The sequence below is a fragment of the Cyanobium usitatum str. Tous genome, assembly GCF_963920485.1.
In the GTDB taxonomy this organism is placed as follows: Bacteria; Cyanobacteriota; Cyanobacteriia; order PCC-6307; family Cyanobiaceae; genus Cyanobium_A; species Cyanobium_A usitatum_A.
On the sequence record NZ_OY986431.1, the window covers coordinates 1,723,527 to 1,830,404 of the forward strand.

The following is a 106,878-nucleotide window of genomic DNA, read 5'->3' on the forward strand; positions in this document are numbered from 1 at the left end:
AACACCCCAGACCTGCAGCCCGCCTTCGTGGGCTCCTTCCTGGCGGACAACCTGGCGATTGCCTTCCGAGCCGTGGTGGCGGCCTCCACATTGATTTCACTGCTGCTCAGCTGGCGCTACGTGGAGCAGAGCGGCACGCCGGTGGGGGAATTCGCCGGCATCCTGCTGGCTGCCACCCTCGGCGCCATGTTCCTATGTGGAGCCACCGATCTAGTGACAATTTTCGTGTCGCTGGAAACCCTCTCTGTATCTAGCTACTTGCTGGCCGGCTACATGAAGAGGGATGCCCGCAGCTCCGAGGCGGCACTGAAATATTTGCTGGTGGGTTCGGCCGCCGCGGCTGTATTTCTCTACGGCGCCTCCCTGCTTTACGGCCTCACCGGTGGTGCCACCGGCCTCGACGCAGTAGCCCTGGCCCTGCGCACCAGCGCCTCGCCCGTTACAGCCCTGGCCCTGGTTTTCGTGCTGGCCACGGTGGCCTTCAAGATCGCAGCGGTGCCCTTCCACCAGTGGACCCCCGACGTCTACGAGGGCTCGCCAACGCCGGTGGTGGCCTTCCTTTCGGTGGGCTCCAAGGCCGCCGGCTTTGCCCTGGCCCTGCGAATCCTGGTGGGCTGCTTCGAGAGCTTTGATGCCCAGTGGAAGCTGCTTTTCACCGTGCTTGCGGTGCTCAGCATGGTGCTGGGCAACGTGGTGGCCCTAGCCCAAACCTCAATGAAGCGGATGCTGGCCTACAGCTCCATCGGCCAGGCCGGCTTCGTGATGATCGGCCTGGTGTGCGGCACCGAAGACGGCTTCGCCGCGATGGTGCTCTACATGGCGGCCTACCTGTTCATGAATCTGGGCGCCTTCGCCTGCATCATCCTGTTCTCGCTGCGCACCGGCTCCGACCGCATCGCTGATTACGCCGGCCTTTATCAGAAGGATCCGCTGATCACACTGGGCTTAAGTCTCTGCCTGCTTTCCCTAGGTGGGATACCGCCGATGCTGGGCTTCTTCGGCAAGATTTATTTATTTTTTGCCGGCTGGGCCGATCACCAATACCTGCTGGTGGTGGTGGGTCTGGTCACCTCGGTGGTATCGATCTACTACTACATCTCAGTGATCAAGATGATGGTGGTAAAAGAACCCCAGGAAGCCTCAGATGTGGTGAAGGCCTACCCTGCCATCAATTGGTCTGTGGCTGGCCTGCCCGCCCTGCGCACCGCCCTGGTGGGCTGCGTGATTGTCACCGCCGTGGGTGGCATTCTCTCCAACCCCCTGTTCACCTGGGCCAGCCAGGCTGTTACCGGCACGCCGATGCTTGTTCAGGCCATTGGTTGAACACGGGTCATTTGTTAAGAACAGGGCAGCGATTTGATGGGGGATCCCGTTGCCCAACTTCAGGGCGTAGATAAGGTTTATGGCAGCGGCGAGATGGCCGTTAAGGCCCTCGATGGTGTGGATCTCACCGTCAATAGAGGGGATTACTTAGCAGTAATGGGAGCGTCCGGCTCCGGCAAAAGCACGGCCATGAATATTCTCGGCTGCCTCGACCGCCCGTCCAGTGGCAGCTACCGGCTCAACAACACCCCGGTGGAAGACCTCAGCGATGACCAGCTCGCTGATTTGCGCAACCGCGACCTGGGCTTTGTGTTTCAGCAGTTCCATCTGCTGCCCCAGTTGAGCGCCCTCGACAATGTGATCCTGCCGATGGTTTACGCGGGGGTGCCTGCGGCTGAGCGGCGCCAACGGGCCCAAGCGGCCCTCGAGCGGGTGGGGCTGGGTCAGCGGCTAAATAACAAGCCCAATCAGCTCTCGGGCGGCCAGCAGCAACGGGTAGCCATAGCCAGGGCGATCATCAACCAGCCCGCCCTGCTGCTGGCCGACGAGCCGACCGGGGCCCTGGATTCCCAAACCACCGCCGAAGTACTCGACATCTTCGATGCCCTGCATCGCGGCGGCATGACCGTGGTGATGGTTACCCACGAAGACGACGTGGCTGCCAGGGCCGAGAAAATCGTGCACTTCCGCGACGGCCGGATCATCAGCTGATAGTGCGTGGCCGCTCCAATCTCTCCAATAGCTGCCCCATCAACAGGGCGATGGCATCGCTGCCGGCGGCCCCCTTGCCCGGGTCTAGATCACCAGGATCAACCGCCATCCAGCCGCCGTCGCCGGGCAGGCGCAACTCGAAGTGCAGATGGGGTCCGCTGCTCAAGCCCGTGCTGCCGACCCGGCCGATTACCTCACCCTGGCGCACCCGATCACCCTCCTTGACGTAGAGCTCGCTGAGATGGCCGTAGAGGGTGCGGCGCCGCGGCCGGTCGTGTTCGACCTCAACCGCCAGGCCATAGCCACCCGCCAGGCCACTGCTCACCACCAGGCCGCCCAGGGCTGAAACCACTGGCGTGCCCTCTGGAGCAGCCAGATCGCGGCCCGCGTGCATCAGCCAGTTGCCCAGGATCGGGTGCAGCCGGTAGCCGAAGTTGCTGCTGGTGACCGCCGAACCGATAAGAGGAAACAGCAACTTGCGGTTGCCGTTGCCACCGATCGGAGCCGGGCGGGGCGTGACCCCAAAGACATCGGCAAGGCGGAAGCTACCGCCAGCGCCGGCCAGCAGGGCCGAAACCGGCACCGTGAGCGGCGGCAGCAAGCGACCTTTGCCGTCATAGCGGCCAAAAGATTCAGCGCCCGCTACTCCGCCACTTACGCCGTTGTTGGTACGGCCGCGCCAGCGCACCACCAAGCCCCTGCTGCACTCCTGCTGGGAAAGGGCGCCGCTGCGACAGGCCCGCTGGTGGGCAGGCACGTTGAAGGGGGTTATGCCGGAGCCCGAACGAATCCGGGCCCGCTCCACCGGACTAACCACGCCATCACGCACCAGCTCATCGAGGGAGGCATCAAAACGGGCCGGCGGCCGGCTCGGCAGGGCAGCCGGATCGGGACGCAGCGGCTGGGCCAGGCCCGCGGGCTGTGGCGAAGGGGCAAGGCCAGGACCGAGCTGGTCTTGCCCCCAGGCGAGGCCCACTCCCAGCAGGGGGGCTGCCATAAGGGGCAGCATCCCCACCAGGGCCCTGCCCCGGCGCCGGCGGCTTGGGGCAGCAGGATTTAGGGGGGGGGTCCCCGGTGGCTGGCGATCGCGCATAGGAGCCATTGTAAAAATCCTGCCTAACCGCGCCCTTGCCTAAGGAACGGCCTCAGAAGTAGCGCTGGAGAGCCAGTTCCCGCCCCTGCCGGCCGAGGCGCAGGCGGCCATCGGCATGCAGACCCAGCACCTGCCAAAGCTCGCCGTCGTGCAACCAGCCCGCCCCAGGGCGCCACAGCCGGGCCTCGGCGGCAGCGCGCACCTGGCAAGGCTGCTGGGCATGGGCCGCAGCCCATTCCAGGCCGGCAAGCACCCTGGGCAACAAGCGCTCTGGCCGCGCCAGGGGGTGGCCCTGGCGGCACCCGAGGGCCTCTGCCACCGACAGGGCTCCAGGCGGCACCCGGTTGCAACCATTGAGACCAACCCCAACCTGGGCAGCGCGGATCCGCTGGCCCCGCAAGCGCATCCGGGGCAGCAACCCCGCAATTTTGCGATCCCCCACCAGCAGATCGTTGGGCCACTTGAGTTGCACCGCAAGCCCCAGGGCTTCGAGCTGCTGGGCCAGCCCCACCGCCACCGCAAGACCCAGGGAGGCCGTTCCAGGCAAAGCCCCAGCCCAAGGGATGGCCGCACTGAGCCAGATCCCGCCCGCCGGCGATAACCAGGGCCGCCCCTGCTGACCGTGGCCAAAGCGCTGGCGCCGAGCTGTTACCGCCAGCCCCTGCAGCGGCAAGCCAGCGACCTGGCGCTGCTCCAGCCAGCGAGCAAGTTCGATCTCGGTGCTGGCACACACCGGCAGGCGGCGCAGCTGCCAGCTCAAAGGGTGGCCAGCCAGGCGCCGATGCGGGCCGCACCTGCCTCGAGCTCAGCCACCGGATGCACCAGGGCAAGGCGTAGCCAGCCCTCGCCTCCGGGGCCAAAGCCATTGCCGGGGGTCAGGGCCACACCGGTGGCCTCGAGCAGGGCTGCACAAAAATCCTCGCTGCTCCAGCTGCGCTCAAGCGCCTGGGGCGGCAACTCCAACCACAAATAAAGCGCCATTGAGGGCCGCCGCACCGGCCAGCCCACCGCCTCCAGGGCATCAGCCATGCGATCGCGTCTCTGCCGGTATTCCTGCCGCAACTGCTCAGGCCAATGCGGAGCCTGCTCAAGCGCCGCAATCGCCCCGGCCTGCAAGGCAAGGGACTGATTGAAATCCACCACCCCCTTGAGCTGGCGCAAGGCGCTGATCAACCACTCGGCGCCTATGGCGAAAGCCAGCCGGTAGCCCCCCAAACACCAGCCCTTGGAAAAGGAGAAAAACTCAATGCCGCAGTCGCGCCAATGGGGGGAGAGCAACAGGGCCGGTGCCTCCCCATCGAGGGCCAGATCCACGTAAGGGTTGTCGTGGGCCAGCACCAGGCCATGGCGCACCGCCCGCGCGGCGGCTTCATCGAGCCAGGCCTGCTGGCCCGTAGTGGCGGTGGGGTTGTGGGGGTAGCCGAGCACCATCAACTTCAAGTCGTCCCACTGGTCAGGGCTGAGGGCATCAAAATCCGGTCGCCAGCCCGCATCAGGATCGAGCGGCAACAACACCGGCTCAGCGGAAGCCAGGTGCAAACCACCCAGGTGGGAGGGGTAGCAGGGGTCGAGCAGCAGGGCCCGATCACCCGGGTTGAGCACCGCCAGGGGCAGGTGGGCCGTGCCCTCCTGGGAACCCACCAGCAACAGCACCTCCGTCTCCGCATCCACCTTCACCCCAAAGCGACGCTGGGCCCAGTCGGCCACTGCCGAGCGAAAGGGCAGGGTCGCTGCGTGAAGGCAGTAGGAGGCGCTGGCGGGCTGACCAAGCTGGGCAGCGATCGCCTCGATGGCCGCCTCGGGCGGTTGCAGATCCGTGGAGCCGAGTGAAAGATCGAGCAGTGGGGACAGACCCCGGCTGGCGGCACGAGATGCGTAGGCCGATTTGCGCTGGTCGTTGCGGGCGAAAACGCCACTGCCAAGACGGGACAGGCGCTCAGATATGGGCATCCACAAAAGCCTGTAGCTGCGGTTTTGCCATGGCACCCTCGTGGCGAGCCAGTTCCTTGCCATCTCGGAACAAGATCAGGGCGGGAAGGCCCTGGATCTGCAAGCCATCGCGAATGGCTGGGTTGGCGTCTGCCTCAAGCTTGCCCACCACCAGACGACCTGCATATTCAGCAGCCAGCCACTCCATCATTGGTGCCATCAGCCGGCAGGGACCGCACCATTCGGCCCACACATCCACCAGCACGGGCGTAGAACAATCGGTCACCTCAGCTTGGAAATTGGCATCGGTGAGATGAGCGACAGACACGACAGCAGCCTTTAAAAACGTATGCGTACGGCGATTGTATTAAGCGGGGCAGCCGGCCGGAGACGAACCGCCAAGCCGCTCAGAGCTTGTCGATCGAACGCTTGAGCTCCTCGAGCTCCGGGTCTACCTCGCTCACCTTTACCGGTTCGAGCTGGGGAGCAGCTGAGCTTCCCAGGGGCAGGGATACCGGAGTGCCACCGGCGAGGCGATTTTTCAAAGCCGCCAATTCATCGTCAACCTCGGGGGCCCCTTCAAGCGCCGCAAACTGACTCTCCAGATCTGCTCCAGCCAGTTCAGCGGCGGCCTGGCTGCGAGCCTCCAGGGTCTGCACCTTTTCCTCCATGCGCTCAAAGGCGGCCATGGAGCTGTTGGTGCCCAGGCTGCCCACGGCGCTCTGCAGCTGCTCCTGAGCCTGGGCCGCCTGGGCCCGGGCCTTGAGCATGTCCTTTTTGGTTTTGGCCTCGGCGATCCTGCTCTCAAGAGAGATCAAGCTCTTTTTGAGCTGCTCCACCTGACCCGCCTGGCTCTGCAGCTGGGTGTTGAGGGCAGTGGCGGTGTCCTGGCAGGTTTTGCGGCGCCCTAGGGCTTCGCGGGCCAGATCTTCCTCACCCTTCTTAAGGGCCAGTTCAGCGCGCTCGTACCACGTTTTAGCCTGGGAATCGGCCTGCTCGGCCTGGTTCTGGATGCGCTTTTGGCTAGCGATAGCAGTAGCCACCGCCTGGCGAAGCTTGATCAGGTCCGACTGCATGTCGGCCACCGATTGATCCAAAATCTTGGAAGGGTCCTCCATCGCGCCTACCGCCGCATTGGCGTTGGCGCGGATCAGGCGGCTGAGGCGGTCAAAGAAGCCCATCGGAGGCTGCAGGGGCAAGGCTTGAGGTTAGCCAGGGTTTGGCTTGATTCACCAGCGGGATTGCCGCACCGCCGATAGGGTCAAGCCATGGCCAAGGCCCCCCGACAGCAAACCCGCCAACTCGGCAATCTGAGCCTGCTGATGCCGCCACCCCGGCAGCCCGCCAGCGCTCTGGCCAGTTGCCTGCGGGAATTGGAGCAAAGCTGGCAGCAGGGCGGACACCTGGCAGCCCTATGGCAGGCCTGGCCCCGCATCGCCGGAGCCCAGCTGGCACCCCACTGCCGGCCCCTGCGGCTGCACAGCGGCCTGCTCACCGTGGGCGCCGCCCCTGGCCCTTGGCTGCAGGCGCTCCAATACAACCGCCACCAACTGCTGGGGGCCCTACGCGCCAACGGCTTCACCGTGCGCGACATACGCCTGGAGCAGCACCACCCCAGCGCCGCCGTAGCCCCCGGCCGCCAGCAGGAGGAAGAAGTGTGGAGCGTCCATCCCAGCCGGGTGGACGTCCACGGCATGGCTAGCTGTCCCCGCTGCACCAGCCCGGCCCCCGCCGGTGAGATGGCCCGCTGGGGCCATTGCAGTTTCTGCCGGCAAAAGCAGCTGACCCAGTCTTTAGAAGGCGCGCAGCCTCAGTAGCGCTCGGGGCGCTGCAGCTGCCAGTCGGCGGCCACCCCCTGCCGCTGCAGCTGGGCCGCCCGCTGCTCCAGGCGACTGCGCTCCACGCGCCAGAGGGCATAGATACCGCGGCGACTCAATAGCTGGGGTTTAAGTCCCTGCCAGTGGGGCTGGGCGGCGGTGCCGGAATCAATCACCACCAACACACTTGGCTGCTGCGCCGACGTGCTGGCGGGTTGACCTGGGCGGCTCTCATGCCGGAGGCGATCGGCCAGGTTCAACAGATGCTGGGGCTCATTACCCTCGAAGATCACCACCCGGCGGCTGTAGTAATGCAGCGAGGGTTTAAGCATGCCGAGCATCGCCAGCGGCTCGCTGGGCCGGCGGGCGGAGCGGGCCTCAGCCGCGAGCTCCCGCACCGGGGCGGCCCGCAGCCGATCCCCCAACTCCACCAGCGGCAGCAACACGGCCGGCACAAAAGCTGCCAGCGGCAGCTGCAGGGCCAGCAAGCCCGACAGAGCGTCCTTGCGCCAGCCTGCCCAGGCCCCCAGCAGCAGGGCTAGGGCCCAGAAGGCAGCGGCCAGGGGCACCCAGGGCGCCGCCAACAGCTCAGCCACCAGGCTGGGCATCTCGGGGGCCTCAATCAGCGGCAGCCAAAGGGGTCCTGCCGCGAAGCCCCCGGCCACCACCGCCGTGAGCAGCAGGCTCAGCCCCCAGGCCCAGCGCCGGCCCCGCTGAGCCGCCAGGGCAACAAGTAGGCCCGCCGCCGGTGTGGCTGGCAGCCAGTAGCTGGGCAGCTTGGTGGCGGCCGCAGTGAAAAACAGGAACACCGCCAGCAGCCAGCAGGCGGCGAAGCGCTGCAGGGAGAGCTCGGGCGCCAGCGGCTCGGCAGGCAGCCAGCGCCAGCGCAGGCGCCCCAGGCCCTGGGCCAGCCCCAGCAGCAGCAAGGGCGTGACCGGCAAGCTGGCGATCACCAGCACGGGCACGAACAACCACCAGGGAGCCTGGTGGTTGTTCACCACCGCGGTGAAGCGCTGAAGATTGTGATAGCCAAAAAAGCTCTGCCAGAACGGTTCTCCCTCCACCAGCAGCGCCAGGCCATACCAGGGCAACGCCACCAGGGCGGTGAGTGCCAGCCCAGGCAGGGGCCGCAGCCGCGCCCACAGCCCGCCCAGATCCGCCTGCAGCCAGCCGAATAAAAGCAGAGTGAGCCCCAGCAAAAGCACCGCCACCGGCCCCTTGGCCAGCACCGCCAGCCCCAGCACCAGCCAGGCCTGCCACCAGCGGCGCCCGCCGGCGGCATAGCAGCGCCAGCTCAGCAGCAGGCTGAACCCCAGACACCCAGCCAGCAGGGCATCACTCACGGCGATGCGGCCCCACACCAGCGCCAGGGGCGAAAGGCCATAGGCCAGGGCGGCCGCCAGCGCCGTGGCCCCTGGGGCCCGGGAGCGTTGGGGCCAGCGCAGCAGGGTATGGGCCAGACCCAGCATCAGGGCCACGCTGGCCAGGGCCGAAGGCAGCCGCGCCGCCCAGGTGCCCAGGGGGTTCCAAGCCTGCTGCCCCGGCAGGGCATAGAGGGCCCCCATCAGCCAATACACCAGCGGCGGCTTGTCGTAGCGGGGCAGGCCATTGACGCGGGGAATCAGCCAGTCGCCCGTTTCAGCCATCGCCCGCGCCGAGGCGGCAAATAGGGGAGGCGTTTCATCCACCAGCCCGGTGCTGCCGAGCTGCCAGACAAACAGCACCAGGCCGATCGCCAGGGTGCAGAGCAAGACCAGGCGATGGCGGGTCAGCTTGAGCTGCGGCAGAGGGCGTTTTGCCGAAGCATTCAACGTACTGAAGCGAGGTGCGATCGCTGGCTGGCAAGCCGGAGCTGGCTGTTCGGGCTCATTCAGCCCATCAGCCGCACCGGCCCCGGATAGGCCGCCAGTTGCTGATCGGCAGTGATCAAAAGCAGGCCATCAGAGCTGGCCTGGGCCAGCAACAGCCGATCAAAGGGATCGCGATGCAGGAGCGGCAGTGCGGCCACCGCCAAGGCGTGATGGGCCTGGACCGGCAGTTCCTGCCAACCGCCATCAAGCAGGGCTCGGCGCAGCAAGGCTAGCCACACTGAAGACAGGCGTATTGGCGGGATCCTGCAGCATCGCCGCTAGGGCCGCTGAAAGCCGCTCAGGCGAGCCCATCGCCCACACCAGCAGATGGGTGTCGAGCAACAAACGCATGGCTGGCCTCAGGCGCCTTCGAATAGATCGGCGATCTCGGCGGCACCCAGCTGATCAAAGTCATCGGGCACCTGACACTGGCCGGCCAGCAGGCCCAAACGCCGCAGCAGCGCCTGCTTCGCCGAGGGGGGTGACGCGCACCATGGGCCGGCCAGCCTTGCAGATCACAAACGGTTCCCCCGCAGCTGCCTCATCAACCAGACGCGAGAGGTGGGTCTTGGCCTCGTGCATGTTCACCTGACGCATGGCTGTGACCTAGCTGCCTGAAAATGTTTAGTCGACCAAGCATCAACACTGGGGTCCCTGGATGGGTTGAACAAACCGTTTCACAAACCCAAACCAGCCACCAACCACGCTTCCACCCGCTGCGCCAGCACCGCCCGCGAGGCATGGGCCTCCACCCAGGCCCGGCAGGCGCGCCGCTCGATCGTGCCCACCTGCGCTACCGCCGCCGCCAGGGCCGTCACGTCGTCTGGCTCCACCAGCAGGCCAGTGAGACCCGGCTGCACCAGCTCGCCGGGACCGCCGCGGCGATAGGCCACCACCGGCACACCGCAGGCCAGCGCCTCCACCACCACGTTGCCGTAGGCCTCATTCCACTTGGGGGTATTCAGCAGGGCCCGGCAGCGGCCCAGCTCCGCCTGCAGCTGATTGGTGGGCAGGAAACCCCGCCACTGCAGGGTGCCAGCCGGCACCGACGCCTCCACCGCTGCCGCATAGGCCTGGTCTTCCACCAAACCCCACACCGCTAGGGGCAAGCCCAGCTGGGCCGCCGCCGCCGCCGCGTCCTCCAGCCCCTTCTCCGGCGCCACCCGGCCGGCCCAGCCCAGCAGCGGCTCAGGCTCGGCGCAGAAGCCATAGGCGTCTAGGTCAAAGCCATTGCCCAGCACCACCGGCTCCTGGGGCAAGCCAAAATCCTCCGCCTGCACGCGGGTATGAAAAGCGAGGCGCCGCTGGTCCCAAGCCGCCAGCTCGGCAATCGCCAAATCCATCGCCTCACTCACCGAACCCATGCTCACCAGGTGAAACAGGGGCAGGGGCGCTAGGGGCGTCAACCAGAGAGGCAGCCAGTCGTAGGCCAGGTTGATCACCGCCTCAAAGCCGGCGACCGGACCCTCCAACAGGGCCCGCCGCCAGAAGGCCTGCAGCAGGCCATCGGCCGGCATCGTGATCGCAGCACTGCGCTGCTGGTGCTGGGCGCTGGTCTGGGAGCTGCCGCTACAGGTCCAAAGTTCAGCGGCGAGGCAGGAGGGGGGCAACACGGATCCCTCGGCCGCCAGCACCGTCACCCGGTGGCCCCGCCCCAATAACCCCGCCACCAGGGCACAGGCCGTGAGCTCCACACCACCGCCGCGGCCACTGCCTAGGGCTCCCACCGGAGTACTCACCACCAGGATCCGCATCAGGGCTGCTCCAGCAGGGAGGTGCCGCGCCAGAGCTGCTGGCGCCGGTTGATCAACAGCACCGACACCAGGGCCAGCAGGGCCCCAAGCCACTGCAAAGGCTGCAAATGCTCACGAAGCAACCAAACCCCGCAGAGCAGGGCGAAGACGGGAGTTAAGAAGGTGAGAGCGGTGAAACCTGTGAGGTCACCACTGTTGGCAAACCAGAAGAAGAGGCCATAGGCCAGGGCGCTGCCGAGCACGGTGGCGTAAGCCATTAATCCCCATTCTCCCAGGTTCCAGCTGGGCAGTAGAGGCCCCTCCCAGGCGACCCCACCCAGCAGGGGCAGGCCACCCAGCAGAAGGTGCCAGCCGGTAATTGCCACCGGATCGCTTTGGCGGCTGGCGTAGCGACTCAGCACCGTGCCGATGGCCATCGCCGCCGCCGCCGCCAGCATCCACAGCTCCCCATGGCTCCAGGCCTGTTCGCCGAGGGCGACGGGACCATCGAGCCACCAGTGGCGCAGCACCGCTGCCGGCAAACCCAGGCAAAGAATGCCGAGCAGCCCCAGCAGCAGGCCCACCCAGCCCACCGGATTGATCGCCTCCCCAAACAGACTGCGGGCCAGCAGGGCCACCAGCAGGGGCTGGGAATCAATAAGTACCGAACCCAGGCCCGCTCCGGTCTGGCCCAGGCCCCTGGCCAGTAGACCCTGGAAGAGACTGCCATCTACAAGGGCAAAGGCCAGCAACCAGGGCCAATCAACGGCAGCCACCCGCAGCGAGCGGCCCAGCAACAGGGCGGCCAGCAGCACCAGAACCCCCGCGGGCAGCAGCCGCAGGCTTGCCACCTGCAGGGGACTGCCGGATTCCAGCAGGGGCCGCATCGCCGCCATCGCCGTGCCCCAGAGCGCAAAAGGGAGCAACATCAAGGGCCATCGCAGGGCCTGGGGCATGGGCTTCCTGGCCGGCGAAGGCTTTGTTTTTAAGATCCAAACACTTCACCTATCCCAAATGCCCTGGCCCTGGCGCCGCAAGACCCGTCGCACCCTGGCGCGCATTGCCATCGAAGGACCAATCGCCGGCCCCACCCGCAGCCGGGTGATCAAGGCCCTGCGCCAGGTGGAGCAACGGGAGTGCCCTGCTCTGCTGCTGCGCATCGATAGCCCCGGCGGCACCGTGGGGGACAGCCAGGAGATTTACAGCGCCCTGCTGCGCCTACGCGAGAAGGGCTGCAAGGTGGTGGCCAGCTTCGGAAACATTTCCGCCTCAGGCGGGGTCTACATCGGCGTTGCCGCCGAAAAAATTGTGGCCAACCCAGGCACGATCACCGGCTCGATCGGGGTGATTCTGCGGGGCAACAACCTCTCCAAGCTGCTGGAGCGGCTGGGCGTGAGCTTTGAAACCGTCAAGAGCGGCCTCTACAAAGACATCCTTTCGCCGGATCGCGCCCTCAGCGAAGGCGAACGCAAGCTGCTGCAGAGCTTGATTGATTCGAGTTACCACCAGTTTGTGGAGGCCGTAGCAACGGGAAGGGGTCTGAACCAAGAAACGGTGCGCGGCTTCGCCGATGGCCGGGTGTTCAGCGGCGCCCAAGCCCTGGAGCTGGGTTTAGTAGATGTGCTCGGTGACGAGGAGACGGCCAGGCGCCTGGCCGCCGAGCTGGCTGGCCTCGACCCTGAGAAAACCCGCCCAACCACCTTTGGCAGCCCGCCCAAACGCTTTGGCGGTGTGTTGCCGGGCCGCAGCCAACTGCGCCAGCTGATCGAGAGCTTCAGCCTGGAACTGGCCTGGAGCGGTCAACCCCTGTGGCTATACAGGCCATGAACGCAGGTTTTGTGCTGCGGGCCCTGCGCGGGGCCACCACCGCCGAGCTGAACAGCGCCGAGGCGATTCAGGCCTGCGTCAAGGAGCTTGTGGATGCCCTGATGGAGCGCAATGGGCTCCAGGGAGAGCAGCTGGTGTCGGTGACCTTTTCCGTAACCCGGGATCTCGATGCCTGTTTCCCGGCGGCCATCGCCAGACGCCAACCGGGCTGGGAGCAGGTGGCCTTGCTCGATTGCCAGCAAATGGAAGTGGCCGGCGATCTGCCTCGCTGTATCCGCCTACTGGCCCATGCCTGGCTGCAACCGCAGCAGATACCGGTGCACCCCTACCTGCGCGAGGCAGCTGGCCTACGTCCCGATCGGGCTCAGCCCTAGGCCCGCCGCCACCTTTGGGGCCGGCCACCTCAGGCACCGGGGCAGCAGCTCCCTGCTGAGAATCAAATTACTTATTGGTGCAGCCCTGATGGTTTTCCCTCGCCTTCGCCACCAACTCGCCCTCCCGGCCCTAGCCGCCGGCGCCGCTCTCGTTACTGGAGCATTTGCGCTTAGCACCGGATCCCAGCCGAGCCTGGCCCAGGGCACGCCCAGCCTGATGGAGTTTCGCTGGGATAACACCAAGGACTACCGCAAGCTCTACTTCTTCATGACCGACACCCAGCGCCTCAAGCGCTCGGAGTACTACTTAATTCTCAGACCAAAAGATCGCAAGACGGCAATTCTCAAACTAAGCATCACCGTGCCTAGCTATTTCGACGCCAAGATTGACCCCAAGCGAGTCAAGCTCTGCAAGATGAGTGAGGGCGGCATGATGTCGCGCACCAAGTGCCAGGAGATCATCCCAGCCACGATCGAAGTGGCTGCCAACGGCAGTGCCATTGAGATTTTCCCAGACACGCCCGTACCAGACACCGGCACCATTGGGGTGTACATGAACATCTTCAATCCCTTCAACATCGGCATGTATCAGTTCAATGCCCTAGCCCAAGCGCCCGGCGACGTGCCGATAGCCGGCTACCTGGGCAGCTGGCTGATTCAGATCGATCCGCCTAACAACTGAGTAGGGGCAGTACTGGGTGGGGGCGGCGCCAACCCCGCCTGATAGGTTGGCCCTTACGCCCATTACCGACGCAATAAGCGCAGCGAAGAGCCAGCCATGACCAAGCGCACCCTGGAAGGAACGAGTCGTAAGCGCAAGCGCGTATCTGGCTTCCGAGTGCGCATGCGCAGCCACACAGGCCGCCGCGTGATCCGCACCCGCCGTCGCCGCGGCCGGGCCCGCCTCGCCGTTTAAGAGCCTTGGCCCTGCCCCAGTGCCACCGGCTCAAGGGGCAACGGGTGTTTGACCGTGTGTATCAGAAGGGCCGCAAAACGCACGGCCCTTTTTTGTTGCTTCGCGTTTTGGACGCCCTGCCCCAACTCCTGCCTGCCAAGCAGCAGGCAAGTCCGCCCAGCAGCTGGCGCTGCGGGATTGTGATCAGCAGCAAGGTGCACAAACGATCCGTGCGCCGCAATCGCCTGCGCCGCCTGCTGCACGAGCACCTACTTGCCCAGCAAATCGGCGATGACCAGCGCTGCCTTTGGCTGCTACTCAGCCTCAAACCCGGTAGCGCTGAGCAATGCCCCCAGGCCTTGCTGGGAGAATGCAGCCAACTTCTTCACCAAGCAGGCCTGACGCGATGAGCACTGCCCCCGCCGCCTCCATTCAGGAAAGCGTTTTCTACGAAGGCGGGCCCGCCAAGGGAGACCTGATCTTCAATTTGGTGCTCGGGCTCACCCTCATCGGCATTCCTTTCGCCGTTGGAGCGATCGTGCGGGCTCTTTGGCTGCGTTTCCGGATCACCAGTCGCCGCATCGAGGTGAATGGTGGCTGGCTGGGGCGCGACCGCACCCAGGTTGTATACAGCCAAATCAGGGAGGTGCGCAGTGTGCCCCGGGGCTTCGGCCTCTGGGGCGACATGGTGCTGGTGCTCAACGACGGCTCCAAGCTCGAGATGCGCGCAGTGCCAGGGTTCCGGGAGCTCGAGGCCTACATCGAGGAGCGCCGCCAAGCCAAAAGCTCCACACCCAAGGGCATGGCCGCCTAGACCATCAGTCACACTGAGCCCACGCTCCCCCCTACCCCGAGAGCCCCTCTGCCGTGATCGGCTACATCTCCGACAACCTGCTGCTCCCAATCCTCGATTTCTTCTACGGATTGGTGCCCAGCTACGGCCTGGCAATCATCGCCCTCACCGTGGTGATCCGCCTGGCCCTGTTCCCGCTCAGCGCCGGCTCGATCCGCAACGCCCGCCGCATGCGGATCGCCCAGCCCGCCATGCAGAAGCGGCAGGCCGAGATCAAGGCCAAATACGCCAGCAACCCCCAGAAGCAGCAGGAGGAGCTGGGCCAACTGATGAAGGAGTTCGGCAGCCCCCTGGCTGGCTGCCTGCCCCTGCTAGTGCAGATGCCGATCCTGTTTGCCCTGTTTGCCACCCTGCGGGGCTCACCTTTCGCGGATGTGCCCTACACCCTCAACCTCAAGGTGCTGCCTGCTGAGCAAATCGCGGCAGTCGAGCCCAAGCCTTTCAACAGCGCCAGCCATTCGATCTTCGTTACTGAAACCAACCACGTGCCTGTGATCGCCAGCCTCGAAGGCGGCACCAAGCTGGGGGTGGGTGATTCGGCCCAAGTGAAGCTGCACACCAAAGACGGCTCGAGCTTTGCTTCGGTGCTGCAGGGAATTGAGAACGGCGACGCCTACACGCCCGCTTGGAGCGTGACCAAGGGAGAAGGCGTCGTGAGCGTGGCAGTTGATGGCACGATCACGGCCCTAGGCACCGGCGACGCCACAGTCGAAGCCAAGATCCCTGGTCTGGCAGCCCGCAGCGGCTTCCTGTTCATCAAGGCTCTCGGCCAGGTGGGCTTTATGACCGATGGCGCCGTGAACTGGGACATCGCCATTTTGGTGGCAGGTTTCGGGGCCAGCCTGTTTGCCTCCCAGATCCTTTCTGGCATGGGCATGCCCGCCAATCCTCAGCAATCCACCGCCAACAAGATCACCCCGGTGATGATCACCGGCATGTTCCTGTTCTTCCCCCTGCCGGCTGGGGTGCTGCTCTACATGGTGGTGGCCAACATCTTCCAGGCCCTGCAGACCTTCCTGCTCAGCCGCGAAGCCTTGCCTGACAACCTGCAGGCGATCCTTGACCAGCAAATGGCGCAGCAACCAGTGACTGTGTCAGCCAGCGGCGGTCGCCTGCCCTTCGAACCCAAGGGCAAGAAGTGATCCGTGTCCAATTCACCCAAGCCAGAGCACTCTGAGCCGCTTGTCGGGGAGCGGCTTCGGCCTGTTCCCCTCTCGGATCTGCGCCACCTGGATGCTGGGCGCCATTGGCAAATCGATCAAACCATCGAGGGTCTAGCCAGCCTCACACCGGTGCGCGGCCAACTGCACGTCAGCCATCGGGGCAACCTGCTGGAGGTGGTGGGCAAAGCTGAAACGATCGTCACCCTCTGCTGCGATCGCTGCCTCCAGCACTTCAACCATCCCCTGCGCGCCAGCAACCAGGAACTGCTTTGGATCGGCGAACCCACCCCCATCCAATCCGACTCGATGGCCATCGAGAGCGAGGCTGACGACAGCGGCCTGATGGAGCAGCTCGATCCCAGGGGCAATTTCGATCCAGAACACTGGGTATTTGAGCAACTAAACCTGCTGCTACCGATCGTTAACCACTGCGGCAAAGACTGCCCCGGTCCGGCCACCTGGAGCAGCGACGACGCCGGCATCGATTCCCGCTGGAGTGCCCTGCAGGGCCTGAACCCCTGAGACTCCCTCCGTGACCGACAGCTGGGCCGACCAACTCGATCTACTGATCCGGGCACGCACGCCGATTCTGTGGATCCGCAGCCTCGAGGAGGAACGGGTTGATGGCCTGCTGGAGCAAGCAGCCCAGCGACTGGGCGGCCGCACCCTGCTGCGCTGGGACTTCATTGATGGCTTGAGCGGTGCCCCAAACCGGAGCGGCGAGGCCACCCGCAACCCGATGGCGGCCCTGGCCTGTCTCGACACCCTGCCGCCCGAGCAGGGGGCCCTGCTGGTGCTGCGCGATTTTCACCGCTATTGCGAAGACGCCGGCGTCTGCCGCAGGCTGCGCAACCTGGCCTCGAGCCTGCGCCAGGCACCCCGCACCCTGGTGATCACCGCCCCCGACTGGGCCATTCCTCGGGAACTGGAAGACAGCATCACCCTGCTGGACCTGCCCCTGCCTGATGCCGAAGAGATCCGGCAACTGCTCAGCACAATTGCTGGCGTCAGTGGCTATCCGCTGGCACCGGCCGTGTGCGAACAGCTCACCGCCGCCTGCCACGGCCTCAGCGAGCAGCGGGTGCGCCAGCTAGCTGCCCGGGCCCTGGCCCGGCGCGGCCAACTCGGCGAGGCGGATTTAGCCGAGGTGCTGGAGGAGAAACGTCAGGCGATCGCCAAGAGCGAGCTGCTGGAGTACTGCCCGAGCGAAGCCAGCCCCGCTGATATCGGAGGCCACGAAGCCCTCAAGCACTGGCTGGAGCAACGCCACATGGCCTTCAGCGAAGAAGCGATGCGCTACGGCCTGCCCCTACCCCGGGGCGTGCTGCTGGTGGGGCCCCAGGGCACCGGCAAATCGCTCACCGCCAAAGCGATAGCCCACAGCTGGAGCATGCCACTGCTGCGCCTGGATGTGGGCCGGCTTTTTGCCGGTTTGGTGGGGGCTTCGGAGGCCCGCACCCGCGACATGATCCAGCGGGCGGAGGCGATGGCGCCCTGCGTGCTCTGGATCGATGAGATCGACAAAGGCTTTGGGGGCGATTCCCGCAGTGATGGGGGCACCAGCCAGCGGGTGCTGGGCACGGTGCTCACCTGGATGGCGGAGAAAACCAGCGCCGTGTTTGTGGTGGCCACTGCCAATGGCGTCGACAAGTTGCCAGGCGAACTGCTGCGCAAGGGGCGCTTCGACGAGATTTTCCTGCTGGATCTGCCCAGCGCTGAGGAGCGCCACTCCATTCTTGATCTGCAGCTGCGTCGCCGCCGGCCTAAGCACAGCATCACCCTGGAAGTGCTGGTAGATCGCACTGCGGGATTCTCAGGCGCCGAACTGGAGCAGACCGTGATCGAGGCCATGCACCTGGCCTTCGCCGAGCAGCGGGAATTCGGCGAAGCCGACCTCATCGCTGCCGCTAGCCAGGTGGTGCCCCTTTCGCGCACCGCCCGGGAGCAACTGGAGGCGCTGCAGGCCTGGGCCAGCGGCGGCCGGGCCAGGCCGGCTTCCCTGCACAATGGAATACCCAACAACAGCCAGGGCTAGCCAGTTTCACAACGGGTATGCCCATCTACATGAAGGTTATGGGTCGTAGCTAGATCAGTAGCAGATTTCTTACGACACCTAGCCCACGGGGCGACAACCATGGGATTCCCATTTCTGCCGATCTCAAACAACCGGCTCGCCGCTCCTTCCTTGGCGATGGCCCTACTGATGGCGAGCACAGGATCACTACCGGTTTTGGCAGCTAACAGAGCCAGCGGAGAGGCTAACAACTCAGAATCTGGCGCACCTGGCTGGCAAATGATCGCCAACCAAGACTCAGACGCAGAGGAAAAGAAAAAGAAAAAGAAGAAAAATCAACCGGATACGCAACAGAATTCAGGCCAAGGCAATAAACAAAATCAAAACATAAACCAGAAAGAACGAGAGCGCATCTACCAAGAGGGACTGGAAAAGGGCAAGAAAAAGGGCTACGAAAAAGGCACCACAAAGGGCTACGAGGAAGGCCTTCAATATGGCAAAGAGAAAGGCAAGGAAAAGGGCTATGAGCGCGGCTACGACCAGGGCTGGGACGATCGAAAAGTTAAAGACAAAAACCAGTGGAAAGACTGGAACAGCAACAGCTGGCGCGAATACAATCGCAAAAAACGCGACATCTGGACCCGACGAGTTATTGTAAACAACAATTACTACAGCAACCCAGGCTGGGCCAGGGGTCCCGGTTGGTACAACAACAGGCCATGGGGCGGCAGTTGGTATGGAGTGTCCAGCTCGCCACCTTGGGGCTGGTGGGTTGGCCAATCCGTTGTATGGGGAGTCACCGCCCTAACAACAGCAGCCATAATTAATAGCGCCATTGATCGAGCCATTGCTCGCCAGCAGGCCTACGTTCTTGTGCCGAACACCAATTGGCAGCTGTATTACGGCAGCGTTCAGCCCATGGCGCAGTCCGGGGTGAGCTTCGCCGTCAATAATGGCTATGGCACTTACCAGATGGAAGCCGATTGCCAGCAAGGCTTGCTTAATGGCGGCGTACCTACTACCCCTGCGGAAGCTCAGCTCATCAATGCCGCTTGCCAGGTCACTTTTGGTGGCGGAGGAATTTGAAGACGTGTCGGCGAGTAACGAACTCCGACGCTAGGTAACAAGCTCAGAGCCAACCAGGGACGTAGAGGGAAATCACCTCTACGTTCTGGCCCAAGCCGCCAGAGCATCCGTGAGCCCCACCCCAAACAGCCGCCCTGAAGTGCTTAGCCAACTGGCGGTGGCCTGCCTTGGGGCAGGGATCGTGACCACCGTGGCGGTGGCTCAGGGACAGAACCCACTCACCGCCTTGGGCATCACGCTGTTTTCTGCGATCGCTGCCGTAATGGTTGGCCAGGTGCTCTAGTTAGCGCCCATCGCCAGCGGAATCCTGGGCACGGGGAAGCCGTTGGCGCCAAGCACATCGATGATCATGCGATTGGTATCGAAATAACCTGCCAATAGTTGCTGGTGTGGGTGTACGGACGCACCGCCAGCCGGGGGCCACGCTAACTGAACTCGAGCACCTCGACGACTGCTTCCATGCCAGAAAACTGATTTGGCACCTGCTTAATGCCCTCTTTAAGCAGGGCGATTGCTCGGCCTACATCAGCGGAATTATCGAGCTGGGCCACTAGCTCAACGCGACGATAACCATGGACCGAATAGTTATGGATGGTGTCGCCAAACAACTTGCCGTTGGGCACGATGATACGCACGTTGTCTGGAGCCAGCAGCGAGGTAACAAACATGCCGATTTCCTCAACTGTGCCGGTGACCCCACCAGCTGTGATGAAGTCGCCAACACTGAAGGGGCGGAACATCTGTAGAAAAACTCCGGCTGCAAAGTTGCCGAGCATGCCACTCCAGGCCGCCCCGATGGCTACGCCGGCACCTGCAAGCAGGGCAGCAAAGCTAGCTGTCTGGATACCAAAGGAGCCCAGGATCGCAACCACCAAGATCACTCGCAAAACCGCAGCGAGGATGTTGATCAGATAGCCAACAACCGTCGCGTCGAGGCTGCTACTGCGCAGACTTTTGCGCACAATTCGCATTGCCAGCTGAATCAGCCAGCCACCAGCGATCCAGAGAGCTACTGCCCCCACCAACTTCAAAACAAAGGGAACAATCGTGGATACCACGAGCACTGACAGATCTGGAATTGGCATCGCCAACAATCTATAAATTGAACCCACTAAAACTGTCATATCATTCGATCTATCGGCAATAAAATGCCAGGATCAGAGCATATAAACACTCCTAATGCCAGCTGATTTCCGCGCCCAGCTACCCGCCCTGGCCAACAAGACCTACTTCAACTACGGCGGCCAAGGCCCCCTGCCGAGCTCCTCCCTCGATGCCATCACGGCCGCCTGGCGCACCATCCAGGAGCTGGGCCCCTTTTCCGGCGCGGTATGGCCTTTTGTGGAACAGACCACCAGCCAGCTGCGCCAGCACCTGGCCGACTGGTTTGGCGTGCCGGCGCACCGGCTGGCCTTCAGCGAAAACGTGACCAGTGGCTGCGTACTGCCGCTCTGGGGCCTGCCCTGGCAGGCCGGCGACGAACTCCTAATCAGCGACTGCGAGCATCCGGGGGTGGTGGCCGCCTGCCGCGAACTAGCCCACCGCCAAGGGCTTGTGCTCACCACCTTGCCAGTAGCGGATCTGCGCGGCACTGCCGCTGACACAAACGAGCAGGTGCTGCAGCGATTGGATCGCCAGCTCAGCCCCGCCACCCGATTGGTTGTGCTTTCACACCTGCTCTGGAATACGGGCCAGGTGATGCCGATTGCAGCGGTAGCAGGCCAGCTCAGCTCACACCCCAAGCATCCCTGGCTGCTGGTGGACGGGGCCCAATCCCTTGGGGCCATTCCGATCGCAACTGCAGCCGCGGCCGCCGACATCTACGGCTGCACCGGCCACAAATGGTGCTGTGGCCCCGAGGGACTGGGAGCAGTAGCCCTATCGGAGCGGGTGGTGCGAGAGGCCAGACCAACCCTGATCGGCTGGCGCAGCCTTAGCCACGAAGCCAGCGGCCAGAGCGAATTTCACACCGACAGCCGCCGCTTTGAAGTGGCCACCTCCTGCATACCCCTTTGCGCTGGGCTGGAGCAATCCCTGCACCTGCTGGAGGCAGAAGGCACTGCCGAAGAGCGCCTGGCCCTGATTCAGCAGCGCAGCGGCTATCTCTGGCAAGGACTGCAGGCCAACCCTCGGGCCCGCACCCTGTTGGAGGTGCCGCCACCAGCGGGGCTGGTGAGCTTTGAGCTCAGGGGCGAAGATCCGCAAAGGGTGGTGAAGCGCCTGGGCGAGCAAGGCATCTGGCTGCGCAGCCTCGACGATCCCCACTGCCTGCGGGCCTGCACCCACATCACCAGCACCGAAGCCGAGATTGACCAGCTGCTTGGAGCTTTGCAAGCGCTCTGAGTTGCTCCCAACGCCAAACAAAAAAGGGGCTTACGCCCCTTCTCTTGATCTAGCTTGCCTAGATCTAATTGCGATCAGGAAGCCTGGTCACTGAACACATTGCGGTACACCCAGCCAGCCAGCAGGGCTCCCACAATCGGTGCTACCCAGAACAACCAGAGCTGACCCATCGCTTCTACTCCCGCCCAAACAGCTACTGCAGTGCTACGGGCAGGATTTACCGATGTGTTTGTCACCGGGATGCTGATCATGTGAATCAGGGCCAGGGTGAGGCCGATAGCAAGGCCCGCAAAGCCAGAGGGAGCTAAGCGATCAGTAGCACCAATAATCACCAAAAGGAAGAAGAAGGTGAGCACTAGCTCCACGATCAAGGCTGCCCAGAAGCCATAGCCACCTGGTGAATGGGTGCCCCAACCATTTGTAGCCAGCGGATTACTACCAGCCATCACCAAATCAAAAGCAGGGCCACCGGCCATCACCAACTTGATGAAGCCTCCGGCGAGCACGCCGCCGATCACCTGAGCCAGGATGTAAGGCAGAAGCTCCGATCCCTTCATGCGGCCGCTGGCCCAAAGACCGAAGCTCACCGCCGGATTGAGATGACAACCAGAGATGTGGCCAATTGCATAGGCCATCGTTACCACCGTGAGGCCAAAGGCCAGCGACACGCCAAGGAAGCCCAGACCAAAGGGGTTACCCGAAGCAATATCTGCTCCAGTGAGATACGGGAAATTAGCGGCGATTGCGGCACTACCGCACCCTCCCAACACCAGCCAAAAAGTACCGAAACCTTCAGCAAGAAGCTTCTTGCCCATCGGAACAGAGGTTGTCACAAAAGTGGTTGATACAACAAGAGATTTATACCCAGAGCACCTTGCACAAACCAGACACTGGGTATATTCGATACATTTAGACCCTAAGTGGCCCGCCGGCGGCGCAGGGCTTTCTCCGCCTCTTCCCGGTCGTCGAAGTGAACCTTGGTAGTGCCGAGGATCTGGTAGTCCTCATGGCCCTTGCCGGCGATCAGCACCAGATCCCCAGGTTCGGCCGCGGCGATGGCGGCGGCGATCGCTACCGCCCGGTCGGCCTCCACCTGCATGGAGGCTCCAGGGGCAATGCCGGCAGTCACATCGGCCAGGATTTGCTGGGCATCCTCGGTGCGGGGGTTGTCGGAGGTCACATAGAGCTGGTCAGCGAGCTGGGCGGCGATCGCTCCCATCTGGGGCCGCTTGCTGCGGTCGCGGTCGCCGCCGCAGCCAAACACGCAGATCAGCCGCCCCACCGTGAAGGGCCGGCAAGCAGCCAGGGCGTTGGCCAGGCCATCGGGGGTGTGGGCGTAATCCACCAGCACGGCTGGATCGCCGCCGCCGTCGCCAACCACCACCCGCTCCATGCGACCAGGCACGCCGCGGAAGTTGGCCAGCCCCTCCAGCAACTGGGGCAGGGGGACGCCCTGCTGGACCAGGGCCCCAACCGCCTGCAGCAGGTTCATCAGGTTGAAGCGCCCCACCAAAGGCGAGTGGAATGCCCCCTCCCCCGCCGGCGTCTGCAGCACCCCGCGCACGCCGCCTGCCCCCAGCTGCAAATCGCGGATGAACAGCTCGGCGCTGGGGTCTTCCAGGGAGCTGCGCCAGCAGGCTTTACCTAGACGGCTCACCAGCTGGGCGCCCCAGGGGTCGTCGCCATTCACCACCGCCCCCCCAGCCAGCAGCGGCTCCGCAAACAACCGCGCCTTGGCCTCGAAATAGGCCTGCATCGAGGGGTGATAGTCGAGGTGATCCTGGGTGAGGTTGGTAAACACGGCGCCCGAGAAGTGGCAGCCAGCCACCCGCTGCTGATCAAGGGCATGGGAGCTCACCTCCATGGCACCGATCTGGGCGCCGGCCTCAACGGCCTGGGCCAGCTGGGCCTGGAGCAGATCGGCGAAGGCCGTGGTGTGCTGGGCCGTCACGCTGTGGCCTGGCCAGCGATTCACCAAAGTGCCAAATAGGGCCGAAGGCCTGCCTGACGAAACCGCCAGATGTTCAATTAAATAGGTGGTGGTGGTTTTGCCGTTGGTGCCAGTGACGCCAATCAGGGCTAACCGGCGACTGGGCTGGGACCAGAAGGCAGCCGCCAGCTCTCCGGCCCAGCGGGCCAACGGCTCAGGCGCTACAAGCACCGCATCGCCTGGACCAGGCGGCTGCAGGGCCGCCGCGGCCTCGCTAATCACCGCAGCTACCGCACCGGCCTGCAGGGCCTGGGGCCAGAAGCAGCCCCCATCCACCTGGCTGCCAGGCAGCCCCACAAACAAAGTGCCCCGCCCAATGCGGCGGGAATCACAGCTGATGCCGCTCAGCTCTCCGTTGGCCACGCCCACCGGCAGCTCCAAACCCACCTGCTGCAGGACTGGGTGGAGCAGCTGGGTCATGGCGTCGCCAGTAAAACTGGGGCCTATCTAAGCGTCCTGGCTGGAAAAACCATGCTTCTGCAACCAAACCTGCAAGCTGGCTCCAGTTAGCCGTGGCGGCACCCTAGGCAGCTGCCGATCTCCCTGGGCGGAGCGCACCTGCAGAACCGGCACCTCCAGCCCAAAGCGGGCCTGCAGGGCGGGATCGCCATCCACATCGATCGTCTCAAGGGCTAGAGGGAGATCGAGGGCGCGCAACTTCTGCTCCAGTCCCTCGCACAAACAGCACCCCTTGCGGGTTAGCAGCAGCAAAACCGGCAGCCCGGGGGAGGGCGAAGTGGTAGTGGAGGAGAGCATCAATCGGGCACGGGATCGCAACCGCAGGGGGTGAAGGGATGGCAGCGCAGCAGCCGGCGCAGGGTGAGCCAGCTGCCCCGCCAGGGCCCATGGCGGCTGATCGCCTCGAGGCCGTAGGCGCTGCAACTGGGAATGAAACGGCAGCGGGGCCCAAGCAAGGGCGAAATCCACTGGCGATAAAAGCCGATCAAGGCGAGCAGTAGTGCCGCCAGGCCACGACTAAGCAATTGGGTCGGCAGTTGGGTTGAGCTCCCAAGCTCGGCCGCTTGCAGCGAGGCGAGGCCCGGCTCAGGCTGGAGATCGAGGCTGCGCGGCCCAACCGATAAGATCGATCGTTGGCGCGGCACAGCTCGAGTTAGCGGGATCATCCCAGCATGCTCGATACCGCAGCGCCTTGCCTCCCCAGGGAGGTACTTCGTCCTTTGAATTGGTTTTCATGTCTCGCTACCGCGGCCCTCGTCTGAGGATCACGCGGCGCTTGGGAGACCTTCCCGGTCTCACCCGTAAGTCCGCTAAGCGGTCTTATCCCCCCGGTCAGCACGGCCAAGCCCGTCGCAAGCGCTCCGAATACGCAATCCGCCTCGAAGAAAAGCAAAAGCTTCGCTTCAACTACGGCATCTCCGAACGTCAGCTGGTTCGCTACGTCAAGAAAGCCCGGGCCCAGGAGGGTTCCACGGGTACCAACCTGCTGAAACTGCTCGAGAACCGTCTCGATAATGTTTGCTTCCGTCTGGGTTTTGGCCCCACCGTCCCCGGTGCCCGCCAGCTGGTGAACCATGGCCACCTGACCGTGAACGGCCGCGTCGTGGACATCCCCAGCTACCAGTGCAAGGCCGGCGATGTGGTCGCCGTGCGCGAGCGCAAGCAGAGCAAGCAATTGGCTGAAGGCAACTTGGCCTTCCCCGGTCTGGCCAACATCCCGCCCCACCTTGAACTCGATAAGAACAAGCTCGTCGCCAAGGTGATCAGCAAGTGCGAGCGCGAATGGGTCGCCCTTGAGATCAACGAACTGCTGGTGGTTGAGTTTTACTCCCGCAAGGTGTGAGCACCTGGCTGCTGCGGCAGCTTCGTTCAGCACTGCGCTCCCCAAGCCCTCGCCCTTGCGGCGGGGGCTTTTTGTTGCATTCATCTTTGCGGCAACTGGCGTGGCATCTGGGATGGCGGCAGCGCCCAACCTGCGCGCTTCTTAGCTAAACTAAGACTTAGCTAAGCCTTGCAAACACATACATCAGCCGCTGCCGATCAAGCTCTCCAGGGCGGCGGTCACATCGGCCTGACGCATCAGCGCTTCGCCCACCAGCACCGCATCGGCGCCAGCACCCTGCACCCGGTCGAGGTCGTCGCGGGTGAACAGGCCCGACTCGCTCACCAGCAGGCAGCCCTTGGCGAGGATACGTTCGCCATAAACGGCAGTGAGCTGCTCGGTGGTGGCCAGATCGGTATGGAAGCTGGCCAAATCGCGGTTGTTGATACCGATAAGTTGCACGCCATCAAGGCCCAGCACCCGCTCTAGTTCCTCGCCGTCGTGCACCTCCACCAGCACGGCCAGGCCCAGAGCCCTGGCCACCTTGAGCAGGTAAGCCAAATCCTGGTCGCTGAGAATTGCGGCGATCAGCAGGGCCGCATCGGCCCCGGCGGCGCGGGCCTGAAAAAGCTGATACGGACTCAGGATGAAGTCCTTGCAGAGCAGGGGTAAATCAACTGCCTGGCGCACCTGCACCAGCACCTCAAAGCCACCCTGGAAAAACTGCTTATCGGTGAGCACCGAGAGGCAGCTAGCACCACCGGCGGCGTAGCCCTTGGCGATCGCTTCGGGATCGAAATCCTCGCGGATCACGCCCTTGCTGGGGCTGGCCTTTTTCACCTCGGCGATCACCGCTGGCTTGCGGCAGGAGGCCCGCAGGGCCGCCAAAAAATCCCTAGTCGCCGGTAGCTCAGCCACCTGCTGTTTAAGCTTCTCCAAGGGCACCCGCTCCCGCGCGGCCGTTATCTCCCGATCCTTTTCCCAAAGGATCTGCTCAAGAATGTGACGTGGTTCGCTGTCCTCGTGGCGGATGGCGTATTCGAGAAAGGCCACCTTCACCTTGGGGTTGGGCGGCCGGCGACGGATCTCCATGGTGCTCAGCCTGCCACCGCCATGGCTGCTTGCTTGTAGGCCACTTCCACCACTTCACTCAAGGTGGGATGGGTGTGCACCTCCGTGGCCAGTTGCACCACGCTCTGGCGGCGCGCCACGGCGTTAGCGATCTCCTGGATTAGGTCGGCCGCATGCAAGCCAAAGATGTGGGCGCCCAGCACCTCACCGCTAGCTTTGTTGAATAGCAATTTCATCAAGCCTTCCCCCTCTAGTTCAGCCAGGGCCTTGGAATTGGCCTTGAAGTAGCTGCGCACCAGGCCCAGCTCAAAGCCCTCTTGCTCAGCCAGTGCTTTGGCATCGGCCTCGCTCAGGCCCACCGAGCTGATCTCCGGATGGGTGAAGGTGGCCGCTGGGATTGAGCGGTAGTCGATCTGGCGGCTGTGGCCAAGAATGTTGTCTACGGCCACGGTGCCTTGGGCGGCGGCGGTGTGGGCCAGCATCATCTTGCCAGTCACATCGCCTACGGCCCAAAGGTGCGGCACCGGCTCACCGCCCACCAGCACCCGCATCCGCTCGTCGACTGGCACAAAGCCCCGCTCGGTTTCCACACCAACGGCAGACAGGTTGAGCTCGGCGCTAGTGGGCACCCGCCCAGTGGCCACCAGCACCGCATCAACCTCGAGGATTTCCACCAGCTCCTTGGTGGCCATGTCTGCCAGCTCGATCTTCACCGGGCAGCCGGGGGTCACCTTGCGGGCCAGCACCCCGGCGCGAGCATCAATGTCGCGGCCATTGATCAAGGTGCGCGCAGCGAGCTTGGCGATGTCGGGATCGAAGGTGGGCATAACCCGATCGAGGGCCTCAATCATCGTGACCTCACAGCCCAAGGCCGTGTAGACATCAGCAAATTCCAGGCCGATGTAACCGCTGCCGATGATCGCTAGCCAGCGGGGCAGCCACTCAAGGTTCACCGCCTCATCACTGGTGAACACGGTGCGCCCATCGGTCTCGATGCCGCGGGGAACGAAAGGCTCGGAACCGGTAGCCAGAATCACGTCGCGGGCGCTGATCGTGCGCTCAATGCCACTGCCGCTCTCGCGCACCGTGACCTGCTGATGGCCGGCCAGGCGGCCCTGGCCCCGCAGGATCGTGGCACCGGCGCGCTCCAGGGTTTTGGTGAGATTGCTGCGGATAGTTGCCACCAGCTGGTTGGCATGGTCGGCGATCTTTTGGCGCTCAAAGCGCACCGGGGCGGCGTGGATACCGAAGCCAGCCAGGTGCTCGGCGTCGGCCAGCTCCCGCACCCGGCCGCTGGCCGCCAGCAGGGCCTTGGAGGGCACACAGCCCCTGTTCACACAGGTGCCGCCCATGTCGCGCGACTCAACAATGGCGACCCGCAGACCATGGTCGGCAGCGTGCTTCGCCGCATCGAAACCGCCATAGCCGGCACCGATCACGACCACGTCGTAATCGAAGCTCGAACCATCAAGGGGGGCGTCGCTCACCGGGCAGCACTGCGGTTGTTGAAAGGCATTCTCCCCCGTCAAGCTCCAGCCTGCTGGCGCAGGCGTTCGAGCAGTAGCGGAGCTGCCGCCACGGCCACGTTGAGGGATTCCACCGCTGGGCTGTGGGGAATGGTGACGCGCTGGCTGGCCAGGGCCTGGAGCTCCGCTGATACCCCAGCCCCCTCATTGCCAAGCAGCAACACCGTGGGCCGAGTCCAATCGAGCTGCCAATAGGGCATGGGTGACGCAGTAACAGCCACCGATTCGGTCTCGGGGCGCAGCGCAACCACCAGCTGCAGGCCGGCAGCCGTTGCCGCCTGTAACCGCTCCGCCAGTTCCTGCCTGCTCTCTCGCAGCAGGGGCAGAGCCAAGGCAGCCCCAGCCGAGGCGCGCAACACCTTGGGTTGAAAGGGGTCAGCCCCATCGGCCAACCACAGGGCCCCAACCCCCGCCGCTAAGGCAGTGCGCATCAAGGTGCCGAGGTTGCCGGGATCCTGGATCCCATCGAGGGCCAGCACAAAGCTGGCCGCGCCTGGAGCCACTGCCGTCGGAGGCAGCAGGCTGGCCACCACTCCGTCGGGATGTTGGGTAGTGGCTATGGCCTCGAGCACCTCGCCACTCACCAGTCGCCAACGGCAACCTGGAGGCAGGGCTGCCACCAGCTCGCCATGGTTGGCCAGCCAAGCGGCGGTAGCCAACACGTCTTGGGGCTGAAGCCCTAAACGCAGCGCCTCCTGCAGGAGGTGGGTGCCTTCCAGCAGCAACAGACCCTGCTCGCGGCGACCGCGAGACTCGTGCAGAAGACGCAGCTGCTTTACCAGCGGGTTGCGGCGGCTAGTGAGCGGCTCCGCAGCACCCAAGCCATCGCGAGGGATCACTTCAGAAAGCCTGGTGACGGCGCACATTCAAACCGTCGTGCACTACGAGCTCCTTGCCATCTAAATCAAGACCTCGTACTGAGGCGACCTCACCCTTGAGGCCTTCAGCCTGCAGGTTTTCGACCAATTTCTTGACGACAATGTCCTCGATCGTGGATTGATCGAGACTTTCGGGAGTAAGGCTCTCAAGGAATTTGCCTAACTTCGAGGCCATCACCTCGGAAGCGTTTGAGATCTTGAGAATGATCATGAGAAAAGTGCGGATGGGGAGACTTGAACTCCCACGACATTGCTGCCACTAGTACCTGAAACTAGCGCGTCTACCAATTCCGCCACATCCGCGTGGCTGTCGCTAGAGCGGAGCTCGCTGCGACGAGGAAAACATACGCCATCGGCAACCCGCACCAGCGGTCGGAGCCACTTCCGGCGGCGGCCGGCTAGACCGCCTCACCTTTTATTGTCAATATGCTGCGACGTGAGTCGGGCAGTCGTTCCATGGGTCTGATCGCTGTCCAGCCACCAAGCAAGACCCGTTCTCTTCAAAATCCTCAGCTGGAAATCAGAGGCGGCCGGCGCCTCTCCGGCGAGCTCCATGTGAGTGGTGCCAAGAATTCAGCCTTGGTGCTGATGGCTGCCTGTCTGTTGACCAGGGACACCATCCGACTGAGAAACGTCCCTCCGCTCACCGACATCGCCGCCATGAGCGAAATGCTCAGCAGCCTCGGCGGCCAGGTCCACCGTCATGGTGACTCGCTGGAATTAAAGGGCGACTCAATCAATAGCTCTACAGCCCCATATGAGCTGGTGAACAGCCTCAGGGCCAGCTTCTTCTGCATCGGCCCCCTGCTTGCCCGCACTGGCATGGCCAAGGTGCCCCTGCCAGGCGGCTGCCAGATCGGCACCCGGCCCGTTGTTGAGCATGTCAAAGGACTCAAGGCCCTCGGCGCCCAGGTCACTATTGAGCATGGGGTCGTTACGGCCGTAGTGCCAGGCAGCGGCCATCGCCTCACGGGCGGCCGCATCCACATGGACTGCCCCAGCGTTGGCGCCACCGAGACCCTGATGATGGCGGCCTCGCTCGCCGATGGCGAGACGGTGATTGACAACGCCGCCCTTGAGCCAGAGGTGGTTGATTTGGCGGGCCTGCTGATCGCCATGGGGGCCAAGGTGCGCGGAGCTGGCACCTCCACGATCACAATCGTGGGCGTGGAGCGCCTGCATGGCGCCGACTACGCCGTGATTCCCGATCGCATCGAAGCTGGCACGTTTCTGCTGGCAGCCGCCATCACCCGCTCCCATTTGCGGGTAACCCCAGTGATCCCAGATCACCTTGGCGCCGTCCTCACCAAGCTCGAGGAGGCGGGTTGCACCTTGGAACACGACGGCGTTGGGATCACCATCAAGGCTGACCAGATCAATGCAGTCGACCTGCGCACCCAGCCATTCCCTGGCTTCCCCACCGACCTGCAAGCCCCTTTCATGAGCCTGCTGGCCACAGCCCGGGGCACCAGCGTGATCACCGAAAACATCTTTGAAAATCGCCTGCAGCACGTGGGCGAACTGCAACGCATGGGTGCCGCAATCCGCATGCAGGCCAACACCGCTTTTGTGGAAGGGGTGGCCCGCCTCAGCGGTGCTCCAGTGCAAGGCAGCGACCTGCGCGCCTCCGCCGCCATGGTGCTGGCCGGCCTAGCCGCCGACGGCATCACCAGCGTGCGCGGCCTGGAATACCTAGACCGTGGCTACGCAAATCTTGAGGGCAAGCTCAATGCCGCCGGTGCCAGCATTGAGCGTGTCTGCTCGGCGGCTTAAGCTCTCAATTGCGGGAGCGTGCCGGAATTGGTAGACGGACTCGACTCAAAATCGAGCGCCTTCGGGTTTGTGGGTTCGAGTCCCACCGCTCCCATCTCGCCCATCACCCCCTCAGGAATGGCTGCCTCAGCCGTGATGGACACCTACGCCCGCTTCCCGATCAGCCTCACCAGGGGCCGGGGAGTCTGGGTTTGGGATAGCAATGGCAAGCGCTATCTCGACTGCGTAGCCGGCATTGCCGTCTGCACCCTCGGCCACAGCGACGGGCGGCTGAAGCGGGCCTTAAGCCGCCAGCTGGGCAAGCTGCAGCACGTATCCAATCTGTATCGAATCCCCGAGCAGGAGGAACTCGCCGCTGCGATCACCGCCAGCAGCTGCCTGGATCGGGTTTTCTTCTGCAACTCCGGCGCTGAGGCCAATGAGGCCGCCATCAAGCTGGCCCGGAAGCACGGCCACACGGTGAGGGGCATCTCCACTGGCGACGGCAAGGCGCCCCTAATCCTCACCGCCCAGGCCAGCTTCCACGGCCGCACCCTGGCTGCGGTTACGGCCACGGGCCAGCCCAAGTACCACCAGGGCTTTGAGCCGATGGTGCAGGGCTTCCGCTACTTCCCTTACAACGACACTGCCGCCTTTGAAGCCCTGCTCGCCACCTGCGAAGTGCAGGGTCCGCGGGTGGCCGCCGTGCTGCTCGAACCAATTCAGGGCGAAGGCGGCGTGCATCCCGGCAACAGGGCCTTTTTTCAGCGGGTGCGCGAGCTCTGTGACGCCCACCACATCCTGCTGATCTTTGATGAAGTGCAGATCGGCGTTGGCCGTAGCGGCCAGCTCTGGGGCTACGAGCAGCTGGGTGTCGAGCCCGATGCCATCACCCTGGCCAAGGGCCTCGGCGGCGGCATCCCCATCGGTGCCCTGGCGGTGAAAGCCTCAGTGGATCACTTCCGCCCCGGCGAACACGCCAGCACCTTCGGCGGCAACCCCTTCGCCTGCCGCGCCGGCCTCACCGTGCTAGCCGAACTGGAGCGGCGCGACCTGGTCAGCCACGTGCAGCGGATGGGCGGACTGCTGCAGGAGCTGCTGGCCGAGCTAGTGAGCCGCCATCCCACCCTGCTGGAGGGGGTACGGGGCTGGGGGCTGCTGCAAGGCCTGGTGCTGCGCGAAGAGGCCCCCAGCGCTCCTGACATCGTCAAGGCGGCCATGGAGCAGGGGCTGCTGCTGGTGCCCGCCGGCCCACGGGTGGTGCGCTTCGTGCCCCCGCTGGTGATCCAGCCCCGCCACCTGCGCCTGGCTGTCGACCGCCTCGAGCGCGCCCTAGTCAGCCTTGGTCGCTAAACACGACCCCTTCGCCGACCTGATCGAGCCATTCAGCCGCCGCGGCGTCGACTTGGGCCTCGATCGCCTCCAGGCGGCCCTAGCCGAGCTTGGTAACCCCGAGCGCCGCTTTGCCGCCGTGCAGGTGGCGGGCACCAACGGCAAGGGCTCGATCTGCACCCTGGTGCACCAGGCCCTGCTGGCCAGCGGCATCCGCGCCGGCCTCTACACCTCGCCCCACCTGGTGAGCTGGACCGAGCGCATCCGGCTGGGCGACACCCCAATCGCCGCACCAGACCTGCGCCGCCACCTGGAAACCGCCACACCGATCGCCCAACGCCACCAGCTCACGCCGTTTGAGCTGGTGACCGCCGCGGCCTTCCTGGCCTTCGCGGAGGCGAACTGTGAGCTGGTGGTGCTGGAGGTGGGACTGGGGGGCCGGCTCGACGCCACCACCTGCCATCCCCACCGGCCCGTGATCGGCTTTGCCTCGGTGGGGCTCGACCACGCCGAGTTCCTCGGGCCAGATCCAGCCACGATTGCCGCCGAGAAAGCCGGCGTGCTCCAGCCGGGGGCCGTGGCAATTAGCGCTCCCCAGAGCCCGGAGGTGGCGGCGGTGCTGGTGGAGCGGGCTGCCGCAGTGGGAGCCAAACTGCGCTGGGTGGAGCCGCTGGATCTCAACCAGTGGACCCTGGGGCTTTCAGGAGCCGTGCAGGCCGCCAATGGCGCCGTCGCCCTGGGCCTGCTGCAGGCCTTAGGGGCGCGGGGCTGGCCGGTCAACGACCCAGTCATACGCCGCGGTTTCGCAGCAGCCCGCTGGCCAGGCCGCCTGCAACAACTGAGTTGGGGCGGCCAGCCCCTGCTGCTCGATGGCGCCCACAACCTGCCGGCCGCCCTCGCCCTGCGCTCTGAGCTCGACGCCCATCCCGAGCGCCACGGCCTGACCTCCGGCCCGCGCCACTGGCTGCTCGGCATGCTGGCTAATAAGCAGGGGCCGGAGATAGCCGCGGCCCTGCTAGCCCCAGGCGACCGGGCCTGGATCGTGCCGGTGCCGGGGCACGCCTGCTGGAGCCTTGAGGCCCTTACCGCCGCCTGTCCCAGACTCGCTAGCCAGCTGCACAGCGCTCCCTGCCTCGAGGCCGGACTGGCCCAAGCGGGAAGTGGCTTGCAGCGCGTGGTAGTTGCTGGCTCTCTCTACCTAATCGGCCAGATAGCCCCATCAGAGCAAGCCCCAGTTGCAAGCCCAGGGACTTCTGGTTTTGGTTAATTCGCCGGTTAATTCGCCTGCTGCTCATCGCCACCAACCCACCAACCCACTAGCCCATCAACCAAGCTCAAGCCCCCCTTGAGCATGTTTTTGCTGATTAGCTTAGCTAAGGCTAAGTCAAGTCGTAAAACACCCATCTACTCCTCCCCTTCTGCCACCGCACACCATCCAGGCCAGAGTGAGGTCCCGCGGCCGATCCCCATGGCTCCCCTCTTCGAGCTCCTATCAGCGGCCCAGTCAGGAGCTAATTCAGTGGCGAAATCAATAGCGCAATCATTAGCCCTTTCCCTAGTCCTAGGGCTGCTGCTGCTTTCTCCACTGTTTTCCCCATTGCCGGCGGCGGCCGACTTCTCCGGCGTGGACTACACGCTCACCAACCAGAACGAGCAGGATTTCAGCGGCCAGGATCTAGCCAATACCTCCTTCGCTGGAGCCACGGGACGACACGCCAACTTCAGCGGCGCAGATCTGCACGGGGCGATTCTCACCCAGGCGGCCTTCCCCTATGCCAATTTCGCCGGCGCCGATCTCAGCGGCACCCTGATGGACAAGGTGGACCTCTCCGGCGCCGATCTCAGCGGGGCAATCCTCGCCGGGGCAATCGCCTCGGGCAGCAGCTTTCGCGGCGCCAACGTCACCGATGCCGACTTCAGCGACGCCCTGATCGACCGGGTAGACCAGCGCTCCCTCTGCCGCGATGCCGAAGGCACCAACCCGATCACCGGCGCCGATACCCGCCTCAGCCTGGGCTGTTAACCCAGCCGCGCAATTTGCCGGGGTTGAGCAGGCCGGCCGGGTCGTAGGCGGCCTTTGCTGCCACCTGGTCGGCATCGATCACACCCAAGCCGCCATCTTCGACGCTGATCACGTGGGGGTTGAACAGCACGGCACCGCAGCGGCGGCAATCGTCTAGTAGCCGCTGCAGGGCCGCCTCGCCGCGCCAGCGCAGCAGTGGCAGGGCCGCCAGCCGGGCCGCACCCTGCTGCCTCACGGCCTCCAGGTGCCAAAGCAGGTCGTCGCCCCACTGCTCCCTCAATCGCTCCAGGCAGGGGGCCTCCGGCTGGGGCAGCAGCATCTGCAGGTAGGTCCAATCCGGATGCTGGGCGCGCCAATGCAGGGTGGTGTGGTTCCAGCTGAGCTCCCGCAGCGGCAGCCCCCGGCTCTGGCCCTGGGGGGCCTGCCAGCGCAGCGCTCCGCCCCGGGCCGCCAGCCAGCTCGGCAACCCCTCCAGGGCAGCGGGGGCGGCCAGCAACAACAGGCGCTGCTCACCAGGCTCGGGCGCCGGACAGCCCGCCGGCCAGGGGAGCTGGCTAGCCAGCGGCCCCTCCAGCACGGTGATTGCATTGAGCTCAAAGGCCGTGCTGGCAAGGGCCTGAGCCGCCGCCAGGGCCTGCCCCCACTGTTCGAAACCCACCACCAGCTGCTGCCAAACCACTGCCTCGCTGGTGGGCAGCCGCAGGGCCGTGATGATGCCATTGGTGCCGTAGGCGTGGTTGAGCGGGGCGCTGGCGGCGGCATCGAGCTGCAGCAGCCGCGGCTCGGGCTCGAGGGTTACCACCTCCAGGCCCAGCAAGTTGCCGGGATCGCGCAGAAAACCCCAGCGCAGGGAGCCGATGCCGCCGGAGCCACCGGCGATAAAGCCACCGATGCTGGCGCTGCGCACCGTGCTGGGCACCAGCCGCAGGGCCCGGCCCCGGGGGGCCAACTGCTGCTCGATCGCCCCCATCAAGGCGCCTGCCTCCACCTCGAGCACGCCGGTGGCTTCATCCAACTGGCGTAGCTGATTGAGGCCGCTGAGATCCAGCACCAAGCCGCCTTGCAGCGGCACGCACTGGCCGTAGTTGCCCGTGCCGGCACCCCGCACCGTCAAGGGCACGCCGTGGCGAGCACAGGCTCCTGCCACCAGCAGCACCTGCTCCACCGTGGTGGCTCTAGCCACCAGCTGGGCGCGGCAGCCTTGCAGCAAGGGCACCAGCACTGGCGAGTAGTCGTAGTAGTCGCGGGAGAGCCGCTCGAGCTCCATAGGCGACTCGGCCCCCAGCAGCAGCAGGGCCGAATCCAACCGGCCCAGCTCAGCTGCCAGGGCAGTGATCTGGGCCTCAGGGCAACGCTCAGCCATGGGGTGGCAAAAGGGGTGAAGGCAGCTCAGCTTCGGGCGGCGGCAGCCAGACGCCTTGACGCAACACCCGCCGCTGGGGCGGCCGGGCCAGCAGCTCCCCCCAGCTACCAGCCCCAAGCAGCACTAAATCGGCGGGTGCCCCAAGCCGCACCACCCCATCCCAGGCCAGCTCCAGCACGGCTGCGGCGGCGGTGCTGAAGGGGGCCAGGCCCAGCCGCTGCCAGGGCATCAATTGGCAGAGCGGCGCCGACCAGCGCAGCAGCTCAATGGGATCGAAATCACCACCTGGATACCAGGGGTCTTGCACGTTGTCGCCGCCAATGGCCAGCCGCACGCCCGCCTGCTGCAGGCTGCGGATCGGCGCCAGGGGCCGCCGCCAGGGGGTGCGCCCGGGCCGGCGCCCCAGCAGCCAGAAATTGGTGGTGGGCAGAGCTACCACGGCGATGTTGGCGGCGGCCAGCCAATCGGCCAGCCGGTCGCAGTTGCGTTGCGGCAACAGGGCCATGCTGCTGGCGTGGCTGCAGGTGATCGCCACGGCGCGGCGCTGCTCCAACACCAACTGGGCCACCATCGCCACCCCCTCGCCAGGGCAGGAATCGGCCTCATCAACGTGCAGATCCACCCCGCAACCATGGCGCTCGGCCAGGTCAAGCAGGGCCAGCAGGGCCTCGCGGTCGGCGCTGCGGCGAGCGGCACCCTGGCCATAGGGCGGCCCGATCACCCCACCCAGCAGTCCCTGGCCAGCGGCCACCCGCCGGGCCAGGGACTGCCCCTCCGCCGTGAGCCAATGGGCCATCGGTGCCAGGGCCACCAGCTGCAGCTCCAGCCGCTCGCGCCAGCGCTCACGGGCCGCCAGCAGGGCTTCCCAGCTGGGCTCGGCCCCAACCCCCACGCTATCGATGTGGCTGCGGATCGCCCGCACGCCATTGCGCCAGGCCCGCTCTAGGGCCCGCTCAGCCCGCTCAGCCACCTGCTCAACGCTGCGCTGAACGTATTCGCGTTGGTTGGCAGCTAAGGCCGCCGCCATCGTGCCGGCCCGGTTGGGAAAGGCGGCGGCGCTGAAAGCCTTATCCAGGTGGGCGTGGGGCTCAACCAGGGGGGTTAGGGCCAGGGGCAAGTTGGCCGCAGTAGCAGTCTGGGCGGGCAGGGGCGAAATGGCCGTGATCCGTCCCGCCTCGAAAGCGATGCGCAGGGACACCAAGCCATCCGCATCGGCGCGAAACCCGGCTCCGCCCAGGCGCGGATCCAGCAGCCCCCGGGGCAGACGCAGCTCCACTAGGGGCTCTCGGAACCGTCGGTGGCAGCGCTGATCAAGACAAATTGACCGGCTACTCCCACCACGGTGGAGCGAAAGCGCGGCACCTGCCAGCGCAGCAGCGATTGGCCGCCCAGCTCAGTTTCGAAAACACTCACCACCCCGTAGTTGCGGCGGCGGGTGTGGCTGAGCACCACGGCCGCCAAGGCCTCTCGCTGGGCCTCAACAAGTCCCACACAGTTGTTGATCGCCATCCGCAACAGAACCGGCACGCCGCCATCGGCGCAGAGCTCCTTGCTGATCTCTTCCACTAGGCGATCACTGGCGTAGGAGCGAAAGTCGGCAGGGGCTGGATTGGTGAGGGCAAGCCCGCCGCCAGCTAGGGCGAGCACGAGCAAGCCAGGCGCCCAGGCAAAGCGGGCCGGGGTGTCCGAACGGCAAACCAAACGGTGCAAAGTTGCAGGCAAGCAAGGTTGGCACCCTTTGCTCGCCACCGCAGGCGCCTTGCCCCAAGCCTCAACGTCCTGTCTAATGCGAGCTCAGGGGCAAGGGCATGGACCAGAAGCTCATTGGTACGGCCTTTCTGGCTGCCCTGGCAGCAGCCCTGCTCGACGCCGACTCAGCAGCATTTCTGCGCGACCTAGTCGGGCCCTGGCTGCGCTCACCGCTGCTGGTGCCCCTGGCCGGCGCGCTGCCCCAACTGCAAACAGGCGCGGGGATTCTCTGCCTGGTGGCAATTCCAATCATGTGGCTGAGGCCGCGGTAGCTGGGCTGAAGCAGGTCGCCGCAACGGGTGAGAAGCCTTGACAGGCCACGACTTGCTACATTCAAACGGCGCGGCGGGCGTCGCCAAGCGGTTAAGGCAGCGGCTTGTGGTGCCGCCATCCGGGGGTTCGAATCCCCTCGCTCGCCCTTGATTCCCTAGCCGTCCCCACCACTTTTGGGGCGGCTTTTTTGTGGCTTACTGCAGCGCCTGCAGCAAAACTTCAGCCCCATCACGCACCGGATCGGCGCAGGGCAAGCCGAGCTCAGCCGCGGTGGCGTCAACAGCAAGCTGGGCTGCGGCGGCGTCCAATTGGGCGGTGTTGAGCGCCACCGCCCGCACCCGCGGCCGCAGGCCATCGGGCCGCCCCAAGGCCGCCAGGGCCTCCAGCGCCGCGATCAACTCGCTCAGGGGCGCGATCGCCACCGGCACCTCCCCTGGTCGGGTGCGCACGTGGCTCTGGCCAGCGCGGTGCACCAGCAGCAGCTCGGTGGGCTGGCTGCCACGCAGCAGGGGCAAGGTGGCGCTGGAGCCCGGATGGCAAAGGGACCCCTGGCCCTCCACCAGCAGCAACGCCTCCGGCCCGGCCCCAGCGGCGGCGGCCAGCACGGCCGTCTCCACGGCACCGGCGGCGTAATCAATCCGCACGGCATCGAGGGCCACGCCCTGGCCGCTGATCAAGATTCCCGCCTGCCCCGTGCCCACAAAGCGAGCATCGAGGCCGCGGCGCCTGGCCTCAGCCTGCAACTCCAAGCAGGCGCTCATCTTGCCCACGGCCATATCCGAACCAACTGCCAGCACCCGGCGGCAGGGCAGGGCAGCGGCTCGCGCTGCGGCCACCTCCAAGCCAGCCGGCTCCTGGCGCAGGTCCCAGATCCACTGGCCGGCTCGGCTGCAGGCAGCAGCCAGCTCGGGATCATCGCCAAGGCGGCTGTGCAGGCCACTGGCCAGGTTCAGCCCCGCCTGCAGCGCCACCAGCAGATCGGCCCGCATCGCTTGTGGCAGGCGGCCACCGGAGGGGGCCAGCCCCACCACCGCCACCTCGGGCCCGTAGGCCAGGGCCGCCGCCATGTCAGCCACCACCGGCACAGCCCGCTCAATGCCGCTCACCTGCTGCAGGTCGGAGCCAGCGAAAGCCGGATCGATCACCGCCACGATCGGCCCACTGCGATAGCGCAACATCGCCAAACCGGTCTTGCCGCTGAGGTCGTTGAGGCCGCCGTGCTGCAGCAGCACGACCGGAGCGCTTGGGCTCAACATGACGACTGCCCCATGGCAACACCCAGATCGATGCCAAGGCCGGGGCCCGCTGGCGGAATCAGCACGTCTCCCTGCACAGGCAGCCCCTTGAAGGGGTCGTCCACCAGGTTGAGGTGGCTATCGAGGTCGGGCCAGGTCACCAGGGGCAGCAGCTGGGCTGCGGCGCCATTGAGCAGGGCGCCATCGGAGTAGCAGCCCACCATCACCCCTAAACCCAAGCGACGAGCCGTCTGGGCCAGCAGCAGGGCCTCGCTGAGGCCACCGCTCTTGAGCAACTTGATGTTGATGCCATCTACGTGGGGGGCCAGCCGCAGCAGATCGGCCAGCTGCCAGCAGCTCTCATCGGCCACCAGGGGCAGGGGGCAAAGGCCGTGCAGAGCTGCAAAGCCAGCGGTATCCAGCTGGGGATCCAGCAGGGGCGCCAGGGGCTGCTCCAGCAGCACCACGCCGGCCCGCTCCAGGGGCTCGAGCATGGCCCGGGCTGTGGCCAGATCCCAGCCGCCGTTGGCATCCACCTGCAGCTCGCAGGCGCTGCCGGTCTGCTGGCGCCGCTGCTCGAGGGCGCTAGCCACCCCCTCCAGCAGGGCCAGGTCGTGGGCGATGCCAGCGGGACTGCCCAGCTTGAGCTTGATGCGGGTGGCAGGCAGCTGCAGCCACCAGCGCTCGAGCCGCGCCAGGACAGCCTCGGGCGTACCTAAGCCAAGGGTGACGCTGGTGGCGACACAGGCGCCTGGATCCAGGCCCCAGAGCCGGTGCAGCGGCTGGTTCAACCTTTTGCCCCACCAATCGTGCAGGGCCAGATCCAAGCCACAACGGGCGGGGGGGCTCAGGGCGGCCAGCAGGGGCTCCAGGGCCTGCAGGGGCTGGGGCGCCAGAGCCGCAAGCTGGGGGGCAACCGCCTCCAGCTCCGCCGCAACGGCATCGGTGTCGTAATGGCGGTGGCCGGTCTCAAAGCCGCCGGTCTCGCCGATGCCCGTGAGTCCGTCGTGCTCAAGGCTCACCAGCAGGTGCTCCACCGCAGCCGTCGTGCCGCGGCTGATGGCCAGGGGCACGGCCTTGGTGAGCTGAAAGCGGCGCAGGCGAAGCTGCATCAGGGCTAAGGCGCTGCTCTCAAGCTGACACGGGTCTGGCACCCGTCCTGGAATCCGGACAGCGTGTACAGATTCCAGGACACCAGCCCAGGCCCCTTTGCCCGCCAGCCGCCAACCCTGATGGCCGAAACTAGTTGCATGACGGCCACCAACCTCAGCACCAACGTCGCCCGCGGCAGCTACTGGATCACCACCTTTGGCTGCCAGATGAACAAGGCGGATTCCGAGCGCATGGCCGGGATCCTGGAAGCCATGGGCTACCAGGAGGGGACAGACGAGCACAGCGCCGATCTGGTGCTCTACAACACCTGCACAATCCGCGATAGCGCCGAGCAGAAGGTTTACAGCTACCTAGGCCGCCAGGCCCAACGCAAGCGCCTCAACCCCAACCTCACCCTGGTGGTGGCGGGCTGTGTGGCCCAGCAGGAGGGCGAATCCTTGCTGCGGCGCGTGCCCGAGCTGGATCTGGTGATGGGCCCCCAGCACGCCAACCGACTGGACACCTTGCTGGCCCAGGTGGAGCAGGGTCAGCAGGTGCTGGCCACCGGTGAGCAGCACATCCTTGAAGACATCACCACCGCTCGCCGAGATAGCCAGGTATGCGGCTGGGTGAATGTGATCTACGGCTGCAATGAACGCTGCACCTACTGCGTGGTGCCCTCGGTGCGCGGCCAGGAGCAGTCGCGGCTGCCGGGCGCCATCAAGCTGGAGATGGAGGGCCTGGCGGCGCGCGGCTTTAAAGAGATCACCCTGCTGGGCCAAAACATCGATGCCTACGGCCGTGACCTGCCCGGCATCAGCCCGGAGGGCCGCCGGGCCCACACCCTCACCGACCTGCTGCATCACGTTCACGACGTGGCCGGAATTGAGCGGATTCGCTTTGCCACCAGCCACCCGCGCTACTTCACCGAGCGCCTGATCGATGCTTGCGCCGACCTACCCAAGGTGTGCGAGCACTTCCATGTGCCCTTCCAGAGCGGCGACGACGATGTGCTCAAAGCCATGGCCCGCGGTTACACGGTGGATCGCTACCGCCGCATCGTTGAGCGCATCCGCGAGCGCATGCCCGATGCCGCCATCAGCGCCGATGCGATCGTGGCCTTCCCGGGCGAAAGCGACGCCCAATACCGCCGCACCCTGGCCCTGATTGAGGAGATCGGCTTCGACCTGGTCAATACCGCCGCCTACTCGCCGCGGCCCCACACCCCAGCGGCCGACTGGCCAGACCAGCTCAGCGAGGCGGTGAAGGTGGAGCGCCTGCAGGAGCTCAACGCCCTGGTGGAGCGCACCGCCCAGCAGCGCAGCAACCGCTACGCCGGCCGCTGTGAAGAGATCCTGGTGGAAAGCAGCAATCCCAAAAACTCCAACCAGGTGATGGGCCGCACCCGCACCAACCGGCTCACCTTTTTCCCCGGCCAAAACCTCGATGGCAGCCCGATCAAACCGGGCGACCTAGTGACGGTCCAAATCGAAGAGGTGCGCGCCTTCTCCTTGAGCGGCAAACTGGCCTGAGTTTTGGGCCCCCTGGGCCGCGTACCGGCTGGCATGACTCCCACCCCCATCGCCGTTGGTCTGATCTTTGGGGGAGCCTCCGGCGAACACGCCGTGTCAATCCGTTCCGCCGCCACGGTGGCTGCCGCCGTGCGGGATGCCGAAAACGCGTCTTCATACGCGCTGCATTGCTTCTACATCGACCCCGAAGGGCGCTGGTGGGGAGCTGAGTTGGCCGATGCTGTGCTGCGCCAGGGCAGCCCGGCCCGGCCCGAGCAACTGCCCCAACCGCTGCCGCCGCCTGGATTTCGGGGCTTACCCCCAGGCGCCCTGGAGATTGATGTGTGGCTGCCGGTGCTGCACGGCCCCAACGGCGAAGACGGCACGATCCAGGGGCTATTCACCCTGATGCAGGTTCCCTATGTGGGTTCGGGGGTGCTGGGCTCGGCGGTGGGCATGGATAAGCAGGCGATGAAGGCCGCCTTCGCCGCCGCCGGCCTGCCCCAGGTGCCCTATGCCTGCGTGTCGGCCAGCGCGGTGGCGAGCGGCGGTACAGCCCTGCTCGACCAGCTGGAGAGCCAGCTCGGCTACCCCTGCTTCGTTAAACCCGCCAACCTGGGCTCTTCAGTGGGCATCAGTAAGGCCACTGATCGGCCCAGCCTGCAGGCCGGACTAAAGCTTGCGGCCGCCCTTGATCCGCGGCTGGTGGTGGAGCAGGGGGTCACGGCCCGGGAATTGGAATGCGCCGTGCGGGGCGGCGGCCACCAGCCCCTGCAGGCCTCGGTGCTGGGCGAAATCTGCTTTGAAGCTGATTGGTACGACTACGACACCAAATACAGCGAGGGCAAAAGCCACACCGTGATCCCGGCGCTGGTGCCAGAGGCGGTGGCTGAACGCTGCCGGGCCATGGCGATCGAGGCCTGTGAGGCAGTTGGTGCCATGGGGCTTTCGCGGGTTGACTTCTTCTTCTGCGAAGCCAGCGGCGAGCTGTGGCTCAACGAGATCAACACCCTGCCGGGCTTTACCAGCCAGAGCATGTACCCGATGCTCTGGGCCGCCACCGGTGTGACGCTGCCCACCTTGGTGCGCGAATTGATTGAAGGGGCCCGAGAATGGCACTTGCAAGTTTTCAGCGGAGGCCCTTCGACATGAGTCACGGCCTGCTTTGGCTGCCACTGCTTTTGGTGTTCGTGCTGCTCACCGCCTTGGGCTGGCTCGAGCGACGGCGGCAGCGCTTGTTTCGCGAATGGGCCGAGGGCTCCGAGCTCGCCAAGCTCGACAGCTGCGGCGGCGCCCGGCTGGTGGATGGCCTGCTGAGTTGGTGCTCCTTCGAAGCCGGCCAGCTCAAGCAGGACGACTTTTTTGTGATTAAGCAGCTCGAATTGGTTGAGCTGCTGTCGCTGGGTTCGGGCGAGGCGCCCCTCACCGAGGAGAGCCAGGGGGCTTGCCGCCTGCGCCTAGTGGGAGGTGGCGAACAAAAAGACCTGCCCTTCGCCGATGCGGAGCGGGCCCGCCGCTGGATCGCTGAGCTGATGTCCCGCTCGCGCTGCGAGCTGTGAGACAGGAGTGGAACCTGTTGCGGTGAGTACCACCCCTGCCCCACCTGGATCGGAGCGACGGCGCCAACTGCGCCAGCAGCGGCAGCGAGAGCGACTGCGCAATCTTTGGCGTTTTCTTGTGCTGCTAGCCCTCGCCGGCGGCCTGGGCTACGGCCTGCTGCGCCAGGGCTGGGTGCTAACCGGCCCCGACCAGGTGGAGGTGGTGGGCAGCCAGCAGGTGGGAACCGACCAGGTGGTGCAAGCCATCCGGCTGACCTTTCCCCAACCCCTGCTGGGCCTGCACCCCAAACGCATCGCCGAGTCGCTGGCCAGTGCCCTGCCGGTGGAACAGGTGCAGGTCAGTCGGCTGATGGCACCGCCGCGGCTGCGGGTTGAACTGGTCGACCGCCAGGCGGTAGCCCGGGCCCAGCGACGCACCTCCAAGGGAAGCGAGCAGGGCTATGTCGATCGACTCGGCCACTGGATGAGCATGGGCCAGGGCCAGAGGGCCGCGGCCAAAGCCAGTGCCGGCTTGCTGGTGCTGGGTTGGCAGGCCCGCTACCGCCCGGCCCTCGCCCTGGTGCTCGAACAACGGGGGCGGCTTGGTGGCGACATCAGCCAGATCCGCTTTGAACCAGACAGCAGCCTCTGGCTGCAGAGCAAGCGGCTCGGCAAGGTGCGCCTCGGGCCGGCTGATGCCCAGCTGGAGCGGCGCCTGGAGGTGCTGGAGCACCTGCAACAGGAACTGCCGGCAAAGGTGAAGGGGCGCCAGCTGCAATCCATCGATCTCAGCGATCCGGAACAACCTGAACTGGGACTGCCTTTCACCCCTAGCCGGGCGGCCGCAGTCAGTTCGCCGTGAGGAATCCAGCAGAGATGCGCCAGGAAACCCGTAAAGGTGAGAAACTCGCCTAATACAGGCATGCAAACGTTGTCATAATGCAGCCGCAGATTGATCGCACCGCCTCTCCCGATGCCGCAATGCCTGAAAGCTTTTCCCAATACAACGGTGTCCAGCCTGTGAACGAACCGTCCTTGGGGGGTGCGTCTGGCGAAATCGTACCGAGCCAGTCGGCACGCATCGAAGTGATCGGGGTCGGCGGTGGCGGCAGCAATGCGGTGAACCGGATGATTGCCTCCGACCTCCAGGGTGTGGGCTACCGGGTGCTTAATACGGACGCCCAGGCGCTGCTGCAGTCGGCATCGCAGAAGCGCATCCAGCTCGGACAAAAACTGACTCGCGGCCTGGGTGCCGGCGGTAATCCGGTAATCGGCCAAAAGGCTGCGGAAGAGTCCCGGGCCGAACTGCAGGAATCGCTTCAGGGTGCCGACCTTGTTTTCATCGCCGCTGGCATGGGTGGCGGCACCGGCACCGGCGCTGCACCAATCCTTGCCGAGGTCGCCAAAGAAGTTGGCGCCCTCACCGTAGGCATCGTCACCAAGCCCTTCGGGTTTGAAGGTCGCAAGCGGCTGCGTCAGGCTGAAGAGGGCATTGCCCGGCTGGCCGAAAGCGTGGACACCTTGATCGTGATCCCCAACGATCGCCTGCGCGATGCCATTGCCGGTGCCCCCCTGCAAGAGGCCTTCCGCGCCGCCGATGACGTGCTGCGGATGGGCGTTAAGGGCATCAGCGACATCATCACCAGGCCTGGCTTGGTGAACGTCGACTTCGCCGACGTGCGCTCGGTGATGGCTGGCGCCGGCACCGCCCTGCTCGGCATCGGTGTGGGCTCAGGCCGCTCCCGCGCCCTTGAGGCGGCTCAGGCGGCGATGAGCAGCCCCCTGCTGGAATCGGCCCGCATCGACGGTGCCAAGGGTTGTGTGATCAATATCAGCGGCGGCAAAGACATGACCCTCGAGGACATGACCACCGCCTCTGAAGTGATCTACGAGGTTGTCGATCCTGACGCCAACATCATTGTGGGTGCCGTGGTGGATGAACGCCTCGAGGGAGAAATCCATGTGACCGTGATCGCCACCGGCTTTGAGAGCGGCGCCCCTTACCGCACCGAGCGCACCGTGGTCAGCTTTGCCGGCACCCCCCTGTTCAGAAGCAACCAGGAGGAACGGGGCGCCAAAATTCCGACCTTCCTGCTCAACCGCCAGAGCCAGGACAGCTAGCTAGCGGTTTGTGATTGGGGTGACCCGGATTCCACGCCTGCCCTGAGCATCCCGTGTGGCTGCTCCCTTCCGGTCCTGACCAGATTTGGGCGTCGGAGCCGCATGGGTCCGAGTCGATTAGATGTTAGCAATGGCATCCCTCGCACCGAAGCCCGTGCCCCTGCGCCCCGCTGATCTGGCGAGCCGCAAGCGGGCTGGCCTGCCGATCACGATGCTTACGGCCTGGGATGCCCTCTCGGGCGCTCTGGTGGCCGAGGCCGGCGCTGATGCGGTGCTGGTGGGTGATTCCCTGGCGATGACCGTGCTGGGCCACGCCACCACGCTGCCGGTGACCCTCGAGGAGATGCTGCACCACACCCGGGCCACGGCCCGCGGCCTAGCCAGCAGCTGCAGCCCGGAGCAGATGCCCCTGCTTATTTGTGATCTGCCCTTCCTCAGCTACCAGTGCAGCCCAGACGACGCGGTAGCCGCCGCCGGCCGGGTGCTCAAGGAAACCCCCGCCGCCGCCGTGAAACTTGAAGGCGCCGAGCCTGAAACCCTGGCCGTGATCGACCGGTTGGTGCGCAGCGGCATCCCGGTGATGGGCCACATCGGCCTGATTCCCCAGTCGGTGCATCGGCTGGGCTACCGCCGCCAGGGCAACGATGAGGTCAGCCGCGAGCGGCTGCGGCGCCAAGGCCTGGCCCTGCAGGCAGCGGGTTGCTTCGCCCTGGTGCTTGAACACGTGCCCGCCGAGCTGGGCGCCTTGCTGCAACAGGAATTGGATCTGCCGGTGATTGGCATTGGCGCCGGCGAGGGCTGTGATGGCCAGGTTCGGGTCACGGCAGACCTGCTGGGGCTCACCAGCCGCCAGCCCCCCTTCAGCTCGCCACTGCTGCAGGGTCGGGCCCTGGGGGTGGCAGCGCTGCAGGGCTGGATCGCCAGCCAGCGGCACCCTGCCCAGGCAACTGCTGCTGCTCCTGCCACCAAGCCAGTAGCTCCCGCAGCACCCCATTGCTGAGGGCCAGGCCAGCTGGATCGCTGAGTCGCCAGCGGGGCCCCTCAATCCGCAGCAGCCCCTCACTGGTCCACAGCTCCAGGCGGCCGCGCAAGGCCGCAAGCGCCTCTGGCCCCAGCCCCACCTGGGCCAGCAGGGCGGGCATGGAAACCCCCTCGCGGCGGCGCAACCCCACCAGCAAGCGCTCATCCAGCGGCATGCCTGGGCAAGCCGGGCCAGGGCTAGCGGGCGGCGAGCCCGGCTGGGCCAACCAGTCGGCGTAGGCCTCGCGGGTGCGCGGCCGGGCCAGCCGCTCACCCCAGGGTGCCGCGGTGGCTCCCATCCCAAAGCCCCACCAGCCGGCGCCGCTCCAGTAGACGCGGTTGTGGCGAGAGGCGTGTCCGGGGAGGGCGTAGTTGGAGATCTCGTAGTGGCCGTAGCCAGCGGCGCTGAGCTCGGCCCAGGTGAGTTCCATCAAGTCGGCGCCCAGGTCGGCATCGGGGAGCTGCAGCTGGCCGCGATCGTGACGCTGGGCAAACACGGTGCCGGGCTCCAAGGTGAGGTCGTAGACGGAGAGGTGGGGCGGTGCCAGGGCAATCGCTTGGCGCAGTTGGTGGCGCCACTGGCCCAGGTCCTGACCCGGCAGCCCCTGGATCAGATCCAGGCTCCAGCTGCTGAGGGCCCCTCCGGCCAGGGCTTGGGCCAGCCAGCCGGCGGCCTCCAGCAGGTCCGCGCCGCGGTGGCGGCGACCCAGGCCGGCGAGCACGGCATCGTCAAAGCTCTGGCCACCCAAGCTCACCCGGTTTACCCCGGCCTGCAGATAGCCCGCCAGGCGATCCTGGTCAAAACTGGCTGGATCAAGCTCCAGGCTGATCTCAGCTCCGGGAGCCAAGCCAAACCGGCAGCTCAGAGCCGCCAGCAGGGCCTCCAGCTGGGAAGGCGTCAGCAGCGAGGGCGTGCCGCCACCGAAATAAACCGTGGACAGCGGTGGGCCGGGGGGCGAGGCGGCAATCTCCTGCAGCAGCAGGCTGAGGTAGGCCGCAATCGAGGCCGACCCCGGCGCCGGCGCTTCGCCGCTGGCACGGTCGCCAAGGGGCACCACAGGAAAGTCGCAATAAAAGCAACGCCGGTGACAAAAAGGGATGTGCAAATAGGCACTGCGCGGCGGCCAGGGCTGGGCGACTGCCGGGCCTGGAACCCCTTCTGGGATTGAAACTGGATGGGGAAATTGGGCAGTCACAACGACAAGTGCGGAAACCCCTTCAGGCCAAGGGCACCGAAATCAGGCATGCTGCAGGCCAGATCAGCTGGGTAGCCACGCACGACGGGAATGGTGAACTCCCTCATCCTGATCCTGTTTGTGATCTCTGGCGCTGCCGCCGGCTGGCTGGGGGTAGACCTGCTACCCGAGCAGCTGCTGCTGCAGGTGGACAAGCCAGAAGGGCTGCGCACGGTGCTGGGCGGCTTCGGTTCCTTCTTTGGAGTGATCGCTGGAGTTTTCTTCCAGCAGCTGCGGCGCAAGCTGATGCAGCAGGTGCGCACCATGCCCACCGATCTGCTGGTAAGCCGCGCCGTGGGTCTGATCCTCGGCCTGCTGGTGGCCAACTTGCTGCTTGCGCCGATCCTGCTGCTGCCCCTGCCCTGGGAGGTGATCTTCGTCAAACCGCTGGCGGCGGTGGTGAGCAACGTCTTTTTCGGCGTATCTGGCTACAACCTGGCCGAAGTCCATGGCCGCACCCTGCTGCGCCTGTTTAACCCCAGCAGCACGGAGGCGATGTTGGTGGCCGATGGGGTGCTGCAACCGGCCAGCGCCAAGATCCTCGACACCAGCGTGATCATTGATGGCCGCATCCGCGGACTGCTCGCCTCAGGGCTGCTGGAGGGCCAGGTGATCGTGGCCCAGAGCGTGATCGATGAGCTGCAGGCCCTGGCCGACTCTGGCAACGCCGAGAAGCGCGGCCGGGGCCGCCGCGGCCTCAAGCTGCTGAGCGAGCTGCGCGAGCAGTACGGCCGGCGCCTAGTGGTCAACATCACCCGCTACGAGGGCAACGGCGTTGACGACAAGCTGCTGCTGCTCACCGCCGACACCGGCGGCACCTTGCTCACCGCCGACTACAACCTGGCCAAGGTGGCTGAGGTGAAAGAGCTCAAGGTGCTCAACCTCAGCGAGCTGGTGATCGCCCTGCGGCCCGAGGTGCAGCCTGGCGACGAGCTGCTGCTCAAGATTGCCCGCGATGGCAAGGAGGCCGATCAGGGCGTGGGCTACCTCGACGACGGCACCATGGTGGTGGTGGAAGGCGCCCGGGGCCGCATTGGCGAGCGCCTGCCAGTGGTGGTCACCGGAGCCCTGCAAAACCCAACGGGCCGGATCGTTTTCGCCCGGGGCGACGGAGCCCCAGCCGAGTCCAATGGGGAAGCCACCGCCAAGCGCAAACCACGGCAAGAACGCAGCAAGGCCAATCCGCAGGCGGACGGCCCCCGCTAGGCTCCGGACACCTGCTTCCATTAACCGCGGATGTCGGTTTCAGCCCCCTACTACGGCGATTCCGCGGCCATGCGCACGCCGCCGCCCGATCTGCCCAGCCTGCTGCTGAAGGAGCGGATCGTCTATCTGGGCTTGCCCCTGTTCAGCGACGACGACGCCAAGCGCCAAATGGGCATTGACGTCACCGAGCTGATCATTGCCCAGCTGCTCTACCTGGAGTTTGACAACCCGGAGAAGCCGATTTTCTTCTACATCAACTCCACCGGCACCAGCTGGTACACCGGCGACGCCGTTGGCTTTGAAACCGAAGCCTTCGCCATCGCCGACACGCTCCGCTACGTGAAGCCGCCGGTGCACACCATCTGCATCGGCCAGGCGATGGGCACCGCAGCCATGATCCTCAGCGCTGGCACCAAGGGCCACCGGGCCGCCCTGCCCCACGCCTCGATCGTGCTGCACCAGCCCCGCAGCGGCGCCCGCGGCCAGGCCACCGACATCCAGATCCGGGCCCAGGAGGTGCTGCACAACAAGCGCACTCTGCTGGAGATGCTTTCTCTCAACACCGGTAAATCGGTGGAGCAGCTATCCCGCGATTCCGATCGCATGACCTACTTCACCGCTGAAGAAGCCAAGGAGTACGGACTGATCGATCGGGTACTGACCAGCCAAAAAGACCTTCCAACCGCTCCGCCGGCCACGGCAGCCGGCCTGGGCTGAGCCGCCCTCAGGCACCCCGCCCTCCACCGACCACCCCAACCAAACCCATGCCCATCGGCACCCCCAGCGTTCCCTACCGCCTGCCCGGCAGCCAATACGAGCGCTGGGTTGACATCTACACCCGGCTGGGCGTGGAGCGCATTCTCTTCCTCGGCTCGGAGGTCACCGATGCGGTGGCCAACGCCCTGGTGGCCCAGATGCTCTATCTGGATTCGGAAGACAATTCAAAACCGATTTACCTGTACATCAACTCCCCCGGCGGCTCGGTGACCGCGGGCCTGGCGATCTACGACACCATGCAGTACGTCAAGAGCGACGTGGTGACGATCTGCGTCGGCCTGGCCGCCTCGATGGGCGCCTTCCTGCTGGGCGCCGGCACCAAAGGCAAGCGGTTGGCCCTGCCCCACAGCCGGATCATGATTCACCAGCCCCTGGGCGGCACTAGCCAGCGCCAGGCCAGTGACATCGAGATTGAGGCGAAGGAAATCCTGCGCATGAAGGACATGCTCAACCACTCGATGGCTGACATGACCGGCCAGTCTTTCGAGAAGATCGAGAAGGACACCGACCGCGACTACTTCCTCAGCGCCGCAGAGGCCAAGGAGTATGGCCTGATCGACCGGGTGATAGCCAACCCCAGTGAGGCCTGAAGGTCGTTTGCGTAAACTCGTCTTTGGATCTGCCTAGACAGCCCGGATGGCCAAGCTTTACTACGACACCGACGCCGACCTCTCCCTGCTGAACGGCAAGACGGTTGCCATCATTGGCTACGGCTCCCAAGGCCATGCCCACGCCCTGAACCTCAAGGACAGCGGCGTCAACGTCGTAGTTGGGCTCTACGAAGGCAGCCGCTCGGCCGAGAAGGCCAGGGCCGATGGCCTGGAAGTGCTAAGCGTCGCCGACGCCTGCGCCAAGGCCGACTGGATCATGGTGCTGCTGCCCGATGAGTTCCAGAAGGCCGTCTACGACAAGGAGATCGCACCGCACCTCAGCGCCGGCAAGGTACTGAGCTTCGCCCACGGCTTCAACATCCGCTTCGAGCTGATCAAACCCCCGGCCGATGTGGACGTGGTGATGATCGCCCCCAAAGGCCCCGGCCACACCGTGCGCTGGGAATACCAGAACGGCATGGGTGTGCCGGCCCTGTTTGCAATTGAGCAGGATGCCTCTGGCCACGCCCGCGAGCTGGCCATGGCCTATGCCAAAGGGATCGGCGGCACCAGAGCTGGAATCCTGGAGACCAACTTCAAAGAAGAGACCGAAACCGACCTCTTCGGTGAGCAGGCCGTGCTGTGCGGCGGCCTCTCCGAGCTGGTCAAAGCCGGCTTCGAGACCCTGGTGGAAGCGGGCTATCAGCCCGAGCTGGCCTACTTCGAGTGCCTGCACGAGGTGAAGCTGATCGTCGATCTGATGGTGAAAGGCGGCCTGACGGCCATGCGCGATTCGATCTCCAATACCGCCGAATACGGCGACTACGTGAGCGGCCCGCGCCTGATCACCGCCGACACCAAAGCGGAGATGAAGCGCATCCTCACCGACATCCAGGACGGCACCTTCGCCCGCAACTTCGTGGCCGAGTGCGATGCCGGCAAGCCTGAGATGACCAAGATCCGCGAGCGCGATGCCCAGCATCCGATCGAGCAGGTGGGCACGGGCCTGCGCTCGATGTTCAGCTGGCTGAAGGCGGCCTGATCCAGCCCCTGCTGCTGGTTGCCCTCGCCTGCGGCCTCGATCGCCTGGTGGGGGACCCGCGCTGGTGCCCCCATCCAGTGGTGGTAATGGGCTGGTGGATCAGCATGCTGCGCCGCGGCGCTGAAGCCTGGGCGGGCACAAGAGCCTGGAAGCTGCGGTTGGCGGGGGGCTTAATCACGCTGGTGTTGGTGGGCGGCAGCGGCCTGGCCGGCTGGGCCGTGGAGCAGCTGGCCCCCACGCCCCTGCTGGTGGTGGCCTTGGCCAGCGCCCTGGCCGGCCGCAGCCTCGAGCAGGCGGTGGTTGGGGTGCTGAAAGCTCTCCCTAATTCCGAACAGCCTGTACAGAACCAGGCAGGCCAGGCCCTCCAGCCTGCCCGCCAGGCCCTTGCCTGGATAGTGGGCCGCGACACGGCCGATCTAGACGCCCCGGAAATCCTGCGAGCCCTGGCAGAAACGGCCAGCGAGAACGGCGTGGACGGTCTGTTTGCGCCACTGTTTTGGATGCTGCTGGGGGCTGGGCTGTGGAACCTCAACCCCGCATGGCCCGGCCCCCTGGCCCTGACCTGGGGCTTCAAGGCGGCCAGCACGCTCGATTCGATGCTTGGCTACCGGCGCGGCCGGCTGCGCTGGCTGGGCACGGCCGGCGCCCGGCTAGACGACCTACTGGTTTGGCTGCCCTGCCGGCTGGTGGCGATGAGCCTGCCGCTGGCGGCTGGCCAGCCCGGCCGCTGCCTCGGGGTGCTGGCAGCGGCCCGGCGCGATGGCGCCGCCGACCCCTCACCCAATGCGGGCCTATCCCAGGCCGCCTATGCCCACGTCATCGGAGTGCGGCTGGGAGGCAGCAATAGCTATGGCGGCCAAATACGCCAAAAGCCCCTGCTGGCAGCTGGCCTGCCGGCACCAGATCAGGCCGCGGTGCTGCAAATGCTGCAACTGAATCGGCGGCTTGAGTTGCTGTGGCTCACCGCAGCCGCGGCGGGGGCGTTCATCACGAAAACTCTCAGCTGATTGCCGCCGCCAAAGCCCCTGCCGAAGCTGCGCGCAGATCACTGAGACCATGGCGATTCGCGAGCTGCTCGAAGATGCCCTCAAGGAGCCGAACATCGGCCTGACCCCTTGCTTTCGCTGGCACGCCACGCCTGTGGGAATTGCAGCCCTGTGGCAGGCCGGGGCAGCGCCCACTGCTCCTCCCTACGAGGATGCCCTCAAGGAAGGTCTGCAGGTTGGGCTCGATCTAAGTCGCGAAGAGCGGGAGTTTCACCAGCTCAATTCAGGCTTGGTGTTGCTGTTTCACAGCTAGGTCTGCTGGCGGAAACACCAGGGCCCATTGATGCAGCGTCCAGCTGACGCATCCCTGGACGATCAGCGGATCTGTTCGAACAAGGGCATCGGCCTCTTCCCAACTGGCGGCCCTAAACAGCAACATGCCGCCAGCCCCATCGCCACTGCGGCCGACCCGATCGGCCCAATAACCGCTGCGGGGCTCATGGCCCTTGCGCTCCAGCTCTGCCAGCCAGGCCAGGTGGGCTGGGATCACCGCGTCGAATTGGGGCTTGGAAACCAGACCCAGCTCAAGCTTCACAAAGGTAGGCCTCATCCTCTAAACCCCCTTGGCGCTGCGCTGCCGGCGGCACCTTTCCGAGCAGTAGCGCACCTCATCCCAAACATCCTTCCACTTGCGCCGCCACTGGAAAGATCGCTCACAGACAGGGCAGATTTTGGTGGGGCGATTCTCGTGGTGAGGCATCTCCAGGGGCTGGGCGCAGATCAGCGATGGGAAATTTAGGCAACTGAAGCCAAACCCAGATCAGGGAAACCACAAAAAGCGACCAAACCATAGTAAGATTATGAAGATTTCATAAGGCAGTCATGTTGTTGAGTTTCTTTGGATTCTTATTTGCCGCCCTTTCGTTTGTTCAAGTTCCCCAATGGGACAACGACTGGACAAAATGCTCGGTTGCAGTCCCAGACACCGCCTGCCATTGGTATGTGGTCAACCCCGACAACACATTTGGCAAAGGATTCAGCTGGATCACCGCCCCTGAGTACGACGTAACGGCCTTAAGGGATATCGGCCTCCAACACGAAGTGACCGTAGCCCAGGGCTTTCAAACGACCGTAGAGCTGATGAATGCATCTACCGAAGTCAAGTACGGCGACAACTACTAAAGCCAAAATCAAAGCAGAGCCAAAACGAACTAGCGCAGCATCAAGCTGCCGGCTACTTATTTTCTTAAGGCCAAGGGATGTGCCGAAATCCCCTTCCGGCGGCTTATGGGGTTAGGGTTTGAAGACAATAAATCAGTCGTCCTTGCACCAGGGTGGCCTCAATACCCTGCCATGGACTCTTCAATTCTGTTTGCCTTAAACTGGAATTCGCTCGGAGAGCTAGCCACCGAAGACCTTGAGTACGTGCTCAATTCAATGGCCCATGCCATGGATTCAGGCAAAGAAGAATTCAGTTCGCTATACAGCAAAGTGAATATCTGTGCATGAGCCGCAAAATCAATAGCAATTAGTTGTCAAGCCCTGAATTAGGGTATGGGCAACATGCAAAGTCTAAAAATACAGGAATATCACTTTTGACGCTTTAAGCAATTGGCGAGGTTCTCCTTGGCTATTGCCAGTGCCTCCGTACAGGTCTCCTTGTCGTCCTTATCAATATCGCCCTGCTCGCCACGAAGACGCTGTTCCAGAAAATCAATTTCCTCCTGCCAGTGCTCAGTGCCCATATCAAAGACAGGCCGCTCCCCATCATTGGCATCGTCGTCGATCAAAGAGAAATCGTCGTCCCTCATCATAAGTAGTGATGGAAATCAACCCAAGGATGCCGCAGGAAGCAGGAAAGGGAAATCCCCTTAATTCACTGCCACACTGCAACCACCCGACCAAGCAGCAATGAACGAACAGCCAGGCGCTCCAAAGCAGTTCGGAAGTCGCCTTGATGAGGAGACGATTGAAGAAAATAGGGAACTTCTTGGCAAAATTGGTAGCGATAGCATCTCAGAGGCAGCTGAAATCAAAGGAAGCATATACTTCTATACCAATACTTGCGTCGACGGCCAGCAAAACAAAGAAGAATTAATTGACGACCCGACAGCGCTAGATGCTGCGATTAAAAATCTTACAGTAGAGATAAAATACGAACATAAGCACCATCGATGGGCCGCCCAGCTGCCTCACGCATTAAAAATATTGGAGTTTGCTGCAGCACGCTTAAGGCTAAATAACAATATCTCGCCCGACAATATAGGCATTAATGCTGAGCTAAGGTGGCGGGACGAGAAAGACTTTGAAAATATCATTCATCTTACTCAAAGCAAAGGCAATGCCGAATGGCAGGTATCACGATTTGCCTGATGGAATCATGGTATTGCAGTAACCAGATCCAGTAGCAAAGACGCTCTTCATCAAGTGCTCAAGCGAAGGGAGAGGAGCGGGTCGTCAGCGACGGGAGAGAAACTTCCGCCCACTTCCTCGACCTATGGACGGGTCGAACTCCGCCATAGAGGGGTATTTGAGTCAGGCAGAGGCATGGAGCGCGAGCAGTAGCAAGGTTTGTTCACAAAAAAATCCCTGGCGTGTTCGACTCCACCAGGGACATGCTTCCCGTCGCTCATCACGACCTGCATAGGCTATTAGGCATTTACACTCACGGCATGGCGTGATTACCGCAGGTGTTCATGCGGACACACTCAAGGCGCCTCACCCAGCCACAGAACACCACTGGCTCAGATGTTCCCTTGAGGAATCAGAATCTGGTGGAGCGGCAGCGTCTTTTGGAGGCGTGACCTGGCTCGACCGTTGAGCGATGGGGAGTTCCGCAAATCGCTGGAACGTATCTGGGCGAAAGGAAAGCGCTTGCAAACCATAATATCTTAAAAAAGTTTTAAATGGTATTCCTGGCAACATGAGAAGGAAGGGTTGGACAGGGGCGCCTGTTAACTTAAACTAAAAGATGGCCCTTTACCAGTGGATTACTTGCATAGAGCATGTCGATGTGAATCGGCAACTTCTTATATGCCTGCAGGAAAATAATCTAGAACTAGACCCAGAATTCTCTAGCCGCAAGATCATCTATGCCAGGGACGGCAACAAAAGCAAGTGCGCCTGGAATACACGAGTAGATATCATTATATCTCCCAATAATGGCATGACGGATGAATATGTAGTTGAGGTAAGAAGTTCTGAACCGATGCTCAAAAAAGGAACGCGATGCGAAGAAGTCGCCACTCTGCTCAAAACTGTAATTCCGCCGAAATCATAAGATGCGCCACACAATAAAGAGCTGGGACGCCGCCTCGCCTCCGCTGAAACCCTAGGGATGGGCGCTTAATTTAATTAATCAACTTGTGGATTAAAATCACCTCCAACCAGTTCTAAATCCCAAAATCTGTCAGCGACCTTTGGAGGCGAGATCAGGCAAAACGCTGAGCGATAAAGGGTTCCGCAAAACACTAGATCGGATCTGGAAGAAGGAACAGCGGTAGAGTGAGCGGCGCAATGGTTGCTCAGGCGACTGGGAGGAAAGGTCTCAAGTCAGCCGAAGACGAAAGCATGGAATCATCCTAAGTGCTAAATTAATGACTCAGAATTGACCAACTTTTTATGAGTTTTGAATTTGGCGATCCAGATATTTTTGATAAGATTTACGAGAATTCATACTGGGGCAAGGGTTCTGGGGGCGGAAGCTCCCCTGAAGCAACTGAACCCTACAAAATATTCCTCGAAGGCTTCATTCGTCAACATGATATTAAATCCATCATTGACCTCGGCTGCGGTGATTGGCAGTTTTCCCAGTTTTTAGACTTTGGCGGCGCAACATATATTGGCGTCGATGCCTCTAAAAATGTAATCGCAGATAATCAGCGTTCATTCTCGCGGCCAGGGGTCTCCTTTGCAAATCTTCCAGATAGCTATAGCGAGCTCCCCTCCGCCGACCTACTAGTTTGCAAAGACGTACTGATGCATTTAGACACAAAGAAAGTTCAAGATGTTCTATCAATTCTTCCAAGCTTCAAATACGCGCTGATTACTAATGACATTCCTTGCCTATCTGCTTTCGGGAGAGTTCTTCAAAAGATGCGCAAACCATTTTCGCCCGTAATCAACAAAGAAATAAAAACAGGAGACTACAGAACCCTTGACCCGACTCAACCCCCATTCAACCTCAAGATGAAAAAGGTATTCGAATGGAAGGGCAATAATCTAATACTTGGCAAAAACTGTGATTGGAAAAAGAGAACTTATTTGCATCAGTAATTCAATCGTCAACAACCTCCAACAAATCCTCAATCCTGCAATCCAACACCGTCACCACCTTCCCCGCCAGATCCAAAGAAAGTGCTGACGCCGCTTTCTGATCGTTCCGTGCCAGTCGGGTAATTGTGGTTGCCGCCACTCCTGCCGCCACTGCCAAGGCATTCATCGTGATTGCCTTCTCGCCCGCCACAGCACGACGCATATTTGCCTTAGCAATTGCCTTGGCAAGGGTCAGACGAACTTGCTTTGCCATAAAAAGCACTATAGCTCAAGCGCCATAGCAGGGCAAATAAGCACGTATTACTTATACTTCTGTACTTAGCGCAGGAAATAGAGTGTCAGGCACCAAGCTTAAGCACTGCTTGAACCACCACAAATCCCACCAGGGCAACCAAGGCAAGAAGCGATGGGAAACCAGTTGTAACCATACCGACTCCGCTTACAACACCATTTCTAAAGCAATTCTAAATAGAGGTGTGTCGCAAGAAGCACAGGTCAATGCCAGCCGACTTCTCCGCCACTCAGTAGCCGATCAACCGCTGGAGACGGTTGCCATGGGGGTGACAGCATCACCGGATGCTGTCGAACTAATTACCAGATAATTGCTTTTGAGTATCAAACGCACAATATTGGTGATTTGAGACAGTAATTTCAGTGTTGAGCGGGAAGAAACTCAAAGCAGTTCGCCCCTCCAACCCCTTTTCCCAGAAACCCACAGAGGTTCAAACCGATGCTCCCAAGCAATTCGGTATCCGCCTCAGTGAGGCCACGATGAAACTGGTATCCGAAATCCAGCATCACCGCCAGCGCACCAATCAACCCATCACCCTCGCTTCCATCGTGGAAGACGCCATTCAGTGTCACTACAACCGATTGGTGAATGAGGGTGTCATCAAAAACGACTGATGACTCCACCAATCCCCTTGAGATCTAGGGGAATTTTGCAATCTGCCGGAAAACTTGTAAAAGCGGAGAGGGTGGGATTCGAACCCACGGAAGGTTTCCCTTCAAACGATTTCGAGTCGTTCGCTTTCGACCACTCAGCCACCTCTCCAAAGACCCGCTGGGCCAACAACACTCTAAGGATCGGTCAGCCGAGGGCGGCCTGCAGGTATCCACTGGGACCGCTGGCTGCCCAGGCCGCTGGCAAGCCGGCCGGGATGGTGCCACTGAACCAGAGCCGCTTGGCGCCAAGCTCCTTGAGGTAGCGGCGCTCGCGGGCGGAGGGCGCAAAACCCAGCCAGACGCCATCAAGCCGGCCGCGCTGCACGCTGGGCTGCCGCCAGGCCCAGAGCGCCTGGCGGTCGGGCAACAGCAGCCAGCGCCAGCGGCCCAGCTGCAGCTGGATGGCCCGGCTCTCGATCGCCACCGGTGCGGCGCTAAGCCCAGGGCTAGCCAGCCTTTGACCAGGCTGAAACGGCAAACTGCCATCGGCACTGGCCAGCACCAGGCCCGCCTGCCCCTGCCAGCAGTGCGGCTGCTCGGGCGCCAGCGGATCTAGCAGTAGGGCCCAGTCGTAGCGCTGCACCCCCAGGCCCCGGGCCAGCTGGCTGGCCTGGCTGCAACTGAAGCCATCACCAGAACTGCTCACCAGCACCGCCCGGCCCTGGTGCCGCGCCACCAGCAGATCCAGCCTTCCCTGGTGCACCAGCAACAACTGGTCGGCACTTAGCAATCTGAACTGCACCGCCACCACCAACGCAAACAGGGCAGCACCCAGCAGGCGCCAGCGCCGGGCCAGGGCAGGCCAGACCAGGGCCAGCAGCGCCACAGTGAAGAGCAGCACCAGGCCCGGGGCGGGGCGTCCCAATTGCCACTGGGCCATGGGCAGCGCCGCAAACAGCTTGACCACCGCCACCAACACATTGGAGAGCCAGGCCACGGGCGCGGTGACCAGCGGTAGCAGCGGCGGCAGTATCACCGCCAGGCAGGCCAGGGCCATCGCCCCCAGGGTGAGGGGTGTGAGCAGGGGCGCCACCACCAAATTGGCCGGCACCGCATAAAGGGGCACCACGCCGAAGTGCAGCAGCTGCAGCGGCAGGGTGTAGAGCGAAGCCGCCAGCGGCACCGCCGTGGCCACGGCCAACCAACCCGGCAGCCAGCGGCGCAGGCCCAGCTCCAGCGGCCGGGCCGACACCACCAGCGCAGCAGTCGCCACAACGCTGAGCTGGAAGCCCACATCGAGCAGCCAGTCGGGCCGCGCCAGCAGCAACACCAGGGCACTGGCGGCCAGGATGCCCAGGGGCCTGCCGCGGTAGCCGCACTCCACAATCCCCAGGGCCAGGGCCCCCATCAGCACCGCCCTGAGCACCGAGGGCTGGGGGCCGGCCAGCAGCACAAACAGGCCCATCGCCGCCGCCGCCAAGGTGAGCCGCCCCAGCCGCGGCAAGCGCTTGCCCAGGGGCAGCACCACGCCCAGCAGCACCGACAAATGGAAGCCGGAAGCCGCCAGGGCATGGGATAGCCCGGCTGCTCGAAAGGCCTCGCGCAGCTCCGCCGGCACGGGCACCACGGCGCTACCAAGCACCAGGGCAGCCAGCACGCTGCCGTTGTTTGGGCCGGCATGCTGCACGAGCGCCTGGGCCATGCGGCGGCGCAGGTCTGCCACCGGCGTTGGCGCACGCTGCAGCACCTCAAAATCCTGCACCTGCAGCTGGCTGAAACTTCCCTGGCGCGCCAGTCGCTCTGCCGGTGCGGCCAGCAGCGGATGGGGCGACACCTGGGGGCGCCGCAAGCGGCCCTGCACCTGCAGGCGCCAACCCTGCTGCAGCTCCGGGCACTGGCCGAAGCGCAGTTCGGTGCGGCCCACGGGCAGCTGCAGCAGGGCCCGGCAGCCATCACCGCTAGGCACCGGATCACTGAGCAGGGTGCCCCGCAGCGTCAGCTCCAGCGGGCCAGCTGCTGCCTGGAGTTGAAGCACTGGATCACCAGCCGCCGGCTGGAGCGGCGTGAAGGCCAGCCAGCCCACCCGCAGCAGCAGCAGCAGGGCCAAAAGCAGGCCCCACAAAAGCGGCTTCAGGCGCAGCCTGGCTGCGCCGGCAGTGTTCGCCCCACCCCCACAACAGGCCACAGGTCACTCCGCACGAACCCAGCCAGGGTTCCCACACGGGCTGGAGTTAGAGGCGCGGAAGCTGCAGCAGCAGCTCGCAGAGCTCCCGGCTCGGCATCTCCTGGCCCATTAGGGGTGCCACCAGCTTGGCCACCGGGCGCAGCCGGCAGGGCCACACGGCCCGCTCACTCAGGCGCCCCAACTGGAAGCTGCCGCCGGCCAGCACCACCACCAGCAAGCTGCGCTGCAGCAGCTTCTTCACACCACCACGGGGCGCTTGGCCTCACTCAGCAGCGGAAAACCGAGGGCTTCCCGTTCGGCCAGCCAGGCCTCCGCCACCTGACGGGCCAGGGTGCGGATGCGACCGATCGTGGCGGTGCGCTCCGTGACCGAGATCACGCCGCGGGCCTCCAGCAGGTTGAAGGTGTGGCTGCACTTGAGCACGAAATCCAGGGCTGGAGCTGCTAGCTGCTTGGCCACCAGATCGGCCGCCTCCGCCTCATAGATGGCGAACAGCTGCTTGAGCCGCTCGGGGTTGGAGGCTTCGAAGTTGTAGGTGCACTGGCCCTTTTCAAAGGGCAGCCAGATCTCGCCGTAGGAGCGTTCGCCGTTCCAGCTGAGATCCCAGATGCTCTCCACATCCTGGAGATACATGGCCAGGCGCTCGAGGCCGTAGGTGATTTCAATCGACACCGGCCGGCAGTCGAGGCCGCCGCACTGCTGGAAATAGGTGAACTGGGTGACCTCCATGCCATCTAGCCACACCTCCCAGCCCACGCCCCAGGCGCCCAGCGTCGGCGATTCCCAGTTGTCTTCGACGAAGCGGATGTCGTGATCCTTGGCGCGGATGCCCAGGGCTTCCAGCGAGGCCAGATAGGTCTCCTGGATGCCATCGGGGCTGGGCTTGATCAGCACCTGATATTGGAAGTAGTGCTGGGCCCGGTTGGGGTTGTCGCCGTAGCGGCCATCGGTGGGGCGGCGACAGGGTTCGGGGTAGGCCACGGCCCAGGGCTCGGGCCCGATCGCCCGCAGCACCGTGTGGGGGCTCATGGTGCCGGCGCCCTTTTCGGTGTCGTAGGGCTGCAGGAGCAGGCAGCCCTGGTCGGCCCAGAAGCGGTTCAGGGTGCTGATGATGTCCTGGAAATTCACGAAGCCGAGGGCCGGATCATCAGCCCATTGTCGATGGCGGCAGTCCTGAGCGATCCCCCACAGAGCTCAGGAGGCGTTGAGCATGCGGCCTAGCGACTCGGTGACGGCTTCGCTGGGCACGGTGAGATCTTCAAACTGGTCAGCAGGTATGGCCTTGCTCCACAGCCAGCCCTGACCCTGGTTGACGCCGATGCGGCGCAGGAAAGTGGCCTCCGATTCCGTTTCCACGCCCTCGGCGCAGACATCGACATTGATGGCGTGACAACCAGAAACCAGCCATTTGAGGAAGCGCTGGCGGTACGAATCGGCATCGATGCCAGAAACGATCGAACGATCAACCTTCACCTTGCTGAAGTTGAGATTCAGCATGTGAGAGAGGGGCGCATCGCCAGTGCCGAAGTCGTCAACAGCAATGGAATGCAGCGAGGCGAGTTCATTGATAAACGCAGACTCATGATGGCCCGCAACCCCTCGCTCAGTGACCTCCACCACAAGCCGACGACCCACCTTCCGGCGGAGAGCGTCAAGGTCTCCGACCGCAGTGGAGATCGGCCGGAAAAACCTCTTGCCGGATCCGATGTACTGGCAGGAGAGGTTGACAGACAGCCATACGTTTGACTGCATCCGCTCGAGAGCCTGCAGAGCGAAAATGAAAGAGTCCTGGGTGACTGCGATGTTTAGAGACGCTTCCTCCTCTAAGGCCTGGATATCTTCGCTACTAGGAGGGGCGTCGTTGGGGCGCCATAAAACTTCACCCCCGCAGACGCGACCGGAGACCAAATCAATAATGGGTTGGATAAAAAACTTTTCCAAAGCCCTATGGCTATCGCATTTATCCATAAATACTAGGCCAAAGAGCGTTTTTGGGCACGGTATTGACCCAGATCAGGCCACCAGCTCCAGCAAACCCATCAGGCCTCCGGCCAGGGGCCGATGCCTCACTTGGCTGAAGCCCGCCCGCCACGCCAGCTGCTGCTGCTCGGAGCCGGTGGGGAAGCGCTGCAGGCTCTCCTCCAGGTAGGCGTAGTGCTCGGGGATGCCGAACCGCTCGGCGGTGGGCACCACCAACCGGCGTAGATAAAAGCGCTGGAAGCTCGCAACCGCCCCAGAGGGGCGGTTGAAATCAAGCACTGCGGCGCGGCCGCCATCGCGCAAAAGTCGCCGCAACTCCAGCAGGCCTGCCCCTGGATCAGCGAGGTTGCGCAACCCGTAGGCGATCACGGCCCCATCGCAACTAGCGCTCGCCAAACCGGTGGCCAGGGCATCCCCCTGCTGCCAGCTCACCGCTAGCCAGGGCTGGGCGGCGGCCCGCCGGGCCGCGACTGCCAGGGGGGCAGCGGCCGCATCTATGCCGAGCACGCTGCCACCCGGCCGCAGCCGGGAAGCCAGCACTAGGGCCAGATCGCCGGTGCCGCAACAGAGATCTAAAAGATGCTGGCCAGGCTGGGGATGCAACCAAGCAATCGCCTGACGTTTCCAGAGGCGATGCAAGCCAAAACTGAGCAGGTCGTTGAGCTGGTCGTAGCGGGGCGCGATCTGCTCGAACAGCTCCTGAACCGCCTCCGGATCTCCGGGCCTAAAGCTCGCCATCCCAGGGCAACACGATCGAATCGAGGCTGATGCCCGCATCCACAGCAGGCAGCAAGCTGGGGCTGGTGAAGGTGAGCACCATCACGGTGGCCAGGCCAACTGCAGCTGAGCACACCATGCAACCAGCCAGCATCAACGAAAATTCCCTGCGATCACTGGCGGCCTGCATCAGCTGCAGGGCCCACGCAATCAAAGCCACCACAGCCGCCACCATGCCGAGGGCAATTGCGGTAGAGGCGGGAGGCGGCAGTACGGGAAGGGCGGAAAACAAGTGCTGGCCGGGCCAAGTGAAGGTCTTTAAGCAATGTAACGACGCTTAACAACTCGATGCGAGGGGCCGGATCGGCAAACCGCGGCGCAGCAGCTCAATTTTGATCTGCTCAACACTGAGGATGCCATCGTGGAGCAAGGAAGCCAATAGGGCTGCCGAGGCATGGCCACCCGCCGGACCGGGGTCGAGGGCCTCAGCTAGGTGGTCGATGCAGCCGGCACCACCGGAGGCGATCACTGGCACCGGCACCGCATCGGCCACGGCGCGGGTGAGCTCCAGGGCGTAGCCCGCCTGGGTGCCATCACCATCCATGGAGGTGAGCAGGATCTCGCCAGCCCCGAGGGCCACCACCTGCCGGGCCCAGGCCACCGCATCGAGGCCCGTGTTCTCGCGGCCACCTTTGACGTACACATCCCACCCCCCACCAGCTCTGGCCCGGGCATCGATGGCCACCACGATGCATTGGCAGCCAAAGCGCTCGGCGCCCCGGGCCACCAGCTCGGGGTCGCGCACGGCCGATGAGTTGAGGCTCACCTTGTCGGCGCCGGCGCGCAGCAGGGCGGTGATGCCGTCAACGCTGCTGATGCCACCACCCACAGTGAAGGGGATCGTGACCGCCTCAGCGGTGCGTTGCACCAGCTCCACCAGGGTGCCGCGGCCCTGGTGGCTGGCGGCGATGTCGAGGAAAACAAGCTCATCGGCCCCAGCGGCGCTGTAGCGACAGGCCAGCTCCACCGGATCACCGGCATCGCGCAGCCCAACAAAATTCACCCCCTTCACCACCCGGCCGTCGGCCACGTCGAGACAGGGAATGATCCGCTTGGCAACCATGGGCTGGGGCTCCGTTAGGCACTGTTAAGGTTGCGCCACTTTCCAGTCGCGCCGGCCATGTCCCAGGCTGCCACCATCAACATCGGCTCGAAGGTGCGGATCACCCGGGTTCGGGATCGCATCTCCAGTGAGATGGTCGATTCCCTTAAAGCTGATTCCACCGGCACCGTGACCGGCTTCCGCACGGTGGATGGCAAGGGCATCGGCGTGGTGGTGGAGCTAAGCGGTGGTCAAATCGCCTGGTTCTTTGACGACGAACTCACCCTCGCCTGAGGCCTAGGCCGTTGAGCAACAGCCCCAATCCCGAAGCGGCCAGCGGCGGCGGCGCCCGTCAGCTGCTCGGCATGAAGGGTGCCAGCGGCACCAGCAGCATCTGGAAAATCCGGCTGCAGCTGATGAAGCCGGTCACCTGGATACCCCTGATTTGGGGTGTGTTGTGTGGTGCTGCCGCCTCAGGCAATTTCCACTGGACCTTCAGCGAGGTGGGCGCCTCGATCGCCTGCATGCTGATGAGTGGGCCCCTGCTGGCCGGCTACACCCAAACGATCAACGACTACTACGACCGCGAAATCGACGCGATCAACGAGCCCTACCGGCCCATTCCTTCAGGAGCGATTCCTTTGGGCCAGGTGAAGGCCCAGATCTGGATCCTGCTGCTATCAGGGCTTGGAGTGGCCTACGGCCTTGATCTCTGGGCCGCGCACACCACCCCGGTGCTGCTGCTGCTGGCCCTGGGCGGCTCCTTTGTGAGCTTTATCTATTCAGCTCCGCCCCTGAAGCTCAAGCAAAACGGTTGGCTGGGCAACTACGCCCTGGGCGCCAGCTACATCGCCCTGCCCTGGTGGGCCGGCCAGGCTCTTTTTGGCCAGCTCACCTGGACCACTGCCCTGCTCACCCTCGCCTACTCCCTAGCAGGCCTGGGCATCGCCGTGGTCAACGACTTCAAGAGCGTCGAGGGCGACCGGGCCATGGGCCTGCAATCCCTGCCGGTGGCTTTCGGTATCGAGAAAGCCAGCTGGATCAGCGCCGGCATGATCGATGTGTTTCAGCTGGCGATGGTGGCCGTACTGATCGCCATCGGCCAACACTTCGCGGCCGTGTTGTTGGTGCTGCTGATCATTCCCCAGATCACCTTCCAGGACATCTGGCTGCTGCGTGATCCGGTCGCCTTCGATGTCAAATACCAGGCAAGCGCCCAACCCTTCCTGGTGCTGGGCATGCTCGTGACCGCCCTGGCAATTGGGCACAGCTCCCTCGTTAGCTGAGGTGAACCGCCAACGGCCCGCCACCGGCAAAGCTCCCCAGCCCCGCCGCACCAACCTGGTGGGAGTGGGGCTGCTTGCCGCCCTGATTGGTGGCGGCGTTGCCTGCGGCCAGGCGGCGCTAGTGGCGGGCTTTGACAGCCTGCTGCCCGACGCCCGTGGCATCAACCACTTCAACCGCCCAGGCACCCTCACCATCCTCTCGGCCGATGGCCAGGTGGTGCACAAAATCGGGCCGGTAACTCGCGAAAAGCTAACGCCCGAAACGATGCCGCCCTTGGTGCAGCAGGCTTTTATCGCCGCGGAAGACCGGCGCTTTTATCAGCACAACGGCATTGACCCGGTGGGTATCGCCCGGGCCATGGTGCGCAACCTGCGCAAGGGCTCGGTGGAGGAGGGGGCCAGCACGATCACCCAGCAGCTGGCCCGCACCGTATTTCTGAGCCAGGACCGCACCCTGATTCGCAAGCTCAAAGAGGCCGCCCTGGCCGGCAAGCTCGAGCGCCAGCTCAGCAAACCGCAGATCCTCACCGAATACCTCAACGTTGTTTATCTCGGCTCGAGCGCCTACGGCGTTGCCGACGCGGCCTGGGTGTATTTCACAAAAACCCCGGACCAGCTAACCCTCCCGGAAGCCGCCCTGATCGCAGGGCTGCCACCGGCCCCCTCGGTTTATTCACCCCTGGTGAATCCAGACCTGGCCCTAGAGCGGCGGGCCGTGGTGCTGCGCCGCATGGAGGAGGCGGGCTTCATCAGTGTCAGTGAGCAACAGCAGGCTGAAGCGGCACCGCTGCAACTCAAGCCAGCTGAACCCAAATACTGGGACAGCCGAGCCCCCTACTTCAGCGGTTGGGTGCAGCAGGAACTACCCAAGGTGCTCAGCCCCGAGCAGCTCGAGGTGGGTGGTTTGACAGTGCGCAGCAGCGTCAATTTGGCCTGGCAGGAGAAGGCCCAGTCGGCCGTGAACAGATATGCCAGCGGCAGCATGCAGGGCGCTCTGGTGGCGATGGAGCCAGGAACCGGCCTAGTGCGGGCGATGGTGGGCGGCACCGACTTCAAGGACAGCCAGTTCAATCGGGCAGCCCAGGCCCTGCGCTCGCCCGGCTCCACCTTCAAGTTGTTTGTTTATCTCACGGCCCTGCAGCAGGGAATGCTGCCGGAGCGGCTATTCCGCGATTCGGCCCGCTGCTTTGCTGGCTATTGCCCCAAGAATTTCGGCAACCGTTACTTCGGCTCGGTGTCGATGGTGATGGCGCTGCAAAACTCGCTCAACACGGTGGCGGTGGGGCTGCTCAAAGAGCTGGGCTTCGACAAGGTGATCGAAACGGCCAAGAGCCTCGGCATCACCCGAGAGCTGGGGCGCTTCTACCCCCTCGCCCTCGGCGCCACCGAGCAAACCGTGGTGGACATGACCGCCGCCTACGCCGCCATCAATAACGGTGGCATCTACGTGAAACCAACACCATTTGAGGAGATCCTCGGCCCCGATGGCGAGCTGCTGTGGAGCCGCCGGGTGGATGGTGATCAAGGGCGCCGGGCCGTCAATAGCGACATCGCGGCCCTGATGCTGTGGATGCTGGAGCGGGCGGTGCGGTCGGGCACGGGCGGCGGCGCGGCCCTGCCGGACCGGCCCGTGGCCGGCAAGACGGGCACCTCAGAGGGGGGGCGCGACCTGTGGTTTATCGGCTCGATTCCCCAGCTCACCACCGGGGTGTGGCTGGGCTACGACGACAGCCGCACCACCAAGAGCACCAGCGTGGTGGCCACCTACGCCTGGCGGGCTTTTATGGCGCCGATCAGCAAGGACCTGCCAGTGCGCCAGTTTCCGCCCAAGCCGCAGCTAGCGGACACCTACCGGCTCGATAAAAAGCCAGCTGAGCGCCGCCGTGAACCGGCAGCCAGCCCCGAAAGCTTGGGCGAGCCGGCACCCCAGCCGTTGGAGGAGCTAGATCCCACCCCCAGCCTCAACGAGCAGCCCAACGCCCCAGCCGCAGCCCAGCCCCAAACACCAAGCACCCCTGCTGCCCCCAGCCCGGCACCGGCCCCACCGCCGCCGCCGCTGGAAGCTCCGCCACCCCCGGTGGTGGCGCCACCACCATCCCCTTAAGCCTGCAGCAGGGCGGCAAAAAAGCCGTCGCCACCGCTGGCGGCTGGCCAGCGCTGCCAGCTCTGCTGCAGCTGCCAGCCGGGGTGATCGGCAAGGAAGCCAGCTAGCAACTCGCCGTTTTCAGCCGGATGCACGGTGCAGGTGGCATACACCAGCTGGCCGCCCGGCTTGAGCAGGGGCAGCAGGGACTCCAGCAGGGCCCGCTGCAGGGGCACCAACTCTGTGACTGTTTCAGGGCTGATCCGCCAGCGGGCATCGGCATGGCGGGCCAGGGTGCCGAGGCCCGAGCAGGGGGCATCCAGCAGGATGCGATCAAACCAGCCAAGCCACTCGGGCTTTTCAGCCGCCAGGGCGGTGGCATCGGCGGCCAGGGTGTGGATGCACTGCAGGCCAAGGCGGGCGGCATTGACGCCCACCCGGCGCAGGCGCCCCTCGGAGCGATCCACTGCCCACACCTCACCCTCGTTGCCCATGAGCTCAGCGAGATGGGTGCTCTTGCCACCCGGGGCGGCGCAGGCATCGAGGATCCGCTCGCCGGGCTGGGGATCGAGCAGCAGACCCACCGCCTGGGCAGTGCGATCTTGCACGCACCAGTGGCCCTCGGCGTAGCCGGGCAGGGCGCGCAACTCGCCGCTGCGGCCCAACAGCGTGAGGCCCCCGGGCAGATCCGGCAGGGGGGCCGCCTCGATCCCGGCGGCAGTGAAGGCCGCCAAAGCACCAGCAGGCGTGGTGCGCAGCAGGTTGAGGCGCAGGTCGAGGGCGGGGGGTTGGTTGCAGGCCAGACCGAAGGCCTCGGGATCAGGCCACTGCAAAGCAAGCTCAGCGAGCCAGGCGGGCAGGGAATGGCGCAGGCCATAGCTGGCCGCGGGGTCGCTGGGCAGGGGGCCCAGACCATCCCAGGGCTCAGGCCCGGCCTCCGAGCGCCGGCGCCCGCAGGCCCGCAGCAGGCCATTGGCCACCGGCGCCAGCCGGCCGAGTCCGCCCCGTTTCGCCAGCTCCACGGTGGTGCTCACCGCCGCAGAGGCAGGCACCCGGCTGCTGAACAGCAGCTGGTAGAGGCCCAGGTGCAGCAGCCAGCGCAACTTGGGCGGCTGGCGGGCGGCGGGCACCTTGCCGAGGGCATCAAGCCAGGCATCGAGCAAGCGCCGCTGGCGGATGGCGCCGTAGGCAAGTTCGGTGGCTAGGGCCCGGTCGGCGCCCTCAAGGGGATGGCGCTGCAGCTCCCGCTCGAGCGCCAGATCGGCGTAGGCACCAGCGCCCACAGCCAGCAACACCTGCCAGGCGAGCTGGCGCGGCGCCAGGCCAATCGCGGGGGTTTCGGTTGGGGTTTCGGCGGGGGGGGCGGGTGCCAGGGAGTGGGGCGGGGGAGGGCAAGGCTCCACAACTAGCGCAGGGGGGAGCGGCGGCGGAGGTGGATGTTTTTTGCTAGTTAGCTAAGGAGGACTAATTGATAAACACACCATCTCCATCCCCAGCTCCAGCTCAAGCCCGCCAACGGTGCTGGGCCAGGGGCAACTGGCCCGCTGCATCCACGGGGATGCCTTCAGCGAGCAGCAGCTCACGCTGAATCCAGTCACTGCCTTCGCGGCTGGGGTTGAAGCTGATCTGGCCTTTGGCATTAACAACTCGCTGCCACGGGATCTCCGACGGCAGGGGCAGGCGGCGCAGGGCCCAACCCACCTGGCGCGCCGCACCCCAGACGCCGATCAGCTCGGCGATCTGGCCGTAGGTAGCCAGCTGGCCGCGGGGGATGCGGGCCACGGCGGCGTAGACCTGCTGGTCGAAGGCGTTTGGGCTTGGCATCGGCAGGACTGTGCCATCTCCTGGACTCTGTCATCTCCTGGAAGGCATGATCACGGTGCATGACCGGCAGGGCTTTCTTGGCATAGCCCTGCTTACGGTTGATGTCTAACTTTCACTACGTCTCCATGCCCTCCGGCGCGACCTTCAACACACCAGACGATGAATCTGGCGCCGGTCCCCAGGGGCGAAGGGCGGAGGAGGAGGGCAGGTTGCGGGGCCTGACCCAGGCCGAAGGAATCGTCATGATCGTTCTGGGCCTCCTGGCCCTCGGCTTTCCCGTGGTGGCCTCCGCCTCGGTGACGTTGATGGTGGCGATTGCCTTCCTAGTGAGCGGCATCGTGGGCTGGATCGACAACATCTCACGGGCGAAGCGCCTCGGACGCTGGCACTGTTTCTGGCGGCTGGTGGTCTCAACCCTGTTCCTGGTCACGGGGCTCTGGATGCTCCTGCAATTCAAGGCGGGCATCGTGCCGGCGGCCTTCCAGGTGAAAGCCCTGGCCACGGCCATAGGCATCGTGTTCCTAGCCGAGGGAGTAGTGACTGCAATCCTCTCGCTCAGCCATCGCTCCACCAAGGGATGGGTTTGGGGGCTGGCCAACGGCATCGTCACCCTTGTACTGGGTTTCCTGATCCTCTCGATGAGTCCGGCCGGGCTGCTCTCCGTGATCGGGACCCTGGTGGGCATCAGCTTTGTGTTCAGCGGGTTCGATTTGCTCGCCTTCAGCAGCCGCTTCCATCCTCGTGTCGAGTGAATTGCGGCCATGAATCCGCAGCTCACCTGACGCCATGCCCCTGCTGCCCCGCCGCTTTGAGCGGCTCAAGGCCGTGCTCGATCGCCGCATGGGTGATCTCACCGTGGTGCTCGAGCACGTGGATAAGCCCCACAACCTTTCGGCGATCCTGCGCAGCTGCGATGCGGTGGGGGTGCTGGAGGCCCATGTGGTGAGCCTGGCGGGCCGCACGCCCACCTTCAATTGCACCTCTAAGGGCAGCGAAAAGTGGGTGCCGCTGCATCGTCACAGCGACGGCGACAGCGTGGCCCTGCTGCGCCAACTCAAGGACCAGGGCTTTCGGCTCTATGGCACCCACCTGTCGGTGGAAGCGGTGGACTACCGCCAGTGCGACTTCACCGGCCCAAGCGCCCTGGTGCTGGGGGCGGAGAAGTGGGGTTTAAGCGCTGAAGCGGCGGCATTGGTAGATCAGCCGATCGTGATCCCGATGCACGGCATGGTGCAGTCGCTGAATGTGAGCGTGGCCTGCGCCACCTTGCTGTTTGAGGCGCTGCGTCAGCGGCAGGTGGCCGGGGTGCTGCCACTCCACGGCGAAGGGGTGACGGACGGGCGCTACGACACCCTGCTGTTTGAGTGGGCCTATCCGGAGGTGGCTGCCTGGTGCCAGCGCGAAGGCCGCCCCTATCCAAGCCTTGATGCCGAGGGGGCCATCAGCGAAACCCTGCCCCGCACGATCAAGCTCAGGCACTGAAGCTGCGCTACTGATGCTGGGTTACTGATATCTGCGGGCACTGGGCAGCCACAGGGCCAGGCCGAGGCCCAGCAGCTCAAGGAAAATCTGGCGGCCGCCGAGCAGCACCACCGCCGTGGCAACGGCAGCGAGAAACTTCTGGAACAGGCTCCAAACGTCGTCGGCGTTGGCAATGCCGCTGCACCAAAGGGCCACCGCGGCAGAGAGCAGGAGCAGATCCAACCACCAGGGCATGACTATCCACAGGGTGACGGGGGTGCTTCCATTGTGGGCTTCTTCTCGTAGGCCGTGTCCACTAGACCTGCCAACTTGCAGATTCCGGCTTCGATCGGGGAGGTGGTCGACAAGATCACGATCCTGGAGCCCAAGGCCGCGCGGCTCAGCGGCGAGCGGCAGATCAACGCCAAGCCCGGGAGCATCAAGAAACAAGCGAACAAACGCCTAGATCCCGTGCAAAATGGCTAACAAAACTCCATTTTGGCTGCGGATATGGCGGCAGTGCGGCGATTTTTGCAGCCACCCCCTGGCAGCTTCTTCCTGTTTGGCCCCCGCGGCACTGGCAAGTCGACCTGGCTGGCACAGGTGTTTCCCGAAGCCCTGCGGCTGGATCTGCTGGCACCGGATGTACTGAGGGCCTACCAGGCCCGGCCGGAGCGGCTGTCGGAATTCGTTGCTGCCGCTGGCAAGACAGCGCACACGGTGGTGATCGACGAAATCCAGAAGGCCCCCCAGTTGCTCGACGTGGTGCATGCCCTGGTGGAGCAGCGGCGTGATCTGCGATTTGTGCTCACTGGTTCAAGTGCTCGCAAGCTGCGCCACGGGGCTGCCAACCTGCTCGGCGGGCGGCTGGTGGCAGTGCACATGGGGCCCTTCATGGCTGCTGAGCTCGGCGAGGATTTTGATCTGATGCGGGCCCAGACCAACGGACTAGTGCCCCTCGTATGGCAGGCAGTGGACCCCCAGGCCACCCTGGCGGCCTATGCCTTGCTGTATCTGCAGGAAGAGGTGCAGGCAGAAGCCCTGGTGCGTCAGATCGGCGATTTCGCAAGGTTTTTAGAAGTGATCAGCTTTTCGCAGGGCTCATTACTAAACCTGGCAAACCTGGCCCGGGAAGCCGAGATACCCCGCAAAAGGGCTGAAAGCTATCTGGGAATTCTTGAGGATCTGTTGATCAGCTTTCGGCTGCCGGTGTTTCAACGGCGGGCCCAGCGGCAGCTGGTGCAGCACCAGAAGTTTTTCTGCTTCGATGCCGGAGTTTTTCGCTCCCTCAGGCCCCGCGGCCCGCTTGATGCACCGGAAGAGATTGGCGGCATCGCTCTGGAATCCCTGGTGGCACAGCACCTGCGGGCGCTCTGCCAGCTGCGAGCAGGAGGGGCCCAACTCAGCTTCTGGCGCACCCGATCTGGATTGGAGGTGGATTTCGTCGTGTATGGCCCAGATCTGTTTATGGCCATCGAGGTGAAACACAGCAGGCGCATCGATCGGAGCGACCTCAAGGCGCTGCGGGCCTTCGGCGAGGACTACCCGGAGGCAGAGCGCTTGCTGCTCTCCTTTTGCCCAGAACCGCTGCTGATCGATGGCATCCGCTGTGAACCGCTGGAAGCCTGGCTGAGGCAGCTGCGCCCCTGAAGGAGAAAGGCTTCTGCTCTGGGCTTCAGGATCTGGACTTCAAGAACCAGTCCGCTGAGCGCTGCCACCGCTGAGCCAGGTCTCGAGGCCTTCACCTAAAAACGACAGCCCCAGCACCAGCACAAACATGGCCAGGCCCGGGTAGAGGGCGGTCCACCAGATGCCGGTGGGCACGGCGGTGAGGGCCTGCTGCAGGTCGCCGCCCCATTCGGGGATGGTTTCAGGCAGGCCCAGGCCAAGAAAGCCGAGGCCACCGAGCACCAGCACGGCATCGGCGGCGTTGAGGGTGAGCAGCACCGGCACCGAGGTGATCACGTTGCGCAGCAGGTAGCGGCGCAGGATCCAGATCGGGCCGGCGCCAAGCGACTGGGCCGCCTCCACAAACAACTCGGCCTTCACCTGGGCGGTTTGGTTGCGCACCACCCGGAAGTATTGGGGGATGTAGACGACGCAAAGGGCGGCGGCAGCATTGGGCAAGCCCCGGCCCAGCAGGAAGGCCAGCACCACCGAGAGCAGCAGCACCGGCAGGGTGTAGAGGGTGTCCATCAGCAGCACCAGCACCCGATCCACCCAGCCGCCCAGGTAGCCGCTCACCATGCCCAGCGGCACACCGGTCAGCAGGGCGATCACCAGGGCCAGCAGCACCACCTGCAGGGCCACGCCACTGCCGGCGAGGGTGCGCACGCACACATCGCGCCCCAAACGATCGGTGCCGCACCAGTGGCTCAGGGAGGGCTGGGCATAGATCGGATTTTGCAAGCCGGCGTTGGGATCGCTCAGCCAGCCGGCATGCACCAGCAGGGGCGTGAGCAGGGCCACCAGGGCGTAGGCCACCACGATCACCAAACCCCAGCGGGCCATGCGGACCGAGAGGCTGGGGGCGCGGCGTAACGACAGGAGCATGGCGCGACCTTACGCAGCTAGGGCGCGGGCTGCAACAGGTCGATCCACCAACAAGGCTTCCTTACCGTAAGGAGAGCTTCGCGCTAAGATAAATACCGGAACAAAACGGTGCCAAGCGCCATGGAAGTGGCAACCCTGACGGCCAAGGGGCAAGTGACCGTACCCAAGGCGGTGCGTGAAGCATTGGGGCTACGGCAGGGGGATCAACTCAGCTGGGAGATGGAGGATGGCTCGGTCCGCGTGCGGGCAATTGCTCCGCTCGATCTGGCATACCTACGAAGCCTCGATGCCAGCCTGCAGGAGTGGAGCAGCCCAGCGGATGAGGAAGCCTTCGCAGGGCTATGAAGCCGTTTGAACGTCATTCACTGGTTCTGGTGCCGTTCCCCTTCACGGATCGCGCCACCCAGAAGCGGCGCCCGGCGGTGGTGCTGTCGTCACCCGACTTCCAGCGCGCCTCAGGCCATGTGCTGCTGGCAATGGTGACGTCGGCCAAGCAATCCGCGTGGCCCCTGGATTGGAGGATCCAACACCACCAGGATGCAGGCCTGACCCAGCCCTGCCTGGTGCGCTTCAAGGTTTTCACGCTGGATGAACGCCTGATCCTGAAGACCCTGGGACACCTGGCCCCACCCGATCGCGATGGGGTCGCAGCCCAGCTGCACCAACTGGTGGACTAAGAACGACGCTAACGATTGCGGCTAGCGTTGAATTCAGACTTGTTCCCAGCAGCGTGATAAGCCAGCTGCAACGCAATGGGTTTCCGCTGCTGCCTCTGCAACCAAGCGGAGGTCCCGTGGATCTTGAGCTCGTCAACAGCCTGCGGGAGGACGGCGGGCAAGGCGCTCTCGAACTGATTGCCACGGAAACCGCAGGCTCGTAGCCACCAATCCTGCCAATCGTTCGATCCCATCGCAGCATTGTCAGGATTTGGCGCCAGGATTGGCAGGCAACGGCCCTGTGCCGGCACCTGTTTCCGGAGCACCACTACGTGACGCTCGACCTGCCCAGCGGCTGAGCGCATGCATAACGCATGCACTCGCCCTACAGTGGTGCAAAGCACTAGTTAGCGCCGATGCCGTCGCTCCAGATTCGCGACCTGCCCGAACCGCTGCATCAGCTATTGCAACGGCGTGCCCGGGCCCACAAACGCAGCCTCAGCCAGCAGGCCTTGGCCGACCTGGAAACCCTGGCGGGCGGCGATCCCAGACTGCGGCGTCAACAGGCCCTGGAACGAATCGAACAGCGCTGGTCGCACAGCCCTCCCCTTAAGTGGCCCCAGTCGCCGGAAGATCTGATCCGGGCCGACCGGGAGCGCTAATGGCCGCCATGCCGACTTGCGTGCTGGATGCCTCTGCGGCGATCCGGGTGATAATAGGCGATCCGGTGGCATCCCAATGGCGGGATCAACTCAAAAAGGCCCCGCTGGTTCTGGCTCCGGAGTTGATGTTGAGCGAAGTGGCCAACACCCTCTGGAAACTGCAACGCGGCGGCAACCTCAACGGGCTTGATCCTCAAACGCTGCTGGCGGATGCCCGCGATCTGGTGGATCAAATCGAACCGAATCGCCACCTACAGGTGGAGGCCCTGGCCCTCGCCTGCCATCTCGATCATCCTGTATACGACTGCCTGTACCTTGCCCTGGCTAGGCGAGAAGCCGCCCAGCTGTTAACGGCGGATCAGCGCCTTGAGAAACTTGCCTCCAAGGTGCTGCCGTGAAACCCATGCCCAGTGCCCGCCTGCTGATCGTCGACGACGACCCGGAGCTGCGCTACTTCCTGCGCACCGAGCTGGAAATCGAGGGCTACACCTGCGCCGAGGCGGCCAGCGGCCAGCAGGCGCTGATGCAGCTGCGGGAGAGCCCCTGGGACCTGCTGCTGCTGGATTGGACCCTGCCGGATTTCAGCGGTGTGGAGATCTGCCGGCGCTTGCGGGGCAGCGACGACCAGACCCCGGTGCTGATGCTCACCGCCCGCGATGACGTGCGCGAACGGGTGGAAGCGCTGGATGCGGGCGCCGACGACTACCTCACCAAACCCTTTTCAATCGAGGAGCTGCTGGCCCGGGTGAGGGCCAGGCTGCGCAACGCCAGCAAAGCCAGCAGCGAGCCTGAAACACTGCAGCTGGCTGATCTGCAACTCACTGCAGCCAGCCGGGAGGTGAGCCGCGGCGGCGAAAGCATCAGCCTCACCGGCCGGGAATTTGAGCTGCTGCACCTATTACTGCGCCAGCCCAACCAGGTGCATGGCCGTGAAGCGATCCTCAACGCGGTGTGGGGCGAGCAGTGGGTAGGCGACGACAACGTGATTGATGTGTATATCCGGGCGCTGCGCCGCAAGCTGGAGCGAGAAGGCCGGCCAACCCTGATTCAGACCGTCCGCGGCGTGGGCTTCATGCTGAAGGAGGCACCTCCAAAGGCCTGATCATGGGCAGGTGCAGCTGGAAATCAGCGCCACCACCGGGGGCCTCAGCCACCTGCACCGAGCCACCCATCGCCTCCATCAGCAGCCGCACCACGGACAGGCCGATGCCACTGCCGCGGCTATTGGCGTTGATGGCGGCGCTGCCGCGGGAAAAGCGCTCAAAGATCGTTTCCCGTTCATGCGATGCCACACCAGGGCCCTGATCGCGCACATGCAGTACCAGGCCCTCCGGCAGGCAATCGGCAGCAAGGGTGACCGGCAGCGGCGCGAGGCTGTAACGAAGAGCATTTTCGATCAGGGCGGCCAGGCATTGCTGCAACCGGTCGGGATCGCCGATTGCCACCGGCAGCTCGGCGGCTGGGGTGTCCAGATGCAGTCGCCAGCCACTGCTGGGGGCCAGCCGTTCGTAGGCCTGCACCAGGGCCTCATCGGCCAGGATCGGCAGGCGCCGCAACTGCAAGCGGCCGGAATCTTGGCGGGCCAAATCGAGCAGATCGCTCACCAGGCTGCCCATGCGCAGGGCCTCCTGCTGGATCAGGCGCAGCGAGGGCGCTGTGGCCTCAAGACCCGGCTGGCGCAGCAGCCGCTGGGCGTGGCCGGAGATCAGGGTGATCGGCGTGCGCAGCTCATGGGCCACGCCATCCACGAAGGAGCGCTGCCGCTCCCAGGACGCCCGCAAGCGCTCCTGCAGGTCATTGAAGGCCTCGGCGATGGGCTGCAGCTCCTCTGGCTGCTCAGCCACGGGGATCTGATTGGAGGGCAGGGGCGGCGCCTGGGTGGCGGCGAGCTGGGCGGTGAATTCCTGCAGGGGCTGCACCAGGCCACGCTGCAGCACCAGGCGCAGCAGCCCACTGGTAAACAAGCTTGACAAGCCGGCAGCAATCACCAGCAGCCAAAGAGCCAGCCACTCCTGCTGCACGGAGGCCGTCACGTTTTGCTCCACCTGCAGGGTGGCGCTGCTGCCATCTGCCACTTCCAGCGGCTGCCGGCTCACCAGCCACTCCTGGCCGCCGCGGCTTTGCAGGGCAGCCGTGCTGGCGGCCTGCAAAGGCACAAGCATTAACTGCAGGCGCAGGCCTGGCAGCAGCGCAGCATTAAGCAGGGGCTGCAACTGGGAACGCTCGCTGGCCCTGCTGCCGAGCTCGGCAACCAGCTGCTCAGCCAGCTGAAGATGGGCGGCTGTGCGCTGCTGGAACGCGATCTGCTGGTTAAACAGCAGCAGCAGGCTGTAGCCAGCTACCACCGCCAGCAGGGAGGTGCTCTGCAACCAGATGCGCAGCGGTGAGATCCGCAACGGTCAGCTCTTCAGGGGATTCTCAGATTCTGCTCAGCTTCCTTTGGTTGGTGGTGGCGGCCAAGGGAGCAATACTTGCCAAAGCACGTCTAATTCCCATGGCCTCCCGCCTTCAGAGCAGATTTCTGGCCCAACGCGCCCTGTTCCAGCGCCTGCAAAGCACTAAGAAGGGCAACAAGCTTCAGGCCGGCTTCACGTTGGTTGAGCTGCTGATTGTTATAATTATTATCGGCATTCTGGCTGCCATTGCCCTTCCTGCCTTTCTTAACCAACAAAGTCGAGCCAGAATAAATGGCGCCCAAAGTAGTGCAATGTCAGCAGCACGAGCCTGTGCAGCAGCTCAGGTTACCGGTGACCAAGCTTCCGCAACACCAGCTTCAACAGCTGCAACTACTGGAACTTGTGAAGCCGCGGGCACACTTAGCACCTTTACTTCGGGTAATACTTCATTTGGCACAACAACTGCAGCTGTAGCGACAGTGGCAACCTCTGGATCGGCTCAACTCACCACATGCGCAGCCGCCCCTGGCTTCACTGCCGGCACTGCGCCCATATGCAATCCGGTCAAGGTATGACGACTAGCGAATAAAAACATATCTTTAGGAGTTTGCTGAAAAAGCCAGACGACTGCGGGAGAATGGTCCAAGGGAATTGAGTGGATGCGCTACCAGCAGGAACTGATCGTTCCCCTGCTCTCGTACATCTCCAAAGAAGACCGCATCCCAGCCACCCATCCCCTGCGGCAGGTGCGGCGGCTGGCCGGTCAGGCCTTCGATCGACTGAACCCGACCTTCTGCAAGATCTATCCCGAGGGCGGCAGGCCCTCAATTCCGCCAGAGTAGATGCTGCTGGCTCTGTTGCTGCAGGCGATCTACTGCATCCGTTCGGAGCGGATGCTGATCTAGCAGCTCGACTACAACCTGCTGTTCCGCTGGTTTGTTGGCTTCAACCCCGACGACCCGGTTTGGCATTCCACCACGTTCACGAAAATCGGGACCGACTGCTGAACGAGGAGCTCATGGCCAAGTTCCTCGAACTCCTGCTTGCAGCGCATGAGGTCAAGCCTCTGCTGAGTTCGGAGCACTTCTCGGTGGATGGCACCCTGCTACGGGCCTGGGCGTCACACAGCTCACAGGAGTGGATCGATGGGCTGGATGATGCCCCACCATCGCCCAGTTTTGGCGAAGGGTTTGGCGAGGCAAGCGGCGGAAAGAAGCGCGCCAAGGGTGCCTTCCGCGGCCTGTTGCTATCCAACCAAATCCACCGCTCCACAAGCGATGGAGAAGCCCGTCTTTTCAAGAAGGCTCCTGGCGTCAGCGCTTTCTTGAGCTTTCTGGGGCACTGCGTCATGGAGATCCGCAACGGCCTGTTGGTCGCCAGTGAAGTCAGCCAGGCCACCGGCAGGGCGGAGAGAGACGCCGCGCTGCGGATGGCCCGTTCGCTCCGTGGCACGCACCAGAAAACCCTGGGTGCCAACAAGGGCCACGACAGCCGGGAGTTCGTGGCCGACCTGCGCATTAACGGCATCACGCCCCATGTGGCGCAGAACCTCACGCGCAGCGGTGGATCCGCGATTGATGGCCGCACCGCCCGCCACCAGATTTACGCCCAATCGATCAACGCGAGGAAGCGGATCGAGCAGGTATTCGGCTGGATCAAACAGGCCGCTGCCCTCGGGCAACTCAAGGCCAGAGGCCGATCAAAGGTGGGAGCGGTGTTCCGGCTGCATGTCGTGGCAGACAACCTGATCCGCATCACCAATCCGCTCAGAAGCCAGAGTGTGACAGCATGAAGCAGGTAATCAGGGGCCCAAAACTCCGCCAACCAGCCTCCAAACCAGGTATTCAGGCTTGACAAAGATGCTGGCCAGCCTTGGAGGCGATCAACCTGATTGGCGAGGAGCAACAACGGACATGAAGTGGTCGCAAGGAAGGCTTTGCCTCGTTTTTTAGCAGCCTCCTAGGGCGGAGCCCAGCCCCTGGCCTTACTGGCGAAGATCCACCGCCAGTAAGGCCCAGCACCACAACGGGAAAGGGGTCGGGCATATTGCGCCGCAAAGCACCAGGCACTTCCACCAGCAAGATCGCTCCAGCCGACAGGCAGGCGTAGGCGATCACGTCGCTGCCCTCCATGGCCCGCTGCTGCAGCCAGCGGTTCAACGCGGCGTTACCGCAGTCGAAACCTTCCAGCTGATGCTGCGGGCCGAGGGGCTCAGGCGGGCGCATGCCAGGGCTGCGGTATGGCGAGCAGTCGCTCGATGCTGGCCTGATCCTGGGAGACAGCGCGGGGATCCTCCACATCAGCCAGCAGGGCCGTTGTCTGCTCTGGCGTCAGGGAAAACAGCGTGCGATCCACAAGCACATCCCGCGCCCGCGCCTGGCAGCTGCGCAGGATGAATTCGGTGCGGCTGATGCCTTCCGCTGCAGCGGCTTGGTCAATCATCTGACGCTGCTCGGTCGCTTGCTCAGGGCCGGTCTCTAACCACCCCGCCGCTCCAGCAGGCGGAAGGGGTCGTAGGCCAAGCTGATGCCAAGCTCCTCGGCAAATTCCAGCACCCGGCACCAGGCGCGGTTTTGGCGCACGATGCCCCGCAGGATCACAGGGGCGCTGCTGCGCTCGAGGGTCATCTCAAACAGGGGCCAGCCCACCGAGGCCTGCACCGCATCGTCTTGAAAGCGAGGCACCACATCAAGGGCACCCACCAGGATGCGGCGATGGCTGGCATCCCACTGGAAGGGCAATTCGTAGCGCTCCAGCAGGGCGGTGGCCAGGGCCCAGCTGCTGCCATTGGCATCGATCTCGGTGGCCAGCGGCAAGCCGCGAGCCTCAATGCTGCCGGCACGGCGAAACTGCAGCGGCGCTGGCCCCGAGGCAGCCTCCCCACTCAGGAGCTGGCGCACCCGCTCGCGCAGCTGCTCGCCGCCGGTAGGCGGGCCGCCCTTCTCCAACTGCAGCAGATCCCAGCGTTCACCGGTGCCGCCCCAGATCACCGGCCCGTAGTTGTCGTGCATCACGCGGCCGTCGCGGTTGGCGGCCGCCTCGGCGTGGGTCATCAGCCGCTGAATGCTGATCTGATCGGCACTCCAGCCCCAGCTGCGGGCTACTGCAGCGGCCTCCTGGCAGAGGGATTCCAGCTGGGGCTTGGCGGGCGGAATGGTCCACGGGTCTGGCCGGCCGCCCATGCAGGCACAGCTAAGCGCCACTGCATTGGTGTTACGCCGCCAGGTGTGGGCGGGCAGGTCGGCGCCATAGCTGTGCAGGCGATGCACCTGGCCATCACCGCCGATGATCGAGTGGTACAGGCCGCTGCGCACCCAGTTGTAGGGGGTGGCCGTCCAGTGCAAATAGATGGTGGCAGACATCACCGTTAAAAAAAGCGGGATCCAGGCGGCGTCCTTAATTTGGCAGCGCCGATGGCGCCCAGTGCCGTGGGCGTTCGATCGCGGGCTGATCCCCACAAGAGCAGTACAGTAAAACGTACGTCTGCTAGCAGGGCTTAAAGCCGATGGACGCGATCTCCTACAGCACCGCCCGTGCCCATTTGGCGGGCACGATGAACAAGGTGTGTGAAAACCATGAACCAGTAGTGATCACACGCCGCGGCGAGCCCGCCGTGGTGATGCTCTCCCTAGCCGATTACAAGGCAATGGAGGAAACCACCTTTCTCCTGCGCAGCCCGGCCAACGCCCAGCGCCTGCTCCGCTCTATCGCCTGCCTGAACGGCGGTGGCGGAGAAGAACACGATCTACTGCCGTGCGACTGATTTTCTCCCCAGAGGCCTGGGAGGACTACATGCACTGGCAGCAACACGATCGCAAGATCCTGCAGCGCATCAACCGACTGATCAACGAGATCCGCCGAGATCCCTTCGCGGGGATCGGCAAACCCGAGCCCCTTCGCCACGCCCTAACCTGCTACTGGTCGCGGCGCATCGACGCTGAACATCGCATCGTCTACTCCATCAACGCGGGCGACCTGCTGATCGCCCAGCTCCGTCACCACTACTGACTGCTGAAGCGGATCAGCAGGTGAGTGATCAGGTCTGGTCATCCAACAGCCAGTCAATGGCGGGTCGCCAGCGCAGCCGACGAGCGGCGTCGCCAAGATCGGGCGGCCGAGCATCGAGGCTGATCAACACAGGCTCTGCAGAGCGGCCTGTCGGTGTGTCGGCCAGCTCCAGTAAAGAGGTGACTTCCCGCTCGCGTGTGTCGGCGTCGTGGAGGCTGGCACACACCTGTACCAGCAGCTTCTGGCCATCGGGCAGCAACGCCAGGGCATCCACCTCGCGTCCGCTCTCACTGCGCAGGTAAGAGAGTTCTGCGCCGCGACGCCGCAGTTCCACCATCACCACGGTTTCCAGGGCATGGCCAAGGTTGGCTCGGCCGCTGCGGTCGTAGAGCGGGATCAGGCCCGGATCGATCGGGTAGATCTTGCGGGGCAGACTCTGCGTGCGGCGCAGGGAGCCGCCCCCCGCCACCAGGCTGGTGATCAGAAAGGCCTGCTCCAGATGCTGCACCAACTCTGTGAGGTGCTCCCGGCTGATGGCCAGGCCCTGGGAGCGCATGGCTTGGTGCAATTTGTTCACACTGAAAGCACCACCGGCATGGGCCAGCAGCTGACGCACCAGCCACTGCAAGGCTAGAGGGTTGCGAATGTTGTGCCGCTCCATCACATCGCGCAGCACCGTGCTGTCGACATAGCTGAGCAGCAGTGATCGGCGGCTGCGAGCATCGAGGCCCTGCACCTCGGGAAAACCACCCTCGAGCAGATAGCGCTCCAGCTGGTGCTGAAGCGAAGACCGCTCTGCGCTCGACCAGTGCTCGGCTGTGATGCTGGGCTCCAACCGCTGATGCCGTAGGGCCTCCCGAAAGCTGAACGGCCACAGCAGGGTTTCCACGGCCCGACCGCGCAGGTTGGTGGCAATCTCTGCCGACAACATCTGGGCGGAGGAACCGCTCACCACAACATCGAGGGGTTCGGTGTCGATCACCCGGCGCACAAACCCTTCCCAGCCGGGGATCACCTGCACCTCATCGAGGAACAGGCAGGGCCGAAGCTTCCCTGGCTGCGGCTGCCGCCACTGGGGATGCAGGGAAAACCAGATCTCCAGGTAGGCGTCGAGCAGCTCAGGGCCGGCGCCGATCAGGCGTTCATCCTCGAGGCTGACCCAAGGAAGGCCCGAGCGCTCCATACCCGGGTTCGCCAGGCGATCGCCGAGCTCCTGCCAGAGCAGGCTGGTCTTGCCGCTGCGGCGCATGCCGATCACCGCCAGCACCTTGCCGGCTACGCGCGGGATCCAGGTGTCGCGGCGTGTGAGCACGGGCAAGGGCATGGTGATGCCATCCACCAGCTTCTGCCGCAGCAAACGCAGAAGGTTGTCTTCCATAGCGACAACCTAATGGGATTTCTTGCCGCAGACCGCGACAAGGTGAGGCTCATGCCCTATTCTCCCGCCCAGATCGACTGCAGTCACTGGGATCTGGGCAGATTTCCGGGCGTCTGTGGAGAAGCGGGCGGTGGGGTGGGGCTGCACCGGGGTTCGTTCCGGCTGGGACGCCTCGGCAATGTGGGCGCCTCCCTGAATCTGTACAGCTTGTACTGAATTCAGGAGGGCTTTCACCACCCCGCCGCTCCAGCCGGCAGCTTGCTTAATTTGCCCCAATGGCCACCGGCAAGCGGGAGCTCAGCCGCCCCCCATCGGCCCAGGCCTGCGCCAATTCCAGCTGCAGCACCCCCGCGCCAGCGGGCTGGGCCCGGAAGCCAGCGCTGGCCGCCAGGGCATCGAGCACCACCCGGTTTTGGGCTGCGCCGCTGCCCAGCTCGCCATGCAGGCCATAGGCCGGTCCGCAGCGCATCAGCACCTGGCCCCGCCAGATCGGTTCAGCCGGCTTACCTAATGAATAGGTGATCGGGCCAGAGGCCGTATCGAGATGCAGCACCACGCTGCGGCCCGCCAGGTTGCAGGCCGGCGCCAGCGCGGCCGGATCAGCGAGGCCCCGGGCTTGAAGCAGGTCGCCCCGCACCAGCTCCAGCGTGCGCCGGGCCACGGCCCGCTCGCGCAGCACCCGCGCAAAGCGCTGACCGCTAGTGAGCTCGGCCAAAACAGCCTGCAAAAGCAGCCCGCTTAGCGAGCAACCAATCAAAAGAGCAAGCAGCAGCTCCACCAGGGAAAAGCCCCTGGCGTTTGCCTTGGCAATCGCTTTCATAGTGCCCCATCGGCAAGGCAGGCACTGCTGCTGGGTGGGCCGTCCAGGGGGCCGGTGTAGCGACCCAAGCGGCTCACCCCCAGCGGCAGCGACACCACCAGGCAGCGGCGCAGTTCCGTGCCAGGCGCAGCGATCACCACCGTGCCGCCATCGAGAATCAGTCCGTTGCTGCTGAAACGCAGGGCCCCGGGCAGGTTGTGCTGGAGCGTCACGGCGTCGCTGTCTTGCTGCTCGCTGCTGGCCACCACTGCCGCCAGACAGCCGGCCAGGCTGCCGCCACTGGGTTCGCTCCAACCGCTGGCACCGAGCTCAAGAGCACAGGGCTGGCCATGGCTCTGGGCTTGCCGGCGCGCAGCCTCCAGGCCCACCCCGAGCCGGCGGCTGGCCGCCTCCACCCGCATTCGGGCCAGGCTGCGTTGGCCGCCATCTATGGCCAGGCTGGTCAGCAAGCCCAGCACCGCCACCGCCACCAGGAGCTCGGCCAGGCTGAAGCCTGAGCTGGCCTGGCTTTGCTCAAAGCGCCGCATCGCTCGGCTCCGCTGCAGGTTGGGATCCACACAAGCCGTAGGCCGCTGGGCTGAGCCAGCGCTGGCGCTGCACACCTCCGGCGGTAGCAACCTGCAACCGCACCAGGGCACCGGGCTCGGCGCTCACCTGGCGCACAATGCCCTCGCCACTGGGCAGGCTTTGCAAATGGGCCGCAAGCCAGCTGCTGGCGGCCGTGCAATCAGCCGCGATCGTTGTGCCGGCCAGGGCCGTGAGCTGGGCCTGGCTAGCCAGGAGCGCTGCCTCCAGCTGGGCCGCGTGCTGCTGCTGGGCTTCCGCCTGTCGCGCCCAGCTGGCGCTGCCCGACCACAACTGCAAGGAGCAACTAGAGGACGTCACAAACATCGCCGAAGCCACCATCGCTTCCACCAAGTTCATGGCGCTACCCCATTGCTGGTGCGACCGCGCATACCCAGCTCCCGCACTGCCAGCAGCTGCTGGCTGCCGGGGCCTTCAGGGGTTACGGGGCGGGAAAGCTCCAGGCCATAGGCCGCCCGCAGGGCGCGGGGCTGCTCAGCCGTGGGCTGCAGTTCCAAGGTGGCGGCAGCGCGGCCCCGCTGCAGGCCGCTGGCAGCAAGGGCGACATCCCAATGGGGGCCATCAAAAGCCACCAAGCGATAGGCCACCGGGCCCACCTGGCCGGTTTGGCCCACGGCGGGGGTTACTGGCGCCGCCAGCAGGTGCTGGGCGGCCGACATCAACTGATCTTCCGCCTGTCGCAACCGCTGGCCGGCCTGCACCTGGCTGCGGGCCTGCAGCGCTGCGGCCTGCAGCGAAACGCTGCTGAGCACTAGCAGCAGCGAGGCTGTGGCAGAGAGGGGCAACACAAAACCAGCCGCCATCGGAGGGGGGCTAGCTAGGGAACGGGGGAACCGGGCCATGGGGCACCTGGCGCACAACGACGCGATCAGTGTTCCCACGGGCGGCAAAATCCTTGAAGCGGCGCTAATTTGCGGGGAATAGTGAGATCAAATGCGCCCCCCGGTGCGAGCTTTGCTGCAACGACCGGTGCGGTCCTGGTAGAAGCAGGAGCGACGGGAGCATCCGCGCTCGCAAGTGCGCAAGCCATTGCTACTGGCGCTGCTACTGCTCACGGCAGTGCTGGCCTGGTACCTGGGCCGCGACCTATTGGTGTTCGCCGCGCTGCTGGCAGTTGTGCTGCTGGTGCGCGCCAAAGTGATGCTGGAGCGGCGGCGCCAAAACCTACGCGAACTGCAGCTCGAGCAGACCTCAAGCCGGCGGCTGCGGCAGACCAGCCGCAACCTCGATGCGGTGCTGCAGCAGCTGGGCATGCCGCCCGACAGCTTTAAGCGCAGTGAGATCAACTTCAAGGTGAACCAGCTGGCCAGCCGCATAGAGTGGCTGCTGGAATCAGCGCGGTCGCTTGCGCTACTAGATTCACTCACCCAGCTGCCAAATCGGCGTCATTTCATTGAGCAGGTGCAGATCGAATCTGCCCGCTCAAAGCGCTCGCGTAAGCGCTTTGCGGTGTTGTTTATTGATGTCGATAAGTTCAAAGCGATCAACGACACCTACGGCCACGCCACCGGCGACCGGGCCCTGGTGGCGGTTTCGCAACGGCTCAAAGACACGATTCGGGCTGGCGATTTCCTCTCCCGCCTGGGTGGCGATGAATTTGCGGTGTTGATGGATCTCTCGGCGATTAAGAACAACTCGGAGCAAACCCTCAAGGCCCACGCCCATTTGTTTGCCTGCCGAATCATGGCGATGTTTGAGGAGCTAGCCAACCTCGACAATGTCAGCATCGATATCGATATCAGCATTGGTGTAAATGTGGTAGATCCCGACTCCAGCGATCCAGAAGCCATATTGCGCCAGTCAGACCTGGCGATGGATCAAGCCAAGAGCCAGCAACACGCCCGGGTAGCCGTATTCGATGTAGCCACTGCCAAGGGCGGCTACGACGACTACCAGCTCTACGCCGACCTCAAAGATGCCCTGCGCCAAGGCGGCTTGAGCATGGCTTTTCAGCCGGTGGTGGATGGGGAGAAAAGGCTGCGCGGCGTAGAAGCCCTGGCCCGCTGGCGCCACCCCAGCCGGGGCATCATCGGCCCGGATGTGTTTCTTGATATCGCCGAGCGCTACCGGATGATGCGGGAACTTGGTGAGCACCTTTTCCAGCTGAGCCTCGATGGCTTCCTTGCCCTTGATGGCGCCCTGCAGCAGCCCGGGCTGAGGCTCTCCAGCAACGTGAGCCCGTCGCAATTAAGTGATCCCCAGCTGCAGGCTCGGCTGCTGGGCATGCTGGAGCGCACCGGCGTCGATCCCAAAAGGGTGACCCTGGAGATAACAGAGGCATCAATTCTGGATCGCTCCGCCACCACCGAAGCAAATCTGCAGGCCTTACGCGCCGCGGGCATCGAGCTATCGCTGGATGACTTCGGCACCGGCTACTCCTCACTCAACTTGATCAATACGCTGCAGCCAAACGAGATCAAAATCGATCGCTCCTTTGTACTGGCTCTGCATACCGATCCATACGCCCGCCAGATCGTCGAAGTAATCGCCGGCATGTCCACCCAGATGCCCCTGCACCTAGTAGCCGAAGGAGTAGAAGATGAGGCAACCTTCCAAGCCCTGCGCAAACTGGGCATTCAATACTTCCAAGGCTATTTATTCAGCAAACCCCTACCCGTTGCAGAGCTCGCCGCTTGCTACGGCGCAGCCATTAGTGCTGGCACCTAGGGCCGTCGAAGGCTGTACAAGATTCTTAAATGCTCTCCGACAAGCTGTTCTTCTGGCTGTTCCAGAACAATCCCGACCGGATCCTCTCGCTAGTTGAGGGGCTTCCTGCTGATGCCGCCGGTTACACCTTTTCAGCACCCGCACTGAAAGAGCGCGAATATCGACTCGACGGTCAATTCTGCAACAGGAGCCCAGCATCAATGCTTGGCGAGTAGTGGTGATCGCCCCGTCGCGTCAGCTCCATTTTGGGGCAGTGGAGCCGGTGGCTGAATTTCTGGAGCATCGCGTGCGCTGGGTGGAACTGCTGCCTGAGCACTGGCCGCCCAACGCATCTCTGGCTGTTGCGTCAGCAAGCGGCAGCCAAGAGCATTCCCTGGACAGCGGAGCTCGATGATGTGATCGCCGCTATCTTGGTGACACGCTTTCCAACCCGATCTATCCCGGAGGTATGCGCCATGGGCGGCATCACCGTTGAAGACTTCACCCAAAGCCGCATCTACAAAGAGATCGTGGGCATTGGCTTCGCCGAAGGAGAAGCGCGAGGCAAAGCAATCGGCGAAGCCCGCGTCACCCTGCGTCTGCTGAGCCGGCGCTGCGGCCCATTGAACGCCGACACCACTGCCCAGATCGAGGCACTGCCGCTGGAGCAACTCGAGGCACTGGCGGAAGCCCTGCTCGATATTCAGGGGCCGGACGACCTGGCCGCCTGGTTCGCGGCACTCTCCTGATTTCCGTACAGCTGTACAGAATTCGGGAGGCAAAATTTTTGAGACCCGTCACCACCAGCGACCAGCAGCGCCCTACTGGTTCAGCTTGAGCACGGCCATGAAGGCTTCTTGGGGCACGTCGACTTTGCCCATGGCCTTCATGCGCTTTTTGCCCTTGGCTTGCTTTTGCAGCAACTTTTTCTTGCGGGAGATGTCACCGCCATAGCATTTGGCAAGCACATCTTTACGCATGGCACTGATGCTTTCGGAGGCAATGATGCGGCTACCGATCGATGCCTGGATCGGAATCTTGAATTGCTGGCGGGGGATCAGCTCCTTGAGTTTCTCCACCAAACCCTTACCCACGTTGTAGGCCTTATCGCGATGCACAATCGTGGTGAGGGGATCGGCCTTTTCGGCATTTATCAATACATCAAGGCGCACCAACTCATTTTTGCGGTAGCCGATCAGGCTGTATTCCATTGAGGCATAGCCCTTGGTGCGCGACTTCATCTGGTCAAAGAAGTCTGTAACCACCTCAGCCAGCGGCATCTCGTAGTGGAGGGTTACCCGATCGGTGGTGATGTATTTCATATCGATGAATTCACCGCGCCGCTCCTGGCACAGCTCCATCAAGGCGCCGTTATAGATATTCGGGGTATAAATTTCGAGCTTCACATAGGGCTCTTCTATGGATTCACGCTTTTGCGGGTCAGGCAGGGTGGCTGGATTGTCCACCATCATGATGGTGTTATCGAGCATGTTCACCTGATAGATCACCGATGGCGCGGTAACGATCAAATCAAGGTTGTATTCCCGCTCCAGCCGCTCCTGCACGATTTCCATGTGCAGCAAGCCGAGGAAGCCGCAACGGAAACCAAAGCCCATGGCGCTGCTGGTTTCCGGCTCATATTTGAGCGCGGCATCAGAGAGCTGGAGCTTGTCTAGGGCTTCGCGCAGATCAGGGTATTGGTCAGCATCGGTGGGAAACAGGCCGCAGAACACCATGGGCTTGGCCTCGGTGTAACCGGGCAGCGGCTCAGCGGCAGGATTTGATGCCAGCGTGATGGTGTCGCCAACACGGGCATCGGCCACGGCCTTGATCGAGGCGGCCATGTAACCCACCTCGCCAGCATGGAGTGAATCCACCTGGCGCTGATCGGGCGCCATCACGCCCACCTCATCCAGTTCCACCACCTTGCCGCTGGCCATCAGCAGCACCTTGTCGCGCTTGCTAATCGAGCCGGAGATCACGCGGAAATACACGATCACGCCCCGGTAGGCGTCGTAGTAGGAGTCGAATATCAGGGCCCGCAGCGGCTCGGCCACTTTGTCGGCGGGAGCCGGAACCCGATCCACCACAGCCTGGAGGATTGCAGGCACTCCGAGGCCTGTTTTGGCCGAGCAATGGATTGCATTGGAGCAGTCGAGCCCGATAATTGCCTCAATTTCTTCAGCGATGCGGTCTGCATCAGCACCAGGCAGATCGATCTTGTTGAGAACAGGAATGATCTCAAGATTGTTTTCAAGGGCCAGGTAGACATTGGCCAGGGTTTGGGCTTCCACCCCCTGGCTGGCATCTACTACCAGCAGGGCGCCTTCACAAGCCTGCAATGAACGGCTTACTTCGTAGGAGAAGTCGACGTGCCCAGGGGTATCAATCAGGTTGAGGATGTAGACCTCGCCATCGGCCGCGGTGTATTCCATGCGGGCGGGCTGGAGCTTGATGGTGATGCCGCGTTCGCGCTCCAGCTCCATGTTGTCGAGAAACTGCGCCTGCATATCGCGAGCCGCAACGGTGCCCGTATCCTGCAGGAGCCGGTCGGCCAGGGTTGATTTCCCATGGTCGATGTGGGCGATGATGCAAAAATTACGGATCCGCTGAACGGGAACGTCAGTCATCGCGCCGGCGGAGGCTTCATGGGTGCTCCTGCCAGCCTAGGAGACGGAAGCCTGGGGCGAAACGGCCAGCTGGCCTACCAATCGAGAGATCGCCTCCAACTACCCGCAAAGAAATCGACAAACCTATAGGATTGCCAATTAGTTATCAAGCAAAACTATATTCATGGATCAGTCGCACCTTCCCAAGCCGCAAGCCCGAGAGGATCGCCGGCTTGTGAATCGGGATGAGGCTCTGAACCTGCTGTTTGCCGCAGCCCAGGATGTGGCAAGGGAGGAGGGCAAGCTGGCTGATGGCGTGTATGGCTCCCTGGAGCAGTCGCACATCAGTTCCACCAGCTTCACGCTGAAGAGTGCCAGTGGCCAGATGATTGCCCGGGTGTCCCTGGCTAAGGCAAGGGAGGTGATCGGTATTCGGCGTCAGATTGCGCGAGATATTACCCGCAATGCAGGGCTGGAGATCACACCTTATGCAAACGACCAATCAAATAAACGTAATTTACGTAATCTCCCTGAGGAAATCCGGGCGATTACCTGGGCGATCAGCAGTGGCCGTAGGTTTCCGGCTAAGGGCTACCAGAGGCGCGACATCTGGATCGGTCTGCTGCTTTTGATCCCAGGCATCATCCCAGGGGTGCTGTATCTGGGCTGGATCGCGCAGAAGCGCCGTCGCTATGAAAAAAGACTCAAAGAGCTGGTAACTCGCTGGCGTACCAACGGGCGGCAGGAGCCTGCTGCGAACCTATTCGCCCATTTCCACCTGGACTAAGCCAGGCACTGGCCCAGCCGTCCTAAGCTGCAGCACCATACCGGCTGGCCCAAATGAGCAGCGAAACCACTAGCGCAGCCCCCGCCCAAGACCCCCACGCCCTGACGCTGGAAAACGTGGAGCGCACCCTCGATGAGCTGCGCCCCTACCTAATGGCCGACGGCGGCAACGTGGAAGTGGTGGAAATCGACGGCCCGATCGTGAAAGTGCGCCTGCAGGGCGCCTGCGGCAGCTGCCCGAGCAGCACGATGACGCTCAAGATGGGGATTGAGCGCAAGCTAAGGGAGGCGATTCCCGAGGTGAGCGAGGTCATTCAAGTTATATAAACCAACCAAGTCGAAATACCAATCAATTCCAGCCGCTGGCCATCGATTCACCACAATAAATGCACAACCAGGGCTTCCATTGCTGGAGCCTCAAAATATAATTAAGCCCGGCTTACGACTGCCCAGCGACCTATGACTTAGCAAGTCAACTAGGGGCTCCTGGGAAGGCATCATCTTTGAGATTGTACCAATCTCAAAGAGCGATATGCGTCGAACCGGCCTTGACCAGGACAATTGACGCTTGCTTCAGCTGCCGAGCACCACAGATTCACAGACGTCACCTTCCTAGACGCATTGGGAAAATGAATTGCTCAAGCACCTGCGGCTCTGTGATGAGGAAATGCGGGCTCTGGCGTGGGCCATCAGCCAGGGGGTCTTGGGTATGGCTAATCCGTCGTTATGTGGCCTACCGCAAATCTGTTGAAGATCTCATTCTTCGCTGGCGCATGAATGGCAAACGAGACCCCGACCCGTGCTTTTTCAAGCTTTACAGCCGAAAAGGGTAGTCAGGCGTTAACAACCATCACAAAGGTGTCCATGCTGAGCACTGCCGTTTGCGGGCACCTTCCCCAGCCCTAGGCTGAATCCAGCACCCCTGGCAAAGTCAACGAAGAAGCCGGGATCCTTCAGTGGAGTAGTGAGGATGTCTGGCCCCTTGAACCGACGCCTGCGAGTGGCCAAGGTGCTGATGCATGCTCTCGTCGCCAGTCGGCGCTCCGAAGATCACGGTGTAATCACCGTGGCAGTGGGAATCGTGGCGGCCCTGGTGCTGATCCTCAGCGGTGCGGCGATCGTGCAGTTGAGCAGCGGCAACCTGCGCGGGGTTTTTGCCTCCTCCGACACCCGCCAGGCGCGAGGGGCTGCGGCCGAGGGCACGGATCTGATGATCGACACCTGGAACCAGCCCCAGAACCGTCGGCTGCTCGTATCGGGCCAGACCCCCACCACCTGGAACGCAGCCAACCTCAGAAGCCCCTGTTTTGAGTCAACCACCAACACCCGGCCCGGCCCCAACAATGACGGACTTCCCGATCAAGCCGCCATCAATTTGGGTGATGGCCAGTGGCGCAATGTGGTGAGCGGAGCAGTGGCCACTGCCACGCAGGATGGGCGGCAGTTCAGGCTGGTTCGGATCAGTTTCACCGCCTCAAACGGCGGCGCCACCCCCAATCCCCGCGGCCTGCGGCGCACCGCAACCCCTGGGGCTGCCGCCACCGGCGACACCCTGCCCGCGGGAGTCACCAGCTGGGACCAGCTGGTGAACCTCGATGATCCGGATGGTCTCGGCAACGCCCAGCCCGGGAGCAACAGGGGCTTTGTGGTGCTGGAGGTGGAGGGACGAGTGGTGCGCAATGGCCAGGTGATAGCCAACTCCCGAGAAACCCGCGAATTCGAGGTGCTGCCCAAGTGCTGCGGCGCCTCGGTGGGAAGCAACAACTCCGGCGGCATGAACTACGCAGGCACCACTGGCTCGCTGGGCTCAGACAGCCGCGTGTGCAATCTCCAGTATGGAGTGGTTACAGGCTTCAACGATGGCTGGCATTGGTCGTATTTCGCCAACGACCAATTCACCCAGAGGAATCCCATCACAGGCGCGGTGGAGCGCTATTCGCCGATTCTTGGCGTGGTGGCAAACCCTGGCGATCTCTTCGAGCGCAGTAACTGCCGGGTGCGACCCGGCCGGGGCAAACTTGAATCTGGGGACTGCCCGGAAACATTCCAATCAGGCGATCCACGCGGCAACGATTCCAGCTTCAACACCAACATCCGTGGTGCTGGTGCACCCGATGCTGCTGAGCTGATCTGCCAGCAAACAGGCACTCCCAGATATTTTTCTGGTCCTGAATCTGATATCCGCGGCACATCGGCATCATGTTCACCGATCGTGCCTCTCCAAGCGACGGCCTTTCCCAACGTCAACGACTTTGTCCTCGGATGGACCGCAGGCTGGGGACCAAGAAACATCATCACCCTGGCTACGGCCACCACCAACCAAGTGGCCAATGCAGCCATCTGGCCCAGCCTCAGCACCGACAACGGCGACGGCACAAGACCCAACAGCCAGGCCACCCTTCGCCTGCGCACCAACAATGAGGCCAACCGGCAGCGGGTGGAGCTCTGCTTGACCGATAAGACAGCGGCAAGCTCCGACAACTGCACCGCCAACACCTGGCTGAATGTGACAGCTTCTGAGGCACCGAACAGCAACTTCTACGGGCTCGGAGCCAGCGCCACGGACAGCCAGGTCTTCCTCGGCGCAAACAACCTTTCAAACACTCCAGCTACAAATTTAATAATACTTGGCAACGCGACCAAAGCAAATACCCAATTGTTCAGAGACGTCAACCTCGACAGCTTTTCAGGGCCGCGACTGCAGACGCCATTCCTGGAGTTTGCCGTGCAAAAATCAGCTGCCTTTGATACTAACGATCTGCTAATTATAGAGGCATCGCCTGATAACGGAACCACCTTCTATCCGCTGACCTCCGCATCCATCCCGGGAAGCGCCATCACAACAAACGCAGCTGGCACAACATTCCGCCTAGGGCTTCCATTTTCCGGTTCCAACGTTCGCATCCGGTTTCGCGATGGAAACGGATGGGCCACCGGTGAAAACATCACAATTACCGACCTCGAGATCAGTTCCGTCAATCCCCCGGCGGCAAGCACGCAATCCCTCTATCCGATCTTCCGCGGCCCCTGGTGTCAGTTCAGCAGCAGCTCCCCCGTCACGGCCGAGCCGGGCTTCCATTGCATCGGTCCCACCGTCAACCAATTCGACGGCGGTCGCGTGTTCATCGACACCACCGGCGGCCCCTTGAGTTTTGTTTATAACGAACCCACCGAAACCGACCGGCGATTCGGCATTGCCAATACGGCAAATCCGGAACGCTTCATCTTCCTTTCGCAGTCACCCGCCCAATTCACCCACGTCTTTTGCCCCTCCATCGTATCCGAATGCGCCAACGTCATCGATGATCAAACCTACAATTTCTCCGCCGTTGGCGAGCCTGATCGACTCAACTTCTTCGGTCGCAACACTGGATCAGCCGGCCAGGAACAGAACGTTTCAATTACAACGCCGTTTGGACAAACCGCCAAGGTAGGTGGCGTGTGGTTCTATCTACCCCAGGGGTTCGTGGAACTCACCATCAATGACTCTGGAGCAGCCGGCAGCGTTCCAGCAGGCTTCTACACCAACAACGAAGACAACTGGAGCTTCTACGGCCGAATCTGGGTGAAGAACTTCAAGCCCTTCGGCGCATTCCACCTGAGACTGCCCGATTCCAGGGTGGCTGGGGCTGGCGCCCTGGGGGTTGCCAACCCCGCCCAGTTCACCTCCCAGAGCGGTGTCGACTGGGTCGCCCGTGCCACCACCAGTGCCCGACTTTGGTGACCTTCCCACAGCGCGTGCAGCGGCGCCTCCGGGAGCTGCATCCCCAGGAACGGGGTGGCTTTCTGGTTGAGGCGTTGGTGGTGAGCGTGATCGTGACCGTTGCCCTGCTCGGCACACTCAGCGTGTTCAATATTTCCTCCCAGCTGCGCAATCGGGCAGGTGAACGCAGCCAACTCAACGACGCCATCGACGCCGATCTGGCAGCCATTGAGGATCGGGCTGCAGACCTCACCTGTTGCACCGGAGTGTGCAGGCTGGGCTTGGCCGGCGTGACCACAGACAACACGGCCCCCTTCACCCAGCCGTGCAACACCGCCAATCGACGCGACGATCGCTATTTCTACCCTCAACTTGATTCGGATACTCTGACTGCCGGCAGTGAGGCGGAAACCGTGGATGCCCTCTGCCGGGAACCCGTGCGCGGAATCATCAGCGATGCCGTGTTGATCGAGTTCAACACCATCCCGGTCAATGGCGCCCTCACGACAGGCGGTGGCGCCCGGGCTCCGATCGTGCGCCTCAACAGCGTTCAGAACCAGCTGGGCAATCAGAACATCCTTCAGGTCACTTACACCGACACCAACAGCGGGAACGCGGTCGTGCGCGTCGCGCGCGTGGTGCCCCCCATGGCCCGCTTCTGCCCATGACGCGTCCTCGACCTCCCAGCAGCGGCTTCAGCCTTCCGGAAATGTTGATCACGGTGGTGATCCTCGGCGTGATCGCTGCCATTGGAACCGACTCCCTGGTGAACCTCGCCCGGCGCGAGCGCGCCAACTCTGTGACCACCGAACTGACGGGTTGGCTCGATCAGGTGAGTCGCGATGCCAGCCGCTTCAATGCCCAGGCCGGTGGCGCCCTCTGCACCGTGACCATCAGCACCGGCACCGTAGCCGTCGGAGCCCAGCTGGCCAGGATCGAACCCGCTGCCTGCGCCTCCCAAAACATCCTCACGCTGTCGGACCTCTACGCCAACAACGCCAGCGCCACTATCACCGGCACCCCATCCCAGTTTGTGTTCACCCCACGCGGCACCCTCTCCACCACCACCAACGCCGCTCTTCCCAACGGCCAGGTGCTGATCAACATCAACGTGAACAATGAGCGTCCCCTCCGGTGCATACGCCTAGTGGGCCTGATCGGGGTGCTGGAGGTGGGGCGCAACAACGCGGCCGCAACGGGTGCCTGCACCGAGTGGGGTCGGGTGTAACGCAATGACCAATCCCGTCTCCAGCCCGAAGCTCCCCAGGCCCCAGGCCCCATCCCAGCACGGGTTCACCCTCGTGGAACTGCTGGTGGCCCTGGCGATCAGCGCCCTGTTCGTGCCCCTGATCTGGAGCAGCATTCAGGGAGCCATTCGATTTTTCGAAGCCAACCTCTGGCAGGTGCAGCTTGAGCGTGATCTCAACCGTGTTTCAACCCTTCTCGATGCGGAGGCGGTGGATGCCTGTGTGTTCGGCACCACCGCCGCGCCAGCCGCCTGCGCCGCAGCCGCTCCCGTGTGCGCCGCAGCAGCAAACCAACTGCGCATGCGCGTGACCCTGTTGGATGCCAACAGTGTTCCCACCGGCGCCGATGCGGTGATCCTTTACACCCGCAACACGGCGACCAACGAGCTCCTCCGCTCTGGCCCCCAGATCCTGGCAAACGGCCGGCTCGATCCCGCCAACACCGCCGCCAACGACCAGCTGGTGATGCGTGGCGTCACCGGCTTCGCCGTGACCCCCAACAACGACTGTGACACCGCCACCGTGACCATCACCGCTACCCCTGTGGCCCCCAACACCTTCACCACTACGCAGGGATTCGGCAATCCCGTGACCCGCACTATCGGCCTGCGCACCGGCTCTCGCCCTTATGTGGACTGAGTTGCATCCATGTCCAGCCCCCCCGATGAGCTGCGCCCCTATCTGATGGCCGACGGCGGGAACGTGGAAGTGGTGGAAATCGACGGCCCCATCGTGAAGGTGCGCCTGCAGGGCGCCTGCGGCGGCTGCCCCAGCAGCACGATGACGCTCAAGATGGGAGTCGCCGAAGTGGTGCAGGTGCTCTGAGCACCACGGGGCACCACTCCGTTGGCTTTTAGGCTCCCCCCAACCGCCCCGCCCCCGTGCTCGACCAGCGCCTCCTGCGCGACAGCCCTGAGCTGATCACCACCCAGCTGGCCCGCCGGGGCATGGCGCTAGACCTCGCTCCACTGCAGCAAATCGCCCGCCAGGAGCGCGATCTCGAGGAGCAGCGCAGCAATCTTCAAGCCGAGGGCAACCGCATCGGCAAGGCGGTGGGGCAGCTGATTCAAGGCGGATCTGCGCCAAACAGCCCCGAGGTGCAGGCCCTGCGCGACCAGGGCAACGCCATCAAGCAGCAGGTGGCAGCACTTGAGGAGCAGGAAAAAGCTCTGGAGCTGCAGCTGCGCGATGCCCTATCGGCCCTGCCCAACCTGCCCTCGCCCGAGGCGCCCGATGGTCGCAGCGAAGCCGACAACATCGAAATCAAGCGTTGGGGCAGCCCCCGCATCGAAGCCGGACTGCAGGAGCACTGGCAGATCGGGGAGCGGCTGGGGCTGTTTGAAACCGAGCGCTCCGTGCGCATCGCCCAGAGCCGTTTCATCACCCTGATGGGTGCTGGCGCCCGCCTGGAGCGGTCCCTGATCAGCTTCATGCTCGATCTGCACACCGCCAAGGGCTACCGGGAGGTGATGCCGCCAATCCTGGTGAATTCCGCCAGTCTCACGGGTTCGGGCCAGCTGCCCAAATTCGCCGAGGAGAGCTTCCGCTGCGCCGACGACGACCTCTGGCTCACCCCCACCGCCGAGGTGCCCCTCACCTCCCTGCACCGCGATGAGGTGCTTCCTGCCGAGCAGCTGCCGCTCAAATACGCCGCCTACACCCCCTGCTTCCGCCGCGAAGCCGGCAGCTACGGCCGCGACACCCGTGGCCTGATCCGCCTGCACCAGTTCAACAAGGTGGAGCTCTACTGGTTTTGCCATCCCGACCACTCCGCCGCTGCCCACCAGCAGATCACCGCTGACGCAGAAGCCGTGCTGGAGGCCCTCGAGCTGCCCTACCGCAAGATCGAGCTCTGCACCGGTGACATGGGCTTCTCCGCCGCCCGCACCTACGACCTCGAGGTGTGGCTGCCCGGCGCCGGCTCCTACCGCGAGATCTCCAGCTGCTCGGTGTGCAACGACTTCCAGTCCCGCCGCTCCGCCATCCGCTTCAAAGACGGCAAAAACACCCGCCTGCTCCACACCCTCAACGGCTCCGGCCTCGCCATCGGCCGCACCATGGCCGCCCTACTCGAAACCGGCCAGCAGGCTGATGGCTCCGTCAAGCTCCCCGCCGCCCTTGTGCCCTACTTCGGCGGCGACACGATCGCTGGGGGGTGAGGGGGGGAGCTGAAAGGGTTAGGTCAGGAGACAGACGCAGGCAACGAAGCAGCCAAGTCTGGGAAGGCCTTCAAAAGGGCCTGATCCTCCGTGACCAGAGGCACATCCAATTGCCGGGCTGCGGCGACGAACTCACAGTCGTAGGAACTGCAGCGGCTGATGCTCACCAACTCCAGAACATGCTCAGAACTGACGGATTCGTCGTGAGCCGACAGAATCGCTTCTGCCGCCTGCATTAACGCAACAGCATCAGACCGTTGCAAGAGATCACGTCGGAGATAGCCGGTGAGCACGTTGCGAAACTCGCTGCGCCACAGCGGCGGGGCTGCCCATTCGCGATCCTTCAACAACAGGGCCTCTGCCAGTTCCGTCTTGGGACCAGGAAGCAACAGATAGGCCAACACATTGGTGTCGACAACAATCACGGGCGGCCTTCCCGTTTGAACGCATCAATCGCATCGGGATCAAAGACGTGGGGCCCGAGACTGCCGCGCAAGAGCCGGATTTGCGCAAGCTCCTCCTCCGCAGAGGGAACAGCAACGCCAAGACCTGCCTCGAGGCAAACGATCGCCTCATTGTTGAGGCTGCGCCGGTGCTGCTTGGCGGCAGCCTCAAGCCGCGCGTGAAGGGCGGCGGGCAGGTTTTTCAAAGTCAGCGTCTTAGCCATGGCAACCAGCCATCCGGCGGCGATCCATCTATTACAGCGCCAAGCGGGCCTTTCCGGTAAGCAGATCTTGAATCGCCTCCAGGAGGTTGTATTGGCAAAGACTTGGCGATTTTGGCAATACCCCCGCTACGGGGTGATGAAGGTGGAAATTCGTTAGCGTGATGGCAACCAGCCATGTGGCCTGCCCAAAGGATCCACAACCCTCACCGACCTGCTGGCCCTACACGCAACCGAGCGTTTGGAGTTCGCCATGGGCTTGTCGCAAAGCCTTGATCACGCGGAGCAGGAACAAGCCTTGGCTGTAACCCCAGCCCTGATCACGGAGATGGAACGACGCTGGAGCTGGCATCAGCACCACCCTGAAGAGACCCTCAGCTGAGAGCTTGTGCGCCAAGAACTTGGTCTGGAGTGACGATGGATCAAACCCAACACCTGAGCACCCAACTGGAAAGGATGGAGCGTCTCGTGGATGCCGACAGCGACGCCATCCTGTTTCGCCACCCCAGCCTGCGGGGCATACCCGATCTGGTGCTGGAAGGGGATGGGTACACCCTGGAGTTCATGGGCCCCACCCTGCTCTGCGTCGACATCCGCAACCAAAGCGGTCTTGCCAAGCTGCTGGCTGAGGATGGAGATCGCGGAAGTCCTGGTTGAGTCGCTTGGTGGCTTCTCCAATCACTTCTAGACAACGAACCACCGCATCCTGGAGATAGTCGGTCTCTTCATCCCAGGGCGACGGCTTCCGCTTCCACCCGCTGGCGCAGAGATGGTTTGAGGTTGCGGCGGCGAATCAGATCCACCTTCTGTTGCAGCAGATCCTCCAGCTCCAGCTTCAGAGCGGAGTGGTCCAACAGACTGGTGCCCTGCGGGAGATCAACCAGCAGATCGACATCGCTGCCGGCGCGCGCCTGGTCACGCGCTACCGAGCCAAATACCGCCAGGTTGCTGGCTCCGTACTGGGCGAGCAGGGCCTCTAGCTGGGGAGTAAGCGCCTTGAGCTCAGCGAGTTGCATGGGGTCTGTTGAGCCTGGCGCCACTGTATCGAGTCCGCTCAGTGCGGGCTTCCCCGTCACCAACCGCCCAGTAGCAGGACGATGGACAAAGCCAACACCTGAGCACCCACCCTGCTCTGCGGCGCCATCCGCTACGGCCCAAGGGCACCGACCGGCACCACCCCCTTCGATCACCACAGCACCTGCAGATCCCAACAGCTCCCGCAGTTCGCCATTCACGATCCGGGGGCTATAAGCAGGCTCTCAGGCTCACTGATGCGGGAAAAACCGGCATCTTAATGCGGTAAATGCGGAGCTTCTAATCCGGTTTTTGCCGGCCTAGTGATGGGGCTTAAGGGCCAGCCACCCCGTTAAGCGGCAAACATCTGCTGAAGCACATCCAGCACTCGGGCCAGGGTCTCCGCCTCCAAACTCCCCAGCCGTTTGAGCAACCGCTCGCGATCCACGGTTCGCAACTGATCGGGCACCACGTGGCCCGATCGGCCCTCAAAGCGGCAGGGCACCCGAAACACGTAGTCAAAGCTGCCAGAGGTGAGTGGCGCCACGATGAAGGTGCCCAGGTGGCCATTGAGTTCATCGGGCGACACCACCACACACGGCCGAGTCTTGCGGATCTCCTGGCCGCGGGTGGGATTCAGCGCCACCAAGTACACCTCCCCACGGTGCACGGGCTCCTGGCTCACCAAGTCCACTCCCTATCATCAAAGCTGGTGGAGGTGGGCTCATCCAGCAACCCTTCAGGGGACCTGGATGCGGCCGAGTCCTCCCAACCAAGCCGCGGCAAGACAATCGGCCTGATCGAGAGAAGGCCAGGCTCAACCGTGAGTTCCACCTCCTCTTCCAGGCCCGCCTGCTGCAGCACCGGCTTGCTCAAGCGCAGCCCGCGGGAATTGCCAATCCGCACCAACTTGGCCCTCACCTCGCACACCCCAAGACGTAATCACATTGTAACCACGTTCTGAGCAAGCTTGATCTTGTAGCGATCTAGTTCGGCCAATTTCTTCTTGCACTGGTCACAGATCCCCCCCCCCCCATCAAGCCGCTTCCATTAACTGGTTCACAGCAAATGGGTTGGGTTGCACTTCTGCTACCACAGCTCGGGTTCGGCGGGGAACACACGGCTGCAGCGAGTGGACTTAGCCAAGACTTAGTTCAGCTCCAAAAAGTGCCTGGCGCCCCCTGTGCCCGTGAGCGATGCCGCCTCAGCTACTTAGGAAACAAAAACTGAATCTGAGCCCGAATCGTGACATCACCAAAAATGTCGGGCTTCACCACATTGGCGTAGGCCTGCAGCGAGGCATTGATCGGTTGCGTACCGATGCGAAACAAGCGACCCACACCGCCGCCCACCGGCAGAATCCACTGGTCACCACTAGCCGCCCGCCAGTTGGCGGTGACGATCGGCGCGGTCACCAGATACCAGCCCTGGCGCAGGTTGTAGTTAATGAAGGGCTGCAGCAAAAAGGCGCTCACCGAGCTGCGATCGCTATCGCCCGCAAAAGACCAGATGTTGTTCACCAGTGCCCCAGCCACCCAGGGGCCCTTGCTGTACACCGCCACCGCCGCCGGCCCCGCAGACCACTTGCCCCGGCCCAGGCTGCTATCGCTAGCGGTTGGCAATACCAAAGTGGGACCAAAACCAAAGGTCCAAGCGCCCCTGCCCTTGGGCACAAAGAAGAAGGTGGGGTTGAGATCGCCTATGCCATTTTGATTGCCCGTCGCCGTGGGCTGGCTAAGCACCGGCAGAATCGTGCGAGTCACCAAAGTGAGATCTGGGCTGAGCGAAAACGGCACCACTGGCTGAATATTCAGCAGGCTCTGGGTTTTGTTTTCATTGGGCCCAATGCCCGGGGTGAGGTTGTACTGAAACGGAACGCTGATCAAATTTGAGACAGGGTTCTGGGCCTCTGCCGCCAGTGCCTAGGTTTGGGCTTCTTGCTCTGCTGGTGCGGGCTCTGCTGCTGCGGGCAGTTGCAGCAGGGTCGCGCAGATCAGGGCACTCAAGAAGCGACTCATATGGGTAAAAACAACTACTGCTGAGGCGGGATCTTAAGGGTCGCGCTGACTGGACTTAGCCAAGACTTAGTTCAGCGCCAAAGCGTGCATACCGCCCCCTCCACCCAAACAAACCCGGCACAATGGACGCATTAATAGCGGGGCCTGGATGGGCGTTCTCACAGCACTGGCGATCCTGGCGGGGCTGATCGTGGTGCATGAGGCGGGGCACTTCTTTGCCGCCACCTGGCAGGGGATTCGCGTCAGCAGCTTTTCGATCGGCTTTGGGCCAGTGCTGTTCGAGCGCCAGCGCCGCGGTGTGCAATTCGCCCTGCGGGCCATTCCCCTGGGCGGCTTCGTGGCCTTTCCCGATGACGATGAAGACAGCCCCATCCCCAAAAACGACCCGGACCTGCTCAGCAACCGGCCCCTTCCCCAGCGGGCCCTGGTGATCGCCGCCGGGGTGCTGGCCAACATGCTGCTCGCCTATGCGGTGCTGCTCGGCCAGGGCCTGGTGCTTGGCATCCCAGCTGGTTTCAGCGCCAGCCCCGGCGTGCTGGTGAGTGGCGTCCAACCTGGCCTAGCCGCCGCAGCTGCCGGCCTGCAGCCGGGCGATCGCATCTTGAGCCTCAATGGCAGCGATCTTGGCGGCGGCCAAAGCGCCGTTGCCGCCTTGGTGGAGCGCATCAAGGCCGCCCCCGATCAAACCCTGCGCCTGGAAGCCGAGCGCAACGGCCAAACCCTGCCCCTCCAGCTCACCCCCGCCGACCTCGGCGGCGTTGGCCGCATCGGCGCCCAGCTGCAACCCAATGGCACCGAGGCCTTCCGCCCCGCCCGCACGCCCCTGGAGCCCTTCCGCCAGGCCAACCACGACTTCGCCGCCCTCACCACTCGCACCGTGGAAGGGTTCGTGACCCTCGCCACCCACTTCGGCGAGACCGCCGGCCAGGTGTCTGGCCCCGTAAAAATTGTGGAGATGGGGGCGTCGCTGGCCAAGCAGGGCGGCAGCAGCCTGTTCATCTTCACCGCCTTGATCTCGATCAACCTGGCGGTGCTCAATGCCCTGCCGCTGCCCCTGCTCGATGGCGGTCAGTTTGTGTTTCTGCTGCTCGAGGGCCTGCGGGGTAAGCCCCTGCCCGAGCGCTTTCAGATGGCCTTCATGCAGTCGGGCTTTGTCTTCCTGGTGGGCTTAAGCGTGGTGCTGATCGTCAAGGACACCTCCCAGCTGCCGGTCGTGCAGCAGCTGCTTGGGCGCTGAGCCTCACCACCGCAAGGTAAGCTCGAAAGCACTTAACCGATCGCAGTTCAGGCCGCATGGCGAAGAAGTCGATGATTGCGCGCGATGTCAAGCGCAAGAAGATGGTTGAGCGTTTTGCCGCCAAGCGCTCTGCCCTCAAGGCAGCCTTCGACGCCGCTGCAGATCCAATGGAGCGTCTGGAAATCCACCGCAAAATCCAGCTGCTGCCCCGCAACAGCGCCCCCAACCGCGTGCGCAACCGCTGCTGGGCCACCGGCAAGCCCCGCGGCTACTACCGCGATTTCGGCCTGTGCCGCAACCAGCTCCGCGAGCGCGCCCACAAGGGTGAGCTGCCTGGAGTGGTCAAGTCTTCCTGGTAATCAGCTAAAGATTCCAAAGGCGCCTACGGGCGCTTTTTTTATGGCCAAGCAAGCCCATAAACGCGATAAAAAGCGAAGGATGCCCCAGTAGTAACTGCCTAAATGCGAGAATGGTCCCTGACAACAACAGGACATAAGCGCACGTGCAAGGACAAACTCAGTCGATCTCCTTCGATGGTCGGGAGATCCGGCTGACCACCGGTCGGTTCGCCCCCCAGGCTGGGGGCTCGGTGATGGTTGAGTGTGGTGATACCTCGGTTTTGGTCACCGCCACCCGCTCCGGCGGTCGCCCAGGCATCGATTTTCTGCCCCTAACCTGCGATTACGAAGAGCGTCTCTACGCCGCCGGACGCATTCCTGGCAGCTTTTTCCGCCGCGAAGGCCGTCCCTCTGAGCGGGCGATCCTCACCTGCCGCCTGATCGATCGGCCGATCCGGCCCCTATTCCCCAGCTGGATGCGCGACGACATCCAGATCGTGGCCACCTGCCTCTCGCTCGATGAGCGCGTGCCACCCGATGTGCTCGCCGTCACCGGCGCCTCGATGGCAACCCTGCTGGCCGGCATCCCCTTCTATGGCCCCATGGCCACCGTGCGGGTGGGTCTGCTCGGCGACGACTTCGTGCTCAACCCCAGCTTCCGCGAAATCGAGCGCAGCGAGCTTGATCTGGTGGTAGCTGGCACGCCCCAGGGCGTGGTGATGGTGGAAGCCGGTGCCAACCAGCTGCCCGAGCAGGACGTGATCGAAGCGATCGACTTCGGCTACGAAGCGGTGTGCGAACTGATCAAGGCGCAGCAAAACCTGCTCAAGGAGCTCGGCATCGAGCAGGTGATCCCCGAACCCCAGGTCATCGACCCCACCCTGCCCAACTTCCTTGAACAGGAATGTGCCGGTGGCATCGGTGAGGTGCTCAAGCAGTTCTCCCAAACCAAAACCGAACGCGACGAGAAGCTCGACGCCATCAAGGCCGAGGTAAGCGAGAAGATCGCCGCTCTAGCCGAAGACGACCCGATCCGCTCCGCCTCCAGCGGCAAGGCCCTGGGCAACAGCTACAAGGACCTGACCAAAAAGCTGATGCGCGCCCAAATCCTCCAGGAGGGCAAGCGTGTCGATGGCCGCAACCTTGATGAAGTGCGGCCGATCAGCGCCGCCGCCGGCGTACTGCCCAAGCGGGTGCACGGCTCAGCGTTGTTCCAGCGCGGCCTCACCCAGGTGCTCTCCTGCGCCACCCTCGGCACCCCGAGCGACTCCCAGGAAATGGACGACCTCAACCCGTCCACCGAGAAGCACTACCTCCACCACTACAACTTCCCCCCCTACTCCACCGGCGAAACCAAGCCGATGCGCTCCCCCGGCCGCCGCGAAATTGGTCACGGCGCCCTGGCTGAGCGGGCGATTGTGCCCGTGCTGCCCAACAAGGAGTCCTTCCCCTACGTGCTGCGCGTGGTGTCGGAGTGCCTCAGCTCCAACGGCTCCACCTCGATGGGTTCGGTGTGCGGCAGCACCCTCGCTCTGATGGATGCGGGCGTGCCCCTCAAGGCACCAGTGAGCGGCGCCGCCATGGGCCTGATCAAGGAGGGCGAGGAGGTGCGCATCCTCACCGACATCCAAGGCATCGAAGATTTCCTTGGCGACATGGACTTCAAGGTGGCCGGCACCGAAAAGGGCATCACCGCCCTGCAGATGGACATGAAGATCACGGGTTTGAATATCAAAACCGTGGCTGAAGCCGTTAACCAGGCCCGTCCCGCCCGGCTACACATCCTCGAGAAAATGCTCGAGGCGATCGACAAGCCCCGCGACACCATGTCGCCCCACGCCCCGCGCCTGCTCAGCTTCCGGATTGATCCGGAGCTGATCGGCACCGTGATCGGCCCCGGCGGCCGCACGATCAAGGGCATCACCGAGCGCACCAACACCAAGATCGACATCGAAGATGGCGGCATCGTCACGATTGCCAGCCACGATGGCGCTGCAGCCGAGGAGGCCCAGCGCATCATTGAAGGCCTCACCCGCCGCATCAGCGAGGGAGAGGTGTTCAGCGGTGCCGTCACCCGCGTCATCCCGATCGGTGCCTTCGTTGAGATCCTGCCGGGCAAGGAGGGCATGATCCACATCTCCCAGCTCTCGGAATCCCGGGTGGAAAAGGTGGAAGATGTAGTGAACGTTGGCGATCCGGTCACCGTGCGGGTGCGCGAAATCGACAACCGCGGACGTATCAACCTCACCCTGCGCGGCGTGCCCCAAAGCGAAGCCCCTGCACCGGAGTGATTGCAAGGAAGGGCTGCTAAGTGGCCCTTTCAAAATTTGCCCCCAAGCACCTAAAGCCGGCCCTGCGGGACCGGCTTTTTATTGGATATCAACGCTATGAGTGAGCTGGCCGTAGCGCCAACTAACAACTGAAGACCGGGGAGGGACCAACAACATTTTTAGAGCTTGGCTAAGTCCTAGCTAAGTCCACCACAAAAAAGCGACCACTCCACTCCAGCCACCACCCTCAGGCCCTCAAACAACAAAACCGGGATCAATCACAGCCAGCGCCGCCGCCGCCCGCGCGCACAGCTCGGCATGGGCTGGGCCGTGGCTGGCGATTAAACAGCCGGCCTGGCGTACGTCACCGCTGTTGTAGGCCAGAGCGCGGCCATCGGCATGGCTGAAGGCGCCACCAGCGGCGCGCAACACCGCCTCAGGAGCGGCCATATCCCAATCCTTCGGGGCGCTCTTGCCCGAAAGGGAGATATAGAGATCCGTCTCACCGCGCAGGATCGTGGCCACCTTGCCGCCGACGCTGCCGATCGCCTTGGTGTCGCCCAGGGCCAGGGCCGCCAGCAGCTGCTCGAGTCGCTGGTCGCGGTGGTTGCGGCTGGCCACCAGCACCAGCTCGCCGAGAGCTCGCCGGCCACTAAGCCGCACCGGGCTGCGCTCGCCCGCTCGGCTTTCACACCAGGCCTCTCCGGCCGAGCCCGCCAACCCTGGCATCACGCCCAGCCACAGCTCCTCCAGCTCCGGCAGCAGCACCACCCCCAGCACCGGTTCGCCGCCGTGCACCAGGGCCAGATGCACCGCATATTCGCCCGTGCCCTGCAGGAAGTCCTTGGTGCCATCGAGGGGGTCGAGGATCCACAGCCACTCCGCCGCCAGGGGCTCGCCTTCAGTGAGCTGCTCCTTGGCGGTTTCCTCGCTCAGCACGGTCCACTCCGCCGCGGGGAAGGTTGCGGCCAGGCCCTCCAGCAACCACTGGTTCACGGCCAGATCCGCCGCACTCACCGGGCCCTCGCCGCCCTCATCCACGCTCAACGCCGGCGGGAAGCCATAGGGGGGCTGCTCGCCGCGGCCATAGGCCAGCAAGATGTCGGCCGCGCCCCAGCTCAGCCGCCGCAGCTCCACCAGCAAGGCTTCGAGCGCAATGCCTGAGGGCAGGGGGAGGGCAGCCGGCATCATGGGTTGGCAGGGTTCAGCATTTTGCAGGAGCCCACCCCAAGCCGTGCAAGCCCCCGAACCCGCCCCCGGCGTGCTCTACCTAGTGGGCACCCCCATCGGCAACCTGGCCGACCTCTCGCCCCGCGCCCGCCAGGTGCTCGCCGGCGTGCAACGCATCGCCTGCGAAGACACTCGCCGCAGCGGCCTGCTGCTGCATCAGCTCGGCCTGCGCCAAAAAGAGCAGGGGCCGCGGCTGGTGAGCTTCCACGCCCACAACCAAACCGCCCGCATCCCCGAACTGCTCGCGGCCCTCGCCGCCGGCGAAGCCCTGGCCGTGATCAGTGACGCCGGGCTGCCGGGCATCTCCGATCCCGGCGAGGTGCTGGTGGCGGCCGCCCGCACAGCTGGGCACAACGTGATCTGCATTCCCGGCCCCAGCGCCGTCACCACAGCCCTAGTGAGCAGTGGCCTGCCGTGCGGTCGCTTCTGCTTTGAGGGCTTCCTGCCGCCCAAGACCAACCAACGCCGTCAGCGACTGCAGGAATTGCAAACTGAGCAGCGCACCATGGTGCTGTTTGAAGCCCCGCACCGCCTGCTAGATCTGCTCGACGATCTACTGGCGGTGCTGGGTGATCGGCCCCTGCGCGTCGCCCGCGAACTCACCAAAAAGCACGAAGAGCAGGTGGGTCCCAGCGTGAGCGCAGCCATCGAGCACTTCCGCCGCACGCCACCCCAGGGGGAATGCACCCTGGTGTTGGCAGGCGCCCTGCCGCCAGAGCCCCTGGCCTGGGATAGCGCTGCCCTCAGCGCCGAGCTGCAGGAGCTGCAGCGGGCCGGCCACAGCAGCAACGCCGCCGCCAAGCTGCTGGCCGAGCGCACCGGCCACAGCAAGCGGGAGCTCTACGCCCTGCTGCACCAGGAGCCCTGACCGGGCAGACTGCCGCCACAGCGATTACCTGGTCAACTGATGGTCGTGCGCCTACGCCTGCTTGCATCCAGCCTGCTGGGCGGTGGCTTGCTGCTAGCGATCCTCTGCCTGGGTGCTCAAAACCTCGACCAGCGCCCCAGCCTCAACCTGGGCTTTGCCCGCAGCACCCCCCTGCCAGCCGGTTTTCTGGTGGGCATCGCTCTAGTGATTGGCGTGCTCAGTGGCGGCTGCAGCGCCGCCCTGCTCGCCCCCCGCAACGAGCAACTGCCTGGCGATTAATTCCCGGCGATTAACTGCCGGGCAAGGAGTACAGGCTGCCCTCCATCACCACCCGGCTGATGCCCTGGGCAATCAGGTAAGGCGCCGTGCGCTCCAGGATGCGGGTGTCTGGCACCTTGATCACTCGCTGGGTGCGGCCGCAGTGGCGTTTGGCCTGGCGGGGATTAGCAAACACCATCAGGGCCTGGCGCTCCTCTTCGCCAGCGGGTAGCTGGCCAAGTTCAGGGAAGTCCTTGAGCGGCTTGGCCTGGAGCTCCACTGTTTTATCCACCAGCATGTAGACGCTGGCTGGAAGGGGCGCATCGGCCAGGGGCTGGCATTGGGCCGGCTCACCAACGTGATCCACCAGCAGTAGCGGCACGGCCACAAACTGGTCAGCTAGGTCGTCGTCAGCGAAGTCGAGATCATTGGCGTCATCGCCAAAATCATCGGCGTCATCGATTGCCAGCACCGCATGGTCGTCGTCATCGCCGGCCGGCTCTGGCAGCTCAGGCTCCAGGGGGTCAGGGTCTGTAGGTTCAGGCTCTGATGCAACTAGTTCTGGAACAACTAGTTCTGGAACGGCTTGTTCTGGAGAATCCTGTTCTGGAGAAAGCTTGAGCGGCCGGTTGCGTTGCTGCTTGAGCTGCTCGTATTCAGCTGGCTCCAGCCCAGCCTTAACAACGCGGCTCACGGTGTTGGTGCTGCAGCCATAGGCCTCAGCCAGCTCGGCGCTGCCTTCACCAGCGCGGTAGCGAGCCACGATCTCGATCTTCTGGCTGTCAGTGAGCCGGGTGGCAGCCATGGGACGGGTGTTGCGCAGCAGGCCAGTGTAGGCCGAAAGAGCCAGCTGGTTCAGGGGGTTGGTGGTTTGACGTTCGGGCAGGTGGCACCGTTGAACTTCGAGGCGATGCGCGCTGAGCCCTTTTGATAGATCGTTTGGGCTTTTTGGGTATCACCCGCAGCCTGGGCGGCACTGAGCTTGCCGGCAAATTTGCCGCAGGCCTCGTCCAAGCTCACCGCCTGGGCGCCCAAGGGCGCCGCAAGGGCTAGCAGGCCAGCAACAGAGAGCAGCAAGAAGAAACGCATTTCAAAAAAGATCACTGCAGCCACTTTGGCGCCAGGGCCGCAGTTGTGAGGCACCCACCTGCTGAGCGATCATGGCAACGGCTGCTCCCTTAGCTCAGCCGGATAGAGCAGCTGCCTTCTAAGCAGCCGGTCGTTGGTTCGAATCCAACAGGGGGCGTTAAAGAAAACCAAGCGGTGAAATCAAGCAAACGACCTGGGAACGGCTCTACAAGCCGCGCATGGCGCTGGTCCTCAAGACAGCGAAAGGGCCACCGGCTGCCCGCGATGGAACCCAACTGCTGGAAGCGCAGGCTGATCTTTGGAGCCAGCGCCCTGGCTGCCGCACCAGAAGACTGCAAATCCAGTAAACCGCCGCACTGCTGCGCTGGGCGGTCAGCCAGAAGCGCTTCCAGCCCAATGGGCTCCGCCGCCTGACCTCTCCACGATCATCAGTCGGTCACGGGAAAGCCGAGCGGTCACGACGCCGATTGCCGTGCCAGACATCCTGGCGATGGTTCAGGCCATCCCCGACCCCCGCTGGCGGTTTGCCTTCCAACTACTCAGCGCCTTCGGCCTGCGCCCATAAGAGCGGCAGCATCTGCAGCTTCGTCAGCAGTACGAAGCACAGGGAGAAAAGCTGGTGCTCTACTCCTGCCGGCACAGCTACGCCCACCGGGCCCACGTGATCTGTGATCTGCCACCCAAGGTGGTGGCCCTTGAGACGTTCAGCACATATGCGGCCTGCTGGGTACTGAGCTCGATGGAGGGCAGAGATGTCATCGGCAACCTGTGGAATGGCGTCTCAA

At 63.8% G+C, this 106,878-nt stretch carries 133 protein-coding genes, 5 tRNA genes, 1 other RNA gene and 2 pseudogenes (2 of these 141 running past the window's edge); 78 read left to right on the plus strand and 63 right to left on the minus strand.

The features are described from left to right. Positions 1-1,323 carry the 3' portion of an NAD(P)H-quinone oxidoreductase subunit N gene (locus U9970_RS09165; protein ID WP_106501433.1) on the plus strand. 237 nt of this gene lie to the left of the window's left edge, so only the last 1,323 of its 1,560 coding nucleotides appear in the window; its start codon lies beyond the left edge, outside the window; the stop codon is at positions 1,321-1,323. A 36-nt stretch (positions 1,324-1,359) separates the two neighbouring features. Then, positions 1,360-2,034 carry an ABC transporter ATP-binding protein gene (locus U9970_RS09170; RefSeq protein WP_322763978.1) on the plus strand — a complete coding sequence of 225 codons (675 nt, stop codon included), beginning with the start codon at positions 1,360-1,362 and terminating at the stop codon, positions 2,032-2,034. Here U9970_RS09170 and U9970_RS09175 read toward each other — a convergent pair. From U9970_RS09175 to U9970_RS09195, 5 genes are all read right to left on the minus strand, one after another. Continuing rightward, the gene (locus tag U9970_RS09175; protein ID WP_407653113.1) at positions 2,027-3,031 is read right to left on the minus strand and encodes a M23 family metallopeptidase; all 1,005 of its coding nucleotides are present in this window, start codon (positions 3,029-3,031) and stop codon (positions 2,027-2,029) included. The two genes, U9970_RS09170 and U9970_RS09175, sit on opposite strands and share 8 nt — an antisense overlap. Before the next feature lie 148 nt (positions 3,032-3,179). Beyond that, positions 3,180-3,887: a biotin--[acetyl-CoA-carboxylase] ligase gene (locus U9970_RS09180; protein ID WP_322763980.1), complete on the minus strand. Its 708-nt coding sequence runs from the start codon at positions 3,885-3,887 to the stop codon at positions 3,180-3,182. Further along, positions 3,884-5,077, minus strand: coding sequence for an aminotransferase class I/II-fold pyridoxal phosphate-dependent enzyme (locus U9970_RS09185; RefSeq protein WP_322763981.1), 1,194 nt, complete (start codon positions 5,075-5,077; stop codon positions 3,884-3,886). The genes U9970_RS09180 and U9970_RS09185 overlap by 4 nt, the downstream gene beginning before the upstream one ends. Continuing rightward, positions 5,064-5,384 (minus strand): thioredoxin, encoded by a 321-nt coding sequence (gene trxA / locus U9970_RS09190; RefSeq protein WP_322763982.1) that lies wholly within the window; start codon positions 5,382-5,384, stop codon positions 5,064-5,066. The genes U9970_RS09185 and trxA overlap by 14 nt, the downstream gene beginning before the upstream one ends. Positions 5,385-5,463: 79 nt before the next feature. Then, the gene (locus U9970_RS09195) at positions 5,464-6,237 is read right to left on the minus strand and encodes a PspA/IM30 family protein (RefSeq protein WP_322766090.1); all 774 of its coding nucleotides are present in this window, start codon (positions 6,235-6,237) and stop codon (positions 5,464-5,466) included. A gap of 87 nt (positions 6,238-6,324) precedes the next feature. On the opposite strand from U9970_RS09195, the gene U9970_RS09200 reads away from it, so the two are divergent. Beyond that, a complete protein-coding gene (locus tag U9970_RS09200; protein WP_106501429.1) occupies positions 6,325-6,873 on the plus strand; it encodes a DUF721 domain-containing protein in 549 nt (182 codons plus the stop codon). Here U9970_RS09200 and U9970_RS09205 read toward each other — a convergent pair. From U9970_RS09205 to U9970_RS09230, 6 genes are all read right to left on the minus strand, one after another. After that, positions 6,867-8,684 (minus strand): ArnT family glycosyltransferase, encoded by a 1,818-nt coding sequence (locus tag U9970_RS09205; RefSeq protein ID WP_407653030.1) that lies wholly within the window; start codon positions 8,682-8,684, stop codon positions 6,867-6,869. The two genes, U9970_RS09200 and U9970_RS09205, sit on opposite strands and share 7 nt — an antisense overlap. 59 nt (positions 8,685-8,743) lie before the next feature. Next, positions 8,744-8,950, minus strand: coding sequence for a PIN domain-containing protein (locus U9970_RS09210; RefSeq protein WP_322763983.1), 207 nt, complete (start codon positions 8,948-8,950; stop codon positions 8,744-8,746). Beyond that, positions 8,928-9,074, minus strand: a complete 147-nt coding sequence (locus tag U9970_RS09215) for a hypothetical protein (RefSeq protein WP_322763984.1) — start codon at positions 9,072-9,074, stop codon at positions 8,928-8,930. The genes U9970_RS09210 and U9970_RS09215 overlap by 23 nt, the downstream gene beginning before the upstream one ends. 60 nt (positions 9,075-9,134) lie before the next feature. Continuing rightward, positions 9,135-9,320 (minus strand): type II toxin-antitoxin system Phd/YefM family antitoxin, encoded by a 186-nt coding sequence (locus U9970_RS09220; protein ID WP_322763985.1) that lies wholly within the window; start codon positions 9,318-9,320, stop codon positions 9,135-9,137. A gap of 80 nt (positions 9,321-9,400) precedes the next feature. Further along, entirely contained in the window at positions 9,401-10,477 is a 1,077-nt protein-coding gene (locus U9970_RS09225; protein WP_322763986.1) for a glycosyltransferase, read from the minus strand. Continuing rightward, positions 10,477-11,412 carry a DMT family transporter gene (locus U9970_RS09230; RefSeq protein WP_322763987.1) on the minus strand — a complete coding sequence of 312 codons (936 nt, stop codon included), beginning with the start codon at positions 11,410-11,412 and terminating at the stop codon, positions 10,477-10,479. The genes U9970_RS09225 and U9970_RS09230 overlap by 1 nt, the downstream gene beginning before the upstream one ends. A gap of 58 nt (positions 11,413-11,470) precedes the next feature. Here U9970_RS09230 and sppA point away from each other — a divergent pair, with 58 nt between their 5' ends. From sppA to U9970_RS09285, 11 genes are all read left to right on the plus strand, one after another. Further along, entirely contained in the window at positions 11,471-12,283 is an 813-nt protein-coding gene (gene sppA / locus U9970_RS09235; RefSeq protein ID WP_322763988.1) for a signal peptide peptidase SppA, read from the plus strand. After that, positions 12,280-12,657, plus strand: coding sequence for a chorismate mutase (gene aroH, locus U9970_RS09240; RefSeq protein WP_322763989.1), 378 nt, complete (start codon positions 12,280-12,282; stop codon positions 12,655-12,657). Before sppA ends, aroH begins: the two co-directional genes overlap by 4 nt. 88 nt (positions 12,658-12,745) lie before the next feature. Continuing rightward, positions 12,746-13,339: a DUF2808 domain-containing protein gene (locus tag U9970_RS09245; protein WP_407653031.1), complete on the plus strand. Its 594-nt coding sequence runs from the start codon at positions 12,746-12,748 to the stop codon at positions 13,337-13,339. Between the two features lie 96 nt (positions 13,340-13,435). Continuing rightward, positions 13,436-13,573, plus strand: a complete 138-nt coding sequence (rpmH, locus tag U9970_RS09250) for a 50S ribosomal protein L34 (RefSeq protein WP_006170261.1) — start codon at positions 13,436-13,438, stop codon at positions 13,571-13,573. Positions 13,574-13,578: 5 nt separating this feature from the next. After that, positions 13,579-13,962 (plus strand): ribonuclease P protein component, encoded by a 384-nt coding sequence (rnpA, locus tag U9970_RS09255; protein WP_322763990.1) that lies wholly within the window; start codon positions 13,579-13,581, stop codon positions 13,960-13,962. Next, positions 13,959-14,366: a PH domain-containing protein gene (locus U9970_RS09260; protein ID WP_322763991.1), complete on the plus strand. Its 408-nt coding sequence runs from the start codon at positions 13,959-13,961 to the stop codon at positions 14,364-14,366. The genes rnpA and U9970_RS09260 overlap by 4 nt, the downstream gene beginning before the upstream one ends. A gap of 53 nt (positions 14,367-14,419) precedes the next feature. Continuing rightward, a complete protein-coding gene (yidC, locus tag U9970_RS09265) occupies positions 14,420-15,547 on the plus strand; it encodes a membrane protein insertase YidC (protein WP_322763992.1) in 1,128 nt (375 codons plus the stop codon). A gap of 3 nt (positions 15,548-15,550) precedes the next feature. Further along, on the plus strand, positions 15,551-16,090 hold the full coding sequence (locus tag U9970_RS09270) for a YceD family protein (RefSeq protein ID WP_322763993.1): 540 nt from the start codon (positions 15,551-15,553) through the stop codon (positions 16,088-16,090). 10 nt (positions 16,091-16,100) lie between these two features. Continuing rightward, positions 16,101-17,603, plus strand: a complete 1,503-nt coding sequence (locus tag U9970_RS09275) for an AAA family ATPase (RefSeq protein WP_322763994.1) — start codon at positions 16,101-16,103, stop codon at positions 17,601-17,603. A 99-nt stretch (positions 17,604-17,702) separates the two neighbouring features. Then, positions 17,703-18,668 carry a hypothetical protein gene (locus U9970_RS09280; RefSeq protein ID WP_322763995.1) on the plus strand — a complete coding sequence of 322 codons (966 nt, stop codon included), beginning with the start codon at positions 17,703-17,705 and terminating at the stop codon, positions 18,666-18,668. A gap of 109 nt (positions 18,669-18,777) precedes the next feature. Continuing rightward, positions 18,778-18,951, plus strand: a complete 174-nt coding sequence (locus tag U9970_RS09285; RefSeq protein ID WP_254960875.1) for a hypothetical protein — start codon at positions 18,778-18,780, stop codon at positions 18,949-18,951. A gap of 142 nt (positions 18,952-19,093) precedes the next feature. Here the strand turns inward: U9970_RS09285 and U9970_RS09290 are convergent, their stop codons facing one another. Further along, positions 19,094-19,732 (minus strand): mechanosensitive ion channel family protein, encoded by a 639-nt coding sequence (locus tag U9970_RS09290; RefSeq protein ID WP_322763996.1) that lies wholly within the window; start codon positions 19,730-19,732, stop codon positions 19,094-19,096. Between the two features lie 115 nt (positions 19,733-19,847). On the opposite strand from U9970_RS09290, the gene U9970_RS09295 reads away from it, so the two are divergent. Next, positions 19,848-21,011 (plus strand): aminotransferase class V-fold PLP-dependent enzyme, encoded by a 1,164-nt coding sequence (locus U9970_RS09295; RefSeq protein WP_322763997.1) that lies wholly within the window; start codon positions 19,848-19,850, stop codon positions 21,009-21,011. A gap of 74 nt (positions 21,012-21,085) precedes the next feature. On the opposite strand, the gene aqpZ is transcribed toward U9970_RS09295, so the two are convergent. The 4 genes from aqpZ to yidD form a co-directional block, all read right to left on the minus strand. Next, on the minus strand, positions 21,086-21,826 hold the full coding sequence (gene aqpZ, locus U9970_RS09300) for an aquaporin Z (protein WP_322766093.1): 741 nt from the start codon (positions 21,824-21,826) through the stop codon (positions 21,086-21,088). A gap of 101 nt (positions 21,827-21,927) precedes the next feature. Further along, a complete protein-coding gene (locus tag U9970_RS09305; protein ID WP_322763998.1) occupies positions 21,928-23,421 on the minus strand; it encodes a UDP-N-acetylmuramoyl-L-alanyl-D-glutamate--2,6-diaminopimelate ligase in 1,494 nt (497 codons plus the stop codon). A 27-nt stretch (positions 23,422-23,448) separates the two neighbouring features. Further along, a complete protein-coding gene (locus U9970_RS09310) occupies positions 23,449-23,757 on the minus strand; it encodes a glutaredoxin family protein (RefSeq protein WP_322763999.1) in 309 nt (102 codons plus the stop codon). Beyond that, positions 23,757-23,996 (minus strand): membrane protein insertion efficiency factor YidD, encoded by a 240-nt coding sequence (yidD, locus tag U9970_RS09315; RefSeq protein WP_322766094.1) that lies wholly within the window; start codon positions 23,994-23,996, stop codon positions 23,757-23,759. Before yidD ends, U9970_RS09310 begins: the two co-directional genes overlap by 1 nt. A 197-nt stretch (positions 23,997-24,193) precedes the next feature. Between yidD and rpsD the strand changes: the two genes are divergently transcribed. After that, positions 24,194-24,802, plus strand: a complete 609-nt coding sequence (rpsD, locus tag U9970_RS09320) for a 30S ribosomal protein S4 (protein WP_106501418.1) — start codon at positions 24,194-24,196, stop codon at positions 24,800-24,802. Between the two features lie 183 nt (positions 24,803-24,985). On the opposite strand, the gene trpC is transcribed toward rpsD, so the two are convergent. The 5 genes from trpC to U9970_RS09345 form a co-directional block, all read right to left on the minus strand. After that, positions 24,986-25,873 (minus strand): indole-3-glycerol phosphate synthase TrpC, encoded by an 888-nt coding sequence (gene trpC, locus U9970_RS09325; RefSeq protein WP_322764000.1) that lies wholly within the window; start codon positions 25,871-25,873, stop codon positions 24,986-24,988. Positions 25,874-25,878: 5 nt separating this feature from the next. After that, positions 25,879-27,339 carry a dihydrolipoyl dehydrogenase gene (gene lpdA / locus U9970_RS09330; protein WP_322764001.1) on the minus strand — a complete coding sequence of 487 codons (1,461 nt, stop codon included), beginning with the start codon at positions 27,337-27,339 and terminating at the stop codon, positions 25,879-25,881. Positions 27,340-27,377: 38 nt separating this feature from the next. Then, positions 27,378-28,217, minus strand: coding sequence for a TrmH family RNA methyltransferase (locus U9970_RS09335; RefSeq protein WP_322764002.1), 840 nt, complete (start codon positions 28,215-28,217; stop codon positions 27,378-27,380). A 1-nt stretch (position 28,218) separates the two neighbouring features. Further along, positions 28,219-28,467: a hypothetical protein gene (locus U9970_RS09340; protein ID WP_322764003.1), complete on the minus strand. Its 249-nt coding sequence runs from the start codon at positions 28,465-28,467 to the stop codon at positions 28,219-28,221. An 8-nt stretch (positions 28,468-28,475) separates the two neighbouring features. Then, positions 28,476-28,559 (minus strand) — tRNA-Leu (locus tag U9970_RS09345). A 153-nt stretch (positions 28,560-28,712) separates the two neighbouring features. Between U9970_RS09345 and murA the strand changes: the two genes are divergently transcribed. The 5 genes from murA to U9970_RS09370 all read left to right on the plus strand — a co-directional run bounded on the left by murA (position 28,713) and on the right by U9970_RS09370 (position 33,363). Continuing rightward, positions 28,713-30,029, plus strand: a complete 1,317-nt coding sequence (gene murA / locus U9970_RS09350) for a UDP-N-acetylglucosamine 1-carboxyvinyltransferase (protein ID WP_322764004.1) — start codon at positions 28,713-28,715, stop codon at positions 30,027-30,029. 12 nt (positions 30,030-30,041) lie between these two features. Then, positions 30,042-30,123: transfer RNA gene (locus U9970_RS09355), tRNA-Leu, on the plus strand. A 41-nt stretch (positions 30,124-30,164) separates the two neighbouring features. After that, the gene (locus tag U9970_RS09360) at positions 30,165-31,361 is read left to right on the plus strand and encodes an aspartate aminotransferase family protein (RefSeq protein ID WP_322766095.1); all 1,197 of its coding nucleotides are present in this window, start codon (positions 30,165-30,167) and stop codon (positions 31,359-31,361) included. After that, on the plus strand, positions 31,351-32,607 hold the full coding sequence (locus U9970_RS09365; RefSeq protein WP_322764005.1) for a bifunctional folylpolyglutamate synthase/dihydrofolate synthase: 1,257 nt from the start codon (positions 31,351-31,353) through the stop codon (positions 32,605-32,607). The genes U9970_RS09360 and U9970_RS09365 overlap by 11 nt, the downstream gene beginning before the upstream one ends. A 201-nt stretch (positions 32,608-32,808) precedes the next feature. Next, complete coding sequence (locus tag U9970_RS09370; protein ID WP_322764006.1) at positions 32,809-33,363, plus strand: pentapeptide repeat-containing protein; 555 nt, start codon at positions 32,809-32,811, stop codon at positions 33,361-33,363. Here the strand turns inward: U9970_RS09370 and U9970_RS09375 are convergent. The 3 genes from U9970_RS09375 to U9970_RS09385 are packed head-to-tail and all read right to left on the minus strand — an operon-like array spanning position 33,347 to position 36,427. Then, the gene (locus tag U9970_RS09375) at positions 33,347-34,726 is read right to left on the minus strand and encodes an FAD-binding oxidoreductase (protein ID WP_322764007.1); all 1,380 of its coding nucleotides are present in this window, start codon (positions 34,724-34,726) and stop codon (positions 33,347-33,349) included. The genes U9970_RS09370 and U9970_RS09375 overlap by 17 nt on opposite strands. Then, complete coding sequence (locus tag U9970_RS09380) at positions 34,719-36,002, minus strand: amidohydrolase family protein (protein WP_322764008.1); 1,284 nt, start codon at positions 36,000-36,002, stop codon at positions 34,719-34,721. The genes U9970_RS09375 and U9970_RS09380 overlap by 8 nt, the downstream gene beginning before the upstream one ends. Next, positions 36,002-36,427, minus strand: a complete 426-nt coding sequence (locus U9970_RS09385) for a DUF4359 domain-containing protein (protein WP_322764009.1) — start codon at positions 36,425-36,427, stop codon at positions 36,002-36,004. Before U9970_RS09385 ends, U9970_RS09380 begins: the two co-directional genes overlap by 1 nt. A gap of 107 nt (positions 36,428-36,534) precedes the next feature. Here U9970_RS09385 and U9970_RS09390 point away from each other — a divergent pair, with 107 nt between their 5' ends. Further along, complete coding sequence (locus U9970_RS09390; RefSeq protein ID WP_322764010.1) at positions 36,535-36,747, plus strand: hypothetical protein; 213 nt, start codon at positions 36,535-36,537, stop codon at positions 36,745-36,747. 73 nt (positions 36,748-36,820) lie between these two features. Then, positions 36,821-36,893 (plus strand) — tRNA-His (locus tag U9970_RS09395). Positions 36,894-36,942: 49 nt separating this feature from the next. Here the strand turns inward: U9970_RS09395 and U9970_RS09400 are convergent. Together U9970_RS09400 and U9970_RS09405 are read right to left on the minus strand one after the other, a co-directional pair. Next, positions 36,943-38,004 carry a DUF1611 domain-containing protein gene (locus U9970_RS09400; RefSeq protein ID WP_322764011.1) on the minus strand — a complete coding sequence of 354 codons (1,062 nt, stop codon included), beginning with the start codon at positions 38,002-38,004 and terminating at the stop codon, positions 36,943-36,945. After that, complete coding sequence (locus U9970_RS09405; protein ID WP_322764012.1) at positions 37,998-39,095, minus strand: dipeptide epimerase; 1,098 nt, start codon at positions 39,093-39,095, stop codon at positions 37,998-38,000. The genes U9970_RS09400 and U9970_RS09405 overlap by 7 nt, the downstream gene beginning before the upstream one ends. Positions 39,096-39,233: 138 nt before the next feature. On the opposite strand from U9970_RS09405, the gene miaB reads away from it, so the two are divergent. From miaB to ftsZ, 5 genes are all read left to right on the plus strand, one after another. Next, entirely contained in the window at positions 39,234-40,607 is a 1,374-nt protein-coding gene (gene miaB, locus U9970_RS09410) for a tRNA (N6-isopentenyl adenosine(37)-C2)-methylthiotransferase MiaB (protein WP_322764013.1), read from the plus strand. 33 nt (positions 40,608-40,640) lie between these two features. Beyond that, positions 40,641-41,738: a D-alanine--D-alanine ligase family protein gene (locus U9970_RS09415; protein WP_322764014.1), complete on the plus strand. Its 1,098-nt coding sequence runs from the start codon at positions 40,641-40,643 to the stop codon at positions 41,736-41,738. Further along, on the plus strand, positions 41,735-42,145 hold the full coding sequence (locus U9970_RS09420) for a hypothetical protein (RefSeq protein WP_322764015.1): 411 nt from the start codon (positions 41,735-41,737) through the stop codon (positions 42,143-42,145). The genes U9970_RS09415 and U9970_RS09420 overlap by 4 nt, the downstream gene beginning before the upstream one ends. A gap of 22 nt (positions 42,146-42,167) precedes the next feature. After that, a complete protein-coding gene (locus U9970_RS09425) occupies positions 42,168-42,986 on the plus strand; it encodes a cell division protein FtsQ/DivIB (RefSeq protein ID WP_322764016.1) in 819 nt (272 codons plus the stop codon). Between the two features lie 77 nt (positions 42,987-43,063). Then, complete coding sequence (gene ftsZ / locus U9970_RS09430; RefSeq protein WP_322764017.1) at positions 43,064-44,245, plus strand: cell division protein FtsZ; 1,182 nt, start codon at positions 43,064-43,066, stop codon at positions 44,243-44,245. A gap of 18 nt (positions 44,246-44,263) precedes the next feature. On the opposite strand, the gene ffs is transcribed toward ftsZ, so the two are convergent. Next, positions 44,264-44,360: signal recognition particle sRNA small type (ffs, locus tag U9970_RS09435), an RNA gene on the minus strand. A gap of 45 nt (positions 44,361-44,405) precedes the next feature. Here ffs and panB point away from each other — a divergent pair. Further along, positions 44,406-45,245 (plus strand): 3-methyl-2-oxobutanoate hydroxymethyltransferase, encoded by an 840-nt coding sequence (panB, locus tag U9970_RS09440; protein ID WP_322766096.1) that lies wholly within the window; start codon positions 44,406-44,408, stop codon positions 45,243-45,245. On the opposite strand, the pseudogene hemW reads toward panB, so the two are convergent. Then, positions 45,139-46,431, minus strand: a pseudogene (hemW, locus tag U9970_RS09445) (radical SAM family heme chaperone HemW); the annotation flags it as partial. The gene panB and the pseudogene hemW sit on opposite strands and share 107 nt — an antisense overlap. A gap of 120 nt (positions 46,432-46,551) precedes the next feature. Here hemW and U9970_RS09450 point away from each other — a divergent pair. Genes U9970_RS09450 through U9970_RS09475 form a run of 6 tightly spaced genes read left to right on the plus strand, consistent with a single transcriptional unit; the run spans position 46,552 to position 51,414 of the window. Then, positions 46,552-47,706, plus strand: coding sequence for a PIN/TRAM domain-containing protein (locus tag U9970_RS09450; RefSeq protein WP_322764018.1), 1,155 nt, complete (start codon positions 46,552-46,554; stop codon positions 47,704-47,706). A gap of 30 nt (positions 47,707-47,736) precedes the next feature. Further along, positions 47,737-48,423, plus strand: coding sequence for an ATP-dependent Clp protease proteolytic subunit (locus U9970_RS09455; protein WP_254941879.1), 687 nt, complete (start codon positions 47,737-47,739; stop codon positions 48,421-48,423). 47 nt (positions 48,424-48,470) lie between these two features. After that, positions 48,471-49,073: an ATP-dependent Clp protease proteolytic subunit gene (locus U9970_RS09460; protein ID WP_322764019.1), complete on the plus strand. Its 603-nt coding sequence runs from the start codon at positions 48,471-48,473 to the stop codon at positions 49,071-49,073. A 46-nt stretch (positions 49,074-49,119) separates the two neighbouring features. Further along, a complete protein-coding gene (gene ilvC, locus U9970_RS09465; protein ID WP_322764020.1) occupies positions 49,120-50,115 on the plus strand; it encodes a ketol-acid reductoisomerase in 996 nt (331 codons plus the stop codon). 47 nt (positions 50,116-50,162) lie between these two features. Beyond that, positions 50,163-51,122 (plus strand): CobD/CbiB family cobalamin biosynthesis protein, encoded by a 960-nt coding sequence (locus tag U9970_RS09470; protein ID WP_322764021.1) that lies wholly within the window; start codon positions 50,163-50,165, stop codon positions 51,120-51,122. Between the two features lie 49 nt (positions 51,123-51,171). Continuing rightward, on the plus strand, positions 51,172-51,414 hold the full coding sequence (locus U9970_RS09475; protein WP_254935882.1) for a hypothetical protein: 243 nt from the start codon (positions 51,172-51,174) through the stop codon (positions 51,412-51,414). Here the strand turns inward: U9970_RS09475 and U9970_RS09480 are convergent. Beyond that, the gene (locus tag U9970_RS09480; RefSeq protein ID WP_322764022.1) at positions 51,385-51,711 is read right to left on the minus strand and encodes a YciI family protein; all 327 of its coding nucleotides are present in this window, start codon (positions 51,709-51,711) and stop codon (positions 51,385-51,387) included. The two genes, U9970_RS09475 and U9970_RS09480, sit on opposite strands and share 30 nt — an antisense overlap. 3 nt (positions 51,712-51,714) lie before the next feature. Then, positions 51,715-51,861 (minus strand): DUF2256 domain-containing protein, encoded by a 147-nt coding sequence (locus U9970_RS09485; RefSeq protein WP_322764023.1) that lies wholly within the window; start codon positions 51,859-51,861, stop codon positions 51,715-51,717. Between the two features lie 122 nt (positions 51,862-51,983). Between U9970_RS09485 and U9970_RS09490 the strand changes: the two genes are divergently transcribed. Next, entirely contained in the window at positions 51,984-52,283 is a 300-nt protein-coding gene (locus U9970_RS09490; protein ID WP_322764024.1) for a hypothetical protein, read from the plus strand. A 407-nt stretch (positions 52,284-52,690) separates the two neighbouring features. Here U9970_RS09490 and U9970_RS09495 read toward each other — a convergent pair whose 3' ends face one another. Continuing rightward, the gene (locus U9970_RS09495; protein ID WP_322764025.1) at positions 52,691-52,912 is read right to left on the minus strand and encodes a hypothetical protein; all 222 of its coding nucleotides are present in this window, start codon (positions 52,910-52,912) and stop codon (positions 52,691-52,693) included. A gap of 100 nt (positions 52,913-53,012) precedes the next feature. On the opposite strand from U9970_RS09495, the gene U9970_RS09500 reads away from it, so the two are divergent. The 3 genes from U9970_RS09500 to U9970_RS09510 all read left to right on the plus strand — a co-directional run bounded on the left by U9970_RS09500 (position 53,013) and on the right by U9970_RS09510 (position 55,376). Further along, a complete protein-coding gene (locus U9970_RS09500; protein WP_322764026.1) occupies positions 53,013-53,474 on the plus strand; it encodes a hypothetical protein in 462 nt (153 codons plus the stop codon). A gap of 598 nt (positions 53,475-54,072) precedes the next feature. Next, entirely contained in the window at positions 54,073-54,381 is a 309-nt protein-coding gene (locus tag U9970_RS09505; protein ID WP_322764027.1) for a hypothetical protein, read from the plus strand. Between the two features lie 341 nt (positions 54,382-54,722). Next, a complete protein-coding gene (locus U9970_RS09510) occupies positions 54,723-55,376 on the plus strand; it encodes a class I SAM-dependent methyltransferase (RefSeq protein WP_322764028.1) in 654 nt (217 codons plus the stop codon). Position 55,377: 1 nt separating this feature from the next. On the opposite strand, the gene U9970_RS09515 is transcribed toward U9970_RS09510, so the two are convergent. Next, complete coding sequence (locus U9970_RS09515; protein WP_322764029.1) at positions 55,378-55,629, minus strand: helix-turn-helix domain-containing protein; 252 nt, start codon at positions 55,627-55,629, stop codon at positions 55,378-55,380. Positions 55,630-56,147: 518 nt separating this feature from the next. On the opposite strand from U9970_RS09515, the gene U9970_RS09520 reads away from it, so the two are divergent. Next, complete coding sequence (locus U9970_RS09520; protein WP_322764030.1) at positions 56,148-56,282, plus strand: hypothetical protein; 135 nt, start codon at positions 56,148-56,150, stop codon at positions 56,280-56,282. A 63-nt stretch (positions 56,283-56,345) separates the two neighbouring features. Here the strand turns inward: U9970_RS09520 and U9970_RS09525 are convergent. From U9970_RS09525 to hisF, 8 genes are all read right to left on the minus strand, one after another. After that, positions 56,346-56,430 (minus strand) — tRNA-Ser (locus tag U9970_RS09525). 36 nt (positions 56,431-56,466) lie between these two features. After that, a complete protein-coding gene (locus tag U9970_RS09530; RefSeq protein WP_322764031.1) occupies positions 56,467-58,383 on the minus strand; it encodes a ComEC/Rec2 family competence protein in 1,917 nt (638 codons plus the stop codon). A gap of 109 nt (positions 58,384-58,492) precedes the next feature. Next, complete coding sequence (locus tag U9970_RS09535; protein ID WP_322764032.1) at positions 58,493-58,687, minus strand: hypothetical protein; 195 nt, start codon at positions 58,685-58,687, stop codon at positions 58,493-58,495. After that, complete coding sequence (gene glyQ, locus U9970_RS09540) at positions 58,684-59,574, minus strand: glycine--tRNA ligase subunit alpha (protein ID WP_322764033.1); 891 nt, start codon at positions 59,572-59,574, stop codon at positions 58,684-58,686. Before glyQ ends, U9970_RS09535 begins: the two co-directional genes overlap by 4 nt. Before the next feature lie 66 nt (positions 59,575-59,640). After that, on the minus strand, positions 59,641-60,387 hold the full coding sequence (locus U9970_RS09545; RefSeq protein WP_322764034.1) for an EAL domain-containing protein: 747 nt from the start codon (positions 60,385-60,387) through the stop codon (positions 59,641-59,643). Positions 60,388-60,459: 72 nt separating this feature from the next. Continuing rightward, a complete protein-coding gene (ubiE, locus tag U9970_RS09550; protein WP_322764035.1) occupies positions 60,460-61,164 on the minus strand; it encodes a bifunctional demethylmenaquinone methyltransferase/2-methoxy-6-polyprenyl-1,4-benzoquinol methylase UbiE in 705 nt (234 codons plus the stop codon). Further along, positions 61,151-61,435 carry a hypothetical protein gene (locus U9970_RS09555; protein WP_322764036.1) on the minus strand — a complete coding sequence of 95 codons (285 nt, stop codon included), beginning with the start codon at positions 61,433-61,435 and terminating at the stop codon, positions 61,151-61,153. Before U9970_RS09555 ends, ubiE begins: the two co-directional genes overlap by 14 nt. 45 nt (positions 61,436-61,480) lie before the next feature. Further along, positions 61,481-62,266 (minus strand): imidazole glycerol phosphate synthase subunit HisF, encoded by a 786-nt coding sequence (gene hisF / locus U9970_RS09560; RefSeq protein WP_322764037.1) that lies wholly within the window; start codon positions 62,264-62,266, stop codon positions 61,481-61,483. Positions 62,267-62,323: 57 nt separating this feature from the next. Between hisF and petP the strand changes: the two genes are divergently transcribed. The 3 genes from petP to U9970_RS09575 all read left to right on the plus strand — a co-directional run bounded on the left by petP (position 62,324) and on the right by U9970_RS09575 (position 65,635). Then, positions 62,324-62,539 carry a cytochrome b6f subunit PetP gene (gene petP, locus U9970_RS09565; RefSeq protein ID WP_254960053.1) on the plus strand — a complete coding sequence of 72 codons (216 nt, stop codon included), beginning with the start codon at positions 62,324-62,326 and terminating at the stop codon, positions 62,537-62,539. Between the two features lie 71 nt (positions 62,540-62,610). After that, positions 62,611-63,531: a chlorophyll synthase ChlG gene (chlG, locus tag U9970_RS09570; RefSeq protein ID WP_322766097.1), complete on the plus strand. Its 921-nt coding sequence runs from the start codon at positions 62,611-62,613 to the stop codon at positions 63,529-63,531. A gap of 1 nt (position 63,532) precedes the next feature. Further along, positions 63,533-65,635 (plus strand): transglycosylase domain-containing protein, encoded by a 2,103-nt coding sequence (locus U9970_RS09575; protein ID WP_407653032.1) that lies wholly within the window; start codon positions 63,533-63,535, stop codon positions 65,633-65,635. Here the strand turns inward: U9970_RS09575 and U9970_RS09580 are convergent. Next, the gene (locus U9970_RS09580; protein WP_407653033.1) at positions 65,632-67,017 is read right to left on the minus strand and encodes a 16S rRNA (cytosine(967)-C(5))-methyltransferase; all 1,386 of its coding nucleotides are present in this window, start codon (positions 67,015-67,017) and stop codon (positions 65,632-65,634) included. The genes U9970_RS09575 and U9970_RS09580 overlap by 4 nt on opposite strands. A gap of 100 nt (positions 67,018-67,117) precedes the next feature. Then, the gene (locus U9970_RS09585) at positions 67,118-67,438 is read right to left on the minus strand and encodes an MGMT family protein (RefSeq protein ID WP_322764038.1); all 321 of its coding nucleotides are present in this window, start codon (positions 67,436-67,438) and stop codon (positions 67,118-67,120) included. A gap of 125 nt (positions 67,439-67,563) precedes the next feature. On the opposite strand from U9970_RS09585, the gene U9970_RS09590 reads away from it, so the two are divergent. Both U9970_RS09590 and U9970_RS09595 read left to right on the plus strand, forming a co-directional pair. After that, a complete protein-coding gene (locus tag U9970_RS09590) occupies positions 67,564-68,190 on the plus strand; it encodes an HdeD family acid-resistance protein (RefSeq protein WP_407653034.1) in 627 nt (208 codons plus the stop codon). Between the two features lie 34 nt (positions 68,191-68,224). Next, positions 68,225-68,920 carry a TrmH family RNA methyltransferase gene (locus U9970_RS09595; RefSeq protein ID WP_322764039.1) on the plus strand — a complete coding sequence of 232 codons (696 nt, stop codon included), beginning with the start codon at positions 68,225-68,227 and terminating at the stop codon, positions 68,918-68,920. Positions 68,921-68,941: 21 nt separating this feature from the next. On the opposite strand, the gene U9970_RS09600 is transcribed toward U9970_RS09595, so the two are convergent. Beyond that, complete coding sequence (locus U9970_RS09600; RefSeq protein ID WP_322764040.1) at positions 68,942-69,154, minus strand: hypothetical protein; 213 nt, start codon at positions 69,152-69,154, stop codon at positions 68,942-68,944. A gap of 75 nt (positions 69,155-69,229) precedes the next feature. Here U9970_RS09600 and U9970_RS09605 point away from each other — a divergent pair, with 75 nt between their 5' ends. Together U9970_RS09605 and U9970_RS09610 are read left to right on the plus strand one after the other, a co-directional pair. After that, the gene (locus U9970_RS09605; RefSeq protein ID WP_322764041.1) at positions 69,230-69,385 is read left to right on the plus strand and encodes a hypothetical protein; all 156 of its coding nucleotides are present in this window, start codon (positions 69,230-69,232) and stop codon (positions 69,383-69,385) included. Positions 69,386-69,409: 24 nt separating this feature from the next. After that, positions 69,410-70,549, plus strand: a complete 1,140-nt coding sequence (locus tag U9970_RS09610) for an ATP-binding protein (protein WP_322764042.1) — start codon at positions 69,410-69,412, stop codon at positions 70,547-70,549. 39 nt (positions 70,550-70,588) lie between these two features. Here U9970_RS09610 and U9970_RS09615 read toward each other — a convergent pair whose 3' ends face one another. Beyond that, positions 70,589-71,452 (minus strand): ABC transporter permease, encoded by an 864-nt coding sequence (locus U9970_RS09615; RefSeq protein WP_322764043.1) that lies wholly within the window; start codon positions 71,450-71,452, stop codon positions 70,589-70,591. Positions 71,453-71,572: 120 nt separating this feature from the next. On the opposite strand from U9970_RS09615, the gene U9970_RS09620 reads away from it, so the two are divergent. The 5 genes from U9970_RS09620 (at position 71,573) to U9970_RS09640 (ending at position 73,872) form a co-directional block, all read left to right on the plus strand. Next, positions 71,573-71,797 (plus strand): AbrB/MazE/SpoVT family DNA-binding domain-containing protein, encoded by a 225-nt coding sequence (locus tag U9970_RS09620; RefSeq protein WP_106502152.1) that lies wholly within the window; start codon positions 71,573-71,575, stop codon positions 71,795-71,797. A gap of 29 nt (positions 71,798-71,826) precedes the next feature. Beyond that, a complete protein-coding gene (locus U9970_RS09625) occupies positions 71,827-72,129 on the plus strand; it encodes a type II toxin-antitoxin system PemK/MazF family toxin (protein ID WP_322764044.1) in 303 nt (100 codons plus the stop codon). 395 nt (positions 72,130-72,524) lie between these two features. Further along, entirely contained in the window at positions 72,525-72,770 is a 246-nt protein-coding gene (locus tag U9970_RS09630) for a FitA-like ribbon-helix-helix domain-containing protein (protein WP_322764045.1), read from the plus strand. Next, positions 72,770-73,168: a type II toxin-antitoxin system VapC family toxin gene (locus U9970_RS09635; protein WP_322764046.1), complete on the plus strand. Its 399-nt coding sequence runs from the start codon at positions 72,770-72,772 to the stop codon at positions 73,166-73,168. The genes U9970_RS09630 and U9970_RS09635 overlap by 1 nt, the downstream gene beginning before the upstream one ends. Positions 73,169-73,173: 5 nt before the next feature. Further along, a complete protein-coding gene (locus U9970_RS09640; RefSeq protein WP_322764047.1) occupies positions 73,174-73,872 on the plus strand; it encodes a response regulator transcription factor in 699 nt (232 codons plus the stop codon). Here U9970_RS09640 and U9970_RS09645 read toward each other — a convergent pair. Continuing rightward, the gene (locus U9970_RS09645) at positions 73,841-75,166 is read right to left on the minus strand and encodes a sensor histidine kinase (protein WP_322764048.1); all 1,326 of its coding nucleotides are present in this window, start codon (positions 75,164-75,166) and stop codon (positions 73,841-73,843) included. The genes U9970_RS09640 and U9970_RS09645 overlap by 32 nt on opposite strands. Before the next feature lie 98 nt (positions 75,167-75,264). Here U9970_RS09645 and U9970_RS09650 point away from each other — a divergent pair, with 98 nt between their 5' ends. Together U9970_RS09650 and U9970_RS09655 are read left to right on the plus strand one after the other, a co-directional pair. Then, positions 75,265-75,741, plus strand: coding sequence for a prepilin-type N-terminal cleavage/methylation domain-containing protein (locus U9970_RS09650; RefSeq protein WP_322764049.1), 477 nt, complete (start codon positions 75,265-75,267; stop codon positions 75,739-75,741). An 84-nt stretch (positions 75,742-75,825) separates the two neighbouring features. After that, a pseudogene (locus U9970_RS09655) lies at positions 75,826-76,958 on the plus strand (IS5 family transposase). A gap of 419 nt (positions 76,959-77,377) precedes the next feature. Here U9970_RS09655 and U9970_RS09660 read toward each other — a convergent pair. Both U9970_RS09660 and U9970_RS09665 read right to left on the minus strand, forming a co-directional pair. After that, complete coding sequence (locus U9970_RS09660) at positions 77,378-77,608, minus strand: type II toxin-antitoxin system TacA family antitoxin (RefSeq protein WP_322764050.1); 231 nt, start codon at positions 77,606-77,608, stop codon at positions 77,378-77,380. Between the two features lie 35 nt (positions 77,609-77,643). Beyond that, positions 77,644-78,528 (minus strand): N-acetylmuramoyl-L-alanine amidase, encoded by an 885-nt coding sequence (locus U9970_RS09665; RefSeq protein ID WP_322764051.1) that lies wholly within the window; start codon positions 78,526-78,528, stop codon positions 77,644-77,646. Between the two features lie 143 nt (positions 78,529-78,671). Between U9970_RS09665 and U9970_RS09670 the strand changes: the two genes are divergently transcribed. Both U9970_RS09670 and U9970_RS09675 read left to right on the plus strand, forming a co-directional pair. Further along, a complete protein-coding gene (locus tag U9970_RS09670; protein ID WP_254935835.1) occupies positions 78,672-78,929 on the plus strand; it encodes a type II toxin-antitoxin system Phd/YefM family antitoxin in 258 nt (85 codons plus the stop codon). Beyond that, positions 78,920-79,174, plus strand: coding sequence for a Txe/YoeB family addiction module toxin (locus tag U9970_RS09675; protein ID WP_322764052.1), 255 nt, complete (start codon positions 78,920-78,922; stop codon positions 79,172-79,174). Before U9970_RS09670 ends, U9970_RS09675 begins: the two co-directional genes overlap by 10 nt. A gap of 28 nt (positions 79,175-79,202) precedes the next feature. On the opposite strand, the gene U9970_RS09680 is transcribed toward U9970_RS09675, so the two are convergent. Beyond that, positions 79,203-80,552 (minus strand): ATP-binding protein, encoded by a 1,350-nt coding sequence (locus U9970_RS09680; protein WP_322764053.1) that lies wholly within the window; start codon positions 80,550-80,552, stop codon positions 79,203-79,205. Between the two features lie 51 nt (positions 80,553-80,603). On the opposite strand from U9970_RS09680, the gene U9970_RS09685 reads away from it, so the two are divergent. Further along, positions 80,604-80,768, plus strand: coding sequence for a hypothetical protein (locus U9970_RS09685; protein WP_322764054.1), 165 nt, complete (start codon positions 80,604-80,606; stop codon positions 80,766-80,768). Positions 80,769-80,814: 46 nt separating this feature from the next. Here the strand turns inward: U9970_RS09685 and U9970_RS09690 are convergent, their stop codons facing one another. From U9970_RS09690 to U9970_RS09705, 4 genes are read right to left on the minus strand one after another with little or no spacing between them, the layout of a single operon-like run. Further along, the gene (locus tag U9970_RS09690; RefSeq protein ID WP_322764055.1) at positions 80,815-81,372 is read right to left on the minus strand and encodes a prepilin-type N-terminal cleavage/methylation domain-containing protein; all 558 of its coding nucleotides are present in this window, start codon (positions 81,370-81,372) and stop codon (positions 80,815-80,817) included. Next, positions 81,369-81,929: a GspH/FimT family pseudopilin gene (locus U9970_RS09695; protein WP_322764056.1), complete on the minus strand. Its 561-nt coding sequence runs from the start codon at positions 81,927-81,929 to the stop codon at positions 81,369-81,371. Before U9970_RS09695 ends, U9970_RS09690 begins: the two co-directional genes overlap by 4 nt. Continuing rightward, positions 81,886-82,296, minus strand: a complete 411-nt coding sequence (locus U9970_RS09700; RefSeq protein WP_322764057.1) for a hypothetical protein — start codon at positions 82,294-82,296, stop codon at positions 81,886-81,888. Before U9970_RS09700 ends, U9970_RS09695 begins: the two co-directional genes overlap by 44 nt. Continuing rightward, on the minus strand, positions 82,293-82,799 hold the full coding sequence (locus tag U9970_RS09705) for a hypothetical protein (RefSeq protein WP_322764058.1): 507 nt from the start codon (positions 82,797-82,799) through the stop codon (positions 82,293-82,295). The genes U9970_RS09700 and U9970_RS09705 overlap by 4 nt, the downstream gene beginning before the upstream one ends. 175 nt (positions 82,800-82,974) lie before the next feature. Here U9970_RS09705 and U9970_RS09710 point away from each other — a divergent pair, with 175 nt between their 5' ends. The 3 genes from U9970_RS09710 (at position 82,975) to U9970_RS09720 (ending at position 85,352) form a co-directional block, all read left to right on the plus strand. Beyond that, the gene (locus U9970_RS09710; protein WP_322764059.1) at positions 82,975-84,624 is read left to right on the plus strand and encodes a putative bifunctional diguanylate cyclase/phosphodiesterase; all 1,650 of its coding nucleotides are present in this window, start codon (positions 82,975-82,977) and stop codon (positions 84,622-84,624) included. Positions 84,625-84,653: 29 nt separating this feature from the next. Beyond that, entirely contained in the window at positions 84,654-84,839 is a 186-nt protein-coding gene (locus tag U9970_RS09715; RefSeq protein WP_322764060.1) for a DUF2887 domain-containing protein, read from the plus strand. A 126-nt stretch (positions 84,840-84,965) separates the two neighbouring features. Further along, positions 84,966-85,352, plus strand: a complete 387-nt coding sequence (locus tag U9970_RS09720; RefSeq protein ID WP_322764061.1) for a DUF4351 domain-containing protein — start codon at positions 84,966-84,968, stop codon at positions 85,350-85,352. A 72-nt stretch (positions 85,353-85,424) separates the two neighbouring features. On the opposite strand, the gene lepA is transcribed toward U9970_RS09720, so the two are convergent. Next, entirely contained in the window at positions 85,425-87,233 is a 1,809-nt protein-coding gene (gene lepA, locus U9970_RS09725; protein ID WP_322764062.1) for a translation elongation factor 4, read from the minus strand. 295 nt (positions 87,234-87,528) lie between these two features. On the opposite strand from lepA, the gene U9970_RS09730 reads away from it, so the two are divergent. The 8 genes from U9970_RS09730 to serS all read left to right on the plus strand — a co-directional run bounded on the left by U9970_RS09730 (position 87,529) and on the right by serS (position 95,107). After that, positions 87,529-87,999, plus strand: a complete 471-nt coding sequence (locus U9970_RS09730; protein WP_322764063.1) for a hypothetical protein — start codon at positions 87,529-87,531, stop codon at positions 87,997-87,999. 53 nt (positions 88,000-88,052) lie between these two features. Next, positions 88,053-88,325 (plus strand): NifU family protein, encoded by a 273-nt coding sequence (locus tag U9970_RS09735; protein ID WP_254996747.1) that lies wholly within the window; start codon positions 88,053-88,055, stop codon positions 88,323-88,325. 643 nt (positions 88,326-88,968) lie between these two features. Beyond that, positions 88,969-91,722: a hypothetical protein gene (locus U9970_RS09740; protein WP_322764064.1), complete on the plus strand. Its 2,754-nt coding sequence runs from the start codon at positions 88,969-88,971 to the stop codon at positions 91,720-91,722. After that, positions 91,719-92,369 carry a type IV pilus modification PilV family protein gene (locus U9970_RS09745; protein WP_322764065.1) on the plus strand — a complete coding sequence of 217 codons (651 nt, stop codon included), beginning with the start codon at positions 91,719-91,721 and terminating at the stop codon, positions 92,367-92,369. The genes U9970_RS09740 and U9970_RS09745 overlap by 4 nt, the downstream gene beginning before the upstream one ends. Beyond that, a complete protein-coding gene (locus U9970_RS09750; protein WP_254996742.1) occupies positions 92,366-92,929 on the plus strand; it encodes a prepilin-type N-terminal cleavage/methylation domain-containing protein in 564 nt (187 codons plus the stop codon). The genes U9970_RS09745 and U9970_RS09750 overlap by 4 nt, the downstream gene beginning before the upstream one ends. Before the next feature lie 4 nt (positions 92,930-92,933). Next, positions 92,934-93,587, plus strand: a complete 654-nt coding sequence (locus tag U9970_RS09755; RefSeq protein ID WP_322764066.1) for a prepilin-type N-terminal cleavage/methylation domain-containing protein — start codon at positions 92,934-92,936, stop codon at positions 93,585-93,587. Positions 93,588-93,596: 9 nt separating this feature from the next. Then, complete coding sequence (locus U9970_RS09760) at positions 93,597-93,773, plus strand: NifU family protein (protein WP_254996740.1); 177 nt, start codon at positions 93,597-93,599, stop codon at positions 93,771-93,773. Positions 93,774-93,829: 56 nt separating this feature from the next. After that, on the plus strand, positions 93,830-95,107 hold the full coding sequence (serS, locus tag U9970_RS09765) for a serine--tRNA ligase (protein WP_322764067.1): 1,278 nt from the start codon (positions 93,830-93,832) through the stop codon (positions 95,105-95,107). 23 nt (positions 95,108-95,130) lie between these two features. Here the strand turns inward: serS and U9970_RS09770 are convergent, their stop codons facing one another. Together U9970_RS09770 and U9970_RS09775 are read right to left on the minus strand one after the other, a co-directional pair. Beyond that, positions 95,131-95,532 carry a type II toxin-antitoxin system VapC family toxin gene (locus tag U9970_RS09770; RefSeq protein ID WP_322764068.1) on the minus strand — a complete coding sequence of 134 codons (402 nt, stop codon included), beginning with the start codon at positions 95,530-95,532 and terminating at the stop codon, positions 95,131-95,133. Continuing rightward, positions 95,529-95,774 (minus strand): FitA-like ribbon-helix-helix domain-containing protein, encoded by a 246-nt coding sequence (locus tag U9970_RS09775; RefSeq protein WP_322764069.1) that lies wholly within the window; start codon positions 95,772-95,774, stop codon positions 95,529-95,531. The genes U9970_RS09770 and U9970_RS09775 overlap by 4 nt, the downstream gene beginning before the upstream one ends. On the opposite strand from U9970_RS09775, the gene U9970_RS09780 reads away from it, so the two are divergent. The 3 genes from U9970_RS09780 to U9970_RS09790 all read left to right on the plus strand — a co-directional run bounded on the left by U9970_RS09780 (position 95,773) and on the right by U9970_RS09790 (position 96,428). Further along, positions 95,773-95,931, plus strand: coding sequence for a hypothetical protein (locus U9970_RS09780; RefSeq protein ID WP_322764070.1), 159 nt, complete (start codon positions 95,773-95,775; stop codon positions 95,929-95,931). The genes U9970_RS09775 and U9970_RS09780 overlap by 2 nt on opposite strands. A gap of 93 nt (positions 95,932-96,024) precedes the next feature. Further along, complete coding sequence (locus U9970_RS09785; RefSeq protein WP_322764071.1) at positions 96,025-96,153, plus strand: hypothetical protein; 129 nt, start codon at positions 96,025-96,027, stop codon at positions 96,151-96,153. 35 nt (positions 96,154-96,188) lie between these two features. Continuing rightward, positions 96,189-96,428 carry a hypothetical protein gene (locus tag U9970_RS09790; protein ID WP_322764072.1) on the plus strand — a complete coding sequence of 80 codons (240 nt, stop codon included), beginning with the start codon at positions 96,189-96,191 and terminating at the stop codon, positions 96,426-96,428. Positions 96,429-96,496: 68 nt separating this feature from the next. Here U9970_RS09790 and U9970_RS09795 read toward each other — a convergent pair whose 3' ends face one another. The 4 genes from U9970_RS09795 to U9970_RS09810 all read right to left on the minus strand — a co-directional run bounded on the left by U9970_RS09795 (position 96,497) and on the right by U9970_RS09810 (position 98,671). Next, the gene (locus U9970_RS09795; RefSeq protein ID WP_322764073.1) at positions 96,497-96,787 is read right to left on the minus strand and encodes a nucleotidyltransferase family protein; all 291 of its coding nucleotides are present in this window, start codon (positions 96,785-96,787) and stop codon (positions 96,497-96,499) included. A 350-nt stretch (positions 96,788-97,137) separates the two neighbouring features. Continuing rightward, a complete protein-coding gene (locus U9970_RS09800) occupies positions 97,138-97,479 on the minus strand; it encodes a type II toxin-antitoxin system PemK/MazF family toxin (protein WP_322764074.1) in 342 nt (113 codons plus the stop codon). After that, positions 97,467-97,706, minus strand: coding sequence for an AbrB/MazE/SpoVT family DNA-binding domain-containing protein (locus U9970_RS09805; RefSeq protein ID WP_322764075.1), 240 nt, complete (start codon positions 97,704-97,706; stop codon positions 97,467-97,469). Before U9970_RS09805 ends, U9970_RS09800 begins: the two co-directional genes overlap by 13 nt. 287 nt (positions 97,707-97,993) lie before the next feature. Continuing rightward, on the minus strand, positions 97,994-98,671 hold the full coding sequence (locus tag U9970_RS09810) for a hypothetical protein (RefSeq protein ID WP_322764076.1): 678 nt from the start codon (positions 98,669-98,671) through the stop codon (positions 97,994-97,996). 280 nt (positions 98,672-98,951) lie between these two features. On the opposite strand from U9970_RS09810, the gene rseP reads away from it, so the two are divergent. From rseP to U9970_RS09825, 3 genes are all read left to right on the plus strand, one after another. Then, entirely contained in the window at positions 98,952-100,040 is a 1,089-nt protein-coding gene (gene rseP, locus U9970_RS09815) for an RIP metalloprotease RseP (protein ID WP_322764077.1), read from the plus strand. Positions 100,041-100,096: 56 nt separating this feature from the next. Continuing rightward, positions 100,097-100,399 carry a 30S ribosomal protein S14 gene (gene rpsN / locus U9970_RS09820; RefSeq protein ID WP_254935806.1) on the plus strand — a complete coding sequence of 101 codons (303 nt, stop codon included), beginning with the start codon at positions 100,097-100,099 and terminating at the stop codon, positions 100,397-100,399. Positions 100,400-100,542: 143 nt separating this feature from the next. After that, on the plus strand, positions 100,543-102,669 hold the full coding sequence (locus U9970_RS09825; protein ID WP_322764078.1) for a polyribonucleotide nucleotidyltransferase: 2,127 nt from the start codon (positions 100,543-100,545) through the stop codon (positions 102,667-102,669). Positions 102,670-102,903: 234 nt separating this feature from the next. Here the strand turns inward: U9970_RS09825 and U9970_RS09830 are convergent, their stop codons facing one another. Then, on the minus strand, positions 102,904-103,839 hold the full coding sequence (locus U9970_RS09830) for a 3'(2'),5'-bisphosphate nucleotidase CysQ family protein (protein WP_322764079.1): 936 nt from the start codon (positions 103,837-103,839) through the stop codon (positions 102,904-102,906). On the opposite strand from U9970_RS09830, the gene rsmI reads away from it, so the two are divergent. Then, complete coding sequence (gene rsmI, locus U9970_RS09835) at positions 103,838-104,746, plus strand: 16S rRNA (cytidine(1402)-2'-O)-methyltransferase (RefSeq protein ID WP_322764080.1); 909 nt, start codon at positions 103,838-103,840, stop codon at positions 104,744-104,746. The genes U9970_RS09830 and rsmI overlap by 2 nt on opposite strands. Positions 104,747-104,785: 39 nt before the next feature. Then, a complete protein-coding gene (locus U9970_RS09840; RefSeq protein ID WP_322764081.1) occupies positions 104,786-105,025 on the plus strand; it encodes a hypothetical protein in 240 nt (79 codons plus the stop codon). A gap of 10 nt (positions 105,026-105,035) precedes the next feature. Here the strand turns inward: U9970_RS09840 and U9970_RS09845 are convergent, their stop codons facing one another. Together U9970_RS09845 and U9970_RS09850 are read right to left on the minus strand one after the other, a co-directional pair. Next, entirely contained in the window at positions 105,036-105,809 is a 774-nt protein-coding gene (locus tag U9970_RS09845) for a hypothetical protein (RefSeq protein ID WP_322764082.1), read from the minus strand. A 50-nt stretch (positions 105,810-105,859) separates the two neighbouring features. Next, positions 105,860-106,093, minus strand: coding sequence for a hypothetical protein (locus U9970_RS09850; RefSeq protein WP_322764083.1), 234 nt, complete (start codon positions 106,091-106,093; stop codon positions 105,860-105,862). Between the two features lie 83 nt (positions 106,094-106,176). Here U9970_RS09850 and U9970_RS09855 point away from each other — a divergent pair. Beyond that, a tRNA-Arg gene (locus U9970_RS09855) sits at positions 106,177-106,250 on the plus strand. 141 nt (positions 106,251-106,391) lie between these two features. Next, the gene (locus tag U9970_RS09860; protein WP_322764084.1) at positions 106,392-106,658 is read left to right on the plus strand and encodes a hypothetical protein; all 267 of its coding nucleotides are present in this window, start codon (positions 106,392-106,394) and stop codon (positions 106,656-106,658) included. 216 nt (positions 106,659-106,874) lie between these two features. Here U9970_RS09860 and U9970_RS09865 read toward each other — a convergent pair whose 3' ends face one another. Continuing rightward, positions 106,875-106,878, minus strand: partial view of a type II toxin-antitoxin system VapC family toxin gene (locus tag U9970_RS09865; protein ID WP_322764085.1) — the 3' portion only. 419 nt of this gene lie beyond the right edge of the window; the window shows 4 of its 423 coding nt (coding positions 420-423); its start codon lies off the right edge, out of view; the stop codon is at positions 106,875-106,877.

Coding starts and splice junctions, on each gene's coding strand:
- U9970_RS09170 (WP_322763978.1), top strand. CDS start 1,360: ATGGGGGATCCCGTTGCCCAACTTCAGGGCGTAGATAAGGTTTATGGC.
- U9970_RS09175 (WP_407653113.1), bottom strand. CDS start 3,031: ATGGCAGCCCCCCTGCTGGGAGTGGGCCTCGCCTGGGGGCAAGACCAG.
- U9970_RS09185 (WP_322763981.1), bottom strand. CDS start 5,077: ATGCCCATATCTGAGCGCCTGTCCCGTCTTGGCAGTGGCGTTTTCGCC.
- U9970_RS09195 (WP_322766090.1), bottom strand. CDS start 6,237: ATGGGCTTCTTTGACCGCCTCAGCCGCCTGATCCGCGCCAACGCCAAT.
- U9970_RS09200 (WP_106501429.1), top strand. CDS start 6,325: ATGGCCAAGGCCCCCCGACAGCAAACCCGCCAACTCGGCAATCTGAGC.
- U9970_RS09215 (WP_322763984.1), bottom strand. CDS start 9,074: ATGCGTTTGTTGCTCGACACCCATCTGCTGGTGTGGGCGATGGGCTCG.
- U9970_RS09220 (WP_322763985.1), bottom strand. CDS start 9,320: ATGCGTCAGGTGAACATGCACGAGGCCAAGACCCACCTCTCGCGTCTG.
- U9970_RS09225 (WP_322763986.1), bottom strand. CDS start 10,477: ATGCGGATCCTGGTGGTGAGTACTCCGGTGGGAGCCCTAGGCAGTGGC.
- U9970_RS09230 (WP_322763987.1), bottom strand. CDS start 11,412: ATGCCCCAGGCCCTGCGATGGCCCTTGATGTTGCTCCCTTTTGCGCTC.
- sppA (WP_322763988.1), top strand. CDS start 11,471: ATGCCCTGGCCCTGGCGCCGCAAGACCCGTCGCACCCTGGCGCGCATT.
- aroH (WP_322763989.1), top strand. CDS start 12,280: ATGAACGCAGGTTTTGTGCTGCGGGCCCTGCGCGGGGCCACCACCGCC.
- U9970_RS09245 (WP_407653031.1), top strand. CDS start 12,746: ATGGTTTTCCCTCGCCTTCGCCACCAACTCGCCCTCCCGGCCCTAGCC.
- rpmH (WP_006170261.1), top strand. CDS start 13,436: ATGACCAAGCGCACCCTGGAAGGAACGAGTCGTAAGCGCAAGCGCGTA.
- U9970_RS09260 (WP_322763991.1), top strand. CDS start 13,959: ATGAGCACTGCCCCCGCCGCCTCCATTCAGGAAAGCGTTTTCTACGAA.
- U9970_RS09280 (WP_322763995.1), top strand. CDS start 17,703: ATGGGATTCCCATTTCTGCCGATCTCAAACAACCGGCTCGCCGCTCCT.
- U9970_RS09295 (WP_322763997.1), top strand. CDS start 19,848: ATGCCAGCTGATTTCCGCGCCCAGCTACCCGCCCTGGCCAACAAGACC.
- aqpZ (WP_322766093.1), bottom strand. CDS start 21,826: ATGGGCAAGAAGCTTCTTGCTGAAGGTTTCGGTACTTTTTGGCTGGTG.
- U9970_RS09305 (WP_322763998.1), bottom strand. CDS start 23,421: ATGACCCAGCTGCTCCACCCAGTCCTGCAGCAGGTGGGTTTGGAGCTG.
- U9970_RS09310 (WP_322763999.1), bottom strand. CDS start 23,757: ATGCTCTCCTCCACTACCACTTCGCCCTCCCCCGGGCTGCCGGTTTTG.
- rpsD (WP_106501418.1), top strand. CDS start 24,194: ATGTCTCGCTACCGCGGCCCTCGTCTGAGGATCACGCGGCGCTTGGGA.
- trpC (WP_322764000.1), bottom strand. CDS start 25,873: ATGGAGATCCGTCGCCGGCCGCCCAACCCCAAGGTGAAGGTGGCCTTT.
- U9970_RS09340 (WP_322764003.1), bottom strand. CDS start 28,467: ATGATCATTCTCAAGATCTCAAACGCTTCCGAGGTGATGGCCTCGAAG.
- murA (WP_322764004.1), top strand. CDS start 28,713: ATGGGTCTGATCGCTGTCCAGCCACCAAGCAAGACCCGTTCTCTTCAA.
- U9970_RS09360 (WP_322766095.1), top strand. CDS start 30,165: ATGGACACCTACGCCCGCTTCCCGATCAGCCTCACCAGGGGCCGGGGA.
- U9970_RS09370 (WP_322764006.1), top strand. CDS start 32,809: ATGGCTCCCCTCTTCGAGCTCCTATCAGCGGCCCAGTCAGGAGCTAAT.
- U9970_RS09375 (WP_322764007.1), bottom strand. CDS start 34,726: ATGGCTGAGCGTTGCCCTGAGGCCCAGATCACTGCCCTGGCAGCTGAG.
- U9970_RS09390 (WP_322764010.1), top strand. CDS start 36,535: ATGGACCAGAAGCTCATTGGTACGGCCTTTCTGGCTGCCCTGGCAGCA.
- U9970_RS09400 (WP_322764011.1), bottom strand. CDS start 38,004: ATGTTGAGCCCAAGCGCTCCGGTCGTGCTGCTGCAGCACGGCGGCCTC.
- U9970_RS09405 (WP_322764012.1), bottom strand. CDS start 39,095: ATGCAGCTTCGCCTGCGCCGCTTTCAGCTCACCAAGGCCGTGCCCCTG.
- miaB (WP_322764013.1), top strand. CDS start 39,234: ATGACGGCCACCAACCTCAGCACCAACGTCGCCCGCGGCAGCTACTGG.
- U9970_RS09415 (WP_322764014.1), top strand. CDS start 40,641: ATGACTCCCACCCCCATCGCCGTTGGTCTGATCTTTGGGGGAGCCTCC.
- U9970_RS09420 (WP_322764015.1), top strand. CDS start 41,735: ATGAGTCACGGCCTGCTTTGGCTGCCACTGCTTTTGGTGTTCGTGCTG.
- ftsZ (WP_322764017.1), top strand. CDS start 43,064: ATGCAGCCGCAGATTGATCGCACCGCCTCTCCCGATGCCGCAATGCCT.
- U9970_RS09450 (WP_322764018.1), top strand. CDS start 46,552: ATGGTGAACTCCCTCATCCTGATCCTGTTTGTGATCTCTGGCGCTGCC.
- U9970_RS09455 (WP_254941879.1), top strand. CDS start 47,737: ATGTCGGTTTCAGCCCCCTACTACGGCGATTCCGCGGCCATGCGCACG.
- U9970_RS09460 (WP_322764019.1), top strand. CDS start 48,471: ATGCCCATCGGCACCCCCAGCGTTCCCTACCGCCTGCCCGGCAGCCAA.
- ilvC (WP_322764020.1), top strand. CDS start 49,120: ATGGCCAAGCTTTACTACGACACCGACGCCGACCTCTCCCTGCTGAAC.
- U9970_RS09475 (WP_254935882.1), top strand. CDS start 51,172: ATGGCGATTCGCGAGCTGCTCGAAGATGCCCTCAAGGAGCCGAACATC.
- U9970_RS09480 (WP_322764022.1), bottom strand. CDS start 51,711: ATGAGGCCTACCTTTGTGAAGCTTGAGCTGGGTCTGGTTTCCAAGCCC.
- U9970_RS09485 (WP_322764023.1), bottom strand. CDS start 51,861: ATGCCTCACCACGAGAATCGCCCCACCAAAATCTGCCCTGTCTGTGAG.
- U9970_RS09490 (WP_322764024.1), top strand. CDS start 51,984: ATGTTGTTGAGTTTCTTTGGATTCTTATTTGCCGCCCTTTCGTTTGTT.
- U9970_RS09495 (WP_322764025.1), bottom strand. CDS start 52,912: ATGAGGGACGACGATTTCTCTTTGATCGACGACGATGCCAATGATGGG.
- U9970_RS09500 (WP_322764026.1), top strand. CDS start 53,013: ATGAACGAACAGCCAGGCGCTCCAAAGCAGTTCGGAAGTCGCCTTGAT.
- U9970_RS09505 (WP_322764027.1), top strand. CDS start 54,073: ATGGCCCTTTACCAGTGGATTACTTGCATAGAGCATGTCGATGTGAAT.
- U9970_RS09510 (WP_322764028.1), top strand. CDS start 54,723: ATGAGTTTTGAATTTGGCGATCCAGATATTTTTGATAAGATTTACGAG.
- U9970_RS09515 (WP_322764029.1), bottom strand. CDS start 55,629: ATGGCAAAGCAAGTTCGTCTGACCCTTGCCAAGGCAATTGCTAAGGCA.
- U9970_RS09520 (WP_322764030.1), top strand. CDS start 56,148: ATGAAACTGGTATCCGAAATCCAGCATCACCGCCAGCGCACCAATCAA.
- ubiE (WP_322764035.1), bottom strand. CDS start 61,164: ATGGCGAGCTTTAGGCCCGGAGATCCGGAGGCGGTTCAGGAGCTGTTC.
- hisF (WP_322764037.1), bottom strand. CDS start 62,266: ATGGTTGCCAAGCGGATCATTCCCTGTCTCGACGTGGCCGACGGCCGG.
- petP (WP_254960053.1), top strand. CDS start 62,324: ATGTCCCAGGCTGCCACCATCAACATCGGCTCGAAGGTGCGGATCACC.
- chlG (WP_322766097.1), top strand. CDS start 62,611: ATGAAGGGTGCCAGCGGCACCAGCAGCATCTGGAAAATCCGGCTGCAG.
- U9970_RS09585 (WP_322764038.1), bottom strand. CDS start 67,438: ATGCCAAGCCCAAACGCCTTCGACCAGCAGGTCTACGCCGCCGTGGCC.
- U9970_RS09590 (WP_407653034.1), top strand. CDS start 67,564: ATGCCCTCCGGCGCGACCTTCAACACACCAGACGATGAATCTGGCGCC.
- U9970_RS09595 (WP_322764039.1), top strand. CDS start 68,225: ATGCCCCTGCTGCCCCGCCGCTTTGAGCGGCTCAAGGCCGTGCTCGAT.
- U9970_RS09600 (WP_322764040.1), bottom strand. CDS start 69,154: ATGCCCTGGTGGTTGGATCTGCTCCTGCTCTCTGCCGCGGTGGCCCTT.
- U9970_RS09610 (WP_322764042.1), top strand. CDS start 69,410: ATGGCGGCAGTGCGGCGATTTTTGCAGCCACCCCCTGGCAGCTTCTTC.
- U9970_RS09615 (WP_322764043.1), bottom strand. CDS start 71,452: ATGCTCCTGTCGTTACGCCGCGCCCCCAGCCTCTCGGTCCGCATGGCC.
- U9970_RS09620 (WP_106502152.1), top strand. CDS start 71,573: ATGGAAGTGGCAACCCTGACGGCCAAGGGGCAAGTGACCGTACCCAAG.
- U9970_RS09630 (WP_322764045.1), top strand. CDS start 72,525: ATGCCGTCGCTCCAGATTCGCGACCTGCCCGAACCGCTGCATCAGCTA.
- U9970_RS09635 (WP_322764046.1), top strand. CDS start 72,770: ATGGCCGCCATGCCGACTTGCGTGCTGGATGCCTCTGCGGCGATCCGG.
- U9970_RS09640 (WP_322764047.1), top strand. CDS start 73,174: ATGCCCAGTGCCCGCCTGCTGATCGTCGACGACGACCCGGAGCTGCGC.
- U9970_RS09650 (WP_322764049.1), top strand. CDS start 75,265: ATGGCCTCCCGCCTTCAGAGCAGATTTCTGGCCCAACGCGCCCTGTTC.
- U9970_RS09660 (WP_322764050.1), bottom strand. CDS start 77,608: ATGATTGACCAAGCCGCTGCAGCGGAAGGCATCAGCCGCACCGAATTC.
- U9970_RS09665 (WP_322764051.1), bottom strand. CDS start 78,528: ATGTCTGCCACCATCTATTTGCACTGGACGGCCACCCCCTACAACTGG.
- U9970_RS09670 (WP_254935835.1), top strand. CDS start 78,672: ATGGACGCGATCTCCTACAGCACCGCCCGTGCCCATTTGGCGGGCACG.
- U9970_RS09680 (WP_322764053.1), bottom strand. CDS start 80,552: ATGGAAGACAACCTTCTGCGTTTGCTGCGGCAGAAGCTGGTGGATGGC.
- U9970_RS09685 (WP_322764054.1), top strand. CDS start 80,604: ATGCCCTATTCTCCCGCCCAGATCGACTGCAGTCACTGGGATCTGGGC.
- U9970_RS09690 (WP_322764055.1), bottom strand. CDS start 81,372: ATGAAAGCGATTGCCAAGGCAAACGCCAGGGGCTTTTCCCTGGTGGAG.
- U9970_RS09700 (WP_322764057.1), bottom strand. CDS start 82,296: ATGAACTTGGTGGAAGCGATGGTGGCTTCGGCGATGTTTGTGACGTCC.
- U9970_RS09705 (WP_322764058.1), bottom strand. CDS start 82,799: ATGGCCCGGTTCCCCCGTTCCCTAGCTAGCCCCCCTCCGATGGCGGCT.
- U9970_RS09715 (WP_322764060.1), top strand. CDS start 84,654: ATGCTCTCCGACAAGCTGTTCTTCTGGCTGTTCCAGAACAATCCCGAC.
- lepA (WP_322764062.1), bottom strand. CDS start 87,233: ATGACTGACGTTCCCGTTCAGCGGATCCGTAATTTTTGCATCATCGCC.
- U9970_RS09735 (WP_254996747.1), top strand. CDS start 88,053: ATGAGCAGCGAAACCACTAGCGCAGCCCCCGCCCAAGACCCCCACGCC.
- U9970_RS09740 (WP_322764064.1), top strand. CDS start 88,969: ATGTCTGGCCCCTTGAACCGACGCCTGCGAGTGGCCAAGGTGCTGATG.
- U9970_RS09750 (WP_254996742.1), top strand. CDS start 92,366: ATGACGCGTCCTCGACCTCCCAGCAGCGGCTTCAGCCTTCCGGAAATG.
- U9970_RS09755 (WP_322764066.1), top strand. CDS start 92,934: ATGACCAATCCCGTCTCCAGCCCGAAGCTCCCCAGGCCCCAGGCCCCA.
- U9970_RS09760 (WP_254996740.1), top strand. CDS start 93,597: ATGTCCAGCCCCCCCGATGAGCTGCGCCCCTATCTGATGGCCGACGGC.
- U9970_RS09780 (WP_322764070.1), top strand. CDS start 95,773: ATGGCAACCAGCCATCCGGCGGCGATCCATCTATTACAGCGCCAAGCG.
- U9970_RS09775 (WP_322764069.1), bottom strand. CDS start 95,774: ATGGCTAAGACGCTGACTTTGAAAAACCTGCCCGCCGCCCTTCACGCG.
- U9970_RS09785 (WP_322764071.1), top strand. CDS start 96,025: ATGGGCTTGTCGCAAAGCCTTGATCACGCGGAGCAGGAACAAGCCTTG.
- U9970_RS09790 (WP_322764072.1), top strand. CDS start 96,189: ATGGATCAAACCCAACACCTGAGCACCCAACTGGAAAGGATGGAGCGT.
- U9970_RS09795 (WP_322764073.1), bottom strand. CDS start 96,787: ATGCAACTCGCTGAGCTCAAGGCGCTTACTCCCCAGCTAGAGGCCCTG.
- rseP (WP_322764077.1), top strand. CDS start 98,952: ATGGGCGTTCTCACAGCACTGGCGATCCTGGCGGGGCTGATCGTGGTG.
- rpsN (WP_254935806.1), top strand. CDS start 100,097: ATGGCGAAGAAGTCGATGATTGCGCGCGATGTCAAGCGCAAGAAGATG.
- rsmI (WP_322764080.1), top strand. CDS start 103,838: ATGGGTTGGCAGGGTTCAGCATTTTGCAGGAGCCCACCCCAAGCCGTG.
- U9970_RS09830 (WP_322764079.1), bottom strand. CDS start 103,839: ATGATGCCGGCTGCCCTCCCCCTGCCCTCAGGCATTGCGCTCGAAGCC.
- U9970_RS09840 (WP_322764081.1), top strand. CDS start 104,786: ATGGTCGTGCGCCTACGCCTGCTTGCATCCAGCCTGCTGGGCGGTGGC.
- U9970_RS09845 (WP_322764082.1), bottom strand. CDS start 105,809: ATGGCTGCCACCCGGCTCACTGACAGCCAGAAGATCGAGATCGTGGCT.
- U9970_RS09850 (WP_322764083.1), bottom strand. CDS start 106,093: ATGCGTTTCTTCTTGCTGCTCTCTGTTGCTGGCCTGCTAGCCCTTGCG.